Below are 112391 nucleotides of genomic sequence, written 5' to 3' on the forward strand. Positions count from 1 at the left end.
CCGTGCCGAGGAGCTGTACGCGCGCCTGGAGTGGCTGTCTCAGCGCAAGGAGCTGCTGACCCTGCTCGCCAAGGAGCTGGAGGACAGCGCCATAGGCTCGATGCTCCGGCTCGCCCCGGAGGACCCCGACGGGCTCCTCGACGACATCGCCCGGCAGCTGCTCGGCGACGTCGCCCGGCGTGAGGCGGAGCTGGCCGCACTGCTGGGCTAGCGGAGGTGCGCACGTCGGGTAGCGTCGGGGGTATGCAATTCGGAGCTGGTGTGCCCACGGTCGGGGTCGGGGACCTCAAGGACGGCGACTTCCTGCTGGACGTCCGGGAGGACGACGAGTGGAAGGCCGGCCACGCCGAAGGGGCGCTGCACATCCCCATCAGTGAGTTCGTGGCCCGTTACGGCGAGCTGACCGAGGCGGCGCCGCAGGACGGCCGTGTCCATGTGATCTGCCGTTCCGGCGGCCGGTCGGCGCAGGTCACCATGTATTTGGTGCAGCAGGGCATCGACGCGGTGAACGTGGACGGCGGCATGCAGGTGTGGGAGGCCGCGGGCCGCCCCGTCGTCACCGACGAGGGGCAGCCGGGCTTCGTCCTGTAGCGGGACGCTGACGCGGCGGGGGTCCCTGCGGGAGCCCCGCCGAAGAGGGGCTTCGTGGGAGTGCTCAGCGGTCGAAGTCCACTTCCACCCTCTCGGTCACCGGATGCGACTGGCAGGCCAGCACGTATCCCGCTTCCGTCTCCTCCCGTTCCAGGGCGAAGTTGCGATCCATGCGCACCTCGCCCGAGACCAGGAAGGCCCGGCACGTGCCGCACACGCCGCCCTTGCAGGCGTAGGGCGCGTCGGGCCGGTTGCGCAGCACCGTGTCCAGCAGGGATTCGCCGTCCTGGACGGGCCAGGTTCCGCCGCGTCCGTCGAGCCGTGCGGTGACCGTGCTGTGTGCCGGAGCCGTCGTGACGGAGGAGGCCGGGGCGGCGTCCACGTGGAAGATCTCCTCGTGGATGCGGCCGCGCGGCACCTGGAGGGCCCGCAGGGTCCGCTCGGCCTCCTGCACCAGGCCGTACGGTCCGCACAGGAACCAGCCGTCGACCCGGTCCACGGGCAGCAGCGCCGGCAGCAGCCCGGTCAGCCGTTCCTGGTCGAGTCGTCCGGAGGGCAGCCCGGCCTGTTGTTCCTCCCGGGAGAGCACGGTGACCAGGTGCAGCCGTTCCGGGTAGCGGTCCTTGAGGTCGGCGACCTCCTCCAGGAACATCGTCGACGCGGACGTCCGGTCGCTGCGGATCAGGCAGAACCGTGCCCGCGGCTCGCGGGCCAGCAGGGTCGAGACGATCGACAGCACGGGGGTGATCCCGCTGCCGCCGACGATCGCGGCGTACAGGCCGGGGGCCGGCTCCAGCGTGAACCGGCCCGCCGGGGTCATCACCTCCAGCTCGTCCCCGACGACGATCTCCTTCAGCGCGTACGTCGAGAAGGCGCCGCCCTCGACCAGCCGCACTCCGACCCGCAGGGTGGCGGGGCCGGTGCCGTCCGGTGCCGGGGAGCAGATCGAGTACGTGCGCCGTATCTCCAGTCCGTCGACGGTGTGCCGCAGGGCGAGGTGCTGGCCGGGGGCGTGGCGGTACTCCTCGCGGAGTCCGGCGGGCACGGCGAGGGTGAGGGCCACGGAGTCGTCGGTGAGCCGGTCTACCGCGGCCACCCGGAGCCGGTGGAAGCGTGCCATCACAACTCCTTGAAGTGGTCGAACGGTTCGCGGCAGCCGAGGCACCGGCGCAGCGCCTTGCACGCGGTGGAGGAGAACCGGCTGAGCAGTTCGGTCTCCGCGGAGCCGCAGTGCGGGCAGCGGACGGGGTCCGGGTCGGGGGGCGTGCCGGGCGTGCTCAGCGTGCGGGTCGGTCCGAGTGCCACGGTGACCGGGCCGCCGTCCTCGCGTCGCGTGCGCGGCGGTGCGATCCCGAACTCCCGCAGTTTGCGGCGGCCTTCGTCGGTGATGTCGTCCGTCGACCAGGCGGGTGCGAGCACGGTGCGGACGCTGACCTCCCGCACGCCGTGCTCGCGCAGCACCCGCTCTATGTCCAGGGACATCGCCTCGACGGCCGGGCAGCCGGTGTACGTGGGGGTCAGGTCGACCTCGACCGCGTCCGTGCCGCGGATCCGCACCGCGCGCACCACGCCCAGTTCGCGCAGGGTGAGGACGGGCAGTTCGGGGTCGGGGACCGAGCCGGCCAGGTCCAGGAGCTCGGCTTCGAGCGCGGTGACCGTCACCATGTCGCCCCCGGGTGGCTGCGGTGCAGGTGCTGCATCTCGGCCAGCATGCGTCCGAAGGGCTCGGTGTGCAGGCCCTGCCGGCCGGCGCCCGCCGACCACGCTCCCGACCTCGGTCCCTCGGGCACGGTCAGGGTGGCCCGGCGCAGCACGTCCCCGACCTGTTCCAGCCAGGCGGCTTCCAGGCCCGCCCGGTCGGCGTCGAGGCCTTCCACCGGCTGGAACGGCTCGTCGGTGTAGCGCCACAGCGCCTCGACGGCGGCCTGCATCCGCCGGTGGCTGACGTCCGTGCCGTCGCCGAGGCGCAGGGTCCACTGTTCGGCGTGGTCGCGGTGGTAGGCGACCTCCTTGACGGCTTTCGCGGCCAGCGGCGCGAACGGGCCGTCGCCCGCGGCGAGTTCGGTGTACAGCAGGTGCTGGTAGGTGGAGAAGTACAGCTGCCGGGCGATGGTGTGGGCGAAGTCGCCGTTGGGCTGTTCCACCAGCTGGAGGTTGCGGAAGGCGCGCTCCTCGCGCAGGTAGGCCAGTTCGTCCTCGTCGCCCACCATCGACAGCAGCACGCGGGCCTGGCCCAGCAGGTCCAGCGCGATGTTGGCGAGGGCGACCTCCTCCTCCAGGACGGGGGCGTGCCCGGCCCACTCTCCGAGGCGGTGGGAGAGCACCAGGGCGTCGTCGCCGAGCGCGAGGGCCGCCTGGGCGGGGACGGCTGTCGCGGGGGCCGTCGTCTGCGGGGTCGTCACAGGTGCTGCACCCCCTCCGGGATCTCGTAGAACGTCGGGTGCCGGTAGGGCTTGTCGGCGGACGGTTCGAAGAACGGGTCCTTCTCGTCGGGTGAGGACGCCGTGATCGCGGACGACGGGACGACCCAGATGGAGACGCCCTCGCCGCGGCGGGTGTAGAGGTCGCGGGCGTTGCGCAGGGCGAGTTCCGCGTCGGGGGCGTGCAGGCTGCCGGCATGGGTGTGGGACAGGCCGCGGCGCGAACGCACGAAGACCTCCCACAGGGGCCAGTCGGTGGTGGTCATGCCCGCGCCTCCTCGCGCTCGCCGGTGGTGCCGCTGCTGTGCTTGGCCGCGTGGGCCGCGGCCGCCTCCCTGACCCACGCGCCCTCTTCGTGGGCCCGCCTGCGCTGGGACAGGCGCTGTTCGTTGCAGGGGCCGTTGCCCTTGAGGACCTGCTGGAACTCGGTCCAGTCGATCGGGCCGAAGTCGTGGTGGCCCCGTTCCTCGTTCCACTTCAGCTCCGGGTCGGGGAGCGTGAGGCCCAGGGACTCGGCCTGCGGGACGCAGATGTCGACGAAGCGCTGGCGCAGCTCGTCGTTGGAGTGCCGCTTGATCTTCCAGGCCATCGACTGCGCCGAGTGCTGCGAGGCGTCGTCCGGGGGGCCGAACATCATCAGCGACGGCCACCACCAGCGGTTCACCGCGTCCTGTGCCATGGCGTGCTGCTCCGGGGTGCCGCGGCTGAGCGCGAGCAGCAGTTCGTAGCCCTGGCGCTGGTGGAAGGACTCCTCCTTGCAGATGCGGACCATGGCGCGCGCGTACGGCCCGTACGAGCAGCGGCACAGCGGCACCTGGTTGGTGATCGCGGCGCCGTCCACCAGCCAGCCGATCGCGCCGACGTCCGCCCAGGTCAGCGTGGGGTAGTTGAAGATCGAGGAGTACTTCTGCCGGCCGGTGTGCAGCTTGTCGAGCAGCTCGTCGCGGCCGACGCCGAGGGTCTCGGCGGCGCTGTAGAGGTACAGGCCGTGCCCGGCCTCGTCCTGCACCTTGGCCATGAGGATGGCCTTGCGGCGCAGCGAGGGGGCGCGGGTGATCCAGTTGGCCTCCGGCTGCATGCCGATGATCTCGGAGTGGGCGTGCTGGGCGATCTGCCGGACCAGCGTCGCGCGGTAGGCGTCCGGCATCCAGTCGCGGGGCTCGATGCGCTCGTCGGCGGCCACGGCCGCGTCGAAGGCGCGCTGGTAGCCGGTGGTGTCGTCGGCGGTGTCCGGTGCGCCGTGTGCCTGGTTACGGGCCGTCTCGTGCGCGGCTGCTGTCGCCATGAGTCCCCCTCGACCTGGGCTCTGCCGGGAACACACTCCCGACCGATCGTTCGGTTCGTGCGATTCCATGGTGAGACGGCGGCCGTAAGGTGTCAACCGTTGTGGACAACCTGCGGGCTCGCCTGTGGATAACCTGCGGGGGTCCCGGTGGGGGCAGGGGCGAGGGACCGCTGTGGACGGCGGGCCGCACCGCCGCCGTCCTCCACCGCCGCGCGGGTGACCCGCCGCGGTGTGGCGATGGCCACGGCAGGGCCGGCGGGCGGGGGCTGTGCCCGGCGGGCGGGCCTGGATACCGTGCCCGTGCCGGTGCCGTGCGGTGGCGGCGCAGGTGTACGACGCCCCGCGGCCGGGCGGACTGAACGACGGACCGGATCGGGGAACGGGGCGGAATGAACGCGTACGACAACGGCTCGGATCCGCGGCACGAACCGACGGAGCCGGCCGGGCCGGCGGACGCGCCAGGGCCGACGCACTCGCCAGGGCCGACGGACGCGACCGGACCCGGGTCGACCGGCCCCGGGCCGGCCGGGTCCGCCGGGCCCGGTGAGCCGCCCCGGCTCACCGATCCGACCGGGACCACCGATCCGACCGGAACCATTGAGCCCACCGAGCCGACCGCAGGCACCGAACCGACGGAACCGACCGGACCCGCGCCCTCCGGGCCCACCCCAGGCACCCAGCCGACCGCAGGTACCGGGCCGACCGCAGGCACCGAGCCGGCGGAACCGGCCGGACCCGCGCCCTCCGGCCCGCGTACGCCACCGGCCCCACCACCGGCACCCCTCGGCCCGTCCGGCTGCTCGCCCGTACCCCTGGACCCCCCGCCCGCCTCACCCCGTACCGGCGTGGCCGCCCTCTCCCTGCCCTACCGGATCGCTGCCGCCGTGGCGCTGGCCGTCGTCGCCGCCGGGGTCTGCGCGCACCTCGTCTTCACGTTCCTGCACGTGGCGCCGTCGAACACCGTCACCAAGGAGCACGGCCGGGTGATCGACGACTGGATCTACCCGGAGTTCGAGCAGAACTGGAAGCTGTTCGCGCCGAACCCGCTGCAGCAGAACATCGCCGTGCAGGTCCGGGCCGACGTGCGCACGGCGGAGGGCGCGATCCGCACCACCGGCTGGTACGACCTGTCCGCCCAGGACGGCCGGGCCATCGACGGCAACCCGCTGCCGAGCCACACCCAGCAGAACGAGCTGCGCCGCGCCTGGGACTTCTTCGTCGCCACGCACGGCGCCGACAACCGCCCGGTCGGCATGCGCGGCGCGCTGGCCGAGACGTACCTGCGCCGGATCGCGGTGCTGCGTCTCGGCCGGGAGGACGCGGCCGGTCCCGGCGGTGTCGTGCAGCGCGTCCAGTTCCGCTCGCGCACCACCACCGTGCCGGCGCCCGAGTGGAGCCGTGAGCGGGTCGCGACGGCACCGGTGTACCGGGAGCTGCCGTGGTGGCCGGTGCCGGAGGCCGAGGCCCGGGGAGGTGTGCGGTGAACCGGGCCGTCCTGGGCCTGTCGCGCGGCATCGCGCGCGTCACCGAAGCGCCGCTGGGCCCGTACCAGAGCGCCGTGGTCCGGATCGGCTTCGCCCTGACGTGGCTGCTGTTCCTGCTGCGCGAGTTCCCGCACCGCCACGAGCTCTACGGGCCCGACGGCCCGTGGAGCTGGGACCTGGCCGAGCAGCTGATCAGTGTCAACGGCGCGTTCACCGCCTTGATGTGGACGGACGGCCGGCTGTGGTTCGAGGCGGGGTACGCGTTCGCGCTGCTGGCCGCCGCCCTGCTGGCGCTGGGTTGGCGCACCCGCACCCTGTCGGTGCTGTTCATGGTCGGGGTGCTGTCGCTGCAGAACCGCAGCGTCTTCATGGGCGACGGCGGCGACAACGTGCTGCACCTGATGTCGATCTACCTCGTGTTCACACGCTGTGGCCGGGTCTGGTCGCTGGACGCCCGGCGGGAGCGGCGGGAGCGGGCGGCACGCGCGCGGGGGGAGCGGGTCGTGGACCGGACCGGCCCGCTGCTGTGGGGCGTGTTCGGGCTGGTGCTGGCCGCGGCCGCGCTGGCCGGCCGGTTCGACGGGGACTGGCTCATACCGGCGGTCCTGTGGGGCGCCTGGCTGGCGCAGGCCCTGTGGTGGCTGGCCGGTCGCGGCGCGCGGACCGGGCAGCCGCGCGTCCTGCTCGACGTCGTCGCCAACGTCGTCCACAACGGCGCCCTGCTGGTGATCATGGCGGAGGCGTGCCTGATCTACGCGGCGGCCGGCTGGTACAAGATCCAGGGTTCCCGCTGGCAGGACGGCACCGCCGTCTACTACCCGCTGCACCTGGAGTACTTCTCGCCCTGGCCCGCCCTGGCCGATCTGCTGTCCGCCAGCGGCACCGTGGTGATGCTCGTGACGTACGGGACGGTCGCCGCGCAGGTCGCCTTCCCGTTCACGCTGTTCAACCGGCGGGTCAAGAACGTGCTGCTGGCCGTGATGATGACCGAGCACGCGGTGATCGCCGTGGTCCTGGGCCTGCCGTTCTTCTCGCTGGCCATGATCGCGGCGGACGCCGTGTTCCTGCCGACGGCCTTCCTGCGCCGGGTGGGCGGGCGGGCGGCACGCGTGCGCGGCCGGCTGGTCCGGCGCGGCGGCCGGGAAGCCGGGTCCGGGCCGCGGGCCGAGGAGCGGCCCGAGCGCCCGCACGTAGGCTTCCCGGCATGACCGATCCCGCCGTGGGCCTGCCCGAGCCCGTGACCGCCTGGCACCGGCTGGCCGCCGGCTGCGTCCTGCTCGACGGCTTCCACGCCCTCAAGCACGCCGTGCGCTTCGGGGCCGTGATCCCGGTGGCGGTCACCGCCGACCGGGCGGCGGCGCTGGCCCTCGCCGACGAGCTCGCCCCGGACGTCCGGGGCGCCCTGGAGGCGCTGCTCACGGAGGTCCCGCAGGCGGCCTACGCGTCCCTCGTCCCGCGCCCGCACCCGACCGCCGTGGCCGCCCTGGCCGTACGCCCCTCCCGCGCGGACAACCTGGAGAAGCTGGCGCACGGCCCCCGCACGGCGCCGGTCGTGGTCCTGGACAACCCGCGCAACCTGGGCAACGCGGGGGCCGTGATCCGGCTGGCGGCCGGTTTCGGGGCGACCGGGGTGGTCACCACCGGCACGCTGGACCCCTGGCACCCGACGGTGGTGCGCGGCGGGGCGGGGCTGCACTTCGCGACCGCCGTGGAACGGCTCGCCGTCGGCGAGCTGCCGTCCGGTCCGGTGTTCGCCCTCGACCCGGAGGGCGAGGACATCCGCGGCCTGGAGCTGCCGGACGAGGCGCTGCTCGCCTTCGGCTCCGAGCGCAGCGGGCTCTCCGCCGACCTGCGCGCGCGAGCCGACCACCTGGTGTCCCTGCCGATGCGCCCCCAGGTCTCCAGCTACAACCTCGCCACGAGTGTGGCCATGACGCTGTACCACTGGAGCGCCACCGGGGGCGCACCGCGCGTGCCGTAGACGGGCGCCCCGGAGGCACGCGCCCGCGGGGCGGTCCTCACGCCTCCCGGCGCACCTCGACGACCCGGAAGCGGTTGGCGACGAAGGCCCCGTCGCACAGGGCCGCGTTGGCCGCCGGGTTGCCGCCGGAGCCGTGGAAGTCGGAGAAGGCGGCCGTCTGGTTGACGTACACCCCGCCGGTGAGGTTGAACGACAGCTGGGCCGACTCCTCCAGGCAGACCTCCTCGATGGCCTCCTCGACCTCCGGGTCGGTGGTGTACGCGCCGACCGTCATCGCGCCCTTCTCGCGGACCGTGCGCCGCAGCAGCGCCACCGCGTCCGCCACCGAGTCGACCGCGACGGCGAAGGAGACCGGCCCGAAGCACTCGCTCATGTAGGCCGCCTCGGCGTCCGGCTTGGCGCCGTCCAGCTTGACGATCACCGGGGTGCGGACCACCGCGCCGGGGAAGTCGGGGTTGCTGATCTCGCGCGAGGCGAGGGCGACCTCCCCGAGACCGGCGGCGGCCTCCAGGCGGGCCTTCACGTCCGGGTTGACGATCGCGCCGAGCAGCGCGTTCGCGCGGGCGTCGTCGCCGAGCAGGCCGTCCACGGCCCGGGCGAGGTCGGCCACCACCTCGTCGTACGACTTGGGACCCTGGTCCGTGGTGATGCCCTCGCGCGGGACGAGCAGGTTCTGCGGGGTGGTGCACATCTGGCCGCTGTACAGCGACAGCGAGAAGGCCAGGTTGGACAGCATGCCCCGGTAGTCGTCGGTCGACTCCACGATCACCGTGTTGACGCCGGCCTTCTCGGTGTAGACCTCGGCCTGGCGGGCGTTGGCCTCCAGCCACTCGCCGAACGACGTCGATCCGGTGTAGTCGATGATCCGGATCTCCGGGCGGAGCGCCAGCGTCCTGGCGATGCCCTCGCCGGGCCGCTCGGCGGCCAGCGCCACCAGGTTCGGGTCGAAGCCGGCCCCGGCGAGCACCTCGCGCGCCGCCTGCACGGTCAGCGCGAGCGGCAGCACCGCGCGCGGGTGCGGCTTGACCAGGACCGCGTTGCCGGTGGCGAGGGAGGCGAACAGGCCCGGGTAGCCGTTCCACGTGGGGAAGGTGTTGCAGCCGATGACCAGGCCGATCCCGCGCGGCACGGGCGTGAACCGCTTGGTCAGCACCAGCGGGTCGCGCTTGCCCTGCGGCTTGGTCCACTCGGCCGTCCCGGGCGTGCGGACCTGCTCCGCGTACGCGTACGCCACCGCCTCCAGGCCGCGGTCCTGCGCGTGCGGGCCGCCCGCCTGGAACGCCATCATGAACGCCTGGCCGGAGGTGTGCATGACCGCGTGCGCGAACTCGTGCGTCCGGTCGCTGATCCGCTTGAGGATCTCCAGGCAGACCGCCGCGCGCAGCTCCGCGCCCGCGTCCCGCCAGGCCCGCTGCCCGGCCTTCATGGCGGGCAGCAGCACGTCGAGGTCCGCGTGCGGGTAGCTCACGCCCAGCTCGACGCCGTACGGGGAGACCTCCTCGCCCACCCAGTCGTCGGTGCCGGGCTGGCCGAGGTCGAGGCGGGAGCCGAGCAGGGCGTCGAAGGCGGCCTTGCCCGCCGCGGCGTCCAGGCTGCCGTGCTCACCGTAGGCCTTGGGGTGCTCGGGGTGCGGGGACCAGTACGCGCGGGTGCGGATCGCTTCCAGCGCCTGGTCGAGGGTGGGCCGGTGCTTGGCGATGAGGTCGTGCGCGGTGAGGTCGGCGGCCATGCGGGACCAACTCCTCGTCTCGAGAACTCTTCGTCGAGTTCATGACCTGGCAGAAACATGGGCAGGAATGAGCGGTCAGGGCTAGAGTAACCGAACGATCGGTCGGGACAAGGGGGCCTGCCGCATCTGTGGACAACGCCGTGCGGGAGGATCGCGCACATGACAGCACTCGACCTCAGCAGCCCCGTGGCCGTCGTCGGCACCGGCACCATGGGCCAGGGCATCGCCCAGGTCGCGCTGGTGGCGGGTCACCCGGTGCGGTTGTACGACGCCGTCCCCGGCCGCGCGCGGGAGGCGGCCGCGGCCATCGGCGCCCGGCTCGACCGGCTCGTCGAGAAGGAGCGGCTCACCGCCGCCGACCGGGACGCCGCCCGCGCCCGGCTGCGGCCCGCCGGCGGTCTCGCCGACCTGGCGGACTGCGCCCTGGTGGTGGAGGCCGTCCTGGAGCGGCTGGACGTCAAGCAGGAACTCTTCCGCGAGCTGGAGGACGTCGTCGCCGACGACTGCCTGCTCGCCACCAACACCTCGTCCCTGTCCGTGACGGCCGTCGGCGGCGTCCTGCGCCACCCGGGCCGCTTCGTCGGACTGCACTTCTTCAACCCGGCACCGCTGATGCCGCTGGTGGAGGTCGTCTCCGGGTTCGCCACCGACCCCGCCGCGGCCACGCGCGCCCACGACACCGCCCGGACCTGGGGCAAGACGCCGGTCGCCAGCGCGGACACCCCCGGCTTCATCGTCAACCGCATCGCCCGGCCCTTCTACGCCGAGGCCCTCGCGGTGTACGAGTCCCGGGGCGCCGACCCCGCCACCATCGACGCGGTGCTGCGCGAGTCGGGCGGCTTCCGGATGGGCGCCTTCGAACTGACCGACCTGATCGGACAGGACGTCAACGAGTCCGTCACGCACTCCGTGTGGCAGTCCCTCTTCCAGGACGTGCGCTTCACCCCGTCGCTCGCCCAGCGCCGCCTGGTCGAGTCCGGCCGCCTCGGCCGCAAGAGCGGCCGGGGCTGGTACGCGTACCCCGAGGGGGCCGGTGCCGCCGGGCGCCCCGAGCCGCACACCGCCGCCCCCGCCGACCCGCCCCCGTACGTCGTCCTGCACGGCGACCTGGGCCCGGCCGTCGGCCTGGTCGCCCTGATCCGCGAGGCGGGCATCGAGGTCCGCGCGCAGGACGGGGACGGCGACGGGCGGCTCGGCCTGCCCGGCGGCGGGGAGCTGCGGCCGGCCGACGGCCGGACCTGCGCGGAGCTCGGGGACGCCGTCCAGTTCGACCTGGCCCTCGACTACCGCGCGGCCGCCCGCGTCGCCCTGGCGGCGTCCGAGGACGTCTCCCCGCGGACCCTCGCCGAGGCCACCGGCCTGTTCCAGGCGCTCGGCAAGAAGGTGAGCGTCATCGGGGACGTGCCCGGCATGATCGTCGCCCGTACGGTGGCCCGGATCATCGACCTGGCGTTCGACGCCGTCGCCCGGGGCGTGGCCGGCCGGGAGGACGTCGACACCGCGATGCGCCTGGGCGTGAACTACCCCCTCGGTCCCTTCGAGTGGAGCCGCCGGCTCGGCGGCCGCTGGGCCTGTTCCGTGCTGGACAACCTGCACGCGGGCGACCCGTCCGGGCGGTACGCGCGCTCCCTCGCGCTGCACCGCCACGCCGCCGCCTCCGACAAGCGGGAGGGCAATGCCCCATGACCACCGCCAAGCGCGACACGTACACCCCCGAGACGCTGCTCTCGGTGGCCGTGCAGGTCTTCAACGAGCGCGGCTACGACGGCACTTCCATGGAGCACCTGTCCAAGGCGGCGGGCATCTCCAAGTCGTCGATCTACCACCACGTCGCCGGCAAGGAGGAGTTGCTGCGCCGCGCCGTCAGCCGGGCGCTGGACGGGCTCTTCGGGATCCTCGACGAGGAGCACGCGCGCGCGGGGCGCGCCGCCGAGCGCCTGGAGTACGTCGTGCGGCGCATGGTCGAGGTGCTCATCGCCGAACTGCCGTACGTGACGCTGCTGCTGCGGGTGCGCGGCAACACGGACACCGAGCGCTGGGCCCTGGACCGGCGCCGGGAGTTCGACCACCGGGTGGCCGAGCTGCTGAAGGCGGCGGCCGCCGACGGCGACGTGCGTGACGACGTGGAGGTGCGGCTGGCGACCCGGCTGGTCTTCGGAATGATCAACTCCATCGTGGAGTGGTACCGGCCGGACGTGCGCGGCATGGGCGAGCGCGAGGTGGGCGAGGCGGTCGCCCGGCTGGTGTTCGAAGGGCTGCGCCGGGCCGGCTGAGGGCGTCGGCCCGAACGCCTCGGTGACGGGCCCCTCGTCGGCCCGTCACCGGGCCCACGGCAGGCCCACGGCGGGCGGTCGGCGCGGTGAGTACGCGCGTGGCCGTCGTGAGTACGCCGTCCGGTGCCGCCGCCGGGGCCCCGGTGACGGGCCGGGGCCGTGCTCCACGGCGACGCGCCGTCCTCCCCGGCCCCGCCTCCGCCGGCCACCGGATCCGGTGGCGGGCACGCCTCGTGGCGCCCTCGTTCGGCCTGCCGCTGCCCGCGCCGGAGTCCGGCCGGTCCGCCTGCCGTGACGGCCCCGGCACCTTCGGGGGCCTGCTCCACCGGCCCGCCGCCCTGCCGGCGCCCGCCCTGCCGGCGCCCGCCCGGGTGCTGCCGCACCGCCGGTTCCCGCGCGGGCTGCGGACGGCGGCGGCCGGTGCCGCGCCCGGGACCGCGTCGCAGCCCGTGCTCCTCGCGGCGCTGCCGGGACCGGCGGCGGCCGCGGGCCGGCCGCCGCGGTCCGCACCGCTCAGCCCTGCGGCTCCAGGTCCTCCTCCTCGAACACCAGCAGCGTGCGCGTGCTGAGCACCTCCGGGATGGCCTGGAGCCGGGTCAGCACCAGTTCCCGCAGCGCGCGGTTGTCCGGTGTGTGCACCAGCAGCAGCACGTCGAAGTCCCCGCCGACCAGGGCGATGTGGGAGGCGCCGGGCAGCTGCCGGAGCTGTTCGCGCACCGTGCGCCAGGAGTTCTGGACGATCTTCAGCGTGATGTACGCGGACGTGCCGTGCCCCGCCCGCTCGTGGTCGACGCGGGCGCCGAAACCCCGGATGACGCCGTCCTCGACGAGCCGGTTGATGCGCGCGTAGGCGTTCGCGCGGGAGACGTGGACGCGTTCGGCGACCGACCGTATCGAGGCGCGGCCGTCCGCCTGGAGCATGCGCAGGATGTCCTGGTCGATGGCGTCCAGGGGACGCGGCGGTGGCAGAGCGGTGGTGTCCGGCACGGCCTCGGCCATTTGTTCAGATGCCACCTGCCCCCGCCTCTCCGCCGTGGACGTACTGCGTCCATCACAGGCTGTGGAGAACCGTTTGTCCACAGCCTGGGCCCACCCGTAGCCAAAATGTGCCGACGACCGAACAATCGGTAGGTGAGGCGCGTCACAGACGCCGCGTCTCCCCGAGCCACTCCCACGAGGAGGTGCCGTCATGACGGTCATGGAGCAGCGTGGCGCGTATCGGCCCACGCCGCCGCCCGCCTGGCAGCCCCGCACCGACCCCGCGCCGCTGCTGCCCGACCCGGAGCCGTACCGCGTCCTGGGGACCGACGCGGCCGCCGAGGCCGACCCGGAGCTGCTGCGGACGCTGTACGGCCGGCTGGTGAGCGGCCGCCGGTACAACGCGCAGGCCACCGCCCTGACCAAGCAGGGCAGGCTCGCCGTCTACCCCTCCAGCACCGGCCAGGAGGCCTGCGAGGTCGCCGCCGCGCTGGTCCTGGAGGACCGTGACTGGCTCTTCCCCAGCTACCGCGACACGCTCGCCGTCGTGACCCGCGGCGTCGACCCCGTGGAGGCCCTCACCCTCCTGCGCGGCGACTGGCACACCGGCTACGACCCCTACGAGCACCGGGTCGCCCCCCTGTCCACGCCGCTGGCCACCCAGCTGCCGCACGCCGTCGGCCTGGCGCACGCCGCCCGCCTCAAGGGCGACGACGTGGTCGCGCTGGCCATGGTCGGCGACGGCGGCACCAGCGAGGGCGACTTCCACGAGGCGCTGAACTTCGCGGCCGTCTGGCAGGCCCCGGTCGTCTTCCTCGTCCAGAACAACGGCTTCGCGATCTCCGTCCCGCTCGCCAAGCAGACCGCGGCCCCGTCGCTGGCCCACAAGGCCGTCGGCTACGGCATGCCCGGCCGCCTGGTCGACGGCAACGACGCCGCCGCCGTGCACGAGGTCCTCCAGGACGCCGTGCGCCACGCGCGCGCGGGCCACGGCCCGACCCTAGTCGAGGCGATCACCTACCGCGTCGACGCGCACACCAACGCCGACGACGCCACCCGCTACCGCGGCGACGCCGAGGTCGAGACCTGGCGGGAGCACGACCCGATCCTGCTGCTGGAGCGCGAGCTGACCCAGCGGGGCTGGATCGACGAGGACGGCGTCCAAGCGGCCCGCCAGGAGGCCGAGACCATGGCCGCCGCCCTGCGCGAGCGCATGAACCAGGACCCGGTCCTCGACCCCATGGACCTGTTCGCCCACGTGTACGCCGAGCCGACCTCCCAGTTGCGGGAGCAGCGCGACCAGTTGCGCGCCGAGCTGGAGGCCGAGGCCGAGTCGGAAGGGACGCAGCGATGACCGCCGTCGCCGTCAAGCCGGCCACCATGGCGCAGGCCCTCACGCGCGCGCTGCGCGACGCCATGGCCGCCGACCCGGCCGTCCACGTCCTGGGCGAGGACGTCGGCGCCCTCGGTGGTGTCTTCCGGGTCACCGACGGGCTCGCCAAGGAGTTCGGCGAGGACCGCTGCACGGACACGCCCCTCGCGGAGGCGGGCATCCTCGGCACGGCCGTCGGCATGGCGATGTACGGCCTGCGGCCGGTCGTGGAGATGCAGTTCGACGCCTTCGCCTACCCGGCCTTCGAGCAGCTGATCTCCCACGTGTCGCGGATGCGCAACCGCACGCGCGGCAGGATGCCCCTGCCGATCACGGTCCGCGTGCCCTACGGCGGCGGCATCGGCGGCGTCGAGCACCACAGCGACTCCTCCGAGGCGTACTACATGGCGACTCCGGGGCTCCATGTCGTCACGCCCGCGACCGTCGCCGACGCCTACGGGCTGCTGCGCGCGGCCATCGCCTCCGACGACCCGGTCGTCTTCCTGGAACCCAAGCGGCTGTACTGGTCGAAGGACTCCTGGAACCCCGAGGAGCCCGCACCCGTTGAGCCGATAGGCCGCGCGGTGGTGCGGCGCTCGGGGCGGAGCGCCACGCTCATCACGTACGGGCCGTCCGTACCCGTCTGCATGGAGGCGGCCGAGGCGGCCCGGGCCGGGGGCTGGGACCTCGAAGTCGTCGATCTGCGCTCCCTGGTGCCGTTCGACGACGAGACGGTGTGCGCCTCGGTGCGGCGGACGGGACGCGCGGTCGTCGTCCACGAGTCGGGCTCCTTCGGGGGCCCGGGCGGGGAGATCGCGGCCCGGGTCACGGAGCGCTGCTTCCACCACCTGGAGGCGCCGGTGCTGCGTGTGGCCGGGTTCGACGTCCCGTATCCGCCGCCGATGCTGGAGCGCCACCACCTGCCCGGTGTGGACCGGATCCTGGACGCCGTGGGGCGACTGCAGTGGGAGGCGGAAGGCTGATGGCACAGGTGCTGGAGTTCAAGCTCCCCGACCTCGGTGAGGGGCTCACCGAGGCGGAGATCGTGCGCTGGCTGGTGCAGGTCGGTGACGTCGTCACCGTCGACCAGCCCGTCGTCGAGGTGGAGACGGCCAAGGCGATGGTGGAGGTGCCCTGCCCCTACGGCGGCGTGATCACGGCCCGCTTCGGCGAGGAGGGCACGGAGCTGCCCGTCGGGGCGCCGCTGCTGACGGTGGCGGTGGGCGAGCCGGCCGCCGGCGGCGGGACGGCGGACTCGGGCACCGGCCACGCGGCCGCCGCCGGCACGGCGGACGCGGACACCGCCCGGACCGAGGGCTCGGGCAACGTCCTGGTGGGGTACGGCACGTCGCAGGCGCCCGCGCGGCGCCGCCGGGTCCGCCCCGCACAGCCGGGCGGGTCCGGCACCGGGACACCGAAGTCGCCGAACGGGGACGGCCGCACGCCCGGCACGCTGAACGGGAACGGCCGCGCCTCCGAGGCGGTGCACGGGCAGGTGGCGGCGGTGGAGGCCGTGCGCGAGCCGGTGCGGACGCCGCAGAGCGCGGACCGGCACGCCGCGGCCGGCGGGCGGGCCGCCGCCTCCGACACGGTGGACGGCCCCGTCCCCGTGATCTCGCCGCTGGTCCGCAGGCTCGCCCGGGAGAACGGCCTCGACCTGCGGGAACTGACCGGCTCCGGGCCCGACGGGCTGATCCTGCGGGCGGACGTGGAGTACGCGCTGCGGGCCGCGGCCGCACAGGGCCGTACGGCGGCCGCGCAGCCGTCCGTCGCGCCCCACCCGCGCACCGCCCGGGACCGGGTCCAGGCACCGGCGGCCGCGCAGGCGCCCGCCATCACGGTCCCCGGCGAGCACCGCACCCCCCTCAAGGGCGTCCGCGGTGCCGTCGCCGACAAGCTCTCCCGCAGCCGCCGCGAGATACCCGACGCGACGTGCTGGGTGGACGCCGACGCGACCGAGCTGATGCGGGCGCGGGCCGCGATGAACGCGGCCGGCGGGCCCAAGGTCTCGCTGATCGCCCTGCTGGCGCGGATCTGCACGGCCGCCCTGGCCCGCTTCCCGGAGCTCAACGCCACCGTCGACACGGAGGCCAGGGAGATCGTCCGGTTCGACCACGTCCACCTCGGGTTCGCCGCGCAGACGGACCGGGGGCTCGTGGTGCCCGTCGTACGGGACGCGCACGCGCGGGACGCCGAGTCGCTGACGGCGGAGTTCGCCCGGCTCACCGAGGCGGGCCGGGCCGGGACGCTGACACCGGCGGAACTCACGGGCGGCACCTTCACGCTGAACAACTACGGCGTCTTCGGCGTCGACGGCTCCACCCCGATCCTCAACCACCCCGAGGCGGCCATGCTCGGCGTCGGCCGCATCGTGCCCAAGCCGTGGGTGCACGAGGGGGAGCTGGCGGTGCGGCAGGTCGTCCAGTTGTCGCTCACCTTCGACCACCGGGTCTGCGACGGCGGCGTGGCCGGCGGATTCCTGCGCTACGTGGCGGACTGCGTGGAACAGCCGGCGGTGCTGCTGCGGACCCTGTGACCGGTGACCGGCCGGGAGCGCGCGGCAGCGCGGCGGCCCGGCCGCGGTGACCGGCTCGGCTCCCCTCCGTTCCCCGTGATCCGCGCGGCACGCATACTCGGGGGGTGACCTCGTACGAGCCGACGGGCGCTCCCGCTGCCGGCACCGGCCGCGCGCGCGGCGGCGGCCACGCCGTGTACGACGCCGTCGTGCTGGCCGGCGGTGCCGCGCGGCGGCTCGGCGGTGCGGACAAGCCCGGGGTGCGCGTGGGCGGGCGGGCGCTGCTCGACCGCGTGCTCGACGCGTGCTCCGGCGCCGGGACCACCGTGGTCGTCGCCGACCCCCGGCCGACGGCACGGCCGGTGACCTGGGCCCGTGAGGAACCGCCCGGCGGCGGGCCGGTCGCCGCGCTCGACGCGGGCCTGAGGCACACCACGGCGGAGCACGTCGTGGTGCTCTCCGCCGACCTGCCGTTCCTCGGCGGGCCCGTCGTCGAGCGGCTGCTGACGACCCTGCGCACCAGCGGCACCGACGGCGTGCTGCTCGCCGACGCCGACGGCCGCGACCAGCCGCTCGTCGCCGCGTACCGCGCGTCCGCGCTGCGCCGCGCGCTGGCCGGGCTCACGGGGGTCTCCTCCGGCTCCCCGTTCACCGGAGCCCCGGCCGGGAGTTCCCCGGCGTCCGGCGTCCCGGCCGCCGGCACCCCGCCCGTCGATGCCCCGCCCGGCGGCCCCTCCGCCTCGCCCACCGAGGTCCTGCCTGCCGATGCCCCGCCCGGCAGCCGCTCCGCCGCCGCAGCGCCCACCGGCCGCTCCGCCGCCCCCACCAGCGGTTCCGGTACGGCCGGGGCCGGGTCCCTGGCCGGGATGCCGTTGCGGCGGCTCGTCGCGGCGCTGGCGCTCACCCGCATCTTCGATCCCGTCGCGTCCTTCGACTGCGACACCTGGGACGACATCGCCACCGCCAGGTCACGTATCAGGGAGCATGGGCACGTGTTGGACGAATGGATTACCGCAGCGAAGGACGAGTTGGGCATCGAACTCGACGTCGACACCGGCGTCCTGCTCGACCTCGCCCGCGATGCCGCCCACGGCGTGGCGCGGCCCGCGGCGCCGCTGACCACGTTCCTCGTCGGCTACGCGGCCGCACAGGCGGGGGGCGGCCCCGAGGCCGTCGCCGAGGCCGCCCGCAAGGCCGGGGCGCTCGCCCTGCGCTGGGCGGAGGAGGACACCGCCGACGCCTCCCCCGCCGCACCCGGGCCCGCCGCACCCCGGCCCACCGGCGCCTCCCCCGCGGACGCCTCTCCTACGGACGCCTCCCCCGCCGCACCGCCCCCCGCCGTACCGCCCGCCGGCGCACAGCCCGACGTCGCCCCCGACGCGACGCCCGACACCCGGCCGGACGCCGGATGACCGCCCGCTCCGCCCGGGCCGGTGACAGCGTCGAGGACGCCGACGACCTCTACGTCGAGGAGGCGCTCGCCCTCGTGAAGGAAGCCGGCGACTCGGGATCCCGCCACCGTGCGCCCCGCCCCTCCGCGCCCTCTCACCGGCCTTCCGGAGACCGGCCGCCCGAGAGCGGGACCGGCGGCACCGGCGGCGCCCCGGAGGGACACACCCCCCACGGCCACCGGGCGACCCCCTGGCCCGAGGCCCGGGCCCGCGCCGCCCGCGCCGCCCGCACCCGGGCCCCCCGCCCCACCCCCGCCGCCACTCCCCTGGACAGCGCCCTCGGCCTCGCCCTGGCCGCACCCCTCACGGCCCTGACCGATCTGCCCTCCTTCGACAGTTCGGCGATGGACGGCTGGGCGGTCGCGGGCCCGGGGCCCTGGGCCGTACGGGGCGAGGGCGTCCTGGCCGGGCACGCCGAACCGGCGCCGCTCACCGACGGCGAGGCCGTCCGCATCGCCACCGGCGCCCGGATCCCCCGGGGCAGCAGCGCCGTACTGCGCAGCGAGCACGGCCGCACCGACGACCGGGGCCGCCTGCACGGCACGCGCGGGGTCAGTCCCGGCCAGGACATCCGCCCCCGCGGCCAGGAGTGCCGCCGCGGCGACCACCTGCTGCCCGCCGGCACCCTGGTGACCCCGGCCGTCCTGGGACTCGCCGCGGCCGCCGGGTACGACACGCTCACCGCTGTGCCCCGCCCGCGCGTCGACGTCCTCGTCCTCGGCGACGAACTGCTCACCGAGGGACTCCCGCACGACGGCCTGATCCGGGACGCACTCGGCCCGATGCTGCCGCCCTGGCTGCGGGCGCTGGGCGCCGAGGTCACCGCCGTCCGCAGGATCGGCGACGACGCGGAGGCCCTGCACCAGGCGATCACCACGTCCGGGGCCGACGTCGTCGTCACCACCGGGGGCACCGCCTCCGGCCCCGTCGACCACGTCCACCCCACCCTGCGCCGCATCGGCGCCGAACTCCTCGTGGACGGCGTCAAGGTACGCCCCGGCCACCCCATGCTGCTGGCCCGCATCGCGGAGCACCGGTACCTGGTCGGCCTGCCCGGCAACCCGCTGGCCGCCGTGTCCGGGCTGCTCACGCTCGCCGAGCCGCTGCTGCGGGGTCTCGCCGCGCGCCCGGCCCCGGAACCGTCCGCGCTGCCGCTCAGGGACGCGGTACAGGGGCACCCGTACGACACACGGCTCGTGCCGGTCGTCCTGCGGGGCGGCCGGGCCGTGCCGCTGCACTACAACGGCCCGGCCATGCTGCGCGGCATCGCGGCGGCCGACGCCCTCGCGGTCGTACCGCCGGGCGGCGCGGAACCGGGCCACGAGACGGAACTGATCGAGCTGCCCTGGGCGTCCAGGGAAAGCGGGGTGTGTTTCACGTGAAACTTCCGGGTCAGGACGCGATCGCCCGCGAGCCGGACGAACATCTGGTCGCGCACCAGGTGCAGTTGCCGGCGAAGATCGTCGAGCATCCGTTCCGTCAGGTCGCCAAGCGGCTGTCGATGGCGCTGGTGGTCCTCTTGGTGACCGCGTTCATCGTCTACGCCGACCACGACGGCTACAAGGACAACAACGGCGACGGCATCAGCCTCCTGGACGCCTTCTACTACGCGACCGTCACCCTCTCGACCACCGGGTACGGGGACATCACGCCGTCCAGTGACACGGCACGGCTCGTCAACATCTTCATCATCACGCCGCTGCGTGTGCTGTTCCTGATCATCCTGGTCGGCACCACACTCGAAGCCCTCACCGAGCGCACCCGTGAGGAATGGCGTCTGAACCGCTGGAGGTCCACGTTGCGCGACCACACCGTCGTCATCGGCTTCGGCACGAAGGGGCGGTCGGCGATCCGGACCGTGTGTGCGACGGGGCTGAAGAAGGAACAGGTCGTCGTGGTCGACCCGAGCTCCAAGGTGATCGACGCGGCGACCGCCGAGGGCTACGCCGGCATCGTCGGGGACGCCACCCGCAGCGAGGTCCTCAGGAGGGCCGAGGTGCACAAGGCGCGGCAGATCATCGTCGCCACCCAGCGCGACGACACGGCCGTCCTGGTGGCGCTCACGGCACGGCAGCTGAACCGCGGCGCGAAGATCGTGGCCGCCGTGCGCGAGGAGGAGAACGCGCCGCTGCTGAAGCAGTCGGGCGCCGACGCGGTCATCACCAGCGCCAGCGCGGCCGGCCGGCTGCTGGGCCTGTCCGTGCTGAGCCCGTCGGCCGGCATGGTCATGGAGGACCTCATCCAGCAGGGCAGCGGTCTCGACATCGTCGAACGGCCGGTCATAAAGGCCGAGGTGGGCAAGACGCCGAGGGAGACGGACGACCTGGTGGTGAGCGTCGTACGCGGGCACCGGGTGCTCGGCTACGACGATCCGGCCGTCGGGAAGCTGGAGCTGACGGACCGGCTGATCACGATCGTGCGGGCGACGCCGAGTTCGCAGGTCGCCCCCGACGTCCGCCCGCTGCCGCGCGGCTGAGCACAGCGAAGGGCTACTTGCGGTTGTACAGCCGCATCGTCACCGGCCCGAAGACCAGCACGAGCAGGGCCGCCCAGCCCAGCGTCCAGGCGATCTCGCCGGCCGGCCAGTCACCGGCCATCAGCCCGCGCACGGCCGACGCCAGGTGCGTGACGGGGCTGTTGTTGACGAACGCCTGGAGCCAGCCCGGCATGGTCTTCGGGTCGACGAAGACGTTGGACAGGAAGGTGAGCGGGAAGATCACCATCATGCTGACGCCCATCACCGACTTCTCGGTGCGCAGCATCAGCCCGAACATCGTCCAGATCCACGAGAACGCGAACGAGAAGACGATCAGCAGCGCGATCCCGAGCACCACGCCCGGCACGCCGCCGTCCGGCCGGTAGCCGAGGACCATGCCGACGGTGAGCATCACGACCGAGGCGATGGTGTAGCGCAGGGCGTCGCCGAGCAGGTAGCCGACCATGGTCGACGGCCGCCAGATCGGCAGGCTGCGGAACCGGTCGAAGACGCCCTTCTCGATGTCGGTGTTGACCGAGACGCCCGTGTACATCGTGATCATCACGACCGACATCACCAGGATGCCCGGCAGCAGGAACTGGATGTACTCCTTCGGCGACCCGGCCAGCGCCCCTCCGAAGAGGTACGTGTACATCAGCACCATCATGATCGGGAACGCCGTGACGTCGAAGAGCTGCTCCGGCACGTGCTTGATCTTGAGCATGGCCCGCCAGCCGAAGGTCAGCGAGGCCGACCACGCGCTGGGGCGCGGCGGACGCTCCTTGGCGACCAGCAGCGCGGCGAGCGAGTCGACGCGGACCGGGGCGAGTTCCTTGCTCTCGGTGGTCGTCGCGGTGCTCATGCCGCCACCTCGTCCTTCCTGTCGCGGACGTCCTGGGAGTCCTGCGTGGCGTGTCCGGTGAGGGCGAGGAACACCTCGTCCAGGCTGGGCTGGCCCAGCGCGAAGTTGTCGACGGTGATGCCGGCCCGGGCCAGTTCGCTCAGGGCGCGGGCGGCCTGCTCGGAGGCGGTGTCGGCGCTGGCCGCCGTCCCGAGGCGGGCGGTGAGCGCCACCGGGTCGGGCTCCGGCTGCACGTCCGCCGCCAGCGCCCGGCTCAGCACCTCCGCGGCGAGGGGCCGCTGGTCGGCGTCCCGCAGCCGCACGTGGACGGATCCGGCGCCCACGGACGCCTTCAGCTCGCCCTTGGTGCCCTCGGCGATCACCCGGCCGCGGTCGATGACGGCGATCCGGGACGCCAGCTGGTCGGCCTCGTCCAGGTACTGCGTGGTCAGCAGCACGGTCGTGCCCTGGGCGACGACGGCCCGCACGATGTCCCACACCTGGTTGCGGCTGCGCGGGTCCAGGCCGGTCGTCGGCTCGTCGAGGAACAGCAGGTCGGGGGTGTTGAGGATGGACGCGGCGATGTCGATGCGGCGCCGCATGCCGCCCGAGTAGTGCTTGACCTGCTTGCCGGCCGCGTCGGTGAGGCCGAACGCCTCCAGCAGTTGCGCGGCGCGCTCCCGGGCGGGCTTCTTGCCGTGCCCGAGGAGCCGGGCCAGCAGGACGAGGTTCTCGGTGCCGGTCAGGTCCTCGTCCACGGACGCGTACTGCCCGGTGAGGCTCACCAGGCCGCGCACCTTGTCCGCCTCGCGCACGATGTCGTGCCCGAAGACGTGGCCCTCACCGCCGTCCGGCCGCAGGAGCGTGGCGAGCATCTTCACGGTGGTCGTCTTTCCGGCGCCGTTCGGGCCGAGGACGCCGTAGACCGTGCCGGCCGGCACGGCCAGGTCCACTCCGTCGACGGCCCGGGTCTCGCCGAACGTCTTCACCAGGCCGGCGGTCTCGATCGCCGGGCCGGACGTCTGCGTGCTCATGCTTCGGGTCCTTCCGCGCTTGGGCTACGCATGGGGAGACTTTCACGGTCGCGCAAACTCATCGTTCTCGCACAGGCATTTCTGCGGGACGGTCCGAAGGACCGAGGGGGGCGGGACCACGGACGTAGGGGGCGGGGGTCCGTGGACGGAGGGTGGGGGTCCGTGGGCGGAGGGCGGGGGATCCGCGGACGGAGGGGGCGGGGACCGTCTGTCGGCAGGGCCGGGACCGGGCGGGATCGCCTGTCGGCAGGGCCGGGACCGGGGTTCGAGCGGTCGGCGGTCCTGACCTGCGGCGGGGGAGGAGCCACGCCGTGACCGGACCCGATTCCCGGGGAGCGGGACAGGACCGAAAGACTGACGGGCCGGGCCTCCGGAGGCCGGACCGGAATCTTCCGGACGGCGTCCGGAGCGCCGGGGCGGTGGCCGGAGGCACGCGTCTACAGCGCCGGGATGGTGGTCTGAGGCGTGCGCCTACAGCGCCGGGGTGGTGGGTGGAGGCGTGTGTCCGCAACGCCGGGGTGGTGGCCGGAGCCGTGTGTCCGCAGCACCGGGGCGTTGACCGGAAGCACCTGTCCGCAGCACAGGGACGGTAACCAGAGGCACACGTCCGCAGCACTGCGGCGGCAGCCGCGCGCACCGCGGTCGCGGGGCCTCGGCCCCGGAGCGGGAGCGCCGGGGAGTAGCGTCCCCTCCATGTATGCGATCACGATTCCCGAACCCGGTGGGCCCGAGGCGCTGGTCTGGGACGAGGTCCCCGATCCCGTACCCGGCGAGGGCGAGGTCCTGGTCGAGGTGACGGCCGGTGCCGTCAACCGGGCCGACCTCCTGCAGCGGCAGGGCTTCTACGACCCGCCGCCCGGCGTCTCCCCGTACCCCGGCCTGGAGTGCTCCGGGCGGATCACCGCGATCGGCACCGGCGTGTCCGGCTGGTCCGTCGGCGACGAGGTGTGCGCGCTGCTCTCGGGCGGCGGGTACGCGCAGAAGGTCACCGTTCCGGCGGGCCAGCTGCTGCCCGTCCCCCGGGGCGTCGACCTCAGGCATGCGGCGGCCCTGCCGGAGGTCGTGTGCACGGTCTGGTCGAACGTCTTCATGATCGCCCACCTGCGGCCCGGCGAGACGCTGCTCGTGCACGGCGGCTCCAGCGGCATCGGCACGATGGCGATCCAGCTCGCCAAGGCCGTCGGAGCCAGGGTCGCCGTCACGGCCGGCACCCGCGAGAAGCTGGACCACTGCGCCCGGCTCGGCGCCGACATCCTGGTCAACTACCGCGAGCAGGACTTCGTCGAGGAGGTCCGGAAGGCCACGGACGGCGCGGGCGCCGACGTCATCCTCGACAACATGGGCGCCAAGTACCTGGACCGCAACGTGCGGACCCTCGCCGTCAACGGCCGCCTCGCGATCATCGGCATGCAGGGCGGCGTCAAGGGCGAGCTGAACATCGGCGCCCTCCTCGCCAAGCGCGCCGCGATCAGCGCGACCTCGCTGCGGGGCCGCCCGCTGGAGGAGAAGGCGACCATCGTGGCGGCCGTCCGCGAACACGTCTGGCCGCTGCTCGACGCCGGGCACGTCCGTCCCGTCGTCGACCGCGAGATCCCCATGCCGGACGCGGCGGCCGCCCACCGGGTCGTCGAGGACAGCGGGCACGTGGGCAAGGTGCTCCTGATCGCCCCCTGAGGCCTCGTCACCCTCCGGGCCGCGCCGCCCTGACCGCTGACCGCCCCGGACCCGCGGGACGCGGGGCGGGGACGCGGGGCGGGGACGCGGGACGCCCCCGCCCCCTGACCGCAGGGGCGGGGGAGCGCGTCACGCGCGGCGCAGCCGCAGCGCGACGAACGCCAGGCCCAGGCCGAGCCCGATGAGGACCAGTCCGCTGCCGAGCGGCAGGATCCGCAGCACGGGCCCGGTCGCCCCCTCGGCCCGGGCCTGCTGCACGGGGGCCGTGTCGGAGGGCGCCGGCTCGGCCTCGGGGGACTCCTCGACGGGGACCTCGTCCCGGGCGCGGTACTCCTCGCGCGGGTCCCGGCCCGGCCGGTCGCGCAGGCCGTGCCGTTCCTCCTCGGCCTCCAGCCACCGCCCCGGCCGCCCCGGCCGCTCGCGGCCCTCTCCCGCCCGGCTGCCCGCCCGGCGGGACGGCTCGGCGGAGCCGGAGGAACGCGGGGCCGGTGCGGCGAAGCCGCCCGGCGCGGCCTCCGCACCGGTCGCTTCCGCACCGGTCGCTTCCGCACCGGTCGCCTCCGCGCCGGTCTCCTGCGCGGAGGCCGCGCCGCGCGGCCCCCGCGTGACCGGCGCCTCCGCGGCCGCACCGCGCGTCTCGTCCGCGTCGCGCACCGCGCCGGTGGCTTCGGCCGGGTCGGCGCCCTCGGGGTCGCGCGCCTGCGCCGAAGCCTTCCCGGAGGCACCGCCCGCACCCCGCACCCCCTTCGCGGCGGCGTCCTCGTCCTCGTCGGCACCACCGCCCGCGCCCCGCGCCTCCCCGGAGGGACCGCCGCCGGCCTCCCCGTCACCGTCGCCCCCACCGCCGGCGACAGCGCTCCCGCCGCCACCGCGGCTCCCTCCCGAGGCGCCTCGCGCGCCCTCCGGGTCCCGTGCCCCGGCGGAGGCGCCGTGCGTCCCGCCCTCGTCACGTGGTGCCGCCGTCCCGGGGTGATGGGCCGCCCTCGCGACCCCGTACGCCGTGACGGAACCGTGGGGCGCCCCTACGACACCCGTCGCCAGGACGACGGCCAGCAGTCCCGTCGCCCGAAATGCGCGTAGCCATGGAGTCACGCCGGTGACCCCCTCCTGGTGTCCGGTTCGGCGGGCTGGGCCGACCCGGCAAGATCGGTCGGATGAACGCCACCAGCCTCACATTCGGCCGCCTTCCCGGCATTTCTGATTCGTCCGATGGGTCGATCCACCGCACAATCCGGATATGTTCCGTTTATGTCGATACGTCACGGGCTGCTGGCGCTGCTCGCGGACGGGCCCCGGTACGGCTCGCGGCTGCGCACCGAGTTCGAGGCCCGCACCGCCGGGACCTGGCCGCTGAACATCGGGCAGGTCTACACGACCCTCGGCCGCCTGGAACGGGACGGCCTGGTCGTCCGGGACGGCGTGGACGAGGCGGGACACGTGCTGTACGCGCTCACCGGGGCGGGCCGGGCGGAGCTGCGGGCCTGGTACGCGCGGCCCGTGGAGCGGGCGGCCCCGCCGCGCGACGAGCTGGCCGTCAAACTGGTGACGGCGCTCGGCGCGGAGGGCGTCGACGTACGGGAGGTCGTCGACGCGCAGCGCCGCCACGTCACCCAGACGCTGCACGACCTCATGCGGCGGCGGGCGCAGGCGCTGGCCCGGGCGCCGGAGCACCCCGAGGAGACGGCCCGGCTGCTCCTCCTGGAGCAGTCGCTCTTCCAGGCCGAGGCCGAGGTCCGCTGGCTGGACCACTGCGAGGCCCGGCTGCTGCGCCTGACCCGCGAGCCCGGCGACCCGGCGGGCAACCCGGAGGGCTGACACCGCGTCCTCCCGGACACGGTGGATCAGCCTCCGGCGGGGGCACCACGCAGGAGAGGTGCAGGCGTGCGAGAGAATGGCGGCATGGAGATGCCGAGGAACGAACGGTCGTCGGAGAACCCCCAGATCCTGGTCGTCGGCCAGGACGGCATGGCGCTCGGCGGCGGCAACGGAGACGACGACTCCCGCGAGACCCCGGTCACGGAGCAGGTGGAGCAGCCCGCCAAGGTCATGCGGATCGGCAGCATGATCAAGCAGCTGCTGGAGGAAGTGCGCGCCGCGCCCCTGGACGAGGCCAGCCGGGTCCGGCTCAGGGAGATCCACGCCAGCTCGGTCAAGGAGCTGGAGGACGGTCTGGCGCCGGAGCTGGTGGAGGAGCTGGAGCGGATCTCCCTGCCCTTCACGGACGACACGACCCCGAGCGACGCCGAACTGCGGATCGCGCAGGCGCAGTTGGTGGGCTGGCTGGAGGGCCTCTTCCACGGCATCCAGACCACGCTGTTCGCCCAGCAGATGGCCGCGCGCGCCCAGTTGGAGCAGATGCGCCGCGCCCTCCCGCCGGGCCTCGGCCCCGACGGTCAGGAGGAGCGGGGCACGGGCGGCCGCTCGGGCGGCCCCTACCTGTAGGACCTCCTCGACCGCACGTACCCACGCAGGCGGCCCGGCGTCCGACGCCGGGCCGTCTTTCCCTGTGCGCGGGCCGCGTTACGCGGGGTTGCCCGTCGAGATGTCGAACTGGATCTCGGGCGGGTTCTCCGGGGCGAAGTCGGTGCCCGCCGCCGGGAACTGCTTCATCACGGTGCCGTCGCCGTAGGTGTTCTCGTCCACCGGGTTCTTCTCGTACTGCCAGCCGGCGGCCTTCAGGCACTCCAGCACGGAGTCCCAGTTCTTGAACGCGAAGTTCGGCATCTCGACCATCTCGGGGTCGTTGTACGACTCCTGCGGCTCCGTGCACTCGGTCTTCTCGATCGACCGCGACGGGTCCGGCCCGCGGTACCCGGCCTTCTTCGACGCGGACGCCGAGGCGGAGGCACTGGCGCCGCCGCCCCCGGCGTCGTCGTCGCTGCTCCCGCCGCTCATCGTCAGGGCCGCGATCAGGCCGCCGACCGCCACCAGGGACACCACGACCGCGCCGACGACCACCGGCCTGCCGCTCTTCCGGCCGTCCCCGCCGGCGGCCGCCGGCTGCGGGGTCAGGTGGTACGGCGGCGGCGTCGAGGAGCCCTGCTGCGGGGGGTACCCGACCGGGGAGGGCGTCTGGTAGCCGCCCTGCTGCGGATAGCCGTACGCCGGGGACGGCGTGGGCGTGCCGTACGGGTTCGGCGCCGGTGCCGGCTGGTACGGCGTCCGGACGTCGCCCGTGGGCGCCGGGGTGCCCTGGTCGACCGGCGGGAACACCGCGGAGCCGACGCCCGCGCCGCTCTGGACCGGGGTGCCGGGGACGATGCTCGGCGGGGCCGCCTGGAAGGACTGGGCGACCCGCAGGCACTCGCCGCGCATCGCCTCGGCGCTGGGGAAGCGCTCGTTGGGGTTCTTCTTCAGCGCGCGGGCGACCAGCGCGTCCACGGCCGGCGGCAGCGAGCGGTTGATCGAGGACGGAACCGGCGGCTCCTCCTGGACGTGCGCGTACGCGATGGCCAGCGGCGAGTCCGCGTCGAACGGCAGCCGCCCGGTGACCAGCTGGAACAGCATGATGCCGACCGAGTACAGGTCGCTGCGGGCGTCCACGCCGCGGCCCAGGGCCTGCTCCGGCGAGAGGTACTGCGGGGTGCCGACGACCATGCCGGTCTGTGTCATCGACGTCACACCGGACTGCATGGCGCGGGCGATGCCGAAGTCCATGACCTTGACCACACCACGCTTGGTCATCATCACGTTGCCCGGCTTGATGTCCCGGTGGACCAGGCCCATCTCGTGGCTGATCTCCAGGGCCGCGAGCACGTCCGCGGTGATCTTCAGCGCCTTGTCGGCGGGCATCGCGCCCTGCCGCCGGACGTCCTCGTCGAGGACCGAGCCCAGCGGGCGGCCCTCGACGTACTCCATGACGATGTACGGCGTCGTCATGCCGTCGACGTCGTCCTCGCCGGTGTCGAAGACGGAGACGATGTTGGTGTGCGTGAGCTTCGCCACGGCCTGCGCCTCGCGGCGGAACCGCTCGCGGAACGCCGGCTCCCGGCCCAGCTCGGTGTGGAGGGTCTTGATCGCGACCTGCCGGTCGAGCACGGAGTCGTACGCCAGGTGCACGGCGGCCATGCCGCCCTGGCCGAGCAGGTCGCGCAGCTGGTACCGCCCGCCGGCGAGCGCCCGCCCCGTGTACCGGCCCTGTGCGCCGTCCTGGCTCATGTCCCGCGTCCCCCGTAGCCTTCCGGCGCCGCCGATTTACCGTGATCCTCAGAGCTATTCCCGGCCAAGTCTGCCCCAGGGCACTGACACGTCAAGCTCGGTGCCCGTTCCGTGACCGTACGCGAAAGAAGCGTCGCGGAAGCGTTACAGCGGGCGTACGGCCGGTACACGGGATTTGCACGACCGTGCGTGGGCGGGGTTTCATGACCGGTCCGTCTCGTGCCGGTCCCGGCGCCCGTCCCGGACCGGAGGCTTGCGCGGAGGCTGTAGCGTGGCCGACGGAGACCGTAACAACACCGCGCGCACCGCGGGCAGAAACGACGGCGAGGACTGATGGCACAGCAGCAGCGCGCTCAGGGCCCGTCCGACCCCGAGGCGACTGGCGGCGGCATGTCGGACGCGCCGGAGTCCTGGGGTAACGGCGGGCTGGTCGGGGACGGCCGGTACCGGCTGACCCACAGGCTCGGCCGGGGCGGCATGGCCGAGGTGTTCGCCGCCGAGGACGTGCGCCTCGGGCGCACCGTCGCGGTCAAGCTGCTGCGCGCCGACCTCGCCGAGGACCCCGTCTCCAAGGCCCGCTTCACGCGCGAGGCCCAGTCGGTCGCCGGCCTCAACCACCACGCGATCGTCGCCGTGTACGACTCCGGCGAGGACTTCGTGGGCGGCCAGTCCGTGCCGTACATCGTCATGGAGCTGGTCGAGGGCCGCACCATCCGCGACCTGCTGATGAACGCCGAGGCGCCGGGGCCGGAGCAGGCGCTGATCATCGTCTCGGGCGTCCTGGAGGCGCTGGCCTACTCGCACCAGCACGGCATCGTGCACCGCGACATCAAGCCGGCCAACGTGATCATCACGCACAACGGCGCCGTGAAGGTGATGGACTTCGGCATCGCCCGCGCCCTGCACGGGGCGTCGACGACGATGACGCAGACCGGCATGGTGATGGGCACCCCGCAGTACCTCTCCCCGGAGCAGGCGCTCGGCAAGGCCGTCGACCACCGCTCCGACCTGTACGCGACGGGCTGCCTGCTGTACGAACTCCTCGCGCTGCGCCCGCCGTTCACCGGCGAGACCCCGCTGTCGGTGGTCTACCAGCACGTCCAGGACATCCCCACGCCGCCCTCCGAGGCCTCCGACGCGTGCCCGCCGGAGCTGGACGGCCTGGTCATGCGCTCCCTCGCCAAGGAGCCCGACGACCGTTTCCAGACCGCGGAGGAGATGCGCGGCCTGGTCCAGTACGCGCTGCAGATGCTGTACGACCAGGGCGGCCACACCGGCACCTGGAACACCGGCCCGGTGACGACGCACGAGGGCCGGCACACCCCGGCCGCGGGCTTCGCCGGCACCGCCGTGCTGCCGCACCCCGGCGGCGACGCCTCCGGCACCACCCAGATCCCGCAGCCGGTCCTGCCCGCCGGATACGGCGGCGGCGACGAGGGCGGCTTCGAGGGCCACGGCAACAGGGGCAGCGGCCGGGGCAAGCTGTGGGTCCTCGCCGTGCTCGCGGTGATCGCCATCGCCGCGGGCGTCGCGCTGGCCCTGCAGGGCACCGGAGGCGGCGGCGGGGGCGGCACCGGCACCACGCAGTCGCCGACGACCTCGCCGACGGCCAAGGACAAGTCGCCCAGCGCGTCGCCGAGCGACGACGAGACGGACCGGCCCACCGACACGGCCACGGAGGACGGCTCCGGCACGGGGTCGGGCGGCTGGAACCAGCAGCCGTCGTACACGCCGTCGTACGTCCCCTCCTACACGCCGTCCCAGGAGCCGACGGCCACGCCGTCCGAGACGGTCACCGAGGAGCCGACCGAGGAGCCGACCGACGAGCCGACGGGCGGGGGCGGGATCACGCTCCCGACGGAGCCGACGGGCGGCGCCGACGGCGGCGCCACCGGCGGCCCGGCCGACGGCGAGGGCTGACCGGCCCGCCCCACGGCAGACACCCACCACGCGCGCGTGCGGCCCGCTTCCGGGCCGCACGCGCGCGTCGTCGTGTCCGGAGCGGGGTCCTCGCGGCCGCCGGCGGACCCCGCCCGGCGCGGACACCGCCGTACGGGGGTCCACTGACTCTTCCCGTGTCCGGGGTGGCCGGGATAACGTGCCGTTGCTCCGGCCTCCTGCAAGGCTGTGACCAGCGCTCCTTCCACACCTTCCGGATTTACTTGGAAATCCAAGCAAAATCCCAGGTCAGAGGGGGTTTCACAGAAATGTGGAGCACTGGGTAACGTGCTGTCTGCAGGGCGCTCGCCGGGGCACCTGTCACGCCTGTCCCCGGCCGAGCGGCACCCACCCCGTGCCCGGTGGTCGGAACAGGTGAGCCGCTCCCCCAGGCTCCCAGGAGCAGGGGGGACCCCAGGCCTACCGGCAACCCCGGGAGCCGGACCGACGGAGGAGCACACGTGACCGTGGAGAGCACTGCCGCGCGCACACCGCGACGCAGCGCCGGAAGCAAGGCCGGCACCACCGGCACCCAGCGCACCACCCGCACGACCGCCAAGAAGGACGCCGGCGCGGGGAGGAGCGGCGAGCCCGCCCTCGTCCAGCTGCTGACGCCCGAGGGCAAGCGCGTCAAGAACGCCGAGTACGACCCCTACGTCGCCGGCATCACCCCGGAGGACCTGCGCGGCCTGTACCGCGACATGGTGCTCACCCGTCGCTTCGACGCCGAGGCCACCTCCCTGCAGCGCCAGGGCGAGCTGGGCCTGTGGGCCTCGCTGCTCGGCCAGGAGGCCGCCCAGATCGGCTCCGGCCGGGCCCTGCGCGACGACGACTACGTCTTCCCCACCTACCGCGAGCACGGCGTCGCCTGGTGCCGCGGGGTGGACCCGACCAACCTGCTCGGCATGTTCCGCGGCGTGAACAACGGCGGCTGGGACCCCAACGGCAACAACTTCCACCTCTACACGATCGTCATCGGCTCCCAGACGCTGCACGCCACCGGCTACGCGATGGGCGTCGCCAAGGACGGCGCGGACTCGGCGGTCATCGCCTACTTCGGCGACGGCGCCTCCAGCCAGGGCGACGTGGCCGAGTCCTTCACCTTCTCCGCGGTCTACAACGCCCCGGTGGTGTTCTTCTGCCAGAACAACCAGTGGGCCATCTCCGAGCCGACCGAGAAGCAGTCCCGCGTGCCGCTGTACCAGCGCGCGCAGGGCTTCGGCTTCCCGGGCGTACGGGTCGACGGCAACGACGTCCTGGCGTGCCTGGCGGTCACCCGGTGGGCCCTGGAGCGGGCCCGCCGCGGCGAGGGTCCCACGCTGGTCGAGGCGTTCACCTACCGCATGGGCGCCCACACCACCTCCGACGACCCGACCCGCTACCGGGGCGACGAGGAGCGGCTGGCCTGGGAGGCCAAGGACCCGCTGCTGCGCCTGCGCCGCCACCTGGAGGCCGCGAACCACGCGGACGAGGGATTCTTCGCGGAGCTCGAGGCCGAGAGCGAGGCGCTGGGCAGGCGGGTGCGCGAAGCGGTCCGCGCCATGCCGGACCCGGACCACTTCGCCATCTTCGAGAACGCGTACGCGGACGGCCACGCCCTCGTCGACGAGGAGCGGGCCCAGTTCGCCGCCTACCAGGCGTCGTTCACCGACGCAGAGGGGGTCTGACCATGGCAGCGGAGAAGATGGCTCTGGCCAAGGCGATCAACGAGTCGCTGCGCCGCGCCCTGGAGTCCGACCCCAAGGTCCTGATCATGGGCGAGGACGTCGGCAAGCTCGGCGGCGTGTTCCGCGTGACGGACGGCCTGCAGAAGGACTTCGGCGAGAGCCGCGTCATCGACACCCCCCTGGCCGAGTCCGGCATCGTCGGCACGGCCATCGGCCTCGCCCTGCGCGGCTACCGCCCGGTGGTGGAGATCCAGTTCGACGGCTTCGTCTTCCCGGCGTACGACCAGATCGTCACGCAGCTCGCGAAGATGCACGCCCGCGCGCTGGGCAAGGTCAAGATGCCCGTCGTCGTGCGCATCCCCTACGGCGGCGGCATCGGCGCGGTCGAGCACCACTCCGAGTCCCCGGAGGCGCTCTTCGCGCACGTGGCGGGTCTGAAGGTGGTCAGCCCGTCCAACGCGTCGGACGCGTACTGGATGATGCAGCAGGCCGTCCAGAGCGACGACCCGGTGATCTTCTTCGAGCCCAAGCGCCGCTACTGGGACAAGGGCGAGGTCAACACGGAGGCGATCCCCGGCCCGCTGCACAAGGCCGTCGTGGCCCGCGAGGGCACGGACCTGACCCTGGCGGCCTACGGCCCGATGGTGAAGCTCTGCCTGGAGGCGGCCGACGCCGCCGCCGAGGAGGGCCGCTCCCTGGAGGTCCTGGACCTGCGCTCGGTCTCCCCGCTGGACTTCGACTCCGTCCAGGCGTCGGTGGAGAAGACCCGCCGCCTGGTCGTCGTCCACGAGGCGCCGGTGTTCTTCGGCTCCGGCGCGGAGATCGCCGCCCGGATCACGGAGCGCTGCTTCTACCACCTGGAGGCCCCGGTGCTGCGGGTGGGCGGCTACCACGCGCCGTACCCGCCGGCCCGCCTGGAGGAGTCCTACCTCCCGGACCTGGACCGGGTGCTGGATGCCGTCGACCGCTCGCTGGCGTACTGAGGAGAGGGTCGTGACGACGATGACGGAAGCGTCCGTGCGCGAGTTCAAGATGCCCGACGTGGGCGAGGGGCTCACCGAGGCCGAGATCCTCAAGTGGTACGTCCAGCCCGGCGACACGGTCACCGACGGCCAGGTGGTGTGCGAGGTGGAGACGGCGAAGGCCGCCGTCGAACTGCCCATCCCGTACGACGGCGTGGTCAGGGAGCTGCACTTCCCCGAGGGCACCACCGTCGACGTGGGCACGTCGATCATCGCGATCGACGTGTCGGGCGGTGCCGCGGCTCCCGCGCAGCCGGCGCCCGCCCCCGCGGCGCGGCCGGCCGAGCCGCAGCCGGAGGCCCCGGCCCGCCAGCCGGTCCTGGTGGGCTACGGCGTGGCCACGTCCGCCACCCGGCGCCGCCCCCGCAAGGGCGCCCAGGCGCCGGCCGCCGAGACCGCCCCGGCGGCCCCGCCCGAGCTGAACGGCCACGGCGGCGCCACCGCGCCCCCGGCCCGTCCGCTGGCCAAGCCCCCGGTGCGCAAGCTCGCCAAGGACCTCGGCGTCGACCTGGCCACGGTCACCCCGACCGGCCCGGACGGCATCATCACCCGTGAGGACGTCCACGCGGCGGCGGCCCCGGCGAAGGCCCCCGAGCCGGTGGTCGAGGCCCCGGCGGTCCGGCCGGCGCCGGCCGCACCGGCCGCCGCGCCGGCGCTGGTGTCGTACGACACCGCCCGCGAGACCCGGATCCCCGTCAAGGGCGTCCGCAAGGCGACGGCGGCGGCGATGGTCGGCTCGGCGTTCACCGCGCCGCACGTCACGGAGTTCGTGACGGTCGACGTGACCCGCACGATGAAGCTGGTCGAGGAGCTCAAGCAGGACAAGGAGTTCACGGGCCTGCGCGTGAACCCGCTGCTGCTGATCGCCAAGGCCCTGCTGGTCGCGATCAGGCGCAACCCGGACATCAACGCGTCCTGGGACGAGGCGGCCCAGGAGATCGTGGTCAAGCACTACGTCAACCTGGGCATCGCGGCGGCGACCCCGCGCGGCCTGATCGTCCCGAACATCAAGGACGCCCACGCCAAGACGCTGCCGCAGCTGGCCGAGGCGCTCGGCGAACTGGTGTCCACGGCACGGGAGGGCAAGACCTCCCCGGCCGCGATGCAGGGCGGCACGGTCACCATCACCAACGTCGGCGTCTTCGGCGTCGACACCGGCACGCCGATCCTCAACCCCGGCGAGTCCGCGATCCTCGCGGTCGGTGCGATCAAGCCGCAGCCGTGGGTCCACAAGGGCAAGGTGAAGCCCCGTCAGGTCACCACGCTGGCGCTGAGCTTCGACCACCGTCTGGTCGACGGGGAGCTCGGTTCCAAGGTCCTGGCGGACGTGGCGGCGATCCTGGAGCAGCCGAAGCGGCTGATCACCTGGGCGTGACGGGGCCGACGGCCTGATCCGCCACCGACCGCGCCTCCACGACCGGGCCGCCCCGACGCCGTCCAGGCCTCGGGGCGGCCCGGTCGCCCAGCCCGTCCTCCCGGGAGCGACCCAGCGTGAAGGCCCTGTGCAGCATCGACGCGACACGGCCGGCCGACCGGCACCCGCGGCAGGTCTGGTACACGTCCTACGGCTCCAACACGCACCTGGACCGGCTCGCCGCCTACCTCCGGGGCGGGCGCCCGCCCGGCGCGGCGAGGGAGTACCCGGGCTGCCGCGATCCCGCCCCGCCGGTCCGGTCCGTCCCGGTGGAGCTCACCGGCGCGATGTACTTCGCGACCCGGTCGCCCGTCTGGGGCGGCGGCAGGGCGTTCTACGACCCGCGGGCCGACGGGCGGGTGCTGGCCAGGGCGCACCTGGTGACGGCCGGCCAGTTCGCCGACATCGCGGCGCAGGAGATGTACCGGGGGCCGGGCCCGGACCTGGACCTGGCGGACGTGATCGACCGGGGCCGTGCCGTCCTGGGCGAGGGCCGCTACGAGACCCTCGTCTGCGCCGGGCAGGTGGACGGCCTGCCCGTCCTCACCTTCACCGCCCCCTGGCACATGAACGACGTGCCCTGGGTCCCCCCGTCCGCCGCCTACGTCCGCTTCCTGGCCGCGGGCCTGCTGTCGGCCGGAGCGTGGGACCTCGAAGCGGTCGCCTCCTACGTCGCGGCGTGCCCCGGCGCGGAGGGGCACTGGTCGGCGGAGGACATCACCGAGCTCGTGGCCGGGACGCGGGAGCCCGGCTAGGGGCCGGTGCGCCGCGTGACGTCCAGTTCCGCCCACACGGTCTTGCCCACGGTGAGCCGCTCCACGGCCCACCGGTCGGCCAGTTCGCCGACGATCAGCAGGCCCCGGCCGAACCGGTCGCCGGGCCCGGGGACGCGGTGCTCCGGCAGGCGCTCGCCCCGCGGGTCGGTCACGGCGACGCGCAGGGCGTGCCCGGTGAGCGAGGTCTCCACCCGGAACAGCCGGTCCCGCAGGCAGCCGTGCAGCAGGGCGTTCGTGCACAACTCGCCGGCCAGCAGCGCCGCGTCACCGGCGAGGCCGGGGTGTCCCCAGTCGACGGCGAGGCGGGCGATGCGTCTGCGGGCGCGGGGGATGTTCTGCGGGTAGGGGGTGTAACTGACGGTGTCGTAGCGGTCGGAGGTCTTGAAGGCTTCGGGCGGCCGGCAGTCCGACATGGGCGCACCTCCGTGGGGGAGCGGGGAGTTCGGCAGGAGGGCGGTGGCTTCGCCGTGCGCGCAGGAGTCAGGGCAGCACGGTGCACTTCCACCCCACGGTTTCTTTGAGTGTGTGGACGAATACTGACGGTAGCCTTCTGTGAGATCTGCCATCAACTGATACGGGCAGAAAACTTGATGCCCCTGGGAGGGAACAGATGGCCGGTAGGGACCCCAACCGGGGGAAGACCGTGACGACGGTGCTGGGGCGGCGGCTCGGGGGCGAGTTGCTGCGGTTGCGTGAGGCCTGTGCGCTGCGCCAGGCGCATGCCGCCGAGGCGCTGTCCGCCTCCGTCGCCAAGGTCGCGAAGATCGAACGGGGTCAGGTTCCGATGCGTGACCCCGACATCAGGGCGCTGTGCCACCTGTACGGCCAGGACGACGAGACGGCGATCGGCAGACTGCTGGCCCTGGCCAGGGCGGACCGCGAGCGGCGCAAGGCCCGTGGCTGGTGGAACCACTACCCGCAGCTGGAGGCCATGGTCGAGTACGTGGCGCTGGAGGACATCGCGACCAACATCCGGACGTGGCAGCTCGCCATCGTCCCGGGACTGTTGCAGACGCCCGACTACGCGCGAGCCCTGGCCGTCGGCAACGGCCACTGGGAGGACCCCGACGAGATCGAGCCGTTCGTCGAGTCCCGCATGGCGCGCCAGACCCGCCTCGACGGCGAGAACCCGCTGGAACTGTGGGCGGTCGTGCACGAAGCCGCGCTACGCCAACTCGTCGGCGGGCGTGAGGTCATGCGGGAACAGCTGGGGCACCTGCTGGACATGGCACGGCTGACTCACGTGAAGGTGCAGGTGCTCCCGTTCCTGGCGGGCGCGCACCCGGGCATGACCAGTGCCTTCACCATCGTGTCGTTCGCCGAGCCGGGTGCGCTGGACGTGGTCCACGTGGACACCGCCTCGTCGGCCGTCTGGTTGGAGAGCGATACTGATGCCGAGCATCACAACAGGCTTTTCGACCGGATCACGCGCCTCAGCCTCGCGCAGCGGAACTCGGTCAGACTGATCGACGGGATCCTGAAGGAGATGTAGTCGGCGTGCCTGCCTACGCGTTCGTCAAGTCCAGCTACAGCGGCGGCAACGCCGGCCAGGAATGCATCGAAGTCGCCCGCAACATCCCCGGTGCCATAGCCGTCCGGGACTCCAAGGAGGCCGGCGGGCCGGTACTCCGGTTCACGCCCCGGGCGTGGGACGCCTTCCTGGGCCAGGCCCGCCGGGCGGTCACGGCGGGCCCGGGCACCTGAGGACGGCGGATCAGTCCCGCTGCGCCCCCGACGGCAGCGTCCGCAGCTGCATCGTGCTCGCCGAGCTGCTGCCGAAGGCGTAGTCCATCAGCTTCGCGGCGTCGGTGAAGCGGTTGGTGTCGTTGAGGAGCACGCCGATGACGGTCTTGCCGTCGCGGGTGCCGGAGAAGACCAGGCAGGGCCCGGCCGGCGTGTTGGTGCCGGTCTTCACCCCGGTCGCGCCGCTGTAGGAGCCCAGCAGCTTGTTGGTGTTGTACCAGGTGTAGGTGCGGGTGCCGCCCGTGCTCGTCGTCGCGTACTGCACGGTCTTCGTCTTCTTCACGATGCCGGAGAACGTCGAGTACTTCATCGCGCTGCGGGTCAGCTTCGCGAGGTCGCGCGGCGTCGTGTAGTTCGTGTTCTGCGTCGAGTTGCCGTCGAACGAGTCGAAGTGGGTGTTGGTCAGGCCGAGGTCCTTGGCCTTGGTGTTCATCTTGCCGATGAACGACTTGGTGCGCGCCGACACCGTCGTGCCCGTGCCGAACGCGTCCGCGAGGGCCATCGCCGCGTCGCAGCCGGACGGCAGCATCAGCGCGTGCAGCAGCTGCCGGACGGAGACCTTGTCACCCGTCTTCAGGTCCGCGGTGCTCGCGCCCTTCGCGGCGACGTAGTCCCGGTAGGCCTGCTTGACGGTGATCTTGCGGTCGAGGTTCAGGTCGGGCGTGCTCAGCACCACGCGAGCGGTCATGATCTTGGTGGTGCTCGCCATGGGCCGCCTGGTGTCGGCGTACTTGCTGTAGAGCGTCGAGCCCGTCGCGCTGTTGAGCATGAACGCGCCCTTGGCGCTGACGGAGGGCGCGGTCGCCGCCTGCGCGGGCGCCGCCACGGCACCGCCCGCCAGCAGCGCGCCCGTGGCCGTCACGACGGCTGCGGCTCTGCGGATCCGTACGCCCTTGATGCCGGTTGTCACTATGAACACTCCGAGTGTGCGCGATGCCGGGACGGCACCTGCGGGAATGGCCGGGGGGAGGCGCACAGGAGACTCACGGGACGGGCGGAGGGTTGTACGGCGCGCCGGAGGAATCCGGCGGCCACGGCGAGAGGGGCCCGCCGCGCGTGCGGCGGGCCCCTCTGCGGTGTGCGGCGGCGGCCTCAGCCCAGCTGGGCGAAACCGTGGTTGAGCAGCTTCTTGGCGTCCGACGCGCGCGTGGTCCCGTCGGTGGAGGCCAGCACCGTGCCGTAGACCGTCTTGCCGTTGCGGGTGGCGGCGAAGACCAGGCAGTACTTGGCCTCCGGGCCGGAGCCGGTCTTCACGCCGATCGCCCCGGTGTAGGTGCCGAGCAGCGGGTTGGTGTTCGTCCACGGCGCCATCGTCCGGGTGCTGCCGGTCTTGGTGGTCGTCTTGGCCGTGTACGACTTGGTCTTGACGATCGTGCGGAACGTGGTGTTCTTCATCGCGTTGGCGGCCAGTTTCGTCAGGTCGCGCGGCGTCGAGTAGTTGGCGCCGTGGCCGATGCCGTCGAACGAGTCGAAGTGCGTGTTCGTCAGGCCGAGGTTCTTGGCCGTGGTGTTCATCTTGCCGATGAACGACTTCACGCGCGCCGCCCGCGTCGAGCCCGAGCCGAACTTGTCGGCCAGCGCGTACGCCGCGTCGCAGCCGGACGGCAGCATCAGCCCGTACAGCAGCTGGCGGACGGTGACCTTGTCGCCGACGATCAGCTTGGCGTTGGAGGCGTAGTTGTTGTCGACGATGTAGTCGCTGTACGCCTTCTGGATGGTGACCTTGGCGTCGAGGTTGAGGTTCGGCTGGGAGAGCACCACCTTCGCGGTCATGATCTTGGTCGTGGAACCGGTCGAACGCCGGGTGTCCGCGGCCTTGGTGTACAGCGTCTTGCCGTTCGCGGCGTTCATCGCGTAGCCGCCCTTGGCGGCGATCGTGGGCGCGGCGGCGGCCTGCGCGGGCACGGCGGAGAGGGCTCCTGCCGCGAGCACGGCGCCGGTGGTCATGGCGACGGCCGCGGCTCTGCGGACCCGGAAAGCCTGGTTGGCGGTTATCAAGTGAAATACCCCGATTGAGTCGAAGTCCCCTGAATGCGGCCGCGTTGCGGTCAAGACGAAGTGGGGCCGCACGTGTGTGACACGTAACTAGCACAGAAGGTTGTGGTGTTGCCGCGCCGGGAAGCGTTTTCCCCCACGATCGGGTGCGTCCGTCCGCATGATGGACGGGATGCATCTATGCGTACGTGTTGTATCTATCCTGTCGGCATGTCCCTCGCCGTGAAGCAACCCCCCGCTGCCGACCGCGTCTACAGCCACGTCAAGACGGGCGTCCTCGACCGTCGTTACGAGGGCGGGACCCTCCTCACCGAGGGCGAGCTCGCCGAGGCGGTGGGGGTGTCCCGCACGCCGGTGCGCGAGGCGCTGCTCCGGCTGGAGGCCGAAGGGCTGATCAGGCTCTACCCCAAGAAGGGCGCCCTGGTGCTGCCCGTCTCCGCGCAGGAGATCGCCGACGTCGTCGAGACCCGGCTGCTCGTCGAGGAGCACGCGGCGCGCAAGGCCGTACCCGCGTCCCCCGGACTCATCGAGCGCCTCGAGGCGCTTCTCGCGCGGCAGAAGGAGCAGGCCGCCGCCGGCGACCTGGCCGCCGCCGCCGTCACCGACCGCTGCTTCCACGCCGAGATCGTCCGCAGCGGCGGCAACGAGATCCTCTCCCGCCTCTACGACCAGCTGCGCGACCGCCAGCTGCGCATGGGCGTCGCCGTGATGCACTCCCACCCCGACCGGATCGCCAAGACGCTCGCCGAGCACGAGGAGATCCTCGACGCGCTGCGCTCCGGCGACGCGGACGCGGCCGTCGGGGTCGTCCACCGGCACGTCGGCTGGTTCTCGCACCTGGCCCGGGGGGAGGTCCGATGAGCGCCTCCGCCGCACGGGCCGCGGCCCTGCCCGGCGACCCGCCGGGCGGCCGGCGCGCCCTGGCCATGTGGGGCATCGGCGTCTCGGTCTACTTCGTCGCGGTCATCTTCCGCACGTCGCTGGGGGTGGCGGGCCTCGACGCCGCCGACCGCTTCCACGTGGGCGCCTCCGCCCTGTCGACCTTCTCGATCCTCCAGCTGCTGGTCTACGCGGGCATGCAGATACCCGTCGGGCTGCTCGTGGACCGGCTCGGCACCAAGAAGGTGCTGACCATCGGCGTCGTGCTCTTCACGGCCGGGCAGCTCGGCTTCGCGTTCTCCCCGTCGTACGGCATGGCGCTCGCGTCGCGGGCGCTGCTCGGGTGCGGGGACGCGATGACGTTCATCAGCGTGCTGCGGCTGGGCGGCCGCTGGTTCCCCGCCCGGCGCGGGCCGCTGGTCGCGCAGCTCGCCGGCCTGGCCGGCATGGCGGGCAACCTCGTCTCCACGCTGCTGCTGGCCCGGCTGCTGCACGGCATCGGCTGGACGGCGGCGTTCGCGGGCAGCGCGCTGGCGGGCGCCGTGGTGCTCGTGCTGGTGCTGCTGTTCCTCAGGGACCACCCCGAGGGCCACGAGCCGGAGCCCGTCCCGCACCGGGGCGCCGCGTACGTACGGCGCCAGATCGCCGCGTCCTGGCGGGAGCCGGGCACCCGGCTGGGCCTGTGGGTGCACTTCACGACCCAGTTCCCGGCGATGGTGTTCCTGCTGCTGTGGGGGCTGCCGTTCCTCGTCGAGGCGCAGGGCCTGTCCCGGGCCACGGCCGGGGAGCTGCTCACCCTCGTCGTCCTGTCCAACATGCTGATCGGCCTGGTCTACGGCCAGATCGTCGCCCGGCACCACGAGGCCCGGCTGCCCCTCGCCCTCGGCACGGTGGGCGCGACGGCCGTGCTGTGGGCGGCGACGGTCCTCCACCCCGCCGACCGGGCGCCGATGTGGCTGCTGATCGTGCTGTGCGCGGTGCTGGGCGCCTGCGGCCCGGCCTCGATGCTCGGCTTCGACTTCGCCCGGCCGGCCAACCCGCCGGAACGGCAGGGCACCGCCTCCGGCATCACGAACATGGGCGGCTTCGTCGCCTCCATGACCACGCTGTTCGCGGTCGGCGTGCTGCTGGACGCCACCGGCGACGACTACCGGGTGGCGTTCTCCAGCGTCTTCGTGCTCCAGGCGCTCGGCGTCAGCCAGATCCTGCGGCTGCGCGGGCGGGCGGCCCGCCGGGAGCGGGAGCGGCTGGTGGCGAGCCGCGTCGAGACCGTGCACGTGCCCGCCTGACGGTGCTCCGCGCCGGGCCGGGGGCGGGAGCGCGCCCGGCCCGGCGGCACGACCGCCCGCGGCCGGTGCGCGGCGACCGCTACGGCGTCACCGCGAAGTTCGCCAGGATCGCCGCCGCCAGCTCCGGGTCGCCCTCCGCCTTCACCCGGTCCCCGACCGCCTCCGGGCTCACCCGGCCGCAGGCCAGACGGACGTACGTCTCCCAGTCCAGGGTGAGGGAGGCGGCGGGGCCGAGCGCCGGGACGGTCTCCAGGGTGCCGCGGCCCTGGATGTCGACGCGGATCGTGCGCAGGAACTCGACGGGCCCGTGGACGTCGAAGACGACGGCCGAACTGCGCGGGGCACGGGCCTCCTCGGCCACCACGCGCGGCAGTTCCGCGAGCAGCACGTCGCGCGCGATGTGGGCGCCGGGGGAGTCGAGGTTGCCCGGGCGGCCCAGCGCCGTGCGCAGGTCCTGCTCGTGCGCCCACACGGCGAACGCGTGCCGCCGCATGGACTCCTCCAGCGTCAGGTCGGTGCCGAACGGGCTGCGCACCTTCGTGCCGGGGTCGCGGGACTCGTTCCGCAGCTGGCGGTTGCGGCGGATGATCATGTACTCCAGCTCGGACGTCATCTCCGGCGCCGTGTGGTGGCGGCGGACGTCGACCTGCATCTCCATGTAGCGCTGGTGCTCGTTGGTGACGTGGAACAGGTCCCGCGGGAGCGTGTGGATCGGACGCGGGTCGCCGAGCATCTCGGAGTCCAGGCCGATGACGTGGGAGACGATGTCGCGCACCGACCAGCCCGGGCACGGCGTCCGCCGGTTCCAGTCTGCCTCCACGAGCGGCTGGACCAGCTCGGATATCGCCTCGATGGAGTGGGTCCAGGCGTCGGCGTAGGGCTGGAGGGTGGGATGCAGACTCACGGAACGGGACCCCTCGGCGTTCGGTACACGGGCAGGTTGTGGCGGCTTTGCCAGTGGGAGGTGGCGGCTGTCGGCGGGTGTCTCAGACCTTCCCCCGAGTTCTCGCCTTCGCTCGAACAGGGGGGACCCCCAAGTTACGCTGCTCTGAGGCACCCCGGCAGTGCTTTCGTGTGACGATCGTAGGCCCGTGGGGAAGGCCGTGTGGACGGCTCGATGGCCAGGACGGTGGTAGTGTGCGCGCTTCTCTGATCCAAATCGCCGTGGACGAGGGCGAATCGCCGGATTCACGCCGGGACCGGATCGCCTCGCTGGTACGGCGGCAGGCCGGGGCCGACCTCGTCGTCCTGCCGGAGCTGTGGACCACCGGGGCCTTCGCCTACCAGGAGTTCGACGCGGAGGCCGAACCGCTCGAAGGACCGACGCACGAGGCGATGGCCAAGGCCGCGAGCGACGCGGGGGTGTGGCTGCACGCCGGGTCGGTCCCCGAGCGCGACCCCGACGGGACGCTCTACAACACCTCGCTCGTCTTCTCGCCCTCCGGCGAGCTCGCCGCCGCCTACCGCAAGATCCACCGCTTCGGCTTCGACCGGGGCGAGGCGGTGCTGATGGGCGCCGGACGGGAACTGGTGACGGTGCGCCTGCCGTCGACGACCCTGGGCGTGGCCACCTGCTACGACCTCCGCTTCCCCGAACTCTTCCGCGGCCTCGTGGACGCCGGCGCCGAGACCCTCGTCGTCCCGGCGGGCTGGCCGGAGCGCCGCCGGTCGCACTGGACGCTGCTGGCCCGGGCGCGGGCGGTGGAGAACCAGGCGTTCGTGCTCGCCTGCGGAACGGCCGGGACGCACGCCGGGGTCCCCCAGGCCGGTCACTCGATCGTGGTCGACCCGTGGGGCGAGGTGCTGGCCGAGGCCGGCGCCGGCGAGGAGGTCCTCACGGTGGAGTTCGACCCGGGGAAGGCGGCGGCGACCCGCGAGCAGTTCCCGGCGCTCAAGGACCGGGTGCTGGGACTGGACCCGCCGCGCCGCTGAGGACCCCGTCCGCTGAGGACCCCGCCCGCGGGGCGGCGGGCGCGCGGGGCGGCGGGCGCGCCCCCGCTCAGTCCTCCTCCCGGTCCTTCTCCGCCAGGTGGATCACGCACACCGCCACCGCCACCAGCAGCGCGGCGTCCGCGTCGTCGCGGACCACGTCGATGCCGTAGGTGTCCCGGAGGGTGAGCCAGCGGCGGGAGATCACGGCGAGGAGCTCGCCGTCGTACTCGACGGCGAACTCCCGGTCGAGGACCTTGCCGCTGACGTCGAGCTCGGTGCCGTCCGCGAGGGACACCAGGTAGTGGTTGCGCAGCAGCGACAGCCGCTTGCGCCGGATGGTCGCCAGGGGCTCCTCGCCGCGGTGGATCACCATCGTGTCCCGCAGGGCGAGCATCTTCTGGTGGATGTCGATCAGGACCCGCCCCTGGGCGTCCTTCAGCTCCCAGGTGTCCCGCAGGCGCAGCGCCTTGCCGTCGACGAGGAAGACCTTGTTGCCGCGGTCGTCCTCGATCCAGTAGTCGTCGCCGAAGCCGAGGAGCCGGTCGTACACGAGGAATCTCATGGCTTGAGCGCTTCCCCCGGGGCCGGTCCGAAACGCCGCCGGTAGGCCGATGGGCTGAGTCCCGTCCCGCGGCGCAGCCGGACGCGCAGGTTCGCGGCCGTGCCGAGGCCGCTGCGCCGCGCCACCACGTCCAGGCGCTCCTCGCCGCGCTCGATGAGCCGGCAGGCCAGGGCCACCCGCTCGGCCGTCAGCCAGGCCAGCGGGGTCGTGCCGAGCTGGGCGCGGAAACGGCGGTGCAGCGTGGCCGGGGACACGGCCGCCCGGGCGGCCAGGCCGGCCACCGTCAGCGGCTCGTGCAGCCGCTCCTGGGCCCACACCAGCAGCGGCCCCAGCGACGCGTCGGGCACGTCCGGCACCGGCCGCTCCACGAACTGCCGCTGCCCGCCGTCCCGGTGCGCGGCGAAGACGAGCCGCCGGGAGACCGCGTTGGCGAGCTCGGCGCCGTGGTCCCGGCGCCAGAGGTGCAGCCCCAGGTCGAGCGCGGCGGCGCTGCCGGCGGCGGTCAGGACCCCGCCGTCGTCCACGAACAGCACGTCCGGCTCCAGCAGGACCCCCGGGTGCAGGGCGCGGAAGGCGTCCGCCCACATCCAGTGGGTGGCGGCCCGCCGCCCGTCGAGGATCCCGGCCTCGGCGAGCGCGAAGGTGCCGGTGCAGAAGCTCACGACGCGGGCGCCACGCGCGTGCGTGCGGCGGATCGCGTCCAGGACGGCCGGCCCGCGCGGGACGACGTTGTCGGGGCGGCCCGGCACCACGAGCGTGTCGGCGCCGTCCACCGCCTCCAGCCCCGGCACCCCGGTCAGCGTGAAGAACCCGTGGTTCATCCGCACCCCGGGCGCGGGCGTCGCCAGCGTCACCTCGTACGGGGCGCGGGGCAGCCCCAGCTCCGGCCGCGGCAGCCCGAACAGCTCCGTGGCCACCCCCACCTCGAAGGGGTTGGTGCCCTCGTCGACGATGACGACGACCCGGTGCGGCGCCCGAGAGGATCCTTGCGGCATGTGCGATTCCTAGCACTCGCGCGGACCGCGCACCAGGGCCGACGATGACGCCATGACCCAGGAACCCGTCGCCCTCGCCCAGGCCCTCGCGTCCTTCGCCGACCGGTGGAGCCCCCGCATCGTCACCGCCGTCAACGACTACGACGTCCGCATCGCCAAGGTCGAGGGCGAGCACCTCTGGCACGCGCACGACCACACCGACGAGTTCTTCCTCGTCCTCGACGGCGAACTGCACATCGCGCTGCGCGAGCCGTCCGGGGAGCGCACGGTCGTGCTGCCCAAGGGGTCCGTCTTCACGGTCCCGCGCGGCACCGAGCACAAGCCCTCCGCCCCGGTCCCCACCGCGATCCTGATGTTCGAACCCACGGGCACCCCGACCGTCGGCGACCGCCACGACGAGGTCCCCGCCCACGTGGACGCGACGACGGGACACGCGCTGGGCTGAGCGCCGGCGGCGGGTGGCACCCTTGGACGCATGAACCACTCGGCACCCCGACGCGCCCGTGTCCGCGCCCCCGAGCTGATCGGCAAGGGCGGCTGGCTGAACACCGGCGGACGGCAGTACACCTTGTCCGACCTGCGCGGACGCATCGTCATCCTCGATTTCTGGACCTTCTGCTGCATCAACTGCCTGCACGTCCTGGACGAGCTGCGGGAGCTGGAGGAGAAGCACCGGGACACGGTGGTCGTCGTCGGGGTGCACTCGCCGAAGTTCGTGCACGAGGCCGAGCACGCGGCCGTCGTCGACGCCGTGGAGCGGTACGGGGTGGAGCACCCCGTGCTGGACGACCCCGAGCTCGCCACCTGGAAGCAGTACGCCGTGCGCGCGTGGCCGACGCTCGTCGTCATCGACCCCGAGGGGTACGTCGTCGCCCAGCACGCCGGTGAGGGGCACGTGCACGCCATCGAGCGGCTCGTGACGGAGCTGGAGGCCGAGCACGCCGCCAAGGGCACGCTGCGGCGCGGCGACGGGCCCTACGTGCCGCCGGAGCCGGAGCCGACGGTGCTGCGCTTCCCGGGCAAGGCGCTGCTGCTGCCGTCCGGGACCTTCCTGGTCAGCGACACCACGCGCCACCAGCTGGTGGAGCTGGCGGAGGACGGGGAGACGGTGGTGCGGCGGATCGGCGCCGGGCAGCGGGGGCTGGCCGACGGGCCGTTCGAGGCCGCGGCCTTCAACGAGCCGCAGGGGCTCGCCCTGCTGGAGGACGGCTCGGTCGTCGTCGCCGACACCGTGAACCACGCGCTGCGGCGCCTCGACCTCGCCGCCGGGGAGGTGTCCACGCTCGCCGGCACGGGCCGGCAGTGGATGCAGGGCGACGCCACCTCGGGCCCGGCCCGCGAGGTGAACCTGTCCTCCCCGTGGGACGTCGCCCGGTGGCAGGGCAGGGTGTGGATCGCCATGGCCGGGGTGCACCAGCTGTGGGCGTACGACCCGGCCGACGGGAGCGTGTCCGTCACCGCCGGGACGACCAACGAGGGGCTCGTGGACGGGCCGGGCGGCGAGGCGTGGTTCGCCCAGCCGTCCGGGCTGGCGGCGACCCCGGAGCGGCTGTGGCTGGCGGACTCCGAGACGTCCGCGCTGCGCTGGGTGGAGCCGGACGGCTCGGTGCACACCGCGGTCGGCACCGGCCTGTTCGACTTCGGGCACCGCGACGGCGCCGCCGAACAGGCGCTGTTCCAGCACCCGTTGGGCGTGACCGCGCTCCCGGACGGGTCCGTGGCGGTCGCCGACACCTACAACCACGCCCTGCGCCGCTACGACCCGGCGACCGGCGAGGTGACCACCCTCGCCACCGACCTGCGCGAGCCCAGCGACGCGGTGCTGGTGGGGGAGGACATCGTGGTCGTGGAGTCGGCCCGGCACCGGCTGACCTGGCTGCGGCTGCCGGAGGAGGCGGTGACGGTGGACGCCGTCGCCCACCGCACGCAGCGGGCCGCGACCGACGTCGCTCCCGGGCGGCTCCGGCTGGACGTGATCTTCCGGGCGCCCGCGGGCCAGAAGCTGGACACGCGCTACGGTCCCTCGACCCGCCTGCTGGTCTCCTCGACCCCGCCGGAGCTGCTGCTGCACGGTGAGGGCGCGGGAACAGACCTGTCCCGCGCCCTGGAGCTCAACCCCGAGGTGTCCCAGGGGGTCCTGCACGTCTCCGCGATGGCCGCGTCCTGCGACGACGACCCGGCGAACGAGTATCCCGCCTGCCACGTCCACCAGCAGGACTGGGGCGTCCCGGTCCGCCTCGCCGAGGGCGGGGCGGACCGGCTGCCGCTGGTCCTGGCCGGCCTGGACGAGGCCTAGGGCCGGTCGGCCCCGGGGTCAGAGGCCGTAGCCGTCGCTGTAGCCGTCCCGCGTGCGGTGGTGGGCCGCCGGATCGTCGACGACCTGGGTCGTCGTCGGCGGTACCACCACGCGCCGGCGGCGCGCGATGCTGCTGAACGTCGTGACGCCGATCAGTCCGACGATCATCAGGATGATGCCGACGAGGTCGAGGTTGACCCCCTGCATGTCCCAGTCGGTCGCGAACGTGAGGATGGCTCCCACGGCGATGAGGATGATGCACCCGCCGAGGCCCATGAGTGTCGCCTCCCTGTCCGGTCCGGTCGTTCCGGTCCGGAAATGCGGGTACCCCGGTTGTCAACCCCCATGCCGTGGAGGGCCGTTCCGGGTCCGGTCCTAGCCCTCCAGGAACGCGACCAGCGCGCGGGCCAGCAGGAACGGGTCGTCGGCGCCGCACAGTTCGCGCGCGCTGTGCATCGACAGGATCGCCACGCCGATGTCGACGGTCGTGATGCCGTGCCGGGCGGCGGTGATCGGGCCGATGGTGGTGCCGCACGGCATGGAGTTGTTGGAGACGAAGGTCTGGAAGGGCACGTCCGCCTTCTCGCAGGCGGCGGCGAACACCGCGCGGCCCGAACCGTCCGTGGCGTAGCGGTTGTTGACGTTCACCTTGAGGATCGGACCGCCGTTGACCCGGGGGTGGTGCGTCGGGTCGTGCCGCTCCGCGTAGTTGGGGTGGACGGCGTGGCCGGTGTCGGAGGAGAGGCAGACCGTGCCGGCGAAGGCGCGCGCCCGGTCCTCGTAGGACCCGCCGCGCGCGAACACCGACCGTTCCAGGACGGTGCCGAGCAGCGGTCCGTCGGCGCCCGTGTCGGACTGCGAGCCGTTCTCCTCGTGGTCGAAGGCGGCGAGGACGGGGATGTACGGCAGCCCGGCGCCGGACGCGGCCACCGCCGCCAGCGCGGCCGTGCCGGCGTGCACGGACAGCAGGTTGTCCATGCGCGGCCCGGCCACCAGCTCCCGGTCGCGGCCCAGGTAGGCGGGCGGCTCGACGGAGTGCACCATGAGGTCCCAGCCGGTGACCTGGCCGGCCCCGATGCCGGCGGTCTCCTCCAGGAAGGCGATCAGGTCGCCGTCGCGCAGGTCGTCGCCCAGGCCCCAGACCGGCTGCATGTGGCGCTGCTTGTCGAGCTTGAGGCCGTCCGCGGTCACCGTGCGGTCCAGGTGGATGGCGAGCTGCGGCACCCGCAGCAGCGGACGGTCGACGTCGACCAGGCGCGTGGAGCCGTCGCGCAGCGTCAGGCGGCCGGCGAGTCCGAGGTCGCGGTCGAGCCAGGAGTTCAGCAGGGGACCGCCGTAGATCTCGACGGCGACCTGGCGCCAGCCGTGCGCGCCGCTGTCGGGCCGGGGCTTGACCCGCAGGTTGGGGGAGTCGGTGTGCGCGCCCACGATCCGGAACGGGGTGTGCGGCGCGGCGCCCTCGGGGACGTACCAGGCGATGACGGCGCCGCCCCGCAGCACGTACTTCCCGCCGCTGGTGCCGTCCCAGGCGTCCGTCTCCGCGACCTGGCGGAACCCGGCCTTCTCCAGCCGCTCGGCGGCGTTCGCCACGGCGTGGTAGGGCGTGGGGCTCGCCGCCAGGAACGTCATGAGGTCGTCGGTGTGGCCGCGGTCGAAGCGAGTGCCTGTGGTCATGGGTTCACCTTAACGACGGAGCAGGGCCCGCTCCCTGCCGGAAGGGAACGGGCCCTGCGAAGAGAACGTGAGGGACTAGAACGCCGCCTCGTCCAGCTCCATGACGTCCAGGTCGACGCCCTCGGCGACCTTGCGGGCCAGGGTGACGCCGGGCAGGACGGTGGCCGCGAAGAACTTCGCCGCCGCGATCTTGCCGGTGTAGAACGCCTTGTCCTTGGCGGAGGCCGTCTGCAGCTTCTCGGCGGCGATCGCGGCGCCCTTGAGCAGCAGGTAGCCGACGACCACGTCACCGGAGGCCATCAGCAGGCGGGTGGTGTTCAGGCCCACCTTGTAGATGTTCTTGACGTCCTGCTCGGTGGCGGCGAGGTCGGTGAGCATCAGGCCGACGATGGCCTCCAGCTCGACGGCGGCCTTGGCGAGGTGCTCGCGGGCGCCGGCCAGCTCGTCGCCGCCGGTGCCCAGGGCGAGGAACTTCTTGATGTCCTCGGCGAGGGAGTTCAGCGCGGCGCCCTGGTTGCGGACGATCTTCCGGAAGAAGAAGTCCTGGCCCTGGATGGCCGTGGTGCCCTCGTACAGGGTGTCGATCTTGGAGTCCCGGATGTACTGCTCGATCGGGTACTCCTGCAGGAAGCCGGAGCCGCCGAAGGTCTGCAGGGACTGGGCGAGCAGCTCGTAGGCCTTCTCGGAGCCGTAGCCCTTGACGATCGGCAGGAGCAGGTCGTTGAGGGCGTGCTCGGTGGAGGCGTCCTCGCCGGCGGCCTCCTTGACCTGGATCTCGTCCTGGACGGCCGCGGTGTACATCACCAGGGCGCGCATGCCCTCGGCGTACGCCTTCTGCGTGAGCAGCGAGCGGCGCACGTCGGGGTGGTGGGTGATGGTGACCTTGGGCGCGGTCTTGTCCATGAAGTTCGCCAGGTCGGGGCCCTGGACGCGCTCCTTGGCGTACTCCAGCGCGTTGAGGTAGCCGGTGGAGAGCGTGGAGATCGCCTTCGTGCCGACCATCATGCGGGCGAACTCGATGATGCGGAACATCTGGCGGATGCCGTCGTGCTTGTCGCCGATCAGCCAGCCCTTGGCGGGGTGCTTGTCGCCGAACGTCATCTCGCAGGTGTTGGAGGCCTTCAGGCCCATCTTGTGCTCGACGTTCGTGGCGTAGACGCCGTTGCGCTCGCCCAGCTCGCCGGTCTCGAAGTCGAAGAGGTACTTCGGGACGAGGAAGAGGGACAGGCCCTTGGTGCCGGGGCCGGCGCCCTCGGGGCGGGCGAGGACGTAGTGGAGGATGTTCTCCGACATGTCGTGCTCGCCGGAGGTGATGAAGCGCTTCACGCCCTCGATGTGCCAGGAGCCGTCCTCCTGCTGCACGGCCCTGGTGCGGCCGGCGCCCACGTCCGAGCCGGCGTCCGGCTCGGTGAGGACCATGGTGGAGCCCCACTGCTTCTCGACGGCGATCTTCGCGATGTGCTTCTGCACCTCGTTGCCCTCGTCGAAGAGGATGCCCGCGAAGGCCGGGCCGGAGGAGTACATCCACACGGCCGGGTTGGCGCCGAGGATCAGCTCCGCGTACGCCCAGATCAGGGAGCGGGGCGAGGTGGTGCCGCCGATCTCCTCGGGCAGGCCCAGGCGCCAGTACTCGGAGTCCATGAAGGCCTGGTAGCTCTTCTTGAAGGACGCGGGGACCGGCGCGGTGTTCGTCTCGGGGTCGAAGACCGGCGGGTTGCGGTCGGCGTCGGCGAAGGACTCGGCCAGCTCGTTCTCCGAGAGCCGGGTCAGCTCCTCGAGGATGCTCTTGGCGGTCTCGACGTCCATCTCCTCGAACGGGCCGGTGCCGTACAGCTTGTCCCGCCCGAGTACTTCGAAGAGATTGAACTCGATGTCGCGGAGATTCGACTTGTAGTGCCCCATGGCGACGGCTCCGTAGAGAGAGATCGGCGAGGCACTGACTCCTCGCACCTAGTTCACGTACCAGCAAGTAGCTACGATGATGCTACCCGTCGGTAATAAGAAGCAACCCCGATCCGGCCATCTGTGACTCAGTACTCTTGCGCTCATGTACGGCTACGACCAGAACGTGGGTGCCCAGCAGGGCTACGTCCCGCCGCAGCAGCAGATGCCCGGCGGGTACGGACAGCAGCAGGCGCCGCTGTACCCCGAGCCGTCCCCGCCCTCGCTCGCGGACGCGGTCCGGGCCTTCACCACGGGGCAGATGGCGGCCGAGGACTTCCAGCAGGTCTTCGCGACGTCGAAGGTCTACTGCCCGCGCGGCGACAACCCCGGGTTCCTCGCCCTGCACAACACCCAGCAGCCGGTGATCCCGATGTTCACCACGCTCAAGGAGCTGCGCCGGTACGCGGGCAAGGAGTCCAAGTACTTCGTGATCACCGGTGCCGAGGTGCTGGACCTGCTGCCGACCGGCTACGGGTTCGTCCTCGACATGGAGGGCGAGCACCGGATCGTCTTCGACGCCAAGGCCGTCGAGCAGATGGTCGACTTCGCCATGCGCCGCATGTATGGCTAGACGCCCCGCCGCACAGGCGGCCCGCGGCGCCGGTCGGGCGCGGAAACCCGGAGGGAATGCCCTCCGGGTTTTCTCTGTTCCGGGTAGCAGAAAGTTCAACGCTCAACTAAACTGGGCGTACACCGAGGAGGTACCGACATGCCTGCAGTGACCGTCGAGAACCCGCTGACGCTGCCCCGCGTGACCGCGCCCGCCGACGCCGTGGCACGTCCCGTGCTCGCCGTCACGACCGCTCCGAGCGGTTTCGAGGGCGAGGGCTTCCCGGTGCGCCGGGCGTTCGCGGGGATCAACTACCGCCACCTCGACCCGTTCATCATGATGGACCAGATGGGCGAGGTGGAGTACGCGCCGGGCGAGCCCAAGGGCACCCCCTGGCACCCGCACCGCGGCTTCGAGACCGTCACCTACATCATCGACGGGATCTTCGACCACCAGGACAGCCACGGCGGCGGCGGCACCATCACCAACGGCGACACCCAGTGGATGACCGCGGGCTCGGGCCTGCTGCACATCGAGGCGCCGCCGGAGCACCTGGTGATGTCCGGCGGTCTCTTCCACGGGCTCCAGCTGTGGGTGAACCTCCCGGCCAAGGACAAGATGATGGCCCCCCGCTACCAGGACATCCGCGGCGGCTCCGTGCAGCTGCTCACCTCCCCCGACGGCGGCGCGCTGCTGCGCGTCATCGCCGGTGAGCTGGACGGCCACGCCGGTCCCGGCATCACGCACACGCCGATCACGATGATCCACGCGACGCTGGCGCCGGGCGCCGAGATCACCCTGCCGTGGCGCGAGGACTTCAACGGCCTGGCGTACGTCCTGGCCGGCCGCGGCGCCGTCGGCACCGAGCGCCGGCCGGTCCACTCGGGGCAGACCGCCGTCTTCGGCGCCGGTTCCGCGCTGACCGTCCGGGCGGACGAGAAGCAGGACTCCCGCACCCCCGACCTGGAGGTCGTGCTGCTCGGCGGGCAGCCGATCCGCGAGCCGATGGCGCACTACGGCCCGTTCGTCATGAACACCAAGGACGAGCTCATGCAGGCCTTCGAGGACTTCCAGAAGGGCCGGCTGGGGACGGTCCCGGCGGTGCACGGCATGACCCAGCAGGGTCCGCAGGACTGACGCCGGCCGACCGGCACACCCGGGCGGGCCGTCCCGGCAGGGGCGGCCCGCCCGGTGCGTGGTCGCGGGGGCGCGGCCGCCGTCCGGCGTCCCGGGGACCGGGCCCGGTCCGGCGGTCCGGGTGCCGCGGGGGCGCGGAACGCCGCGGCGCGGCGGGACCGCGGCCGACAGCCCCTAGCTCCCGTCCGGGCCGCCCGCCGGCTCGTCCAGTTCGAACCAGATGCTCTTGCCGGCGCCGCGCGGCTCCACGCCCCAGGCGTGCGCCAGGAGTTCGATGAGGACCAGGCCCCGGCCGGAGGAGGCGAGCTCCCCGGGGCTGCGCTTGTGCGGCAGGTCGTCGCCCGCGTCGGTGACCTCGATCCGCATCCGCCGCCCGCCGGCCGGCCCGGTGACCTCGGCGACCATCAGCGCGTCGGTGTCGGTGTGCACGAGCACGTTGGTGAGCAGCTCGGACAGCAGCAGCACCGCCGAGTCGACCTGGTCGGGGGAGGACCAGTCGTGCAGCAGCTCGCGCAGCTGGCGGCGGGCCACCCCGACCCGCTCCGGCTCGGCCTGCGCCACCGTCAGCATCGTGCGGCGCACCGACGGCCGCACGGCGACGGTGTCGCCGCAGCCGTAGCCGGCGCCCTGCCGGCACAGCAGGAGCAGCGCGATGTCGTCCTCGCGCCGGTCGGCCAGCGGGCCGGTGGTGTGGTGCGAGGACGGGCCGTGCACGGCCTGCACCAGCGCGTCGGCGAGTTCCTCCGGGTCGCCGCCGTGCCCTTCGAGGAGCGCGCGGATGCGCCGCCAGCCGGTCTCCAGGTCGTGGCCGCCGGTCTCGATCAGGCCGTCCGTGCAGATCAGCAGGGTCTCGGCGGGTTCCAGGGCGAAGCGGGTGGTGGGGTAGTCGGCGTCCGGGTCGACGCCCAGCGGCAGCCCGCCCGCCGTGGGACGCGAGAGCACCGTGCCGTCCGGCATGCGGATCGCGGGGTCCAGGTGCCCGGCCCGCGCCACCTCCAGCACCCCGGTCACCGGGTCGACCTCCACGTACAGGCAGGTCGCGAAGCGCCACTCGGCCGGGGCGGTGTCGTTGATGCCGTGCAGGAAGCGGGAGGCCCGGGAGAGCACCGCGTCAGGGCGGTGGCCCTCGGACGCGTAGGCCCGCAGCGCGATGCGCAGCTGGCCCATCAGCCCGGCCGCCCGCACGTCGTGGCCCTGCACGTCGCCGATGACCAGGGCGAACCGGCCGCTGGGCAGCGGGATCACGTCGTACCAGTCGCCGCCGACCTGGAGGCCGCCGCCGGTGGGGACGTAGCGGGCGGCGACGCTCATGCCGGGGATGCGCTGCGGGCCGAGCGTCGGCAGCATCGTGCGCTGGAGCCCGTCGGTCAGCTCGCGCTCGCTCTCGGCCAGGCCCGCCCGGGACAGCGCCTGCGCCAGCATCCGCGCCACGGTGGTGAGGACCGACCGCTCGTCCGGGGTGAAGGCGACCGGGTAGGCGAACGCCGCCATCCAGGCGCCCATGGTGCGCCCGGCGACCGTCAGCGGCAGGAACGCCCAGGAGCGGCGGCCGAAGGGCTCCGCGAGCGGCCAGGTCAGCGGGTAGCGGGCCTGGTACTGCGCGGGGGAGGACAGGTAGACCGCGCGGCCGGTGCGGACCACCTCCGCGGCCGGGTAGTCGGTGTCCAGCGCCATGTGCGTGAACGGGTGCTCGGCACCGGGCTGGTGCCCGTGGTGCCCGATGATCGTCAGCTGGTTGCCCTGCACCCCGAACACCGCCAGCCCGGCCGGTGAGAACCCGGGCATCGACAGGTTCGCCGCGACCCGCAGCACCTCCTGGGTCGACCGGGCCTCGGCCAGCGCGCGGCCCGCGTCCAGCAGGAACGCCTCGCGCGAGCGGCGCCAGTCGCCGGTGACGGCACTGCGCCCGGCCGGGGTGCCGGGCGTCGGTTCGGTGACCTCCTGGAGGGTGCCGATGAGCTCGTAGGCCTTCCGCACCGGGTCGAAGGACGGCTTGGAGCGGCTGCGCACCACCCGGACCACCCGGCCCCGCTCGTCCATGATGCGGATCCGCACCTCGGCGAGGGTGCCCTCGGTGACGGCGAGCTGCACCACCCCGGTGATCTCGTTCCAGTCGACCGGATGCAGCCGGGCCCGCACCTGGGCCTCGGTCAGGGAGACCTGTTCGGCGGGCAGCCCGAGCAGCCGTGCGGCCTCGGCGTCGACCGTGACCTGCCCGGTGGCGGTGTCCCAGTGCCACATCCCGGTCGCGAGAGCGGCGAGGACGTCCCCCACGGCGGGCAGGGGCTCACCAGTACGCATTGCCCCACTGTAAGAACAGGCCGTCGAACACTGCCACCGAAGCCGTACATCCGCCCGTCGCGGAATTGGGTGGGAGGCGATCTTCGTGTCCCCGGTACGCTTGGGGTTGTTTCACGTGAAACGCAGACCCCGATCCGCGAAGACTGGATGAACGACGATGCATCGGTACAGGTCCCACACCTGCGGCGAGCTCCGCGCCTCTGACGTCGGCACCGACGTCCGGCTCAGTGGCTGGCTGCACAATCGGCGCGACCTGGGCGGCATCCTCTTCATCGATCTGCGCGACCACTACGGCATCACGCAGCTCGTCGCCCGGCCGGGCACCGAGGCGTACGAGGCCCTCGACAAGATCTCCAAGGAGTCGACGGTCCGCGTCGACGGCCAGGTCGTCTCGCGGGGTACGGACAACGTGAACCCCGACCTGCCGACCGGTGAGATCGAGGTCGAGGTGTGCGAGGTCGAGCTGCTCGGCGCCGCCGCCCCGCTCCCCTTCACCATCAACGCCGAGGACGGGGTCAACGAGGAGCGGCGCCTGGAGTACCGCTTCCTGGACCTGCGCCGCGAGCGCATGCACCGCAACATCATGCTGCGCACGGCCGTCATCTCCGCCATCCGTCACAAGATGACGGCCTTCGGCTTCAACGAGATGGCGACGCCGATCCTGTCCGCGACCTCTCCCGAGGGCGCCCGCGACTTCGTCGTCCCGTCCCGCCTGAACCCGGGCAAGTTCTACGCCCTGCCGCAGGCGCCCCAGCAGTTCAAGCAGCTGCTGATGATCTCCGGCTTCGACCGCTACTTCCAGATCGCGCCCTGCTTCCGCGACGAGGACGCCCGCGCCGACCGCTCGCCGGGCGAGTTCTACCAGCTCGACGTCGAGATGAGCTTCGTCGAGCAGGAGGACGTCTTCCGGCCGATCGAGCAGCTGATGACCGAGCTGTTCGAGGAGTTCGGCGGCGGCCGGCACGTCACCTCGCCGTTCCCGCGGATCCCGTTCCGCGAGGCGATGCTGAAGTACGGCTCCGACAAGCCGGACCTGCGGGCCAAGCTGGAGCTCGTCGACATCACCGACGTCTTCGAGGGCTCGGAGTTCAAGGCGTTCGCCGGCAAGCACGTGCGCGCGCTGCCGGTGCCGGCGGTCCAGGACCAGCCGCGCAAGTTCTTCGACCAGCTCGGCGACTTCGCCGTCTCGCAGGGCGCCAAGGGCCTGGCCTGGGTCCGCGTCGGCGAGGACGGCTCGCTCACCGGTCCGATCGCCAAGTTCCTCACCGAGGAGAACGTCGCCGAGCTGACCAAGCGCCTGTCGCTGGCCGCCGGCCACGCCGTCTTCTTCGGCGCGGGCGAGTTCGACGAGGTCTCCAAGATCATGGGCGCGGTGCGGGTCGAGGCCGCCAAGCGCGCCGGGCACTTCGAGGAGAACGTCTTCCGGTTCTGCTGGATCGTCGACTTCCCGATGTACGAGAAGGACGAGGAGACCGGCGCGATCGACTTCTCGCACAACCCGTTCTCCATGCCGCAGGGCGGCCTGGAGGCCCTGGAGACCCAGGACCCGCTGGACATCCTCGGCTGGCAGTACGACATCGTCTGCAACGGCGTCGAGCTGTCCTCCGGCGCGATCCGGAACCACGAGCCGGAGATCATGCTCAAGGCCTTCGAGATCGCCGGGTACGACCGCGAGACCGTCGAGGAGAAGTTCGCCGGCATGCTGCGCGCCCTGCGCTTCGGCGCCCCGCCGCACGGCGGCATCGCCCCGGGCGTCGACCGCATCGTCATGCTGCTCGCCGACGAGCCCAACATCCGCGAGACCATCGCCTTCCCGCTCAACGGCAACGCGCAGGACCTGATGATGGGCGCGCCGACGGAGCTGGAGGAGGCGCGGCTGAGGGAGCTGCACCTGTCGGTGCGCAAGCCGCAGCCGAAGTAGCAGGCCGGGGGAACGGCCCGGAACCGACACCGGTTCCGGGCCGTTCCCGTGTCCGGGGCGGTACAGGGCGCACGCCCAGCCCGCACCCGTCGTCCTGACAGCCGCGGTCCCTGGCGTCCCTGCCCCTGACGGGACATCAGACGGCCCCCGGGCCGAAACACAAGCTGGATCCGACGCGCCGCAAGGTCATCGTGGCGGGCGCGGGCGCGGGCGCGGGCGCGGGCGCCGCGGTCGCGGTGGGCGTGGGCGGCACGCTCGCGGCCGGTGCCTTCGCCGGCGAGGAGACGGGCTCCGCCCCGGACGCCGGCGCCTCCGGCAGCGCCGCCGCGACCTGCTACCGGCTGACCTCCGAGACCACCGAGGGCCCCTACTGCATCGACGCGGACAAGATCCGCCAGGACATCACCGAGGACCAGGAGGGCATTCCGCTCACGCTCCGCCTCACGGTCGTCGACGCGGAGACCTGCAAGCCCCTCAGGAACGCCGCGGTCGACATCTGGCACTGCAACGCGCTCGGCGTGTACTCCGGGTACGAGTCGATGGGCAGCGGCGGGGGCGGGGGCGGCACCCTGCCCTCAGGCGCCCCCTCCGGCGCGCCCCCGTCGGGCGCGCCGACCGGCGGCACCGGCGGCGGCGTGCACGAGGAGCCCACCGACGACGAGCGCTGCCTGCGCGGCACCTGGAGGACCGGCCGGAACGGCCGGGTGGTGTTCCGGACCGTCTTCCCCGGCTGGTACCAGGGGCGCTGCGTGCACATCCACACCAAGGTGCACGTGGGCGGCACCTGGACCGAGGCGGGCTACGAGGGCGGGAACACCTGCCGCACCGGGCAGCTCTTCTTCGACGAGGCGTCCGTGCCGGCCTCCGCCGAGGTCGAGCCGTACTCCACCGACACCACGGCCCGCACCACCCTCGACGAGGACACCGTCTACCCGGGCAACGGCACCGAGGGCGGCCTGCTGAAGCTGACGTACCGGAAGAACGCGATCGCCCGGGGCGTCGTCGGCTCGCTCACCCTGGGCGTCGACCCCGAGGCCACCCACGACGGCACCGGCGGCGCGGTCCGGCCGGGCGCGTCGGCGTCCACGTCCGCGTAGGCCCCGGGAGCGCGGCGCGACGGCCGCCGGGCCGGTGCCGCCGGTCAGGACAGGGACGTGTACCCGCCCCAGCCGGTCGCGATCTGCACGCGGGAGCCGAAGGAGCCCTTGCCGTCGCCGCTGTTGCGCCAGGCGGTGCCGCTGCTGTCGCGGGAGACCAGGTCGGCCTTGCCGTCGTCGGTGATGTCGCCGACGCCGACGACGGCGTTGTAGGAGCCGCCCCAGTCGGCGAACAGCTTGACGCGGGCCGCGAAGGTGCCGTCGCCCTTGCCGTCGTAGCGGTACAGGGTGTTGGCGCTGTCCTGGGCGAGGAGGTCGCCGTCGCCGTCGCCGTCGAGGTCCCCGGCGCCGACGATCTTCTTGTAGCCCTTCCAGTTGTCGTACAGCTTCACGCGGGCGGCGAGCTTGCCGTCGCTGGTGCCCTTGTGCAGGTAGACCGCGCCGGTGGAGGCGTTGCGGGTGATCAGGTCCGCGCGGCCGTCGCCGCTGACGTCACCGGGCGAGGTGAGCACGTCGTACTGGGTCCAGCCGCTGGTCGCGAGCGTGGTGTACGACGTGGACGGGGTGACCGCCTTGCCGCAGCCCGGCTTGTACACCCGCAGGGCGCCGCTGGTGTAGCGCACCAGGACGTCGTTGCAGCGGTTGCCGTTCACGTCGCCGAAGGGGACGGCCTTGACGGTGGTGGGCCAGCCGGTGCCGGTGGTCTTGCTGCCGAACTTCCCGGTGCCGGTGCCGGACTGGAAGGTCAGTCCGCCGGAGGAGTTGAGGGTGAGCAGGTCGCCCCGGCCGTCCGGGCCGTCCGGGCTGGTGTGGTCGTGGCGGACGGCCGCGCCGCCCGACAGGTAGCCCTTGCCGGTCGCCAGGGTGGACACCGTGGCGGTGTTGAGGCCGGTGGCCTTCAGGCTCCAGGTGAAGGAGCCGTTGGGGAAGTACCCGCCGGCGGCGGTCTTCCCGTTCCAGGTCGCCGAGATCCACGCGGGGGTCGCGCCGCCGGTGATCGTGCGGGTGGCCCTGCCGGTCGCGCCGCTCTGCACCGAGGTGAAGGTGAGGGACCACGAGCTCACCGGGCGGGACGGCAGCCAACTGCCGTACCAGGGCGTGGAGGTGGCCGGCCAGGCGTGGAGGTCGGCCTTGTTCTCGAAGACCGTCGGCGCGGACGGCGCGACGCCGGTGGTGGCGACGTGCGTGCGCTCGTAGACGTCGAACCAGGCGACCAGGCCGGTGTACTCGTCGACGGTCCAGCGGTAGCGGCGGTCCACGGGCAGGCCCGAGTCCGGCAGGCCGGAGGCGATCACGCGGGTGGCGCCGCCGGCCGCCTCGGTGAGGACGAGGGTGTCGGCGTCGTGGTCGTGGCGGACGGTGAACCCGTCGCCGAGCAGCACGTCACCGGGGGTGACCGCGGCCGACGTGCCGGCCTTGGTGTCGTACACGCCCGCCGAGGCGGTCCCGCAGGCCCAGTACACCCAGCGGCCCGCGGCCTGCAGCTCGCTCGGCACGCAGCCGAGACCGGGGACGGTGACCGTGGCGAGGGCCTTGTCCGTGGCGAGGCTGTACGAGGAGAGCGTGCCGGCGGTGGTGGTGGCGCTCCACAGCGTGGAGCCGTTCAGGGCGGCGGCGCGGATGCCGCGCTTGAGCTTCTGGCCCTGCCCGAACTCGCCGACGTACTGCGCGGGCGCGGTGCCGCCGGAGTCGTAGACCGCGTAGTCGTCGGAGACGTCGACGATCCTGCCGCCCGAGGTGCCGTAGTCCAGCTCCTGGTGGCCGAGGGCGACCAGCCGGTCCCTCCTCTGCTCGGTCTCGGTCACCTCCGCGGCGAGGTGGACGTCCTGTCCGGGCTTGTTGCCGGTGTTGCCCCACAGCGCGGAACAGGTGACGCCGGCGTACGGGCACGCGGCCGAGCCGACGGGGGTGGACGCCGTGGCCTCGGAGGCGGTCAGCACGGTGGAGCCGTCGGTGGTGAGGGTGCGCACGGACGTGGGGTCGGAGCTGCTGGCCGGGTCGTTCTCGGCGACGCGCAGGGTGCCCCGGTTGAGCGCGAGGCCCGTCTTGGGGTTCTCCGTCGCCGGGGACTGGTGGACCTTCTCCAGCTTCAGGGTGCCGTCCTCGGCCTGGCTGACCCGCCGCACCCACCAGTCGGCGGCGCCGGTGCCGCCGGTGACGAAGGCGGCGCCGTGCCGGGCCGCGACCGGGTAGGGGTCGGCGCTCGACAGCAGGGTGCGCTGCACGGAGGGGTCGGTGACCGAGACCGCGAGGAGCCGGGAGCCGAGGTCGTTGGAGGCTAGCGGCAGCAGCAGCCAGTCACCGACCAGGACCGGGTCGCCGTCCAGCTCGCCGGGGTACGAGGGCAGCGTGACGACCTGCTCCTCGGCGGCGAGGTCGCCCCGCGGCTTCAGGTGCAGCTCGGCGGTGCCGGACCGGTACCAGCCGATCCGGTCGTCGCTCATCACCTGGTGCGTGGTGTAGTCGACGTCGCCGAACACCCGGGTGTTCACGGCCGTGGCGGTGTCGACGTACAGGATCTCGGTGCCGCGCTGCCAGAGCACCCCGGCGGAGTCCGCGGCGGCGATCTGATCGCTCTGGATGTTCGCGTACTCGCCGGTGATCGGCCGCTCGCGCAGTTGCCCCTCGACGATGTCGGCGAGCGTGTAACTGGTGACCATCGTCGTCCCGGCGAGCGCGCGGTAGTAGTGGTTGCTCTGGCCGAAGATCGCCTTGGTCCGCTTGCCCGTGGCCGGGTTCCACAGGACCACCGAGTTGGTGGCCGTGGCACCGGGCAGCGCGACCAGGTCGGCGTCGGAGCCGTGCCAGGCGGCGCGGCACGCGGAGCCGAGGGCGGTGCAGCCCGTGCCGGGCGTGTAGACGGTTCCGTCGCCGTTGGTCACGGTGACCGTGCTGCCGTCCGCGTAGCTGGTCCACAGCATCCCCGGCATCCCGGACTGCCGGTGCAGGAAGCCGTTCGCGCCGGTCACGTACGTGCGGTCCGTGCGCGGTGTGGCGGAGCTCGGGTCGGTCAGCGTGATCTCGGTGGTGGCGGTCCCGGCGGCGGCCGCCGAGGCCGGGTCGCCGCCCCCGGTGAGGACGACGGCGGACGCGGCCGTGACGGCCAGCGTCAGTGCGGTGACGGCGGCGGTCAGACCGCCCCGTCTCAGGGCGTGTCTGCCCACGTGAGGTCCCTCCCCGCGAGGACGTCCTGCCCTCGCACAAGTGGCCGGATGTTATCGCGGGGGAGGGGAACCTCAGGTCAGCGGGCCACGAACTGCGTGAGGATCGCCTGGACCTCGTAGATGTCGACGCCCTTGGTGAAGGTCTTCGTGATCGGCATCTGGGAGCCGGAGATCCAGAGCTTCAGCTCGGCGTCGAGGTCGAAGGTGCCGGCCGTCTCCACCGCGAAGTGGGTGATGCTGCGGTACGGCACCGAGTGGTACTCGGTCTTCTTGCCGGTGATGCCCTGCTTGTCGACCAGGATCAGACGGCGGTCGGTGAACAGGATGGTGTCGCGGATCAGCAGGAAGGCGGCGTGCACCTGCTCGCCGTGGCCGAGCAGGCGCGCGTAGTCCTGCTGCGCCTGGGCCGGGTCGACGGGGTGCGCGTTGCCGAAGAGTGCCATGGATGAAACCCCCCACGTGAGTGACGGCGGCCGGACGGCCGCCTTCACGTGATCTTCGCAAAGCGAACGGCCCGGGAGAAGGTCTCCTTCTCCCGGGCCGCCCGCTGTAGCGAGCGCGTTACGCGGTCGGCTTCTCCTCGAGACGCGGGAAGAGCACCGCGCCCTTGGTGACCGTGGTGCCGGCGGGGAGCCTGCCCCACTCGCCGGCGTCCTGGACCCGCTGGTCCGCGAGGGCGCCCAGGGAGGCCTCCGCGCCGAGGGAGTCCCACAGCTTGCCGGAGGTGTCCGGCATGACCGGGTTCAGCAGGACCGCGACGGCCCGCAGGGACTCCGCCGCCGTGTAGAGGATCGTCGCCAGCCGGGCCCGGCCCTCCTCGGAGGTGTCCTTGGCGACCTTCCAGGGCTCCTGCTCGGTGATGTAGCCGTTGACCTGCTTGACGAAGTCGAAGACCGCCAGGATGCCGCCCTGGAAGTCGAGCTCCTCGCCGATCTTCCGGTCGGCCTCGGCGACCGCCTTGGCCAGGCCCTCGTGGATCGCCTTCTCGGCGTCGCCGTCGGCCGCCGACGCGGGCAGCTCGCCGCCGAAGTACTTGCCGACCATCGCCGCGACGCGCGAGGCGAGGTTGCCGTAGTCGTTGGCCAGCTCGCTGGTGTAGCGGGCGGAGAAGTCCTCCCAGGAGAACGAGCCGTCCTGGCCGAAGGCGATCGCGCGCAGGAAGTACCAGCGGTACGCGTCCACGCCGAAGTGCGAGGTCAGGTCCTGCGGCTTGATGCCGGTCAGGTTCGACTTCGACATCTTCTCGCCGCCGACCATCAGCCAGCCGTTGGCGGCGACCTTGCGGGGCAGGGGCAGGCCCTGCGCCATCAGCATCGCCGGCCAGATCACCGCGTGGAAGCGGAGGATGTCCTTGCCGACCAGGTGCACGTCGGCCGGGAAGGTCGCCTCGAACTTCTCCGGGTTCTCGTTGTAGCCGACCGCCGTCGCGTAGTTCAGCAGGGCGTCGACCCACACGTAGATCACGTGCTGGTCGTCCCAGGGGATCGGGATGCCCCAGTCGAACGTCGAGCGGGAGATGGAGAGGTCCTGCAGGCCCTGGCGGACGAAGTTCAGCACCTCGTTGCGCGCGGACTCCGGCTGGATGAAACCGGGGTTGGCCTCGTAGTGGGCGAGCAGCTTGTCGGTGTACTCGCTCAGCTTGAAGAAGTAGTTCTCCTCCTTGAGGACCTCCACCGGCCGCTTGTGCACCGGGCACAGCTTCTGGCCGGCGTACTCGCCCTCGCCGTCGAGCAGCTCGCCGGGGAGCTTGTACTCCTCGCAGCCCACGCAGTACGGGCCCTCGTAGCCGCCCTTGTAGATCTCGCCCTTGTCGTACAGGTCCTGGACGAACTCCTGCACGCGGTCGGTGTGCCGCTTCTGCGTAGTGCGGATGAAGTCGTCGTTCGCGATGTCCAGGTGCTCCCAGAGGGGCTTCCAGGCCTCCTCCACGAGCTTGTCGCACCACTCCTGCGGGGTCACCCCGTTGGCGTCGGCGGTGCGCATGATCTTCTGACCGTGCTCGTCCGTGCCGGTGAGGTACCACACCTTCTCGCCGCGCTGACGGTGCCAGCGCGTGAGCACGTCGCCTGCGACGGTCGTGTAGGCGTGGCCCAGGTGAGGAGCGTCGTTGACGTAATAGATGGGGGTGGAGACGTAGAACGCCTTTCCACCCTGCTTCTCGGATCCAGTGGCCGCCATGGTCGAAATCCTACTGGCCGAGCGAAGATCGACTCACACGCGTTTCGGGGGGTGGACGCGGACCGGGCCGGTGTCCACCCCCCTCGCGGTCACGGGCGCCAGTGCGCGAGAACGGCCTCGTAGAGCTCCTTGTCGGTGAGCTCGCGGGGCGTCTCGCCGGCCAGGAAGTGGGACGTGTTGGGCGTCTTCAGCTTGCGGAGGTAGTCGAACGCCTTGTTCTCCGGGTCGCCGAAGGCGACGAAGGAGAAGAAGACGGACGGGTGCCGCTCCGCGGCCTCGGTGAGGGCCTGGGTGGCGGGGGTCTTCGCGTCGGGGGCGCCGTCGGTCTGGAAGACCACCAGGGCGGGTGCGCCGGGGTCGCCGGACTCGGCGTGCCGGCCGAGCACCGCCTCGACCGCCGCGTGGTAGCTCGTACGGCCCATGCGGCCCAGGGCGGCGTGCAGGGTGTCGATCTTGTTCTCGTGGTCGTCGAGGGTGAGCTCGCCGGTGCCGTCCACCTCGGTGGAGAAGAAGACGACGGGGACGGTCGCCTCGGGGTCCAGGTGGGCGGCGAGGGCGAGGGTCTGCTCGGCGAGGGCCTGGGCGGAGCCGTCCTTGTAGTACGGGCGCATGGACGCGGAGCGGTCCAGGACGAGGTAGACCTTGGCGCGGGTGCCGGTGAGGCCGTTCTTCTTCAGGGCGGTGCCGGCGGCCTTGTAGGCGGTGGTGAGGCCGGGGGCGCGGGAGCGGACGCGGGTCGCGGGAGTGGCGGGCTTGCCGGCCTCGGCTTCGCCGTCGGCCGGCTCGTCGTCCCCGCCCGCACCACCCGTGCCGCTTTCGTCGTCGGGTGCGGGTGGCCCCTGGGGGGCGGAGTCGCCGTCGGCGGGTGCGGGTTCGCTGTCGGTGGGTGCGGACTCGCTGTCGGTGGGTGCGGACTCGCTGTCGGCGGGGGTGGGGGCTGCCGTCGGCTTTTCGGCTTCCGCGACCGGCTCGGGTTCCGCGACCGGCTCGGGTTCCGGCTGCGGGTCCTCGGCGGCCGGTTCAGGGGTCGGCTGCGGGTCCTCGGTCGCAGGCTCGGGCTCCGGCTCCGGCTCCGGGTCCGCGGCCACCGGCTCGGGCTCGGGCTGCGGTTCCTCGGTGACGGGCTCGGGAGCGGGCTCCGGCTTGGGGGCCTCGGCTTCCGCGACCGGCTCGGAGGTCGGCTCGGGCTGCGGCTCGTCGGCGACCCGCTCGGGCGCGGGCTCGGGCTGCGGCTGCTCGGCGGCGGGCTCGGGGGTGGGCTCGGGCTTGGGGGCCTGGGCTTCCGCGACCGGTTCGGGGGTGTGTTCCGGCTCGGGCTCCTCGACGACCGGCTCGGGCTCCGGCTTCGGGTCCTCGGCCACCGGCTCCGGCTTCGGCTCCGCCGCCTCGGGGGCGGAGGCCGGCTCGGGCTCCGGCTTCCGCTCTTCGGCCTCGGCCACCGGCTCCGGCTCCTCGGCCACGGGCTCGGGCTCTTCGGCCACGGGCTCGGGCTTCGGCTCGGGCTTGGGCTCCTCGGCCACCGGCTCGGGCTTCTCCGCCGCAGGCCCGGGCTCCGGCTCCTTCGCCGCAGGCTCGGGTGTCGGCTCCGGCTTCTTCGGCTCCTGTGCGGGGGCCGCTTCCGGTTCCTTCGGCTCCTGGGCAGGGGTCGGCTGTCCGTCGGACTCCGGCTTCGCCGGCCTGGGGACCGTGACGTTGTCGAAGGCCGCGGCGACGAGTTCGTGGGCCTCGTGGGTGACCGGGCGGGGCTCCGGCTCCGGGGACGGGGCGGGGGGCCCGGGTTCGGGGGCGGCGGTCGTCTCCGGGGCCGGTGACGCCGTCGCCTCGTGCGCGGTGCGCTCCGCCGCCGCACCCTCCGCCTCGGCGGCGCGTGCTTTGCGTGACCGTCCGAACGCGTTCCGCAAGAGAGTGAGAATGCCCATGTGCGCAACCCTTCGCGTGAGTTGAAGCCCGTCAATCCCTGGCCAGGACGGACACGTAAGGTTAGCGGCCCCCGTCCGTGATCTTGGGCAGGGTCGGGTGTGGGCGGCCGTACCTGTCAAGGGTGCATTCGGGCCGCGGGCGGCGACCTCTTTCGGGTGAGGGCAACGTCCCTACGGTCCCCGCAGGTTCACTCTCCGTTCACCTCGGCGCCCGGCTCCCGCGCATATGTGCCCCTACGGTCGCGCTGACACCAAGGGCATCCCAGGGAGAACACCGTGCGCAAGCTGCTGCCGTTGATCGGAACGCCGTCCGGATCGCATCCCGGCGGCCGGTCCGCCATGACCTGCCGTTTCCGGTGTGGTGACGCCTGCTTCCACGACGTGCCCAACACCAGCGCCAACGCGTACGTCGGCGACGTGATCGCCGGCGCCCTCAGCCGCCGGTCGGTGATGCGGGCCGCCGCGGTCGTCACGGTGGCCGCCGCGGGTGCCGGGGCCGTGGGCGTCGCGGGCGCCCCGCAGGCCGCCGCCGCGACCCCGGCCGCCGCCGGCACGCAGAAGGGCAGGCCGGGCGGGGCGCGCGGCCTGCGCTTCACCGCGGTCGCGCCGAACACCGCCGACGCCGTCGTCGTCCCGGACGGCTACGGGCAGAACGTGGTGATCCGCTGGGGCGAGCCGATCCTGCGCGGGGCGCCCGCCTTCGACCCGGAGAAGCAGACCGCCAAGGCGCAGGCCGGGCAGTTCGGCTACAACTGCGACTTCCTGGCGCTGCTGCCGCTGCCCGGGGAACGCGGCCGTCAGCTGCTCGTCGCGAACCACGAGTACACCGACGAGGTGCTCATGTTCCGCGGCTACGACTCCGCCAACCCCACCCGCGAGCAGGTGGAGATCGCCTGGGCGGCGCACGGGCTGTCCGCGGTCGTGGTGGAGGAGGACCGCAGGACCGGGAAGCTGACCCCGGTGCCCCGGCACCACCTGAACCGGCGCGTGACCGCCACCACCGAGTTCCGGCTCACCGGCCCGGTCGCCGGCTCCGACCTGGTGAAGACGTCCGCCGACCCGACCGGCACCAAGGTCCACGGCACCCTCAACAACTGCTCCGGCGGCGTCACCCCGTGGGGCACCACGCTGCACGGCGAGGAGAACTTCAACCAGTACTTCGCCAACAGCAGCCGGGCGACGGACAAGCGGTACGGCATCGGCACCGGGGCGACCGAGCGCAAGTGGGAGCGGTTCGACCAGCGCTTCGACGTGGCCCGGGAGCCCAACGAGGTGCACCGGTTCGGGTACGTCGTCGAGTTCGACCCGTACGACCCGACGTCCACGCCGCGCAAGCACACCGCGCTCGGCCGGTTCAAGCACGAGGCCGCGACCGTGCGGCTGACCGCGGACGGGCGGCCGGTCGTCTACTCCGGTGACGACGAGCGGTTCGACTACTTCTACAAGTTCGTCGGCAGCAAGCGGATGAAGAAGGGCAGCTCCCGCGCGGTCCGCGAGTACAACATGACCCTCCTCGACGAGGGCACGCTGTACGTCGCCAAGCTGACCGGGGACTCCCCGGCCATCGAGATCGACGGCACGGGCACGCTGCCGGCCGACGGCGAGTTCGACGGCAGCGGCGAGTGGATCCCGCTGGCCACCGCCACGGCGAAGGGCGCCGTCTCGCACGTCGAGGGCATGACCGCCGAGGAGGTGTTCGTCTTCACGCGCCTGGCCGGTGACAAGGTCGGCGCGACCAAGATGGACCGCCCCGAGGACATCGAGCCGAACCCGGTCACCGGCAAGGTGTACGTCGCCCTCACCAACAACTCCAACCGCGGCGTCGGCACGAACGCCAAGGCGGACGAGGCCAACCCGCGCCACGCCAACAAGCACGGGCACGTCCTGGAGCTGACCGAGCGCTGGAACCGGCCGGAGAGCACGCGGTTCGCCTGGTCGCTGTTCCTGGTGGCCGGTGACCCGGAGGACCCGGCGACGTACTTCGCGGGGTTCCCGAAGGACCGGGTCAGCCCGATCTCCTGCCCGGACAACGTGGCCTTCGACCCGTACGGCAACCTGTGGATCTCCACCGACGGCGCCCAGCTCGGCTCGCACGACGGCCTGTTCGGCGTGGCCACGCGCGGGCCGCGGCGCGGTGAGCTCAAGCAGTTCCTGACCGTGCCGAACGGCGCGGAGACCTGCGGGCCGATCATCCAGGACCGGCGGGTGCTGGTCGCCGTGCAGCACCCCGGTGAGATCGACGGGGCGTCGGTGGAGAAGCCGGCGAGCACGTGGCCCGACGGGCCGGGGAAGATCGTGCGGCCGGCGGTGGTGGCCGTGTGGCGGACGGACGGCCGCGACATCGGTGTGTGACCCGAGCGGGACGTGAGCCCCGGGGCGCCCGTGGTGCGGGCGCCCCTCGTCACGTCCCCCGGTGGAGCGTGAGGTCGACGACCAGGGCGCGGTGGTCCGTGTCCGCCAGGTCCAGGAAGCGGGCCCGGCGGGCGGAGAAGTCCGCCGAGACCAGCACGTGGTCGATCTGGGCGCCGAACACCGGCACGGTCCGGGCCGGCCAGGTGGGCGTGCGGTCCGCGCCGGTCAGCCGGGCGGCGTCCCGCAGGCCCGTGTCCAGGATGCGGCGGAAGGCCGCGTGGTCCTGGGAGGCGTTGAAGTCGCCGGCCAGGACGGTCGGGGTCGTCCGGTCCGCGGCGGCGGCCTCGCGCAGCGCGCCGAGCTCGCGGCGCCACAGGTCCGTCCGGCCCGGCAGCGGCGGCATGGGGTGCGCGAGCTGGAGGCGTACGGCGTGGCCGCGCACGTCGGCGACGGCGCCGGGCATGCCCATGGTGCCGGGCACGCCCCCGGTGCCGCGCAGCGGGAAGCGGCTGAGGATGACCGAGCCCTCCGAGCCGCCGCCCTCGACGGCCCGCCGGTGCGGGTGGGTCCGCCCGAGCTCGCGCCGCAGCGCCGCGTCGCAGGTGTACTCGCACTCCTGGACGAACACGAGGTCCGGCCGTTCGCGGCGGACGGCGGCGATCAGCGCGCCGGTGCCCTGGCCGAACTCGACGTTCGAGGTCAGCACCCGCAGCTCGGCGACGGGCCGTCCGGCGGGCTCGCCGGCCGTGCCGTACGGCTCGGCGTACCAGGCGAGAAGTCCGAGCAGGACGACCCCCCACACCGCCCCGGCCCACCACCGGGCGAGCACGGTGAGCAGCAGCCCGGCGCCGAGCGGCACGAGCAGCCACGGCAGGAAGGCGAGCAGCTGCGGGACGGGGGTGACGCCGTCGCTGCCGGCGGCCCGGAAGCCCACGACCGCGGTGATCCCGGCGAACAGCAGGCCGGCGCACCGGGCGCCGGGCCGCCGCCCGGCCCGGCGGCGCGGCGCGGCGTCGGCGGTGCTCCGCCCGGCGGTCGCAGTGTCCACGTCCCGGCCCTCCGCTCGTCAGGGGGTCGCGTCCGGATCCTCCCTCGAAGACGGGGGCGGCGGGGGAAAGGTTGCCGCGCCCGCCCCCCCGTGTCAGGTCCCGACGCGGTCCAGGAACCGCCCCAGCGCCTCGTCGAACTCCCCGGGCCGCTCCAGGTTCGGCAGGTGGGCCGCGCCCTCGATGACGCACAGGTCGGCGTCGGGGAGCGCCGCGTGCATCGCCTCGGCGTCGCGGACCGGGGTGTAGGTGTCGTCGGCGCCCACGACGACCAGGGCCGGGACCGTGACGCGGGTCAGCAGCTCGCGGTAGTCGGGGCGGGCGGCCCGGGCGCGCAGGGCCGCCGCGGCGCCCTGCGGGGAGGTGGCCGTCATCATGCCGTGCACGTGGGCCTTGACCCGCGCGTCGGCGTACGGGGCGACCATCCGGTCCAGGACCTCGTCGGCGTACCCGCGCAGGCCCTCGCGCAGCAGGCGGTCGGCCAGGGCGTGACGGTCCGTCACGCCCTGCGGGGTCTCCGCCGCCGGGAAGGTGTCGGCGAGGACCAGCCCGCGGACGCGGCCGGGGAAGAGCCGGTAGCAGTCCATCGCGATCTGGCCGCCCATGGACAGGCCGGCGAGCACGAAGGCGTCCACCCCCAGGTCGTCGAGGAGCGCGGCGACGTCCCGGGCGAAGTCGGAGAAGCCGGTGACCGCGGGGTCGGTGGGGGAGGCGCCGTAGCCGCGCAGGTCGGGCGCGATCACCCGGCGGTGCGGCGCGAAGGCGTCGATCTGCGGGGCCCACATGGTCCGGTCGAAGGGGTGGCCGTGGATCAGGACAAGGGGGAGCCGGGAGGGGTCGGTGCCTTTGTCCTCGTATGCGAGGAAGGGTGCCATGAGCACGACCCTAGGGCGGCCCAACTCCTCGGTGCAATAAGATCTTTGCCCTCGGTGCAATGGACGGGGGACCGATGGACGACTACCGGCGCATCGCCGACCGGATCGCCGACGACATCGCGGCCGGGCGGCTGCGGCCGGGCCAGCGGCTGCCCCCGCAGCGGGCGTTCGCCCGGCGGCGCGGCATCGCCGCCTCCACGGCCGGGCGGGTCTACGGCGAACTGGTGCGCCGCGGACTGGTCGTCGGCGAGGTCGGGCGCGGCACCTTCGTGCGGGCCGCCCCGCCCGCCCCGGCCGGGCGGGCGCTCGCCGAACCGGGGGCGGCGGACCCGCCCGTCAACCTGGAGCTCAACTACCCGAGCGCGCCGGGCCAGTCGGAGCTGCTCGCGCCCGCCCTCGCGCCGCTGCTGCGGCCCGACGTGCTGGCCGAGGCCATGCGCCCGGCCGCCGCCACCGGCACCGCGCCGGCCCGGGAGGCCGCCGCCGCCCTGCTGTCCTGCGCGCCCGGGGGCCCGCCCGTTCCCGCGGCCACCCTCGCGCCCGCGGACACCCCCGCCCCCGGCTGGCACCCCGCCCCGGACCGGGTCCTCTTCACCGGCAACGCCCGCCAGGCCGTCGCCGCCGCCCTCGCCTCCCTGGTGCGGCCGGGCGGCCGGGTCGGCGTGGAGCCGCTGACGTACCCGCCGGTCAAGGGGATCGCCGCCCGCCTCGGCATCACCCTCGTCCCGCTGGCCGCCGACGCGCAGGGCCTGTGCCCGCGCTCGGTGGCCGCCGCCCACCGCTCGGCACCGCTGTCCGCGCTGTACGTGCAGCCGGTCCTGCACAACCCGACGTCGGTGACGACGGGCGCCGCCCGGCTGCGCGAACTGGCCGGGACGGTCACCGGCCTCGGCATCCCCGTCGTCGAGGACCGCATCTGGTCCTTCCTGGCCGACCCCGCGCCCGGCCCGCTCGCCGCCCACGCCCCCGGGCTCACCCACGTCGTCGACGGCCTGTCCAAGCGGGTGGCCCCCGGACTGACCGTCGGGTTCCTCGTCGTCCCGCCCGACCGGGTCGACGCCGTCGCCGAGGCGGTGCGCTCCGGCGGCTGGAGCGCCGGGCGGTTCGCGCTGGAGGCGGCCGTGCGGTGGACGGCGGACGGGACGGTCGCGCGGCTGGTGGCCGCGAAGCGGGCGGACGCGGCCCGCCGCCGGCGGATCCTGGCCGAGGAACTCGCGGGCTTCGCCGTACGGTCCGCTCCGCGCTCCTGCTTCGCCTGGTGGGAGCTGCCCGCGCCCTGGCGCGCGGACACCTTCACGGCGGCCGCCGCCGCGCACGGCATCGCCGTCACGCCCGGGCCCGCCTTCGCCGTCGACCCCGGCCGCACGCCCGACGCGGTCAGGCTCGGGCTCGCGTCGGTTCCGGAGCCGGATCTGCGGCGGGCCCTGCGGACGCTCGCCGGCGTCGCCCGGGCCGGCGCCCGCTGAGCCAGGAGACGCAGGCCACCGCCAGGCCCAGCGCCAGCAGCAGCCAGGACACCGTGCGCAGGGTGGCGGTCAGGGCGTCGTAGACCGCGCCCGCGGCGGGCCGGTGGATCCCCGCGGGCAGGTCGGCCAGGGTCAGGCGGCGGCCGACCGCGACCGCCGCGACCAGCAGGGCACCGCCCAGGGCCGTGCCGAGGCCGGCGGCGGCGACCGCGCGGCGGCGGCGGGCGGCGACGCAGATGCCGGTGACGGCGAAGACCACGGACGTCAGCGGCAGCCAGAACGCGGCGGCGTCCAGCACCCGGTACCCCGTGCGGAGCGCGGCCACGTCCTCGGCCGGGACCACCGCGACCTCGGTGTGCGCCACGGGGATGCGGTCGGCCAGGAGCACGTCGTCCCGGGCGAGCCGGTCCTTGAGCCGGGCGGTGACGGGGGCCAGGTCGACGGTGACCGGGTGGCCCGCCGGGTGCCGCTCGCGCAGGGCGCGCAGCACCGCGTCGTGGACGGCCCGGTTCGCCGCGTCCCACACCGTGCGGTACGCCTCGGTCCGTGTGAAGGAGCGCACCGCGTCGTGCACGAACGGGGCGACGGCCTCGTCCGCCGGGCCGACGCCGGCCTCCCGCAGGATGCCGGCCCCGACGCCGTCGGCGACCGCCTCGCGCACGTCCGGGTCGCCGGCCAGCGGCGCCACCGCCGTGAGGTACCGGCCGGTGTCGCCGAGCCCGTGCACCGCCCAGGCCGCCAGCGCGCCGAACGGCACCAGCAGGCACGCGAGGGCGACGAGGACGGCCGACAGGGCGTTGCGGAGACGAGCGTGCACCCCTCCAGGCAAGGCGCCGGGGGGCGTCCGTGCGAGCGGGGGACCGCATCCGGGTGTACGGGCCCGTCCGGTGCGGGTGCGGGCGCGGGCGCGGCTCCCGGGTGTCGGGCGCGCCGCCCGGCCGGGCGCGCGTCCCGCCCGTCCGGTGCGCGCGTCCCGCCCGGGGCCGCCCCGGGCGGGACGCGGTACGGCGGCCCCGGGCGTCACCCGGTGCGGCGGTCCCGGGCGTCACCGTGGGTGGCGAAGCGGTAGAACAGGGCGCCGAAGACGCCGGCCGCGATCACCAGGGACACCAGCGCGGACCACAGCACGGTCCGGTCGGACTGGGCGATCAGGAAGCCGCACGCGCAGCCGGTGAAGGCGGACCACAGCAGCGCGTGCGGCTCGTCCGTGAGCCGGGCGGCCAGGGCCCGCACGGCGGCGTACAGCACCATGAACGCCACCGCCGTCACGAAGCCGAACAGCACGTTCCAGCCGGTGACGGGCCCGCCGTCACGCCGGTTGGCCGCGGCCCAGTAGCCGTAGACCAGGCCGAGGGCCAGCGGCGCCGCCCAGGCCGCGGCCCGGTGGACGCGCGCGCCGAACACGTCGTCCGTGCGGTCCGGCCCGCGGATCGCGCCGCGCACGGGTGCCACATGGGTCATGGGAGCCCTCCTCTCACTCACCCCCGCTACCAGCGCACACCTGCGGGCGGTGACGGGCAACCCGGCGGTCCGGACCCGGCGGAGGCGGTGCGGGCGGGGCGGTGTCCGTCCCGCGGCCGGGCGCGGTCGGCCGCGGGGCCGGTCCGTTCGCCGCGCTGCTGTGCTGCCGTGCTGCCGCGCGGGCGCCGTGCCGCGCTGCCGCGCTGCCGCCGTGCCGGTGCGGTCGGCGGGCCGTACACGAGCGGGCCGTACACGAGCGGGCCCGCGCGGGCGGGACGCCCGGTCCGCCCCGCGGTCCGGCGGCGGCCGGGGAGGCCGGGGAAGCGGGCCGTCCCCGGCGGGGACGCGGGTGCCGCGCCGGTGCGGTCCGGGGCCGGACGCGGCCCCGACGGCCCGCCCCCGGCCGGCCCGGGGCGGATGCGGATGCGGGGCGTGGGGGCCCGTGTTTGTCTGGGGCCGTGGAACGCGGCGCCGGGGGACACGGCCTGCACGACCGGTACCACCGGGCCGGGCGGGAGGACGTCGCGCGCCGTCAGCAGCTGCTGCGCGTCGGGGACCGCAGCGTCGGCTGGGTGCCGCCGCTGCTGCTGCTCGCGGCGATCCCGCCGGTCGACCTCAGCACCACCGGCCACTTCCGGATGATCTCCTGGGTGGTGCTGGTGCCCGGCATCGCCGCCGCGCTCTGCGGGGTGTGGGGCACGGCCGTGTTCGCGGTGCTCGCGGTCGTCACCTACATGGCCGTGGACAACGCCTGGCCGCACGAGTACCAGTCGGGACCGGCCGACTTCGTCCTGGTCGCCATCGGCGGCGCCCTCGCCACCCTCGCCTGCGCGGTCCGGGTGCGCGGCGAGAACCGGGCGCTGCACATGCGGGACGTCACCGACACGATCCGCCGCACCGTGCTGCGCCCGCTGCCGCCCGGCTGGGGCGGCCTGGACCACGCCGGCGTGTACCTCACCGCCGACGCCCAGGCCCGCGTCGGCGGCGACTTCTACGACATCCAGCCCGGCCCGTACGGCACCCGCGTCCTGGTCGGCGACGTCCAGGGCAAGGGGCTCGGCGCGGTGGAGGCGGCGGCCGCGCTGCTCGGCACGTTCCGGGAGGCGGCCTACCACGCCGAGGACCTGGCGACGGTCGCCGACCGGCTGGAGACCCGCATGCTGCGCCACCGCGCCCACACCGCGGCCCTCGGCCGCGGCGACGGCGACCGCTTCGCCACGGCCGTCCTCATCGGCTTCGGCCAGGACACGCCCGGCACGGTGGAGCTCGTCCTCTTCGGCCACGAGCCGCCGCTGGCCGTCGCCCCGGACGGCGTCCGCGCCCTGCCCGCCGGCGCCGCCGACGGACTGCCCCTCGGCTGCGGCGACCTGGGCCCCGGCCCGCCGCGGGTGCGGCGCGTGCCGCTCGCCCCGGCGGAGACGCTGCTGATGGTCACCGACGGGGTCACCGAGGCGCGCGACGCCGAGGGGGTGTTCTACCGGCTCGCCGAGGAGGTGGCGCGGGCGGTCGCCCGGGACCCGCGCACCGCCGAACCGGCCCGGCTGGCCGCCTTCGTCCGGGACGGCACGCTGCGGCACTGCGGCGGCCGGCTCGCCGACGACACGACGATCTTCGCCGTCCGGCCGACGGGAGCGCCCGTGGGCCAGCGCGTCGAGCCGTGGACGGTGCCGGCGGCGGGCGAAGGCCCCGAACGGGGACGTTTGCAGGGCTGAGGCCCCCCTGCGCAGCCGCAGCCGTTACCGTGCTGCCGTAGTGATCGACAGGGGAGGGGACCATGCCCGGAACCGTGCTGCTGGTGGCGGCCGCGCCGCTGGGCAGGGGGCGCCTGGTGGACGCCGCGTCCGTGCTCCCCGTCCTCGCCGCCGTCCCGCCCGCCGTGCTCGCCGGGACGGACACCGCCAACGTCGTCGAACTCGCCGACCCGCTGGAGCCGCAGGCCGTCCTCACCCGGCTGCGCGCCGCCGCGGCGGCCCCCGGCCCGCTGACCGTGTACGTCACCGGCCAGCTCCAGCTGGACCGCCGCCAGCGCCTGCCGCACCTGGCGATGGCGCGCACCACCCCGCAGACGGTCCGCTACACGGCCTTCCCCTGGCACTGGTTCCGGGAGGAGCTGCGGCTGCGGCCGGGCGGCGCCACCACCCTGGTGCTCGACCTGCACGCCGACCCGGAGAGCTGGCGGTGGCTGCGCTCCCACCCCCTGGACTCGGGCCGGAACAACGCCGTCTACGGCCGCATCGCGCCGCCCCCGTCCCGGCGGTCGGTGGCGGCACCGGCGTACATGAAGGCGGTCGCGACGATCCTGCGCAGCGGCCGGCGTCCGCCGCTGGAGCAGCTGCACCAGCAGGCGCTGGCGCGGATCGCGCCGGAGAGCACGGGCGCGGAACTCGTGCTGGCGGCCGCGGAACCGGGCGGCGGCGACCCGCACGCCGCCCTCACCGCCGCCGTCCAGGCCGGCCGGCACGCCGACGCCGACGCGCTCGCCGCCCGGCACGAGGAGGCCGCCGTACGGGCGCACGGGGCCGGGTCGGCGGAGGCGCTGCACTGGGCGGAGGTCCGGGCGGACCTGGCGATGTTCGCCGGGGACGCGGTGCTCAGCTGCCGGACCTGGCTGGCGGTGGCCGAGGCGCGGCTGAACGCCGGCCAGCCGGCCGACGCCCCCGCCGTGGAGGCGGCCGTGGACCGGGCGCACCACCAGTGGGGCCGGATCGGGGACCCGGCGCGGGCCCGTGAACTCGGCCCGGCGCTCGCCGCGCTGCGCGGCCGGGTGCCCGGCCGCCGCGAGGGAGCCCTGGACCACGTCCGGCGGCGGCTGAACCGGCTCCAGACGCAGAACTGAGCCGCCCGCGTCCCGACCCTCCCCCGCGGGCACCGGCGGTGCCATGATGGTGAGTCATGGCTGAGGGGGACGGAGTGGCCGATACGGACGCGGCCGGCCAGGGCATACGCGTGCGGCTGGACGGCACGGCGAGCGAGAGCGACATCGGGGCGCTGCGCAAGTGGCTGGAGCGGGAGAAGGCGCTCGACGAGCTGGTGCGCGCGGGACGGCTGCGGATCCACGAGCGCAGCAGCTCCGACGAGGAGACCGGCGCGCCGATGGGCGTCGGCATGGAGATCGTCGTGGCGGTGGTCGGCGGCGCCGCCTCCGTCCTCATGCAGGAACTGCTGGTCCAGGTGAAGGCCGCCGTGGAGGCCTGGCGGGCCAACCGCCGCGACGTGGAGGACGGTGAACCGCCCGAGGGGCAGGCCGACCCGGTGAACCTCGACGACAGGTAGGCCGGTGGACCGTTTCGACCCGCGCGGGCTGGTGAACAGGGCGCTGCTGGTCGGGGTGTCCGAGTACGACCTCACGGAGCCGCCGCACGGCGTGCCCGGCGACCTGCCGGCCGTCAAGCACAACGTGACGCGGCTGCGGGAGGCGCTGTCGCACGGCGGGGTGTTCGACGAGCACGAGATCCGGAGGCTGCGCTCGCCGTCCCAGGACGAGTTCGGGCACGCGCTGCGCACGGTCGCCGCGGAGGCCGAGGGCCTGCTGCTGCTGTACTTCGCCGGGCACGGCGCGATCCCGAGCGCGGGCGACGAGCTGTTCCTGCAGATGCGCAACGCCAGCGTGATCGCGGGCGGCCACGCGGTGTTCCCGGGCGCGGAGATGTTCACCACCGTGCTGACGGTGCTGGCGACCAGCCCGGCCCGGCGGATCGTGGTGGTCCTGGACTGCTGCTTCGCGGGCAACGCGGCCTGGATCCGGGAGACCTTCCACGACCGGCGGCGCGTGCTGCTGCTGATGAGCGTGCAGGCCAACCACCGGATCGACGCGGGCGACCCGAGGACGCCGACGCCGTTCACCGCCGAACTCGCCCGTCTCCTGGAGGGAGAGGGGGAGCTGGGGTTCCGCGACCTCGCGGACCGGCTGCGGGAGCGGATGGCCGCCGCCGGCCACCGCACCGTGCGCGGCGAGCCGTGGGAGCCGCAGAGCCGCACCGAACCCGACGAGGACGTGCTGCTGGCGGCCCCCGAGCCCCGGACGCCCCCGGCCTTACGGCCGCCCGGCCCGCAGCCGGCCCCGGGGCCGGGGGACACCCGCCCGAGACCCCCGGAGCGGGAGCCGTGGGGACGCCGGGCCCGGGCCGTGCTGCTCGGCCTGCTGCGCGCGCCGGCCGCCCGGCCGGGGCCCTCCCGGCTGCTCGGCCTGCTGCGGCCCGGCCGCCGGGCCCTGACCCGGCTCGTCCTCCCGCTGGTCGCCGCCGCCCTGGCCCTCGGCTCGTACGGGCTGTTCGCCCTCACCGGCGGCCCCGTCTCCTGCGTCCCGCCGCTGGAACTGCGCGTCCTGACCGATCCCGACCTGGAGCCGACGGTCCGCTCCGCCGCCGACGCGTACCTCACCTCGGCCGCCAACACCACCGGCGACGGCTGCCGCCGCACCGGCATCACCGTCTACAGCGCGGGCTCCTCCGACGTGGTCACCGCGCTGCGCAAGCAGACCGCGGCCTGGCAGGAGCCGCACGACGACACCAACCCGCAGCGCGACATCGGCCCCCAGCCCGACATCTGGATCCCGGGCTCGCGGGCGGACGTCGCCCGGGTCGCCGACGGGCAGGACACCGACGCCGCCGCCGTCCTGCGGGCCGACGACGAGCCGCTCGCCTACTCCCCGATCGTGCTGGCCGTCCCGCACAACCTGGCCGCCGAGCCGCTGCCCGACCGCATGGACCGCACCCTCGGCGCCATGGTCGCCGCCCTGCTGGAGCGGGACGCGGACGCCGAGGTGCGCCGCCCGGACCCGGAGTTCACCGACGCGGCGCTGCTCGCCACCATCGGCCTGTACGGGCCCGGGATGCGGGACGCGGCCCGCGCCGAGCGGCTGGTGGCCCCGGCGGGCCCGCCCGCGCCGACCGCCGCCGACCTGATGTGCACGCTGCCCGACGACGACGCCGTGGACAACCGCACCGCCGCCCTCGTCCCCGAGTTCCTGATGCGCACCGGCGTCGGCTGCGACGGCGCCACCCGCAGTCCGCGCATCGCCCAGTACCCCGAGGACGTGCCCGGTCTGGAGCCGCTGTTCGTGCGGGTCCGCTGGCAGGGCGCCGACCGCGACCGGGACGCCCGCGACGGCGCGGTCGAGGACTTCCACGACTGGCTGACCGGGCAGGGGGGCCGCGAGGTGTTCGCCGGGGACGGCTTCCGCGCCGCCACCGGGCACAGCCGGGCCCTGCTGGACCCGGAGCGCGTCGCCGCGGGCGTGCTGCGCGCGCCCGCCCCGCTCGACGAGTCCGCCGGCCGGGACGAGATGGCGGCCGCGCTCGACGGCTACCGGGGCGCGCGCGGACCCGGCCGGGTGCTCTTCCTGCTCGACAGCTCCGGCTCGATGGCCGGGCGGTGGCAGGGCCCCAGCGGCGGCCCGGGCCTGCTGCGGCAGTCGCTGGGCGGCCTCGGCGGGCAGGACGAGTACGCCGTGTGGGCCGTGGCGGACACGGCGGGGGAGCGGCCGTACACGACGCTGCTGCCCTTCGGCGGCCACCGGCGGGACGCGGCCGGGCGGGCCCTGGACGAACGGGCCCGGACCCGGGACGCCGAGGCCGACCCGCACGCGGCGCTGCTCGCCGCGTTCGGCGAGATGGAGCGGCGCGGCGCCGACCGCCGCCCGCAGCTGATCGTCTACGTCACCGACGACGAGGACGCGGACCGGCTGGCCGGCGACCGCCTCGGCGAGGTGCTGGCCGCGGCGGGGACGGCGCGGGTGCCGGTGGCGATGGTGTCGCTGGAGAGCGGCGGCTGCGACCCGGGCAGGCCGGACCGCCGGATCTCGGACGAGAGCGGCGGCCGCTGCCTGGACGCCGGCGACGACCTGGGCGCGGCCCTGCGCGACGAGGTCGCCCGCACCGGAACGGGGGAGGACTGATGGCCCGGCGGTTCCTGGCGCTCCTGGCGGTGCTGCTGACGGCCGCGTGCACCGGTGGTGGCGGCGGCCCGGACCCGGCCGCGTCGTCCTCCGGCGACGTGCCCGGCGTGATCGTGGTGGCCAGCGGCCAGGACGTCACGGGCCGCAACGGCGTCCGCCGGCGGCTCATCGACGCCTGGAACGAGCGCCAGCGCGAGGAGGGCTCCGACTTCCGCGCCCGCCTGGTGGAGCTGCCCGGCAGCGCCGACGAGCAGCGCAGCCAGCTGCTCGGCGCCCTGCAGTCCGGCGGCGCCGCCTACGACGTGGTCAACCTGGACGTCACCTGGGTGCCGGAGTTCGCCGCCGCCCACCTGATCCGCCCGCTGCCGGAGGGCCTGGTCGACGGCGACGTCATCAGGCCGGTGGCCGACACGGCGCGCTGGGACGGCCGGGTGTACGCGGCGCCGTTCAACAGCGACGTCGGCCTCCTCTACTACCGGCGCGACCTGCTGGAACGGGCGGGCGTGGAGCGGACCGACCTGAGCGCCGGCCTCTCCTGGCAGGAACTGCGCACCCTGGTCGACACCCTCGACGACGAACTGCCCGAGGAGGCGTACGACAAGGGCTGGACCACCCAGCTCGCCGCCTACGAGGGCCGTACGGTCAACGCGGTGGAGGCGTTCGTCTCCGCGGTGGACGGCCTGGCGCTGGTCGACGGCGACGGCCGCTACAGCGCGGACGCCGGCGAACTGGCGGCGGGCATCGCCGAGCTGCGCCGGCGCACCGACAAGCCGTACCTGCTGCCCGGCGCCCTCACCTCCGACGAGGCCGCCTCGCTGGGCGACTTCGCGGCCGGCCGCACCGCCTTCCTGCGGCACTGGCCGTACGCCTACGGCACGCTGTACCGCACCTTCACCGAGCGGCAGCTGGGCGTGGCCCCGCTGCCCGGCCGGGCGGTGCTCGGCGGGCAGAACCTCGCGGTGACGGCCGGTTCGGAGCGGGCGGGCAAGGCGACCGAGCTGATCCGGTTCCTCACCGGCCCGCGGAGCGAGCGCTGCCTGCTGGACGCCGGGTTCGCCGCCACCCGCACCTCGGCGTACCGGGACGACGGCGTGCGCTGCCCCCTGGCCGGTGCCACGCCCTCGGCCGCGCCCACCGGCGAGCGCGCCGACAGCATGCCCCGCGACGAGCGCACGGGCCGCCCCGCCTACGCCGAGAAGATCCTGCTCCCGGCGCTCCAGCAGGCCGTCCACCGCCCCCGCACCCCGCTGTACGGGGCCTTCACCCAGACCTTCGCCGCCCAGCTCGGCCCGCTGCTCACCGACAGCCCGCCGGACGACGCGGCCCTGGCGAGGCGGCTGGACGCGGCCCTGCGGCGGGCGCTGCCCGACTGAGGGACCGGCCCGTCCCGTCCGGCCGGTGCGGGCGGCCGGTGCCGCGGGCGCCCGCCGGGCCCGGGTCAGCCGGTGCCGCGGGCGGCGGCCGGGTGCGGGGCCGGCGCGGCGCAGGGCGACGGGCCGGTCCCGCGTTCGCCGCCAGCAGCAGCGTGGCGACGGCGACGACGGCGGCGGCGAAGCCCCTGGCACGGCGCTCGGTGGTACGGGTGCGTTCCAGCACGGCGACCTCGCAACAAGCGACGGGTTAAACAGGGTTAATCCCCGGTTTAACCTAGGGGCTGTCCAAGCCGGACGGCAAGGCTGGCGGGGGGAGTCGGAACGGTGGGGGATCGTGACGACCCGGGCACCATCGGGCGCCGGGTGCAGCGGCTGCGGACGGCCCGCGGCCTGACCCAGCGCCAGCTCGCCGAGCCGGTGTACACCCCGGCCTACATCTCCACCCTGGAGGCCGGGCGGGTACGGCCCTCCGACGACGCGCTGCGGCACCTCGCCGGCCGGCTCGGGGTCGCCTTCGAGGAGCTGGCGACCGGCCGGCCCGCCCGGCTCCCCACCGAACTGCGGCTGCGGCTCACCGAGGCCCGCCGCACCCTCGCCGTCGGCGAGACCGAGGCCGCGGCACGCCGGTACGGCGAGCTGCTCGCCGAGGCGGAGCGGCACGACCTGGCCGAGGAGGCGGCCGCGGCGCTGCTCGGACTCGGCGAGTGCGCCGTGGAGACGGGCGAGCTCGTCACCGCGCGGCAGTACTTCGAGCGCTCCGAGGCCCGGCTCGCCGCCGCCCCGCTGCCCGCCCGCGTCCCGGCCCTGCGCGGCCGCGCCGTCACCCACTACCTCGCCGGCGAACTCCGCTACGCCGTCTACCTGCTGGAGTCCGCCCTCGACGAGCTGAACCGCGGCGGCCTGCACGACCCCGACGCGCTGCTGCTGCTCTACGCCAGCATCATCGGGCCGTACATGGACATGGGCGCGCACGCCCGTGCCGCGCAGGCCGCCGAGTTCGCGCTCGCGCTCGCGCCCCGCGCCGGGGACCCCGCGCTGGTCGCCCGCATGCACCGGTCGGTCGCCCGCACCCTGCTCGCCGAGGGCCGCCTCGCCGAGGCCGACGCCTCGCTGGCCCGGGCCGCCGACCTGTACCGCACGCTCCAGCTGCGCACCGAGCTCGCCAACTGCCACTGGATGCGCGGCTACGTCCACGCCCAGAACGGCCGGCTGGAGCACGCCGAGGACGAACTGCGCGAGGCCCTGCGCATGCACGCCGCCAAGCGCGCCACCCTCTACGGCAGCCAGGTCGCCGTCGAACTGGCGGACGTGCTGCACCGCCGGGGCAGGTCCGCGGAGGCGGCCGACCTGCTGCACGGGGTGCTCGGCGACCTGTCGTCCGAGCGGGGCGCGGTGCACGCCGCCGCCGCGCACCGGCTGCTCGGCATCATCGCCGAGGACGCCCGGGACACCGAGCGGGCCGAGGAGCACTACGTGCGCGCGCTGAGCCTGCTGGAGCGGGCGGGCGCCGCCGGCGACCTCGCCGACCTGTGCCGGCTGCTGGGCGACCTGCTGCGCCGCACCGGCCGGGTGGAGGCCGCGCTGGACGCGTACCGGACGGGGCTCGGGCACCGCGGGGACCCCGGCACGACCACCCTCGGGCCGGCCCCCGCACAGCCCCCGCTGTGAGCGCGCCGGGCCGGCGCACAGCGCCACCGGCTAGCCTGCTCCCGGAAGTGGACGACCAGGGCGGCGGGGGCCGCCCGTGACGCCGCACCCCGCCCGCGCGTGAGCCGGACGCGGGACGGCCGGGCGTGGGGAAGCGTGGAGAACCAGCGGACGGTGGCCGACGGCCTGCGGCTCGGCGTGCGCGCCCTGGTGTACGCGGTGCTCGGCGGGGCGGCGCTGCTCGCCATCGCCACGGTGGTGTCCGTCCTCGGGCCGGTGCTCGCGCTCGACCTGTACACCCCGCCCGTCGCCGCCTGGTGGACCGTCTTCACCGCGATCACCGTCCAGGGCGTGCCGTTCCTGCTGCTCGGCACGGTCGTGTCGGCGGCGATCGGCGCGTTCGTGCCCGAGCGCGTCCTCACCCGCCTGCTGCCCCGCAACCAGGCGCTCGCCGTGCCGGTCGCGGGCGCGGCCGGGGTCGTGCTGCCCGGCTGCGAGTGCGCCTCCGTCCCCGTGGCGGGCTCCCTGATGCGGCGGGGCGTCGCCCCCGCGGCGGCCCTGGCCTTCCTGCTGTCGGCGCCCGCGATCAACCCGGTGGTGCTGGTGGCGACCTCCGTCGCCTTCCCCGGCCAGCCGCAGATGGTCCTCGGCCGGCTGGTCGCCTCGCTCGGCACGGCCGTGGTGATGGGCTGGCTGTGGGCGCGGTTCGGCAAGGAGGAGTGGCTGCGGCTGCCCCGGCGCCGCACGCCCGCCGCGTCCGGCGGCGGCGCCCGCGCCTTCGTCGCCGGGCTCCAGCACGACTTCCTGCACGCGGGCGGCTTCCTGGTGGTGGGCGCCGCGGCGGCGGCGTCCTTCGCCGTCGCCGTGCCCCGGTCCGTCCTGGACGTGTTCACCGGCTCCCCCTGGCTCCAGGTGCTGCTCCTCGCCGTCCTGGCCGTCGTGCTGTGCGTGTGCAGCGAGGCGGACGCGTTCGTGGCGGCCTCGCTGACCGGGTTCTCGCCCACCGCGCGGCTGGTGTTCCTGGTGGTCGGCCCCATGGTCGACCTGAAGCTGATCGCCCTGCAGACGGGCACCTTCGGCCGGGCCTTCGCGCTGCGCTTCTCGTCCGTGACCTGGCTGGTGGCGGTGGCCGCCGGCGTGCTCGTGGGGTGGTGGCTGCTGTGAGGCGCCTCGGACCGGCCGTCCTGCTCGCCCTGACCGGCGCGGCGATCCTGCGGGTCGCGCTCTTCAGCGACCTGTACCTGCGGTACGTCCAGGCCGGGCTGCGCCCCTACCTGGTCGTCTCCGGGGCGGTCCTGGTCGTCCTGGCGGCGGTGGCGGCGGTCGCGTCCCGCACGGACGCCGGGCACACGGAGGCCGCCGAGCACCCCGCCCCGGCCCTCGGGGACGGCGGAACTTCCCCCGCCCCGGCCCTCGGGGACGTCGGGACCTCCTTCGCCCCGGCTCCCGGGGACGGCGGAACTTCCCCCGCCCCGGCCCTCGGGGACGTCGGGACCTCCTTCGCCCCGGCTCCCGGGGACGGCGGAACTTCCCCCACCCCGGCCCTCGGGGACGGAGGGACCTCCCACGCCCCGGTCCCCGCGGACGGCGGAACCTCCCACGCGCACGGTCCGCGCGTCGCCTGGCTGCTCACCCTGCCCGCCCTGGCCCTGCTGCTGTTCCCCCCGCCCGCCCTCGGCTCCTACAGCGCCGAGCGCGAGGCGGCCGAGCGGGCGGCGCGGGGCGTCGGCACCTTCCCGGCCCTGCCGGCCGGCGACCCGCTGGACCTCCCCGTCGGCGAGTTCGCCTCCCGGGCCGTCTACGACAGCGAGCGCTCCCTGCGCGGCCGCACCCTGCGCCTCACCGGTTTCGTCACCCGTGACGACGACGGCACCTGGTACGTCACCCGGCTGCTGATCTCCTGCTGCGCCGCCGACGCCACGACCGCCAAGGCGGAGGTCCGCGGCGCGGCCGCCCCGCCCGCCGACACCTGGGTCACCGTCACCGGCACCTGGCACCCGGAGGGCGCGCTCGGCTCCGACGCCGCCTGGCCGCCGGTCCTCGACGCCACCGGCGTGCGGCGCACCGCGCAGCCGGCGAACCCGTACGAGAAGCGGTGACGGGCGCCCCGGCGCCCGGCCCCGACGGGACCGGGCGCGCGGAGCCTTCGGGGACACCTGGTGAAGGCCTGGGATCCGGGGGTTTCGCCCTGGGGGCCAGGGGTAGTCGGGGCTCGTTTCCGAGCGGGCGGCGGCCGGCCGGTTCCCCTGGGAGCGGGCCCGCTCCGGGAGGCCGTCGACAGTGCACAGGCCGCGGTGATCGAAGGAGGCGTTGACCGTGCGGCCCAGGGACGACCCCAACGGCGCACCCGGCGGCGACCCCTCCCCGCACTGCTCGCGGGGCGACGAGTGCAGGGACGAGCGGACCGCCCACCGGGTCCGGGAGCCGTACCCGGGCGCGGAGCCGTACCCGGAACGGGCACGGGCCGCCCAGCGGATCACCGAGAGCGTGCGGGGCGCGGAACCCGGGGAGATCCCGGGACGGCTGTGCGCGGTGGCGGTCGAGCTGCTGCCGGTGACCGGCGCGAGCGTGTCGCTGCGCAGCGAGGGCATGCCCGTGCAGCTGAGCGCGAGCAGCGACCGGGCCGCGCACCTGGCCCACATCCAGGCCACCCTGGGCGACGGCCCCTGCCAGTACGCCCTGCAGACCGGCGCGCCCGTGCTCGCCTGCGACCTGACGACGGGACAGGACGCCCTGCGCTGGCCGGTCTTCGCCCAGCAGGCGACGGCCGCCGGGGTGCGGGCGGTGTACGCCCTGCCGCTGGGCAGCGACTCGGTGTGCGTGGGCACCCTCGACCTCTACCGCGACACCCCCGGCGCGCTGACCGAGCGTCAGCTGTACGTCGCCCAGCTGGTGGGCGCGGTCATGACCGTCGCGCTGATGGCGCTGCCGCACGGCGAGGAGCAGGAGACGCAGAGCGGCGAGATCTGGCTCAGCGGCCTGGCCGCCGACCACGACGCCGTCCACCAGGCGATCGGCATGATCATGGCGCAGCTCGGGGTGGGTGCCGAGGAGGCGCTCGCGCGGCTGCGGGGCGACGCCTTCGCCCGCGGGCGCACCGCGCTCGACGTGGCCCGGGACGTGGTCGCGCACCGCAGGCGGTTCGACCGCGACCGGCCCTGACGCCGGCCGGATCAGACCAGCGCGCGGCCCCGCTGCCGGATGTCGGTCAGCCGCCGCGCCCCGAGTTCGACGGCGGCCCGCGTCACCTCGGTGTCCAGGTCGCCGTAGCCGCCGTGCGTGAGGGTGATCGCGTCGTCGCCGACCCGGACCACGGCGGCCTCCACGGTGACGTACGCCTGCTCGCCGTCCGCGGTCTGCGCGGCCACGACGACGCGCACGCCCGCGCGGGCGTCCCCGGCCTCCGGCAGCGCCACCTCGGTGACCTCGGCGTGGGCCTCGGTGCCCCGGACGGTCGTGGCGGTGAACTCGCCGCACCGGCCGGGCAGGGAGGCCAGCCAGGCCACGGCGCGGTCCACGTCGGCGGGGCGGTGCGCGGCGACCTGGTAGTGGAGCTGGGCGCCGGAGCCGTCGTCGTCGAGGGCGGCGACGGCCCGGGCGCCGGCGGGGGCGCCGAGCAGTTCCTCGGTGTAGAGGACGTCGAGCAGCCGCCGGCAGTCGGGGTCGTCCGTGCTCCCCTTCAGCATCTCGTCCCGCCAGGTCGCCGCGCCCCGCGTCGGCACCCACGGCTCGCCCAGGTCGGCGGGGGTGACCAGCGCCGCCTCGGCCTGGGCGGCGGTGAGGGCGGCCGGGGAGGGCGCGGGCGGCGCGGCGGCGGAGGTGGAAGGCGCGGACTCGGACGCCGGCCGGGGCGCGGGCCGTCCCTCGGCGGAACAGGCGGCGCTCCACAGGGCGGCCGCCGACAGTGCCGAGGCGAGGAGCACGCGGGCGGCGGCCGGGGGACGGGTCATCGGGGGTGCCTCCTGGAGGGCCGGGCGGACCGGGATCGGTACCTGTTCCTACGGCACCACCCGGTGCGGGGCGCGACCAGCGCGGCGGTCCGTCCGGGTGAGAGGCCGGGCCGCCCGGCGGCCTACGTCCCGCCGGCGCCCTCCACCGTCGACAGGTACAGCTTCACGTACCGCGCCACGTCCACGTCCCACCCGACGTCCACCAGCGGCTGTGGGCGGATCCCCTCGTGGAGCTCGGACTCGCCGGGGCGCGGGCGCCGGTCGACGACCGTCATGCCGCGGGTCGGGCCCGGGGCCAGCGAGACCTCCACCGGCAGGCGGTGCGTGACCAGGCCGCGCGGGTCGGCGACCGCGCACACCGCACCGGCGTCGCCCAGCCCGCCGGCGTCCTCGTCCGGGTCGCCGGGCCGGCCGGCCGGTGTGGCGGGACGGTGGGCGAGGAGGTCGCCGGCCAGCCGGGCGCCGGGTTCGGTGCTCGCGCGCAGCCGCCGGACGTCGGCTCCCGGGACGACGACCCGCTGGAAGACGTCCAGCCCGTACATGGTGATCGGCACGCCCGCGGTGAGCAGGACCGCGGCCGCCTCCGGGTCGTGCCAGACGTTGAACTCCGCGACCGGCGTGGCGTTCCCGGTGACCGCCGCGCCGCCCATGAAGACGATCCGCTCGATGTTGCGGGTCACCTCCGGGTGGGTGCGCAGCAGCAGCGCGATGTTGGTCAGCGGCGCGGTGGGGACGAGCGTGACCGGGCGCGGGGAGGCCAGGATCGTGCGGCGCAGCAGCGTCACCGCGTCCGTGTCCGCCGGGGCGCGGGTCGGCGCGGGCAGCCCGAGGTCGCCCATGCCGTCGTGGCCGTGCACGTGCCGGGCCGACCGCGGCGGCTCGATCAGCGGGCGCTCGGCGCCCCGGGCGACGGGGACGTCCGGGGCGCCCGCCCGCTCCAGCACGGTGAGCGTGTTGCGGACCACGCCGTCCACGTCCGTGTTGCCCGCCACGCAGGTGACCGCCCGCAGGTCGAGGCCCGGGTGGCGGACGGCGAACAGCAGGGCCAGGGCGTCGTCGACGCCCGTGTCGCAGTCGATGATCACCGGCAGGGGAGGGTCGGTCGTCACGACGGGGCTCCTTCCGCCGGTCCCGCGCGGGGCCGGCCGGGGCCCGCGCGGGACCGCGCGTGTGCGTGCCTGAGTACCTGTACGGCGACCCTACGCGCCCCGGCCGCCCGGCACCGGCCCGGTGTCCCACAGCCCGGTGCCCCGGGCCGCCACCCGCTCCCCGATCCGCCGCAGCAGCTCCGCGACGGGCACGGCCCCGGGCCGCCGCCCGTCCCGCAGCCGGACCGCCACCAGGCCGCCGCCGGCCTCCCGCCGCCCGAGCACCGCCTGGTAGGGCACGAGCCGCGCCGCCCGGATCCGGGCGGCGAGGCTGCCCTGCTCCGGCCCGGCGAGCTCGGCCCGCAGCCCCCGTGCCCGCGCCTGCCGCACGACCTCCTCCGCCCGGTCCGCCTGGGCGCCCGCGACCGGCAGCACCACCAGCTGGACGGGGGCGAGCCAGGCCGGGAAGGCGCCGCCGTGCTCCTCGACGAGGTGCGCGACGGCCCGCTCCACGCTGCCGACGACGCTGCGGTGCACCATGACCGGGCGGTGCTTCGCCCCGTCGGCGCCGACGTAGTGCAGGCCGAACCGCTCCGGCTGGTGGAAGTCGATCTGCACGGTGGACAGGGTGGCCTCCCGGCCGGCGGGATCGGTGATCTGCACGTCGATCTTCGGGCCGTAGAACGCGGCCTCCCCCTCGGCCGCCTCGTAGGGCAGGCCCGAGCCGTCGAGGACCTCGCGCAGCAGCGCGGTGGCCCGCCGCCACAGCTCCGGGTCGGCGACGTACTTGCCCCCGCGGTCCGCGCCGCTCCCGCCGTTCCCGCCGGGCAGGGACAGCCGGTACCGCGCCGCGCGGATGCCCAGGTCGGCGTAGGCGCGGCGGATCAGGTCCAGGGCGGCGCGGGCCTCCCCGGCGGCCTGCTCCAGGGTGCAGAACACGTGCGCGTCGTTGAGCTGGATGGCCCGTACGCGGGTCAGGCCGCCGAGCGCGCCGGACGGCTCGGAACGGTACATGCCGCCCAACTCCGCGATGCGCAGCGGAAGTTCGCGGTAGCTGCGGGAGCGGGAGCGGTAGATCAGGGCGTGGTGGGGGCACAGGCCGGGCCGCAGCACGACCTCCTCCGCGCCCAGCCGCATCGGCGGGAACATGTCGTCGCTGTAGTGGGACCAGTGTCCCGAGAGCTCGTACAGTTCCCGTTTTCCGAGGACCGGCGAGTACACGTGCCGGTAGCCGGCCGCCCGCTCCGCCTCGCGGACGTACTCCTCCAGGGCGTGGCGGACGACGGCGCCGTCGGGCAGCCAGTACGGCAGCCCCGCGCCGATCAGCGGGTCGGTGTCGAACAGGCCGAGCTCGCGGCCGAGCCGGCGGTGGTCGTGCGCGGTGTTCACGGTGGCCTCCTCACGGAGGGCGAGCACCGCACGGCGAAGCCCCGGGGCGCTCGCCCCGGGGCTTCGTCACTGGATCAGCTGTCAGCGCGCCGGGACGGGGTCCGGCGTCGTCGTGGAGAACGGCACGGCGCGCTGCATGCATCCGACGCTAGCGACGCCGGCCGGCCCCGGCGACCGCTTTTCCCCGCTCCGGGGCGGGGCCGGGCGGTCCGGCCGGCCGGACAGCTCGCGCCCCTGCCCGCCGGTGCGGCTCAGCCCCGCGCCGTGCGCTTCCTGCGCGTCGCGACGACGAGTGCCGCGCCGCCCGCGAGGAGGACCGCCGCGCCGATCGCGAACGGGCCGGTGCTGCCGTCCGCGCCGGTCTCGGCGAGGTCGCCGCCCCCGCCGTTCGGCGTGGCCGCCGGGGCGGCGGACGACGCGGCGGTGGACGGGGCGGCGGTGGACGGGGCGTCCGAGGGCCGCCCGGCGGCGGGCGCGGAGGACGCCGGCTCCGTGGCGGGCGGCGCCGGCTCCGAGGCGCCCGGCGTGGCCCCGGCCGGCTCGGAGGCCGACGGCGCCGGCGTGGCCGGGGGCTGCGAGGACGGCGGGGTCGCGGTGGTGCAGTCCTCCGTGCCGCCGTTCCAGGCCGCGATCAGCTTGTCCTTGATGACCGGCCGGTCCGGGCCCTGGGGCAGCTCGCCGTGCTGGAAGCCGTCGTCCGCGTCGAGCTCGCCGTCGAACTTCACCGCGCCCCGGTACAGGTCGACCTGCGCGAAGCAGCCCCGGTCCGGGACGGCGATGTCCAGGGAGCCGGTCTCGCCGGGCTTGACCGTGACCGTGTCGAAGTCGACGAAGACCTGCTCGCCGGAGGTGGCGAAGGTGGCGCCGTGGGCGAGGTAGGAGGCGAGGGAGGCCGTGCAGGTGGTCGCGTCGCCGGCGGCGCGGACCCGGACGTGGACCTTGCCGTCGTCGGTGGGCCGCAGGCTCTGGTCGTCGACCTTGACGGAGTCCTGGAAGACCGTGCCGTCCAGCGAGAACTGGCAGCGGTCGGTTCCGGTCTCCGTGCCCGCGCCCGTGCCGGGCCGGTAGGAGCCGCCGGACGACCAGCCGTCACCGCCGGGCGCGCCGTGGGCGGCGGCCGTGGCGGCGGAGGCGACGGTGGCGGCGCAGAGGGCGAGCGTCGCGGCGCCCGTCCCCAGCAGGCGTCGCGCGGTGACACGTCTCGCTATGGACATGCGGATCCCATCCTGGGTGTGCCGGAACCCGGCGACGGCAGCAGGGCAGCACGCGGCGGCCGGCCGTCCCGGGGGTGAGTGGTCGAAGAAACACTGGGCCCATCGGTCATATGCGCCCCAGTGCGCCCCCATCGTGGCGGGGCCCCTCCACCCTGTCAACCTGCGGGAACGCGCGCGGAGTTGGCGCGTCGTCACACGATCGCCACACAAGGAACGATCAGATCCGCCTGTCCCGGTGGTTCCTTTTTCTGCCAATGTGGACAGATTTCTTGCTGTCGCTCGCACCGCACCGCAGAGGAGACCGCGTGACCGATCGCCCGACCAACGATCTCTCTTCCCGCGACCCGGACTGGTGGCGGCAGGCCGTCGTCTACCAGGTCTACCCCCGCAGCTTCGCCGACGCCGACGGCGACGGCCTCGGTGACCTGCGCGGCATCACCCGCCGCCTGACCCACCTGGCCGCGCTGGGCGTCGACGCCCTGTGGATGAGCCCCTTCTACCCGTCCGAGCTCGCCGACGGCGGCTACGACGTCGCCGACCCCCGGGACGTCGACCCGCGCCTGGGCACGCTCGACGACTTCGACGCCCTGGTCGCCGAGGCGCACCGCCTCGGCCTGAAAGTGATCGTCGACATCGTCCCCAACCACACCTCGCACCAGCACGTGTGGTTCCAGGAGGCGCTGCGCGCCGGCCCCGGCTCCCCGGCCCGCGACCGGTACGTCTTCCGCGACGGCCGCGGCGCGCACGGCGAACTCCCGCCCACCGACTGGCAGTCCGTCTTCGGCGGCAGCGCCTGGCAGCGGGTGCCCGACGGCCAGTGGTACCTGCACCTGTTCGCCCCCGAGCAGCCCGACCTGAACTGGGCGAACCAGGAGGTCCGCGCCGACGTGCGCGCCACCCTGCGGTTCTGGTCCGACCGGGGCGTGGACGGCTTCCGGGTCGACGTCGCCCACGCGCTCGCCAAGGACCTCAGCGAGCCGCTGCGCGACCTCGGGGCGCCCGAGCTGAGCCGCGAGGGCGCGCTGACCGAGTTCCCGCCCGGCACCCACCCGTTCTACGACCGGGACGAGGTGCACGAGATCTACCGCGACTGGCGCAAGATCCTCGACGCCTACGACCCGCCCCGCATGGCCGTCGCGGAGGCCTGGGTGCCCGGCGCCCGCCGCGCGCTGTACGCCCGTCCGGACGAGCTCGGGCAGGCGTTCAACTTCGAGTACCTCCAGACGCCCTGGGACGCCGGCGCGCTCCGGCAGGTCATCGGGGACTCGCTGGCGACCGCGCGGGCGGTCGGCGCCTCGGCGACCTGGGTGCTGTCCAACCACGACGTGGTCCGCCACGCCTCGCGGCTGGTCCTGCCGCCGGACACCGACCTGGACGCCTGGCTGCTGTCCGGCGGGCGGGCCCCGGCCGCCGACGGGGCCGCCGGGCTGCGCCGCGCCCGGGCGGCGACCCTGCTGATGCTGGCGCTGCCCGGCTCGGCCTACGTCTACCAGGGCGAGGAGCTCGGGCTGCCCGAGGTCGCCGACCTGCCCACCGAGGTCCTCCAGGACCCGATCTGGGAGCAGACGGGCCACGTCCGCAAGGGCCGGGACGGCTGCCGGGTGCCGCTGCCGTGGACCACGACCGGACCGTCGTACGGCTTCGGGCCCGGCGGGGCCTGGCTGCCGCAGCCGCCCGGCTTCGCGGAGTACGCCGTCGAGGCGCAGGACGGGGTGGAGGGCTCGACGCTGGAGCTGTACCGCACGGCCCTGCGCCTGCGCCGCAAGCTCCTCGACGGCGAGGAGCTCGTCTGGGCCGAGGAGACCCCGGACGGCGTCCTGCAGTTCGACCGCTCCGACGGCTGGCGGTGCGTCGCCAACCTCTCCGGCGCGGCCGTTCCGCTGCCCGCCGGCGAGGTGCTGCTGAGCAGCGCCCCGCTGGAGGACGGGCGGCTGGGCCCGGACACCACGGTCTGGCTCGGGCGGTAGCGCCCGTACCGCGCCGGCGGCCGGCGTCCCCCGGGCGCCGGCCGCCGACGGGGGAGCCGGGGGTGCCCGGGCGACGCCGCCCTCCCCCGTCCGCCCGCCCGGACTTGACAACAGGGCGCTCAAGTTTTACTCAGACTGTGCGGGGGGACGCACGCGAACCGCAGGTCACGGGGCGGGGAGGTGGCTGACACAGATGACGCGCACGCACAGCGGCGGCCCGGCCGACGACCCGTACGCGGTGCTCGGCGTGGACCCCTCGGCCCCCGCCGCGGAGATCACCGCGGCCTTCCGGCGCCGGGTCAGGGAACTGCGCCCCGACACCCGGGTCGACCCCGTCACCGCCGAGCGGTTCGGGCGGGTGCGGGACGCCTACGAGACCCTGCGCGACCCCGGACGGCGCGCGGCCCACGACCGCGGGCGCGCACCCGCGCCACCCCCCGCCCCGGCCCGCCCGGCGCGCCGCGCCACGGTGCCCGAGCCGCCCCTGCGGGCGGGCCCGGTCCGGTGGGACCCCGCACCCTGACCCCGGGACCGCCGATGGACGAGACGCGCGACACGGACGACGTGCAGGACGTACGGGAACTGCGCCGCCTCCTGCGGGAACGCACCGCCGACCTGCAACGCGTGAAGGCCGAGTACGACAACTACCGCAAGCGGGTGCGGCGCGACCGCCTGGCCGTGCGGGAGATCGCGGTCGCCAACGTGCTGACCGCCCTCCTGCCGGTGCTGGACGCCGTCGACCGGGCCTGCGCGCACGAGCCCCTGACGCCGGGGCTGAAGGACGTCGCCGACACGCTGGCGAGCCGGGCCGGCGCGCTGGGGCTGGTGGAGTTCGGCGAGGTCGGGGACGTCTTCGACCCGGCCCGCCACGACGCGCTGACCCACCACGTCTCCCCGGCCGCCGACCGGCTCGTCTGCACGGCGGTGCTGCGCCCCGGCTACCGGCTGGGCGACCGCCTGCTGCGCCCGGCCCACGTCGAGGTCACCGGCCCGCCCCCGCCCGGCTCCGGGGACCGGCCCGGGGACGCGGACACCCCCGGCGGCCCGGCCCTCCGGACGGCCGGCCACCGCGGGCCGCCCGCGTGAGGACGCGCCGGGACCGGCTCCCCGGAGGCTTGTGGACCTGCCCCTCGGGCCCGGCCTTCCGGACGGCCGGCCACCGCGGGCCGCCCGCGTGAGGGCGCGCCGGGACCGGCTCCCCGGAGGCTTGTGGACCTGCCCCTCGGGCCCGGCCTTCCGGACGGCCGGCCACCGCGGGCCGCCCGCGTGAGGGCGCGCCGGGACCGGCTCCCCGGAGGCTTGTGGACCTGCCCCTCGGGCCCGGCCTTCCGGACGGCCGGCCACCGCGGGCCGCCCGTGTGAGGGCGCGCCGGGATCGGCTTTCCGGAGGCTTGTGGACCTGCCCCCTCGGGCCCGGCCTTCCGGACGGCCGGCCACCGCGGGCCGCCCGTGTGAGGGCACGCCGGGATCGGCTTTCCGGAGGCTTGTGGAACTGCCCCCTCGGGCCCGGCTCTCCGGACGGCCGACCACCGCGGGCCGCCCGTGTGAGGGCACGCCGGGACCGGCTCCCCGGAGGCTTGTGGAACTGCCCCCCCGGCTTCGGCCTTCCGGACGGCCGACCATCGCGGGCCGCCCGCGTGAGGACCCGCCGGGACCGGCTCCCCCGGAGGCCTGTGGACCTGCCCCCCGGGCCCGGCCCTGCCCGTCGGCGCCGGACGTCTCCGGGCGGTGGCCGTGTTCCGCGGCGTGAGTGCGACGAGCGGGCAGATCCGGACCGGCGTGGCCGCACCCGCGCCGCGCGCCGGCCGGGCGACGGCCGGTCAGTAACGCAGTGCCCGCGCCACCTCCGCCTCGACGGGGCCGGACAGGTCGCGGTGGCCGCGGGCGGTGGCCGTGCCGGACCCGCCGGGCGGCACGTCGCCGACGGTCAGGACGACCGTGTCGAGCAGGGTGCCGTCGCGGTCGGTGAACTCGACCTGCACCACGAAGGACCTCTCCGAGCCGGTGGTGTTGCGCGTGGTGACCTCGACGACGGCCCGGCCGTCGGTGACGGTCGGCGTGCCGAGCCGCACCTGGTCACGGGCGTCGAGGCCGCCGGTGAGTTCGTCGAGCCTGCGGTCGGCCTCGGCCGTCGCCGACTCCAGGGACTCCGAGGCGTCCGACAGCGCCTCCGAGGCCTCCGCGGCGAGTGAGGAGGCCGCCGACTCCGCCCCGCGGCCGGGGTCCGTGGCCGCGCCGTCCTCGCCGGAGCAGCCGATCGGTCCGGCGGCGAGGACCGCCGCCAGGACCGCCGCGGCGCCCGCCCGCCGTGCTCTGCGGTGATCCGCCATGTCCCGCCTCCCGGGGAGCCGCGCGGACCGCGGGGGTCCGCGGGCGCGCGCCGGATCACACGTGACCCGGGCCGCCGCTGCCGAAGCCGCCGCTGGAACCGGGCGTCCAGCGCGGACGCTGCTGGTCCTTGCCCGTCTTGGTCTGGGCGCGGTGGAGTTCGTGGGGCAGCAGCCGGTCGTTGTCGACCAGCGTGACCGGCATCTCGTCCGCCTCGCGTATCTCCCTGGCCTCGCGGACCGGGCCGCCGTCCGGCAGGTGCGGCTGCTCCTCGGGGCCCGGATGGTGGATGTCCTTCTCCATGACCCGCATGCCCATGCGCACGGCCCAGATCAGCGCGCCGGCGATCACCAGCCCGCCGATGAAGGCCGCGGCCACGGCGCCGGCGTGGTCCGACGAGGCGGCCAGTACTTCGTACGTTGCCGTATCCATAACCCGAGTATCACGGACGAATTGCGAATAAGCTCCTGGTTTGCCCGGGCAACTTGAGCGGCTCCGACAGCCGCCGCCGACACGGCGGGAAGGCGCGGGCCGGACGCCGTGCGCCCCGGTGGTGCGGGGGCCCCGCACCGCGGCACCGACGCCGCCGGCCGGGGGTTCGCCGGGGCACCCGCGGGTATCTCGCAACCGGTGGCCGGGCCGGCTCCCGCGCACGACGACCCTCCGCGCACCAGGCACCGCCGCCCCACGGGCCGCGGCTCCGCCACCTTCACCGCCGTGTTCCCGTCCTTCGCAGGAGCCCTCGATGACGTACGCCTCGACGCCCCCGTCCCCGCCCCCGCTCCCCGCCCCGCCCGAGGTCCGGCTGCGCCTCGCGGTGCCCCCGGCGCAGGGCAGCACGGCCCGCCGCATCGACGGGGCCTGGTGGCCGTGGACGTACGACCTGGCCGCCGAGCTGCCCGGCTTACTGGGCGTGCTGCCGCGGGCCTGGGGCCGGATCAGCAGCGTGCGCGTCAACGGGGACGGGTGGCCGGAGTGCCCGGAACGGATGATGGTCGCCGGGCAGCCGGTGCGGGTGCGGCGGAGCGGCCTGCCCAGGGAGCCGCACACCGTGTGCCTGCTGGCGCCCGGCCGCGGCCGGTGGGACCTGCTCGTGGTGCCGCCCGCGGCCACGGCGGCGGAGGCCGGGCGGCTCATGGAGCGGGCGGTGGCGCGGGGCGCCTGAGCGCCCCGCCCGGCCGGCCACGTTCGGGCGCTCCCGGGCGGCGGCGGGACGGGCCGCGTGACAGAGTGCGGTCCGAGGGAAGACCGGGCCGGGCCGTCGCGTCCCCACGTGTGCAGCTCGGGAGCCCGGTCCGGCCTTCCCCGCCCGCGCCCCGCCCCGGGCCGCGTCAGTCGACGTACGACTCCAGCGTGCCGCGGCGCCGGACGTCGAGCGTCGCGCAGTGGAACGAACCGCCGAACGGCGCGTAGTGCAGCAGGTCGCACGGGATCGGCTCGAAGCCCCACTTCTCCAGGGCGCGCAGCATGCCGGTGTGGTGGCGCTCGGCGATCACCCGCTTCTCGTCCACCATCAGCACGTTCATGCTGAGCCACTTGCCGCACATCGAGGTGACCTTCAGCAGGTTCTCGTCGATCGGGTCGGGCTCGGGCGCGACCAGCACGTCCCACGAGCGCAGCACGTCGGGCAGCCGGCCGGCGTCGACGTACTCCGGGTTGACCAGCACCTTGCCGGGCGCGAGCAGCACGAACGTGGTGTCGATGTGCATGGGCGTGCGGCAGCGGCTCTCGATCTCGTGGATGCGGTAGCCCGGCCCGAGGTGGCGGCGCAGCCAGTCGATGCCCATCCGGTTGGTGACGTTGCTGCGCGTCACGAACAGGTCGCGTCCCGCGCGGACGAAGTCCGCGGCGTCGAACACCGGCTCGAACTCGGTGAGGATGTAGCGCATCGGCTCGCCGGCCCGCGGGATGCGGAAGTCCGGGTCGAACAGCTCGTCGGTGAGCTGCGGCTTGGGCGCCGACGTCCAGCGCGCGCCGCGCCGGAAGTAGTCCTTGAGGAGCGGCCGGTAGGAGTGGGTCTCGAAGTACCGGCACGGCCACGCCATCGGCGTCTCGATGATCTCGTCGCCGATCACGAGCATGCTGTCGCGCGGGCAGGTGTTGCAGAAGCCGCGCGACGACCAGTCGGGCGTCCCGAAGCTCCTGCGGTGGTCGACCGCCTCCGGGCGGCGGACCGTGACGCCGAGGGACTCCAGCAGGGCGACGAAGCCGTCCAGTTCCTGCTGCGCCCGCTCGATCATCACGCGCGGGTACTTCATCCCGGCGGCCAGCCCCTGCAGCCGCGCCGCCCACGGCGGCATGTTGCAGCCCACGACCGGGTGCTTGGAGGGGATCGTCGCGCCGTCGAGCCGCCCGACGACGATCTCCTCCAGCGGGTCCCACTCGTTGTGCGAGTTCACCGGTGGGAGGTGGGTGCCGGGGGTGGCGCCGGTGTGCACCGGGGTGTGGTCGCCGAACACCGCCGACGGGGAGTCGGACCCTCGCACTACGCCCATGTTCCACCGCTTTCACTCGCAGGAACGGCCCTTCGGCCATGGCGGACGTGTTACTCAAGGTGACGTGCCGGGTGCCAGGTGTGCCCGGCTTCCGTCGAGTGCCCCGCTCCGGGATGTTTCATGCACCTGTGTCCCGGCACCCCTCCGGGCCCGGTGCCGGGCCGGGGAACGCCCGGGGGACGCGGTGTCAGGTCCGCGTCCCCCGGGCCGCTGGGAGGCGCCCGGCCGCCCGGGAGCTCGGCGTCCCGCTCCGGCGCACGCGCCCCTCGCGCACGCTCAGGGCTCGCGCGCGGACGGCTGCGGGGGCAGCACCACGTCCCCGGTGCGCCGGAGCCGCTGCCACGGCAGCCGGTACCCGTTGAGCGCGGTCAGGCAGGCCTGGGCGAGGACCAGGTACATCACCTGGCGGTAGACGACCTGCTGGAGCGGGAGCGCCCACAGCGGCCCCAGCGGCTCGCCGTCCAGGCGGAACGCGTACGCGGCGCAGACGGACTGCACCGCCAGCACCCCGCCCCAGGCCAGTGCCGTCGCGAGCCGGTCGCCGAACACCAGGCCGTACAGGGTCATGAGGTCGATCAGCGGGGCGAGCAGCGGGGTGAGGATCTGGAAGACCGCCAGCGACGGCAGCCCGACCCGGCCGAAACGGCCCGCGTGGCCGCGCTCCAGCAGGGCGTGCCGGTGCTTCCACGCGGCCTGCAGGGTGCCGTAGCTCCAGCGGTAGCGCTGGCGCCACAGCTCCCGCAGGGAGGCCGGCGCCTCGGTCCACGCGAGGGCGTCCGGCACGTAGCGGACCTCCCACCCGGCCCGGTGCAGGGCCATGGTGATGTCGGTGTCCTCGGCGAGGGTGTCCCCGCTCATCATCCCGGCGTCCCGCAGCGCCGGGACGCGGAACGCCCCCACGGCACCGGGGACGGTGGGCAGGCAGCTCAGCAGGTCGTACATGCGCCGGTCGAGGTTGAAGCCCATCACGTACTCGATGTGCTGCCAGGCGCCGAGGACGGTGCCGCGGTTGCCGACCTTGGCGTTCCCGGCGACGGCGCCGACCCGCGGGTCGGCGAACGGCTGGACGAGGCGGCCCACCGTCGTCGGGGCGAAGACGGTGTCGGCGTCCAGCAGGACGACGAGGTCGTGCGAGGCGCGCAGGATCCCGGCGTTGAGGGCGGCGGGCTTGCCGCCGTTCGGCCGGCGCAGGACGATGGCGCCCGTCTCGGCGGCGAGCGACTGCGCGATGTCGGCGGTGCCGTCGTCGGAGCCGTCGTCCACGACGACGATCTCCACGGGGTGGTCGCTCGCGGCGAGGGAGCGGAGCGTCTTGGCGATGCACAGGCGCTCGTTGTAGGCGGGCACGACGACACTGACGGGACGGGTGACCGGCCGGTCCCGCCCGCCGCGCGGAGGCCGCCGGCGGGCGTGGTGACGGGCCAGGACGAGCAGCAGCAGGCACCGGGCGAGGACCAGCGCCCCGACCACCAGCAGCAGCACGCCGACGACCGACACGGCGGCGCCCGACACGCCCACGGCGGTCACGAAGACCCGGCCCCGCCACGCGTCGCCGGTGCCGACGGGGGAGGTGAATCCGCCGGTGCCGACGACGTCCGCGAGCGTCGCGAACCGGTAGCCCCGGTCCTTCAGCCGGGGGATCAGGAGACGGAGGGCGGCCACGGTCTGGGACCGGTCCCCTCCCGCGTCGTGCAGCAGGACGACCGCCCCCCGGCCCGCGCCGGGCAGGGCCGCCGCGGCGATCGCCCGCGCCCCCGGCCGCTGCCAGTCCCGGGTGTCCCGGTCGATGAACGCGAGCACGTACCCCTTGCCGCCCAGCCGCCGCGCCACGTCCCACGCCGGGCCGTCCAGGGCGGAGGGGACCGAGGAGTAGGGCATCCGCAGGAGGGAGCTGTTGACGCCCGCGGCCCCGGCGAGGGCGAGCTGGGTCAGCGCCAGCTCCCGGTCGACGGCCGCCGCGGACTGGGTGGTCAGGTCCCGGTGGGAGAAGGTGTGCACGCCGATCTCGTGACCGGAGCGGAGCAGGTCGCGCACGACGTCCGGGTGCCGGGCGGTCTGCTGCCCGGTGACGAAGAAGGTGCCGGGTACGCCGTACCGGTCGAGGACGGCCCGCACGCGCGGGGTCCAGGTGGGGTCGGGGCCGTCGTCGAAGGTCAGGACCACGGTCCGGTCGGGCGGCCGGTAGGTGCGCGGCCGCTCGCGGGTCGGGTCGACGACCGGCCCGCCGCCGGCGACCTCCCGGGGGACGCCGGAGCCGGTCCCCGGCGGCCCCCGGCGCTTCTCCTGGTCCCCGGCGAACCCCCTGGTCGTGTACCCGTGGACGAGGAGCACGGAGACGACGAAGGCGAGCAGGACGAGCGGCACGAGGAGGCGGAAGCGGCGCCGGCCCGACGGCCGCGGGGCCCAGCCCGGCATCAGGGGACCCCGGGCACCGGAGTGGGGGCGGGAGGCGAGGGCGGGGTGCCTGTGTCGGTGCCTGTGTCGGCGCCTGTGCCGGTGTCGACGCCGTCGGGTGCGGGTGCGGGCGCGGGATCACCGGAGGGCGGATCACCGGACGTCGGGGGATCACCCGAGGGCGGATCACCGGACGTCGGGGGATCACTGGCGGTCGGACCCTCGGCGCTGGGGCTGCTGTTGGTCGGGTCGTCGGTGCCGGGAGTGCCGCCGGTCGGTCCCTCGGTGCTGGGAGTATCGCCGGTCGGTCCCTCGGTGCTGGGGCTGCCGCCGGTCGGGTCGTCGGTGCCGGGACTGCCGCCGGCCGGACCCTCGGTGCTCGGAGTGCCGCCGGTCGGGTCGTCGGTGGCCGGGCTGTCGCCGGTCGGGGAAGGGGCTGGTGACTGTGCCGGTGCCGGGGGAGGCGGGGTGGCCGTCGGTGTCGTCGCCGGTGCGCCGGGCGGGGCGGTCTCCTCCGCCGCGCCGGGGACCGGCGCCGGGGCGCGCAGGACCGGCGGACCGCCGACGGTGAACTGCGGTACGAGCAGGGCACCCGGCCCGGTGGCGAGCCTGGTGCCGGGCCCCGGCGGGAGGAGCGCGGGAGGATCACCGGACGCCGCGGGCGTACGGTCCGGGGCGTCCCGTTCCTCCGGCGCGGCGGGCGCCGCCGAGTCCCCGGGGACGGGCGGCAGGAGGGTTTCCGGCGCGAAGGGCGTCGCCCCCATCAGGCTCAGTCCCAGCACGGCCAGGTAGCCGGCCGCCAGCCCGGCCAGCGAGTACCCCGTGCGCCGGAGGAGCCGCGCTCGCCGGCCGGTGGCGTCGACGAACACGGGCAGAGGCACACCGGCCGGGGATCCGAGCCTGATCTGTCCCGAATCAGCCCGATTGCGCAGCATGAGCACAGCCTACGACTGCCGCGCGGCGGGGTCCCCGCCCCGTCCGCCGGCCGGACCCGCTGCCGCGGTGGGCGCCCGGGGCGCCGTCCTACGCTTCCGTCGTGAACGACACCCGAGACACCGCACCCGGCATACGGATCAGACCGGGCGGCCCGGCCGACGCGCCGGCCGTCCTGGACCTGCTCGACGCGGCCGTCGCCTGGATGAACGCCCGCGGCAACACCGAGCAGTGGGGCACGGTGCCGTACTCGCGCACCCCCGGCGGGGTGGCCCGGGTCGAGCGCTACACGACCGAGAACGCCCTGTACGTCGCGGAGTCGGACGGCGTGCCCGTGGGAGCGCTGGTGCTCGACTCCGGTCCCAGCCCGCGGCTGCCGGTCCCCCCGGCGGGCGAGCCCGAGCGCTACGTCCGCCTCCTGGTCACCGACCGGCGCCACGCGGGCCGGGGCATCGGCGCGGCCCTGCTGGCCCGTGCCGCCGAGGAGACCCGCCGGGCCGGCGTGCGCCTGCTGCGGGTCGACTGCTGGGCGGGCGGGGACGGCGCCCTGGTCGCGTACTACGTCCGCAACGGCTTCACCCCCACCGACCGCTTCCGCTCCGGGACCTGGCCGGGGCAGGTGCTGGCCCGGCGGCTCGGCTGACCCCGGCCGCCCGCCGCGCCCCTCCTGTTCAATGGCCGCATGATCTACCACGTCGTGCCGCGCGCCGTATGGAACGCCGAGCCGGACCGCCCCTACGCGCCCGCCTCCCTCGCGCGGGAGGGGTTCGTGCACTGCTCGCCCGACGAGGCGACCACGCTGGCCGTCGCCGACGCGTTCTACCGGGACGCGCCGCGGCCGCTGCTGGTGCTCGTGCTGGACGAGCGGCGGCTCGGCGCCGAGTGCGTGTGGGAGGCGGCGGCGCCCGCCCCGCCGCCCGGGGTCGCCGAGGACGTGCGGTTCCCCCACGTGTTCGGGCCCCTGGACCGGGACGCCGTCGTGCGGGTCCTGGAGGTCGTCTGGGACGCGGAGGGCCGGGCCGCGGGGCTGGACGCGGCCGGCCGCCGAAGGGAGCCCCCGGGTCGGTGACCCGGGGGTTCGACGGGAGGCGCGCCGGGTCTCAGCGCGCGCCGTCCAGGTCCCAGCCGTAGAAGCAGCGCGCCATCGCGTCCTTCGGACCGCGCCAGGTCGACGGGTCGTACGCCTCGACGTACGGGGAGAGCCGCTCGCTGACGTCGCGGAACTCCGGGTGGCCCGTCAGGCCGGCGATGGCGGGTGCCGGGTCCTCGGCGCTCTCGATGAGGTGCAGGTACACGTCACCGAACTCGAAGAGACGGCGCCGGGTGACCCCCACCAGGTGGGGGAGATCGCCGCGGTCGGACTCGGCGAACACCTTCGCGATGTCCGGGGCCGCGCCGGGCTTCATCCGGGCCACGATCAGGGTGTGGTGCATCGGGGAGTGCCCTTCGGTGGGTGGAGCCGGGGGTCGCCGGCCTCGGTGGGTGGGGCCGGGGGGAGCCGGCCTGGGTCGGTGCGGGGGCGGCGGCGGTCAGTCCGCCAGGGCCGCCGCCGTCGGCCGCTCGTCCGCCGCCTGCTCGATGCGGTCGCGGATGAGGGCCATCTGGGTGCGGGAGTTGCGGTTGATGTTGTCCGTCATCCAGGCGTCGTCGACGGGCGCGTCCGGCTTCATCGCGAAGTCCTGCACCCAGCGCATCCGCACGCCCTGGGGCGTCTCGTCGTACGCCCAGTGGATGTTCATGAACTGGAACGGGCCGGTCTCCACGCGGTGGGCGCGGACCGTGCGCGTCGCGCGGTCGGCGACCCGCTCGGAGACCCAGCTCCACACCCGGCCCTCGTCGTCCGGGTGCATGGTGAGGCGGAACCGGGTGCGGTCGCCCTCGCGCTCGATGATCTCGACCGAGGCGTACTCGCTGAACAGGTCCGGCCAGTTCTCGATGTCGTTGGTCATGTCCCAGACCAGGTCCATCGGCGCGGCGATGACGATCTCGTTCTCCGTGTGTCCGGCCATGTCACACCGCCGTCGTCAGGGCGTTGTTCACCTGCGCGAGGAACTCGGCGGGCGTCTTGCAGCGCTCCACCTGCTCCGGCAGCGCCAGGCCGTGGCGCTTCTCCAGCTCGGCCACGATGCCGAGCAGGCCCAGCGAGTCCAGGCCGAAGCCGTCGAAGCCCTCGGCGGAGCGCGCCCGCAGGTCGGCGGGGTCCACGTGCACGCCCGCGGTGCGCTTCATCAGGGCGGACAGATCCTCGAAGGTCACCTGCTGGTCCACGTGTTCGGTCATGTCGGTCATGTGCGTACTCCTTCTCGCGCCGGTGTCCGGCTCCGGTCCGGCTGGTGTTGCGCTTCGGTCTTCGCCCCGGCGGGCCCGGCGGGCCTACTCGGGGACGGGCGCCGCGCCCTTGCGCAGGACGAGCGCCGAGTTGCAGCCCATCAGCCCGCGGCTGAGCACCAGGGCGGTGCGCGCCTCGGCGGGACGTGCCCGGCCGACCACCAGATCCAGGTCGTGGCAGACGTCGAACACGTGCGGGGTGGGCGGGATCAGGTCGTGCTCCATGGCGAGCACCGCGGTCGCCACGTCGAGCACCGCGGCCGCGCAGAACGCCCGGCCGAGCCCCGTCTTGGGCGCGGTGACGGGGACGCGCCGCGCGTGCGGGCCGAGCGCGTCGGCCAGCGCCAGCGCCTCCGCCCGGTCGGCCTCCGGCACGCCGAGGGCGTCGGCGAACACCACGTCCACGTCCTCGGGCCGGCAGTCCGCCTCCGCGAGCGCGGCGCGGACGGCCTGCGCCAGGCCGGCCCGGGACTCCTCCCAGCGGGAGGCGCCCGTGAACGTCGCCGCGTGCCCGGCCACCGTCGCCCGGGCGTCGGCGCCGCGCTCGCGTGCCGCGCGCTCCTCCTCCAGGACGAACATCGCCCCGCCCTCGGCGGGCACGAACCCGCAGGCGCCGGAGGTGAAGGGGCGGTAGGCCCGCTCCGGGTCGCCGTCGCGGCTCAGCTCCGGATAGCCCAGCTGGCAGACCATCGAGTACGGCGCCAGCGGGGCCTCGGTCGCCCCGACGACGACGGTGTCGGTGCCGCGCCGCACCGCCGCCGCGGCGTGCGCCAGGGCGTCCAGACCGCCGGCCTCGTCGGCGGCCAGCACCGAGCAGGGGCCCTTGAAGCCGCCCCGGATGGAGATCTGGCCGGTGCTCGCCGCGTAGAACCAGGCGATCGACTGGTAGGGGCCGACGTACTTCGAACCCTGGCCCCACAGTTTCTGCAGCTCGCGCTGGCCGAACTCGCCGCCGCCGGAGCCCGCGGCCGTCACCACGCCCACCGAGTACGGCGAGTCGATGTCGGCGCGGGCCAGCCGCGCGTCGTCCAGGGCGAGCTGGGCCGCCGACAGCGCGAAGTGGGAGAAGCGGTCCGTCTGGACGAGGTAGGTGTCCTCGATCAGCGTGGCCGGGTCGAAGTCGGGGACCTGGCCGGCGATCTTCAGCGGCAGGTGGCCGCAGCCCTCCCGGTCGATCCGGGCCAGGCTGCTGGTGCCGTCCGCGGTCGTCTTCCAGAACGTCTCGGCGCCGATGCCGTGGGGTGCCACCACCCCGAGCCCGGTGACGACGGCTCGACGGGGTGCGCTCATCGCAGCCTCCTCTCCGGACCGGTGAGCACCACCGCGGACTGGAAGCCGCCGAAGCCGCTGCCGACCGACAGCACGCTGCGCAGCTCCCGCTCGCGCGCCACGCGCGGCACGTAGTCCAGGTCGCATTCGGGGTCCGGTGTCTCGTAGTTGGCCGTGGGCGGCACCACCTGGTGCGCCAGGGCGAGGACGCAGGCGACGACCTCGATCGAGCCGATCGCGCCGAGCGAGTGGCCCACCATCGACTTGATCGAGCTCATCGGCGTCCGGTACGCGTGCTCGCCCAGCGACCGCTTGACCGCCGCGGTCTCGTGCCGGTCGTTCTGCTGCGTGCCGGAGCCGTGCGCGTTGACGTAGTCGATGTCCGTGCCGTCCAGGCGGGCCATGTCCAGCGCGGTGTCGATGGCCCGCGCCATCTCCAGGCCCTCCCGGGTCAGCCCGGTCATGTGGTGGGCGTTGCCGAAGGTGGCGTAGCCGGCGAGCTCGCAGTACACGTCCGCGCCGCGGGCCCGGGCGTGCTCCAGGTCCTCCAGGACGAGCACCGCGCCGCCCTCGCCCATCACGAACCCGTTGCGGTGGGCGTCGAACGGGCGGGAGGCGTGCTCCGGGTCGTCGTTGGTGGGCGAGGTCGCCTTGATGGCGTCGAAGCACGCCATGGTGATCGGGGATATCGGTGAGTCCGAGGCGCCCGCGATGCACACGTCGGCACGGCCCTCGGCAATGGCGTGATAGGCGTATCCGACCGCGTCCAGACCGGACGTGCAGCCGGTGGAGACGGTCTGCACCGGGCCCTGCGCGCCGAACGTCTCGGCGACGGTGGAGGCCAGCGTGCTGGGGGCGAAGGCGCGGTGCAGGTGCGGGCCGGCCCGCCGGTGGTCCACGTCCCAGCGCGCGCCGCGCTCGCTGACCGCGACGTAGTCGTGCTCCAGACGGGTGGTGCCGCCGACCGCGGTGCCGAGCACCGCGCCCATCCGCCAGGGGTCCTCGCGGGTGGTGTCCAGGCCGGCGTCGCGGACCGCCTCGGCGGCGGCGACCAGCGCGAACTGCACGTACCGGTCGCAGCGCTCGACGGTCTCGCCGTCCAGCCCGTGCTCCGCCGGATCGAAGTCGCACTCGGCCGCTATCTGCGACCGCAGGCCCTCGGGATCGAACAGGGAGATCCGGCGCGTCGCCGTGCGCCCGTCGGCCAGCAGGTCCCAGAACCGGGCCGTGCCGATCCCGCCCGGGGCGACGACGCCTATGCCGGTGACGACGACCCGGCGGGTCATGACACCGCCCCGGCGGGTGCGGTCTCGTCGCTCTCCTCGGTGTCGACGTGCCCGAGGTCCGGCCGGGGCGCCAGCGGGCCCAGGTGGAACACGAGACGCGCCTCGACGTCACCGGTGTTGCGGAAGCGGTGGCGCACGTCCTTGGGGATGAGCAGCCCCTGCCCGGTCCGCAGGAAGACCGGTTCGTCGTCCAGGTCCACCTCGAAGGCGCCCTCGGTGACGTACACGAACTCCTCGGAGTACGGGTGGTAGTGCTCGGTGATGCGCTCACCGGGCCGCACGACGGCCACGCCCATGAAGCCGCTGGTCGCCCCCGCGGTGGTGGGCGTGAGCAGGGCCCGGACGTCTCCGCCGCGCCGTCGGTTGGGCGGGACGTCGTCGAAGTCGACGATGCGTGCCTGCAGTTCTGCCATGTCGGTCACTCCCTTGATGTCGGCAAAGCGGGTGATCAGGCGACCGGCGCCCGTCGGTCGGTGAGGGGCCGCATCCGGGCCTGCGCGAGGAGCCGCGCCGCCGCCCGGTCGTCGGTGAGGGGGCCGTCGACGCCGAGCGCGGCCGCGTCCAGCAGCCGGCCGGCCTCGGCGCGGGCGTCCGGGTCGGAGAGGGCGAGGACGGCGCCGGGCGCGGTGTCCGGCGCGGCCACCGTGTCGACGAGCCGGACGACCAGGTCGTCGCGGTGGAAGAGGGTGCAGGCGACGACCGGATTGTCCGGGTCGCCCACGGCGGCCTCGCCCTGCCGCGCCAGCAGCCGCGCGAGCGCCGCTCCGGCGCCGGGGCGGGCCGGGTAGTGCAGCGCGCATCGTTCTATGTCGCGGCCCGTCTCGCGCCCGGACATCACGTGGTGGACGGCGGGCAGCGCGGCCAGGGTGAAGAACAACCGGGCGGAGCGCGGGTCGGTCAGGTCCCGGTCCTGCTCCAGGTGCGGGTTGAGGGCCTCCTCGACGGCGCGCACCTCGGGCTGCCGGGCCACGTGGCGCAGGGCGGCCTGCAGGTCGCCCCGCACCTCGATCGCCCGGACGACCCGGTTGCCGTGCATGAAGAGGGAGGTGCGCAGCAGCCGCGTGGTGTCGTCCACCCGCACCTCGGGCGAGGTGTAGCCGGAGAGGATCTCCGCGACCCGGCCGACGCTGGCGGGCTTGACGGTCCAGGTGACGGCGTGCCGGACCAGGTTGTCGCCGATGCGCGGCCGGGGCTGCAGCGCGCCCCGGGCCGCCGCGCGCTCCCCGGCGTCCGCCCCGGCCGTCTCGCGCAGCACCGAGTAGCGCATCGAATGGGTGCCGCGGACGTAGGGCTCCAGGGGGCGGACCATCTCCAGGTGTTCCTCGCTGTTGGCCCAGGCGAGGAACTCCGGCGCGCTCTCCCACTCGCTGGTGATGAGCCACTGGGTGGGGTTCTCCAGCGACTGGCAGAGCTGGTCGCTGATGTGCCCCGGCACGGCGGCGACGCGCTTGCACATCCGCTCGTAGGCTTCCAGGACCTCCGCTTGCGTTCCGTCGCGGACGTCCAGCATCAGGACGACCCGTACCCGGGCGTCGTCGAACACGGTGATGGGGACACGGTCCGGGACCGTTGACACAGCGGCAGCGACCGACATTGCGGCACACCTCTTCCTGGAGGAGCGGTGAGGGCGGCCGGCGCGTCACATGACGGTGCGTCGGCCCGTGAGCACGATCGTCAGGCGCTCCGTGCCACTGCGCGAACGCAACGGGTTAAGCGGGTGAAGTGTGTTCCCCGGTGCACCGCGCTCCGGCCTCGCGGGGCATGCATGACCCCGGCCGAAACCGGCCGAGTGGGCGGAAATCACGCGCTGGAGGAGAGAGATGAACGCAAGAGCCGATCGGGCCGGGGGCACGGTCCACCAGGTCCCGGTCCTGGTCGTCGGCGGATCGCTCGTGGGTCTGTCGACGTCCCTGTTCCTGGGCCGGCTCGGGGTCCGGCACATGCTGGTGGAGCGTCACGCGGGCACCTCCATCCATCCCCGCGGACGCGGGAACAACGTCCGCACGATGGAGGTGTACCGGGTCGCCGGCGTCGAGCAGGCGATCCGGCAGGCGGCGGACGTCCTGGCCGGCAACCACGGCATCCTGCAGACGCCCACCCTGGTCGGCGACGCGGGCGAGTGGCTGTTCCGGGAGATCGACCCGGGCGGCGGACTGGCCCGTTTCAGCCCCAGCTCCTGGTGCCTGTGCAGCCAGAACGACCTCGAACCGGTCCTGCTCGACCACGCCGTGGAACTCGGCGGCGACATCCGCTTCTCCACCGAACTCCAGTCGTTCACCGAGGACTCGACCGGTGTCACGGCGGTGGTCAAGAGCCGGGAGACGGGCGAGCACACCACCGTCCGCGCGGAGTACCTCGTCGCCGCCGACGGCCCCCGCAGCCCGGTCCGCGAGCAGCTCGGCATCGGCCAGAGCGGCCTGGGCGACCTGTTCCACAACGTCAGCGTCACCTTCCGCTCCCGCGGCCTGGCCGAGTACGTGGGCGACCGTCACTTCATCGTCTGCTACCTGACCAACCCGGAGGCCGACGGCGCCCTGCTGCCCGTGGACAACCGCGAGAACTGGGTCTTCCACGCGCCCTGGCACCCCGAGAACGGCGAGACGGTGGAGGACTTCACCGACGAGCGCTGCGCCGACCACATCCGCCGCGCGATCGGGGTGCCCGACCTCGACGTGGAGATCACCGGCAAGGCGCCCTGGCACGCCGCCCAGCGCGTCGCCCGCCAGTACCGCGCCGGCCGGGTCTTCCTGGCCGGCGACTCGGCCCACGAGATGTCCCCCACGGGCGCCTTCGGCTCCAACACCGGTATCCAGGACGCCCACAACCTCGCGTGGAAACTGGCCGCGGTCCTCGGCGGCTGGGCGGGCGAGGGCCTGCTGGACAGCTACGACGCCGAGCGCCGTCCGGTGGCGGAGGCGACCACCGCCCGCGCCGCCGGGCGCTCCGCGGAGCACAGCCACCCCGGCTTCACCCCGCCGCCCGGCATGGGCGGCGGCGCGCCCGGCGGCCCCGGCGGTCCTGGCGGTCCTGGCGGTCCTGGCGGTGGTCCCGGTGGTCCCGGCGGCGGCATCCTCAACGTGGCCCTCGGCTACCGCTACCCGAAGGGCGCCGTCGTCGGCGCCGACCCGGCGGTCCCGGTCGTCCCCGAGTCCCTCACCCTGGCCGGCGAGCCGGGCACCAGGGCCCCCCACCTGTGGGTGAGCCGCCGCGGCGAACGCGTCTCGACGCTCGACCTGTACGAGCGCGACATGGTGCTGCTCGCCGACGCCGACACCCCGAACGCCTGGCACGAGGCCGCCGTACGCCTGGCCGAGGAGCTGTCGGTGCCCCTGACGCCGTACCGGGTGGGCACGTCCCCCGACGCCGACCTCACGCCCGAGGACGGCGCCGACTGGGCGGCCCGCCACGGCACGCTGCCCGGCGGCGCGGTCCTCGTCCGCCCGGACGGATTCGTCGCCTGGCGGGCGTCCGGCCCGGCCCCGGCCGAGGAGGCCGAACCGACCCTGCGGCACGTCCTGACGACGGTCCTGTCGCTGGGCTGACCTGCCGGGGAGTCGACCGGGCCCGGCCCTGCCGCACGAGCGGCGGGGCCGGGCCCGTGGGGCGGGCACCACGCACGACGCACGAGAAAGAGAGCGAGACCCCGTGACCGTGACCGAGGACGACCACGACCCCACCCCACCCGCCGACCCCAGCGTGACCCCGCCCCGCGAGGGACCCGCCGACCCGGACCGCCCGTACGGGGGACCGGCGACGGCACCGGCGCCGCCCGCCGCCCGCCCGGGGGCGGCCGACGCGGCCGGCCCGGGCCACCCGGGGGCGAAGCCCGCGGCCGAGCTCCCGGTCCACCCGGCGGCGGACGTGCCGGGTCCGGCGGTGGCGGACCCGGCCCGTCCGGCGGGAGTGCCCGCGCCCCACCCCGCGGCGGGCGCAGCCTCCTCCGTGACGGCGTCCGCGTCCAACTCGGCGGCGGGCACGGCCCACTCCGTGACGGCGTCCGCGCCCAACTCGGCGGCGGGCGCGGCCTGTTCGGCGGTGGTACCCGAGGCCCGACCGACGGAGGCGGACACGACCCGCCCGACGGAGGCGGACACGCCCCATCCGGCGGGAGCGCCCGCCCCTCACCCCGCGGCACCCACAGCGCAGCCCGCGGCGGTGCCCACGGACCACCTGGCGGCGCCCGCACCCCACCCGGCGGCGGCCCCCGCCCCTCACCCCGCGGCACCCGCCCCTCACCCCGCGGCACCCACAGCGCACCTCGCGGCGGCGCCCACGGACCACCCGACGGCGCCCGCACCCCACCCCACGACGACGCCCACGGTCCATCCGACGGCCCCCACGGCCCACCCCCCGGCGACCCGCCACTCCCCGCCGGCCGCCGCCCCCACCGCCCCGGTGGAGCCCGTGGTCCTGGACGCGGGCGGCGGACTCGTGCTGTCGGGACTGGTCTCCCTCCCGCAGGGCCCGCCGCGCGCCCTGCTCGTCGCGCTGCACGGCGGCGGCATGCGGGCCGGCTACTTCGCCGGGCCCGCCGACCCGGCCGGCTCGCTCCTCGCCCTGGCCGCCGCCTGCGGCTTCGCCGCGCTCGCCGTGGACCGCCCCGGCTACGGCGCCTCGGCCCGGCACCTGCCGGACGGCCTGGTCCTGGAGGAGCAGGCCGCCCGGGTGGCCGCGGCCGTCGACGCCTTCGCCGCCTCCGCCGGGCTGTCCGGGCGGGTGCTGGTCGCCGGGCACTCGCTCGGCGGGAAGCTCGCCCTCGCGCTGGCCGCCCGGCCGGGCGGGGAGCGCCTGCTCGGGGTGGACGTCAACGGCCTCAGCGACCGCTGGGCGATCGCCCCGGACCGGCTCGGCGAGGCCCCCAGCCGCCGGCTGCACTGGGGCCCGCTCGATCTGTACCCGCCGGGCACGTTCCAGGCCCTCGCCGGCCTGGTCGGGCCGATGCCCGCCGGGGAGGCCGCGCAGGTGCCGCACTGGCCGCGCACGTACGCCCGCCTGGCGCCGCGGGTGCGGGTCCCGGTGCGGTTCGCCTTCGCCGAGCACGAGCGGCTGTGGCGGACCGACCCGGACACCGTCGCCCGGATGACGGCCGCGCTGTCCGCGCCGTTCGTCCGCACCGAGTGGCTGCCGCACGCCGGGCACAACATCAGCCTGGGCCGCGCCGCCCGCACCCACCACCTGCGCGTCCTCGCCTTCGCCGAGGAGTGCCTGCTGGGCGCGGGCGGGGACGCGGTCCCGTGACGGTCCTCGGGACCGTCACGGCGTCCCTGCGGGTGCGCAACTTCCGGTTGTTCGCCCTGGGACAGCTGGCCTCCGCCACCGGCACGTGGGCGATGGTCGTCGCCCAGGACTGGCTCGTCCTGCGGCTCACCGGCGACTCGCCCACCGCGCTGGCCGCGGTGACCGCCGCCCAGTTCGGGCCCGTCCTGCTGTTCACCCTGCTGGGCGGCCGGATGGCCGACCGCTTCGACAAGCGGCTGCTGCTCGCCGGGGCGAACCTGGCGTCCGCCCTGCTGGCCGCCGCGCTCGCCGCGGCCGTGCTGTCCGGAGCCGTCCGGCTGGGCCACGTCGTGGCGTGCGCGGTCGCCACCGGGCTGGTCAACGCCGTGGAGACGCCGACCCGCCTGGCGTTCGTCGGCGAACTCGTCGGGCCGCGCCTGCTCCCCAACGCCTCCGCGCTGAGCGCCGCCTACTTCACCACCGCGCGCATCCTCGGCCCCGCCGTCGCGGGCGTCGCGATCGCCGTGTGGGACGTGGCGGCCGTCATGCTCGCCAACGCCGTGAGCTACGCCGCCACCGTCGCCGCCCTGCTGGCCGTGCGCCCGGCCGAACTGCACCGCCCGGAGCACCGGCCGCCGCGCGACGGCGTCCTGGCCGGCCTGCGCCACCTCGCCGGCCGGCGCGACCTGGCCCTGCCCCTGGCCCTGCTGGCCGTGGTCGCCCTGGCCGGCTTCAACTTCCAGGTCACCCTGCCGCTGCTGGCCAAGGAGGTGTTCGGCACGGGACCGCGTACGTTCGGGCTGCTCAGCGCGGCGATGGCCGTCGGCTCCCTGGCGGCGGCCATCGCCACGACGGGCCGCCGGGACCGGCCGCCCCAGAGCGCCGTGCTGGCCGCGGCGGTGGCGTTCGCCGCCCTGGAGATCTGCTCCGGCCTCGCCCCGTCGTTCCCGCTGGCGCTGGTGTGCCTGGCCGGCACGGGCGCCGCCATGACGGCCTTCTCGCAGGCGTGCAACCACCGCATCCAGCTCGGCACGGACCCCGCCTACCGCGGCCGCGTCATGGCCCTCTACACCGTGGTCTTCCAGGGCACCACCCCGTTCGGCGCCCTGCTCACCGGCCGGCTGGCCGAGGCGGCGGGCCCGCGCAGCGGACTGTGGGCGGCGGGAGCGGTGTGCGGCGCGGCCGCGCTGGCGGCCTGCGCGCTCGCCGCACGCGTCCCGCGTTCCCGGCCCGCCCCGGCCGCCCCGGCCGCCCCCGCCCCGGAAGCCGACGCGCTCCCCTGACAGGGTCCCCGCCCGGGGCGGGGACCCTGTCAGTGGTGGGCGTGGACGACGGCGTGCCCCTTGCCGCGCCCGATCATCCACTTGTTGACCGGGGTGGTGACGAGGAAGGCGACCGCGAAGCCGCCCAGCAGCGCCGACCAGAAGAGCCCGTCGGACAGGTGGGCGTCCATCGCGCCGGGCGTGAGGGCGATGATGAGGTTGTCGACGAGCTCCATGATCGCGATCGAGACGGTGTCGGCGGCCAGGGCCACCTTGATCGCGGACTTCAGGTCCAGACCGGCCCGCAGGACCGCGAACAGGGTGAACGAGTAGCCGAACAGGAACGCCAGCGTGATCGCGAGGATCATGGTGGGCACGTTGCCCCACAGCAGGGCGGTGCCGATGACCATGCCGAGGATCTCGCCGATGGCGCAGCCGGTCAGGCAGTGCAGCGTCGCCTTCACCGCCATCGGCCAGGACGCCGGCGCCGGCGCCGGGGCGCCGTGCGGGCCGCCGTGGCCCGCGTGTCCGTCGTGGCCGTGGACGGGACGGCCGTGGGAGGTGCTGGTGTGACGAGCGGTGTGGTCCATGATCACTGTCCCCATTTCCCGCAACCAGTGTGACCCGCTCCCGGGCCTCACACACCTCGACGATATACCCCCTGGGGGTATGCGTCCAGCGTGGTTCCGCGAGGCGGGAGCGGGGTGCGGGAAAAGCGGCCGGGCGTCGGGGGAGACGGCGGCTCACGCGCCCGGCCGCCCCGGGGTCACTGGTCCGAGTAGCTGATGTTCCCCACGGTCCAGGCGCTGACGTCCGCCAGGGCCACCCGGTACATGCCGCCGGTGTCGGGGATGCCGTAGCTGCCCTGGAGGATCCGCGCGACGTGGAAGTGCAGGTGCGTGGGCCGGGCGGGCCGGGCGGACTCGTCCTCGTCCCGCGACGGGGCGAAGACGGCGGCGAAGGACCTCAGTTGCTCGGAGTCCCGCAGCACCTCCGCCACGCGCTGTTTCCACAGGGCTTCGGGGGCGAGTTGTCCCGTGATGACGGCTCCGGGGACCACGACCGTGAGCGACATCCGACTGTTGTGCTCCGACTCCACCAGCGCGGCGATGCCGACGAGCAGGTCATCAGGGTGCGACATGAATGAGGAGGATACTTCAGCGACATGGCGCGCAGGCGTCCCGGCGTGGGAAGGACCGCCCGCCCGGGCCGGTCACGCGCGCCCGGCAGGAAGACGACACCCACGCGGCACCGCAGCCGTACGGGCTCGGCACCGCAGCCGTACGGCCTCGCACGCCCACGGCCTCGCACGCCGGCGGTCCGCCCGCCGGCGTGCGCGCACGCACCCGCTTCAGCGCCCGGTGCCCTCGGCGGAGGAGCGGCGCCGGCCCCGGCCGGGCCGGCGGCGGCGCCCGCGCGGGGAACCGTCCGTACGGGCCGGTCCCCCGGGGCGCTCGGGGGCCGGGGCAGTGAGCGTGACGGGCACGCCCGAGGGCGCCTGGGCGCCGGTGATCCGGGTCAGTTCGGCCTCGCCCGGCCGCACCGTGGTGGTGCGCGGGGTGATGCCGGCGTCGGCCATCAGGCGGGTCATCTCCCGGCGCTGGTGGGGCAGGACGAGGGTGACGACGGTGCCGGACTCGCCGGCGCGGGCGGTGCGGCCGCCGCGGTGCAGGTAGTCCTTGGGGTCGCTGGGCGGGTCGACGTTGACGACGAGGTCGAGGTCGTCGACGTGGATGCCGCGCGCCGCGACGTTGGTCGCGACCAGGACCGTGACGTGGCCGTCCTTGAACTGGGCGAGCGTCCGGGTGCGTTGGGACTGCGACCGGCCGCCGTGCAGGGCCGAGGCGCGCACGCCGACGGCCAGCAGCTTCTTGGTGAGCCGGTCCACCCGGTGCTTGGTGTCCAGGAACATGATCACGCGCCCGTCGCGCGCGGCGATCTCGGTGGTGGCGGCGTGCTTGTGGTCCTCTTCCAGGTAGAGCACGTGGTGCTCCATCGTGGTGACCGCGCCCGCCGCCGGGTCGACCGAGTGGACCACGGGGTCGTGCAGGTAGCGGCGGACGAGGAGGTCGACGTTGCGGTCCAGGGTGGCGGAGAACAGCAGCCGCTGGCCTCCGGGGCGCACCTGGTCGAGCAGGGCGGTGACCTGCGGCATGAAGCCCATGTCGGCCATCTGGTCGGCCTCGTCGAGGACGGTGACGGCGACGCGGTCCAGGCGGCAGTCGCCCCGGTCGATGAGGTCCTTCAGGCGGCCGGGCGTGGCGACGACGACCTCGGCGCCGGCGCGCAGGGCGCTGGACTGCCGGCCGATCGACACGCCGCCGACCACGGTGGCCAGCCGCAGGCCGAGTGCCCGGGCGTGCGGGGTGAGGGCGGCGGTGACCTGCTGGGCGAGTTCCCGGGTGGGCACGAGGACCAGGCCGAGCGGCTGCCGGGGCTCGGCGCGCTGCCCGTGGGTGCGGGCCAGCAGGGCGAGGCCGAAGGCGAGGGTCTTGCCCGA

The 112391-nt window shown here is 74.6% G+C and carries 100 protein-coding genes (2 of these 100 cut by a window edge); 52 read left to right on the forward strand and 48 right to left on the reverse strand.

The window, feature by feature from the left end; all coding sequences use genetic code 11:
* Together ACIF8T_RS06900 and ACIF8T_RS06905 are read left to right on the forward strand one after the other, a co-directional pair.
* On the forward strand, window positions 1–211 hold the 3' end of the coding sequence (locus tag ACIF8T_RS06900) for a hypothetical protein (protein ID WP_400031953.1). The gene continues 584 nt to the left of window position 1, outside the view; 211 of the gene's 795 nt are visible here — the last part of the coding sequence; its start codon lies off the left edge, out of view; it ends in the stop codon at window positions 209–211.
* Between the two features lie 50 nt (window positions 212–261).
* Complete coding sequence (locus ACIF8T_RS06905; protein ID WP_400032361.1) at window positions 262–591, forward strand: rhodanese-like domain-containing protein; 330 nt, start codon at window positions 262–264, stop codon at window positions 589–591.
* A 64-nt stretch (window positions 592–655) separates the two neighbouring features.
* On the opposite strand, the gene paaE is transcribed toward ACIF8T_RS06905, so the two are convergent.
* From paaE to paaA, 5 genes are read right to left on the reverse strand one after another with little or no spacing between them, the layout of a single operon-like run.
* Complete coding sequence (gene paaE, locus ACIF8T_RS06910; RefSeq protein WP_400031955.1) at window positions 656–1711, reverse strand: 1,2-phenylacetyl-CoA epoxidase subunit PaaE; 1056 nt, start codon at window positions 1709–1711, stop codon at window positions 656–658.
* A complete protein-coding gene (gene paaD, locus ACIF8T_RS06915; protein WP_400031957.1) occupies window positions 1711–2256 on the reverse strand; it encodes a 1,2-phenylacetyl-CoA epoxidase subunit PaaD in 546 nt (181 codons plus the stop codon). Before paaD ends, paaE begins: the two co-directional genes overlap by 1 nt.
* Window positions 2250–2993: a 1,2-phenylacetyl-CoA epoxidase subunit PaaC gene (gene paaC / locus ACIF8T_RS06920; protein ID WP_400031959.1), complete on the reverse strand. Its 744-nt coding sequence runs from the start codon at window positions 2991–2993 to the stop codon at window positions 2250–2252. The genes paaD and paaC overlap by 7 nt, the downstream gene beginning before the upstream one ends.
* Window positions 2990–3277: a 1,2-phenylacetyl-CoA epoxidase subunit PaaB gene (gene paaB / locus ACIF8T_RS06925; protein ID WP_344015335.1), complete on the reverse strand. Its 288-nt coding sequence runs from the start codon at window positions 3275–3277 to the stop codon at window positions 2990–2992. Before paaB ends, paaC begins: the two co-directional genes overlap by 4 nt.
* The gene (gene paaA, locus ACIF8T_RS06930; protein WP_400031961.1) at window positions 3274–4296 is read right to left on the reverse strand and encodes a 1,2-phenylacetyl-CoA epoxidase subunit PaaA; all 1023 of its coding nucleotides are present in this window, start codon (window positions 4294–4296) and stop codon (window positions 3274–3276) included. The genes paaB and paaA overlap by 4 nt, the downstream gene beginning before the upstream one ends.
* A gap of 845 nt (window positions 4297–5141) precedes the next feature.
* Here paaA and ACIF8T_RS06935 point away from each other — a divergent pair.
* From ACIF8T_RS06935 to ACIF8T_RS06945, 3 genes are read left to right on the forward strand one after another with little or no spacing between them, the layout of a single operon-like run.
* Window positions 5142–5780, forward strand: a complete 639-nt coding sequence (locus tag ACIF8T_RS06935) for a DUF5819 family protein (RefSeq protein ID WP_400031963.1) — start codon at window positions 5142–5144, stop codon at window positions 5778–5780.
* Window positions 5777–6988, forward strand: a complete 1212-nt coding sequence (locus ACIF8T_RS06940; RefSeq protein WP_400031965.1) for an HTTM domain-containing protein — start codon at window positions 5777–5779, stop codon at window positions 6986–6988. The genes ACIF8T_RS06935 and ACIF8T_RS06940 overlap by 4 nt, the downstream gene beginning before the upstream one ends.
* On the forward strand, window positions 6985–7761 hold the full coding sequence (locus tag ACIF8T_RS06945) for a TrmH family RNA methyltransferase (protein WP_400031967.1): 777 nt from the start codon (window positions 6985–6987) through the stop codon (window positions 7759–7761). The genes ACIF8T_RS06940 and ACIF8T_RS06945 overlap by 4 nt, the downstream gene beginning before the upstream one ends.
* Before the next feature lie 37 nt (window positions 7762–7798).
* Here the strand turns inward: ACIF8T_RS06945 and paaN are convergent, their stop codons facing one another.
* Entirely contained in the window at window positions 7799–9490 is a 1692-nt protein-coding gene (paaN, locus tag ACIF8T_RS06950) for a phenylacetic acid degradation protein PaaN (RefSeq protein WP_400031969.1), read from the reverse strand.
* Window positions 9491–9649: 159 nt separating this feature from the next.
* Here paaN and ACIF8T_RS06955 point away from each other — a divergent pair, with 159 nt between their 5' ends.
* Window positions 9650–11176: a 3-hydroxyacyl-CoA dehydrogenase gene (locus ACIF8T_RS06955; RefSeq protein WP_400031971.1), complete on the forward strand. Its 1527-nt coding sequence runs from the start codon at window positions 9650–9652 to the stop codon at window positions 11174–11176.
* On the forward strand, window positions 11173–11763 hold the full coding sequence (locus ACIF8T_RS06960) for a TetR/AcrR family transcriptional regulator (protein ID WP_400031973.1): 591 nt from the start codon (window positions 11173–11175) through the stop codon (window positions 11761–11763). Before ACIF8T_RS06955 ends, ACIF8T_RS06960 begins: the two co-directional genes overlap by 4 nt.
* A gap of 513 nt (window positions 11764–12276) precedes the next feature.
* Here the strand turns inward: ACIF8T_RS06960 and ACIF8T_RS06965 are convergent.
* Entirely contained in the window at window positions 12277–12762 is a 486-nt protein-coding gene (locus tag ACIF8T_RS06965) for an Lrp/AsnC family transcriptional regulator (RefSeq protein ID WP_400032363.1), read from the reverse strand.
* Window positions 12763–12952: 190 nt separating this feature from the next.
* Here ACIF8T_RS06965 and pdhA (ACIF8T_RS06970) point away from each other — a divergent pair, with 190 nt between their 5' ends.
* From pdhA (ACIF8T_RS06970) to ACIF8T_RS06995, 6 genes are all read left to right on the forward strand, one after another.
* The gene (gene pdhA / locus ACIF8T_RS06970; protein ID WP_400031975.1) at window positions 12953–14095 is read left to right on the forward strand and encodes a pyruvate dehydrogenase (acetyl-transferring) E1 component subunit alpha; all 1143 of its coding nucleotides are present in this window, start codon (window positions 12953–12955) and stop codon (window positions 14093–14095) included.
* Entirely contained in the window at window positions 14092–15096 is a 1005-nt protein-coding gene (locus ACIF8T_RS06975) for an alpha-ketoacid dehydrogenase subunit beta (protein ID WP_400031977.1), read from the forward strand. Before pdhA (ACIF8T_RS06970) ends, ACIF8T_RS06975 begins: the two co-directional genes overlap by 4 nt.
* Window positions 15096–16649 carry a dihydrolipoamide acetyltransferase family protein gene (locus ACIF8T_RS06980; protein WP_400031979.1) on the forward strand — a complete coding sequence of 518 codons (1554 nt, stop codon included), beginning with the start codon at window positions 15096–15098 and terminating at the stop codon, window positions 16647–16649. Before ACIF8T_RS06975 ends, ACIF8T_RS06980 begins: the two co-directional genes overlap by 1 nt.
* Before the next feature lie 104 nt (window positions 16650–16753).
* Window positions 16754–18040, forward strand: a complete 1287-nt coding sequence (locus ACIF8T_RS06985; RefSeq protein ID WP_400031981.1) for an NTP transferase domain-containing protein — start codon at window positions 16754–16756, stop codon at window positions 18038–18040.
* A complete protein-coding gene (locus ACIF8T_RS06990; RefSeq protein ID WP_400031983.1) occupies window positions 18037–19461 on the forward strand; it encodes a molybdopterin molybdotransferase MoeA in 1425 nt (474 codons plus the stop codon). Before ACIF8T_RS06985 ends, ACIF8T_RS06990 begins: the two co-directional genes overlap by 4 nt.
* Window positions 19458–20555 carry a potassium channel family protein gene (locus ACIF8T_RS06995; RefSeq protein WP_400031985.1) on the forward strand — a complete coding sequence of 366 codons (1098 nt, stop codon included), beginning with the start codon at window positions 19458–19460 and terminating at the stop codon, window positions 20553–20555. The genes ACIF8T_RS06990 and ACIF8T_RS06995 overlap by 4 nt, the downstream gene beginning before the upstream one ends.
* Window positions 20556–20568: 13 nt before the next feature.
* Here the strand turns inward: ACIF8T_RS06995 and ACIF8T_RS07000 are convergent, their stop codons facing one another.
* Window positions 20569–21417 (reverse strand): ABC transporter permease, encoded by an 849-nt coding sequence (locus ACIF8T_RS07000; protein ID WP_400031987.1) that lies wholly within the window; start codon window positions 21415–21417, stop codon window positions 20569–20571.
* Window positions 21414–22430: an ATP-binding cassette domain-containing protein gene (locus tag ACIF8T_RS07005; protein ID WP_400031989.1), complete on the reverse strand. Its 1017-nt coding sequence runs from the start codon at window positions 22428–22430 to the stop codon at window positions 21414–21416. Before ACIF8T_RS07005 ends, ACIF8T_RS07000 begins: the two co-directional genes overlap by 4 nt.
* A gap of 693 nt (window positions 22431–23123) precedes the next feature.
* Between ACIF8T_RS07005 and ACIF8T_RS07010 the strand changes: the two genes are divergently transcribed.
* Window positions 23124–24104 (forward strand): NAD(P)H-quinone oxidoreductase, encoded by a 981-nt coding sequence (locus ACIF8T_RS07010; protein WP_400031991.1) that lies wholly within the window; start codon window positions 23124–23126, stop codon window positions 24102–24104.
* A 129-nt stretch (window positions 24105–24233) separates the two neighbouring features.
* On the opposite strand, the gene ACIF8T_RS07015 is transcribed toward ACIF8T_RS07010, so the two are convergent.
* A complete protein-coding gene (locus ACIF8T_RS07015) occupies window positions 24234–25196 on the reverse strand; it encodes a hypothetical protein (protein WP_400031993.1) in 963 nt (320 codons plus the stop codon).
* A gap of 156 nt (window positions 25197–25352) precedes the next feature.
* Here ACIF8T_RS07015 and ACIF8T_RS07020 point away from each other — a divergent pair, with 156 nt between their 5' ends.
* A complete protein-coding gene (locus ACIF8T_RS07020) occupies window positions 25353–25919 on the forward strand; it encodes a PadR family transcriptional regulator (RefSeq protein ID WP_400031995.1) in 567 nt (188 codons plus the stop codon).
* Window positions 25920–26003: 84 nt separating this feature from the next.
* Window positions 26004–26546 carry a bacterial proteasome activator family protein gene (locus ACIF8T_RS07025; protein WP_400031997.1) on the forward strand — a complete coding sequence of 181 codons (543 nt, stop codon included), beginning with the start codon at window positions 26004–26006 and terminating at the stop codon, window positions 26544–26546.
* A gap of 78 nt (window positions 26547–26624) precedes the next feature.
* On the opposite strand, the gene ACIF8T_RS07030 is transcribed toward ACIF8T_RS07025, so the two are convergent.
* Window positions 26625–28262, reverse strand: coding sequence for a protein kinase (locus ACIF8T_RS07030; protein ID WP_400031999.1), 1638 nt, complete (start codon window positions 28260–28262; stop codon window positions 26625–26627).
* A gap of 333 nt (window positions 28263–28595) precedes the next feature.
* Between ACIF8T_RS07030 and ACIF8T_RS07035 the strand changes: the two genes are divergently transcribed.
* The 5 genes from ACIF8T_RS07035 to ACIF8T_RS07055 all read left to right on the forward strand — a co-directional run bounded on the left by ACIF8T_RS07035 (window position 28596) and on the right by ACIF8T_RS07055 (window position 35058).
* The gene (locus ACIF8T_RS07035) at window positions 28596–30182 is read left to right on the forward strand and encodes a protein kinase (protein WP_400032001.1); all 1587 of its coding nucleotides are present in this window, start codon (window positions 28596–28598) and stop codon (window positions 30180–30182) included.
* Between the two features lie 479 nt (window positions 30183–30661).
* A complete protein-coding gene (pdhA, locus tag ACIF8T_RS07040) occupies window positions 30662–31867 on the forward strand; it encodes a pyruvate dehydrogenase (acetyl-transferring) E1 component subunit alpha (RefSeq protein ID WP_400032003.1) in 1206 nt (401 codons plus the stop codon).
* A 2-nt stretch (window positions 31868–31869) separates the two neighbouring features.
* Entirely contained in the window at window positions 31870–32850 is a 981-nt protein-coding gene (locus ACIF8T_RS07045) for an alpha-ketoacid dehydrogenase subunit beta (RefSeq protein WP_400032005.1), read from the forward strand.
* A gap of 10 nt (window positions 32851–32860) precedes the next feature.
* Window positions 32861–34264, forward strand: coding sequence for a dihydrolipoamide acetyltransferase family protein (locus tag ACIF8T_RS07050; protein ID WP_400032007.1), 1404 nt, complete (start codon window positions 32861–32863; stop codon window positions 34262–34264).
* Between the two features lie 116 nt (window positions 34265–34380).
* Window positions 34381–35058 (forward strand): histone deacetylase, encoded by a 678-nt coding sequence (locus ACIF8T_RS07055; RefSeq protein ID WP_400032009.1) that lies wholly within the window; start codon window positions 34381–34383, stop codon window positions 35056–35058.
* On the opposite strand, the gene ACIF8T_RS07060 is transcribed toward ACIF8T_RS07055, so the two are convergent.
* Window positions 35055–35492, reverse strand: coding sequence for an ATP-binding protein (locus ACIF8T_RS07060; protein WP_400032011.1), 438 nt, complete (start codon window positions 35490–35492; stop codon window positions 35055–35057). The two genes, ACIF8T_RS07055 and ACIF8T_RS07060, sit on opposite strands and share 4 nt — an antisense overlap.
* A 197-nt stretch (window positions 35493–35689) precedes the next feature.
* Here ACIF8T_RS07060 and ACIF8T_RS07065 point away from each other — a divergent pair, with 197 nt between their 5' ends.
* Window positions 35690–36571 (forward strand): helix-turn-helix domain-containing protein, encoded by an 882-nt coding sequence (locus ACIF8T_RS07065; RefSeq protein WP_400032013.1) that lies wholly within the window; start codon window positions 35690–35692, stop codon window positions 36569–36571.
* 5 nt (window positions 36572–36576) lie between these two features.
* A complete protein-coding gene (locus ACIF8T_RS07070) occupies window positions 36577–36783 on the forward strand; it encodes a DUF397 domain-containing protein (RefSeq protein ID WP_400032015.1) in 207 nt (68 codons plus the stop codon).
* Between the two features lie 10 nt (window positions 36784–36793).
* On the opposite strand, the gene ACIF8T_RS07075 is transcribed toward ACIF8T_RS07070, so the two are convergent.
* Both ACIF8T_RS07075 and ACIF8T_RS07080 read right to left on the reverse strand, forming a co-directional pair.
* Window positions 36794–37732: a D-alanyl-D-alanine carboxypeptidase family protein gene (locus ACIF8T_RS07075; RefSeq protein ID WP_400032017.1), complete on the reverse strand. Its 939-nt coding sequence runs from the start codon at window positions 37730–37732 to the stop codon at window positions 36794–36796.
* Between the two features lie 182 nt (window positions 37733–37914).
* Window positions 37915–38769, reverse strand: coding sequence for a D-alanyl-D-alanine carboxypeptidase family protein (locus tag ACIF8T_RS07080; protein ID WP_400032365.1), 855 nt, complete (start codon window positions 38767–38769; stop codon window positions 37915–37917).
* 258 nt (window positions 38770–39027) lie between these two features.
* Between ACIF8T_RS07080 and ACIF8T_RS07085 the strand changes: the two genes are divergently transcribed.
* A complete protein-coding gene (locus tag ACIF8T_RS07085; protein ID WP_400032019.1) occupies window positions 39028–39678 on the forward strand; it encodes a GntR family transcriptional regulator in 651 nt (216 codons plus the stop codon).
* Entirely contained in the window at window positions 39675–40985 is a 1311-nt protein-coding gene (locus tag ACIF8T_RS07090) for a nitrate/nitrite transporter (protein ID WP_400032021.1), read from the forward strand. Before ACIF8T_RS07085 ends, ACIF8T_RS07090 begins: the two co-directional genes overlap by 4 nt.
* A gap of 79 nt (window positions 40986–41064) precedes the next feature.
* Here ACIF8T_RS07090 and ACIF8T_RS07095 read toward each other — a convergent pair whose 3' ends face one another.
* Window positions 41065–41889, reverse strand: a complete 825-nt coding sequence (locus ACIF8T_RS07095; RefSeq protein ID WP_400032023.1) for a maleylpyruvate isomerase family mycothiol-dependent enzyme — start codon at window positions 41887–41889, stop codon at window positions 41065–41067.
* 233 nt (window positions 41890–42122) lie between these two features.
* Here ACIF8T_RS07095 and ACIF8T_RS07100 point away from each other — a divergent pair, with 233 nt between their 5' ends.
* Window positions 42123–42917, forward strand: coding sequence for a carbon-nitrogen family hydrolase (locus ACIF8T_RS07100; RefSeq protein ID WP_400032025.1), 795 nt, complete (start codon window positions 42123–42125; stop codon window positions 42915–42917).
* Window positions 42918–42984: 67 nt separating this feature from the next.
* Here ACIF8T_RS07100 and ACIF8T_RS07105 read toward each other — a convergent pair whose 3' ends face one another.
* On the reverse strand, window positions 42985–43479 hold the full coding sequence (locus tag ACIF8T_RS07105) for an LURP-one-related/scramblase family protein (protein ID WP_400032027.1): 495 nt from the start codon (window positions 43477–43479) through the stop codon (window positions 42985–42987).
* The gene (locus tag ACIF8T_RS07110; protein WP_400032029.1) at window positions 43476–44474 is read right to left on the reverse strand and encodes a GlxA family transcriptional regulator; all 999 of its coding nucleotides are present in this window, start codon (window positions 44472–44474) and stop codon (window positions 43476–43478) included. The genes ACIF8T_RS07105 and ACIF8T_RS07110 overlap by 4 nt, the downstream gene beginning before the upstream one ends.
* 52 nt (window positions 44475–44526) lie before the next feature.
* Between ACIF8T_RS07110 and ACIF8T_RS07115 the strand changes: the two genes are divergently transcribed.
* Both ACIF8T_RS07115 and ACIF8T_RS07120 read left to right on the forward strand, forming a co-directional pair.
* Complete coding sequence (locus ACIF8T_RS07115; RefSeq protein ID WP_400032031.1) at window positions 44527–44919, forward strand: cupin domain-containing protein; 393 nt, start codon at window positions 44527–44529, stop codon at window positions 44917–44919.
* Between the two features lie 30 nt (window positions 44920–44949).
* Entirely contained in the window at window positions 44950–46770 is a 1821-nt protein-coding gene (locus ACIF8T_RS07120; protein WP_400032032.1) for an NHL domain-containing thioredoxin family protein, read from the forward strand.
* 18 nt (window positions 46771–46788) lie between these two features.
* Here the strand turns inward: ACIF8T_RS07120 and ACIF8T_RS07125 are convergent, their stop codons facing one another.
* The 3 genes from ACIF8T_RS07125 to ACIF8T_RS07135 all read right to left on the reverse strand — a co-directional run bounded on the left by ACIF8T_RS07125 (window position 46789) and on the right by ACIF8T_RS07135 (window position 50346).
* Window positions 46789–47046, reverse strand: a complete 258-nt coding sequence (locus ACIF8T_RS07125) for a DUF6458 family protein (RefSeq protein WP_400032034.1) — start codon at window positions 47044–47046, stop codon at window positions 46789–46791.
* A 99-nt stretch (window positions 47047–47145) separates the two neighbouring features.
* Entirely contained in the window at window positions 47146–48444 is a 1299-nt protein-coding gene (locus ACIF8T_RS07130; RefSeq protein WP_400032036.1) for a M18 family aminopeptidase, read from the reverse strand.
* Between the two features lie 75 nt (window positions 48445–48519).
* Entirely contained in the window at window positions 48520–50346 is a 1827-nt protein-coding gene (locus ACIF8T_RS07135; protein ID WP_400032038.1) for an acyl-CoA dehydrogenase, read from the reverse strand.
* Window positions 50347–50491: 145 nt separating this feature from the next.
* On the opposite strand from ACIF8T_RS07135, the gene ACIF8T_RS07140 reads away from it, so the two are divergent.
* Window positions 50492–50959, forward strand: coding sequence for an SseB family protein (locus ACIF8T_RS07140; protein WP_400032040.1), 468 nt, complete (start codon window positions 50492–50494; stop codon window positions 50957–50959).
* Window positions 50960–51097: 138 nt separating this feature from the next.
* Window positions 51098–52075 carry a pirin family protein gene (locus tag ACIF8T_RS07145; RefSeq protein WP_400032042.1) on the forward strand — a complete coding sequence of 326 codons (978 nt, stop codon included), beginning with the start codon at window positions 51098–51100 and terminating at the stop codon, window positions 52073–52075.
* A 174-nt stretch (window positions 52076–52249) separates the two neighbouring features.
* Here ACIF8T_RS07145 and ACIF8T_RS07150 read toward each other — a convergent pair whose 3' ends face one another.
* Window positions 52250–54376, reverse strand: coding sequence for a SpoIIE family protein phosphatase (locus ACIF8T_RS07150; protein WP_400032044.1), 2127 nt, complete (start codon window positions 54374–54376; stop codon window positions 52250–52252).
* A 157-nt stretch (window positions 54377–54533) separates the two neighbouring features.
* Between ACIF8T_RS07150 and aspS the strand changes: the two genes are divergently transcribed.
* Both aspS and ACIF8T_RS07160 read left to right on the forward strand, forming a co-directional pair.
* Entirely contained in the window at window positions 54534–56297 is a 1764-nt protein-coding gene (aspS, locus tag ACIF8T_RS07155) for an aspartate--tRNA ligase (protein ID WP_400032046.1), read from the forward strand.
* 125 nt (window positions 56298–56422) lie between these two features.
* Window positions 56423–57394, forward strand: a complete 972-nt coding sequence (locus ACIF8T_RS07160; RefSeq protein WP_400032367.1) for an intradiol ring-cleavage dioxygenase — start codon at window positions 56423–56425, stop codon at window positions 57392–57394.
* Between the two features lie 44 nt (window positions 57395–57438).
* On the opposite strand, the gene ACIF8T_RS07165 is transcribed toward ACIF8T_RS07160, so the two are convergent.
* The 4 genes from ACIF8T_RS07165 to ACIF8T_RS07180 all read right to left on the reverse strand — a co-directional run bounded on the left by ACIF8T_RS07165 (window position 57439) and on the right by ACIF8T_RS07180 (window position 64655).
* On the reverse strand, window positions 57439–60558 hold the full coding sequence (locus ACIF8T_RS07165) for an FG-GAP-like repeat-containing protein (protein ID WP_400032048.1): 3120 nt from the start codon (window positions 60556–60558) through the stop codon (window positions 57439–57441).
* Window positions 60559–60635: 77 nt separating this feature from the next.
* Window positions 60636–61001: a PH domain-containing protein gene (locus ACIF8T_RS07170; RefSeq protein ID WP_400032050.1), complete on the reverse strand. Its 366-nt coding sequence runs from the start codon at window positions 60999–61001 to the stop codon at window positions 60636–60638.
* A gap of 118 nt (window positions 61002–61119) precedes the next feature.
* Window positions 61120–62736 (reverse strand): methionine--tRNA ligase, encoded by a 1617-nt coding sequence (gene metG, locus ACIF8T_RS07175; protein WP_400032052.1) that lies wholly within the window; start codon window positions 62734–62736, stop codon window positions 61120–61122.
* A gap of 89 nt (window positions 62737–62825) precedes the next feature.
* Window positions 62826–64655: a VWA domain-containing protein gene (locus ACIF8T_RS07180; RefSeq protein WP_400032054.1), complete on the reverse strand. Its 1830-nt coding sequence runs from the start codon at window positions 64653–64655 to the stop codon at window positions 62826–62828.
* Between the two features lie 276 nt (window positions 64656–64931).
* Here ACIF8T_RS07180 and ACIF8T_RS07185 point away from each other — a divergent pair, with 276 nt between their 5' ends.
* The gene (locus tag ACIF8T_RS07185; protein ID WP_400032056.1) at window positions 64932–67007 is read left to right on the forward strand and encodes a PhoX family protein; all 2076 of its coding nucleotides are present in this window, start codon (window positions 64932–64934) and stop codon (window positions 67005–67007) included.
* 49 nt (window positions 67008–67056) lie between these two features.
* Here ACIF8T_RS07185 and ACIF8T_RS07190 read toward each other — a convergent pair whose 3' ends face one another.
* Together ACIF8T_RS07190 and ACIF8T_RS07195 are read right to left on the reverse strand one after the other, a co-directional pair.
* A complete protein-coding gene (locus tag ACIF8T_RS07190; RefSeq protein ID WP_400032058.1) occupies window positions 67057–68055 on the reverse strand; it encodes an endonuclease/exonuclease/phosphatase family protein in 999 nt (332 codons plus the stop codon).
* Between the two features lie 93 nt (window positions 68056–68148).
* Window positions 68149–68928 carry an alpha/beta fold hydrolase gene (locus tag ACIF8T_RS07195; RefSeq protein WP_400032060.1) on the reverse strand — a complete coding sequence of 260 codons (780 nt, stop codon included), beginning with the start codon at window positions 68926–68928 and terminating at the stop codon, window positions 68149–68151.
* Window positions 68929–69002: 74 nt separating this feature from the next.
* Here ACIF8T_RS07195 and ACIF8T_RS07200 point away from each other — a divergent pair, with 74 nt between their 5' ends.
* Window positions 69003–70394: a PLP-dependent aminotransferase family protein gene (locus ACIF8T_RS07200; protein ID WP_400032369.1), complete on the forward strand. Its 1392-nt coding sequence runs from the start codon at window positions 69003–69005 to the stop codon at window positions 70392–70394.
* Here the strand turns inward: ACIF8T_RS07200 and ACIF8T_RS07205 are convergent.
* Window positions 70306–71211, reverse strand: coding sequence for a hypothetical protein (locus ACIF8T_RS07205; RefSeq protein ID WP_400032062.1), 906 nt, complete (start codon window positions 71209–71211; stop codon window positions 70306–70308). The genes ACIF8T_RS07200 and ACIF8T_RS07205 overlap by 89 nt on opposite strands.
* Before the next feature lie 203 nt (window positions 71212–71414).
* Window positions 71415–71855, reverse strand: coding sequence for a hypothetical protein (locus ACIF8T_RS07210; RefSeq protein ID WP_400032064.1), 441 nt, complete (start codon window positions 71853–71855; stop codon window positions 71415–71417).
* A gap of 458 nt (window positions 71856–72313) precedes the next feature.
* Between ACIF8T_RS07210 and ACIF8T_RS07215 the strand changes: the two genes are divergently transcribed.
* From ACIF8T_RS07215 to ACIF8T_RS07255, 9 genes are all read left to right on the forward strand, one after another.
* The gene (locus ACIF8T_RS07215) at window positions 72314–73567 is read left to right on the forward strand and encodes a PP2C family protein-serine/threonine phosphatase (RefSeq protein ID WP_400032066.1); all 1254 of its coding nucleotides are present in this window, start codon (window positions 72314–72316) and stop codon (window positions 73565–73567) included.
* 62 nt (window positions 73568–73629) lie between these two features.
* Entirely contained in the window at window positions 73630–74691 is a 1062-nt protein-coding gene (locus ACIF8T_RS07220; RefSeq protein ID WP_400032068.1) for a hypothetical protein, read from the forward strand.
* Window positions 74692–74747: 56 nt separating this feature from the next.
* A complete protein-coding gene (locus tag ACIF8T_RS07225; RefSeq protein ID WP_400032070.1) occupies window positions 74748–75128 on the forward strand; it encodes a hypothetical protein in 381 nt (126 codons plus the stop codon).
* A gap of 4 nt (window positions 75129–75132) precedes the next feature.
* Window positions 75133–77751: a caspase family protein gene (locus ACIF8T_RS07230; RefSeq protein ID WP_400032072.1), complete on the forward strand. Its 2619-nt coding sequence runs from the start codon at window positions 75133–75135 to the stop codon at window positions 77749–77751.
* Window positions 77751–79124 carry an extracellular solute-binding protein gene (locus ACIF8T_RS07235; RefSeq protein WP_400032074.1) on the forward strand — a complete coding sequence of 458 codons (1374 nt, stop codon included), beginning with the start codon at window positions 77751–77753 and terminating at the stop codon, window positions 79122–79124. The genes ACIF8T_RS07230 and ACIF8T_RS07235 overlap by 1 nt, the downstream gene beginning before the upstream one ends.
* Before the next feature lie 324 nt (window positions 79125–79448).
* Window positions 79449–80792 carry a helix-turn-helix domain-containing protein gene (locus tag ACIF8T_RS07240; RefSeq protein WP_400032076.1) on the forward strand — a complete coding sequence of 448 codons (1344 nt, stop codon included), beginning with the start codon at window positions 79449–79451 and terminating at the stop codon, window positions 80790–80792.
* A 135-nt stretch (window positions 80793–80927) separates the two neighbouring features.
* On the forward strand, window positions 80928–81935 hold the full coding sequence (locus ACIF8T_RS07245; RefSeq protein ID WP_400032078.1) for a permease: 1008 nt from the start codon (window positions 80928–80930) through the stop codon (window positions 81933–81935).
* Window positions 81932–82870, forward strand: coding sequence for a TIGR03943 family putative permease subunit (locus ACIF8T_RS07250; RefSeq protein ID WP_400032080.1), 939 nt, complete (start codon window positions 81932–81934; stop codon window positions 82868–82870). Before ACIF8T_RS07245 ends, ACIF8T_RS07250 begins: the two co-directional genes overlap by 4 nt.
* A 211-nt stretch (window positions 82871–83081) precedes the next feature.
* Entirely contained in the window at window positions 83082–83933 is an 852-nt protein-coding gene (locus ACIF8T_RS07255) for a GAF and ANTAR domain-containing protein (RefSeq protein ID WP_400032081.1), read from the forward strand.
* An 11-nt stretch (window positions 83934–83944) separates the two neighbouring features.
* Here ACIF8T_RS07255 and ACIF8T_RS07260 read toward each other — a convergent pair whose 3' ends face one another.
* The 4 genes from ACIF8T_RS07260 to ACIF8T_RS07275 all read right to left on the reverse strand — a co-directional run bounded on the left by ACIF8T_RS07260 (window position 83945) and on the right by ACIF8T_RS07275 (window position 88412).
* Window positions 83945–84721, reverse strand: a complete 777-nt coding sequence (locus tag ACIF8T_RS07260; protein ID WP_400032082.1) for a hypothetical protein — start codon at window positions 84719–84721, stop codon at window positions 83945–83947.
* A 122-nt stretch (window positions 84722–84843) separates the two neighbouring features.
* A complete protein-coding gene (locus ACIF8T_RS07265; RefSeq protein WP_400032083.1) occupies window positions 84844–85830 on the reverse strand; it encodes a nucleoside hydrolase in 987 nt (328 codons plus the stop codon).
* 90 nt (window positions 85831–85920) lie between these two features.
* The gene (gene thrS, locus ACIF8T_RS07270; RefSeq protein ID WP_400032084.1) at window positions 85921–87198 is read right to left on the reverse strand and encodes a threonine--tRNA ligase; all 1278 of its coding nucleotides are present in this window, start codon (window positions 87196–87198) and stop codon (window positions 85921–85923) included.
* A 251-nt stretch (window positions 87199–87449) separates the two neighbouring features.
* A complete protein-coding gene (locus tag ACIF8T_RS07275; protein ID WP_400032086.1) occupies window positions 87450–88412 on the reverse strand; it encodes an LAETG motif-containing sortase-dependent surface protein in 963 nt (320 codons plus the stop codon).
* 254 nt (window positions 88413–88666) lie between these two features.
* Here ACIF8T_RS07275 and ACIF8T_RS07280 point away from each other — a divergent pair, with 254 nt between their 5' ends.
* From ACIF8T_RS07280 to grpE, 3 genes are all read left to right on the forward strand, one after another.
* Window positions 88667–90379 carry a glycoside hydrolase family 13 protein gene (locus tag ACIF8T_RS07280; protein WP_400032088.1) on the forward strand — a complete coding sequence of 571 codons (1713 nt, stop codon included), beginning with the start codon at window positions 88667–88669 and terminating at the stop codon, window positions 90377–90379.
* A 193-nt stretch (window positions 90380–90572) separates the two neighbouring features.
* On the forward strand, window positions 90573–90902 hold the full coding sequence (locus ACIF8T_RS07285; protein ID WP_400032090.1) for a J domain-containing protein: 330 nt from the start codon (window positions 90573–90575) through the stop codon (window positions 90900–90902).
* 14 nt (window positions 90903–90916) lie between these two features.
* A complete protein-coding gene (grpE, locus tag ACIF8T_RS07290) occupies window positions 90917–91465 on the forward strand; it encodes a nucleotide exchange factor GrpE (protein ID WP_400032092.1) in 549 nt (182 codons plus the stop codon).
* A 734-nt stretch (window positions 91466–92199) separates the two neighbouring features.
* On the opposite strand, the gene ACIF8T_RS07295 is transcribed toward grpE, so the two are convergent.
* Window positions 92200–92709, reverse strand: coding sequence for an FxLYD domain-containing protein (locus tag ACIF8T_RS07295; RefSeq protein WP_400032094.1), 510 nt, complete (start codon window positions 92707–92709; stop codon window positions 92200–92202).
* Window positions 92710–92764: 55 nt separating this feature from the next.
* Entirely contained in the window at window positions 92765–93139 is a 375-nt protein-coding gene (locus ACIF8T_RS07300; protein WP_400032096.1) for a DUF6479 family protein, read from the reverse strand.
* Window positions 93140–93452: 313 nt separating this feature from the next.
* Here ACIF8T_RS07300 and ACIF8T_RS07305 point away from each other — a divergent pair, with 313 nt between their 5' ends.
* On the forward strand, window positions 93453–93872 hold the full coding sequence (locus tag ACIF8T_RS07305) for a DUF5994 family protein (protein WP_400032098.1): 420 nt from the start codon (window positions 93453–93455) through the stop codon (window positions 93870–93872).
* A 166-nt stretch (window positions 93873–94038) separates the two neighbouring features.
* On the opposite strand, the gene ACIF8T_RS07310 is transcribed toward ACIF8T_RS07305, so the two are convergent.
* From ACIF8T_RS07310 to ACIF8T_RS07320, 3 genes are all read right to left on the reverse strand, one after another.
* Window positions 94039–95202, reverse strand: a complete 1164-nt coding sequence (locus tag ACIF8T_RS07310) for an amidinotransferase (RefSeq protein ID WP_400032100.1) — start codon at window positions 95200–95202, stop codon at window positions 94039–94041.
* A 276-nt stretch (window positions 95203–95478) separates the two neighbouring features.
* Window positions 95479–97617, reverse strand: coding sequence for a bifunctional polysaccharide deacetylase/glycosyltransferase family 2 protein (locus tag ACIF8T_RS07315; RefSeq protein ID WP_400032102.1), 2139 nt, complete (start codon window positions 97615–97617; stop codon window positions 95479–95481).
* On the reverse strand, window positions 97617–98531 hold the full coding sequence (locus ACIF8T_RS07320) for a hypothetical protein (protein ID WP_400032104.1): 915 nt from the start codon (window positions 98529–98531) through the stop codon (window positions 97617–97619). The genes ACIF8T_RS07315 and ACIF8T_RS07320 overlap by 1 nt, the downstream gene beginning before the upstream one ends.
* A gap of 101 nt (window positions 98532–98632) precedes the next feature.
* On the opposite strand from ACIF8T_RS07320, the gene ACIF8T_RS07325 reads away from it, so the two are divergent.
* Together ACIF8T_RS07325 and ACIF8T_RS07330 are read left to right on the forward strand one after the other, a co-directional pair.
* Window positions 98633–99172: a GNAT family N-acetyltransferase gene (locus ACIF8T_RS07325; protein ID WP_400032105.1), complete on the forward strand. Its 540-nt coding sequence runs from the start codon at window positions 98633–98635 to the stop codon at window positions 99170–99172.
* A gap of 39 nt (window positions 99173–99211) precedes the next feature.
* The gene (locus ACIF8T_RS07330) at window positions 99212–99598 is read left to right on the forward strand and encodes a DUF952 domain-containing protein (RefSeq protein ID WP_400032107.1); all 387 of its coding nucleotides are present in this window, start codon (window positions 99212–99214) and stop codon (window positions 99596–99598) included.
* 31 nt (window positions 99599–99629) lie between these two features.
* On the opposite strand, the gene ACIF8T_RS07335 is transcribed toward ACIF8T_RS07330, so the two are convergent.
* The 7 genes from ACIF8T_RS07335 to ACIF8T_RS07365 form a co-directional block, all read right to left on the reverse strand.
* Window positions 99630–99962, reverse strand: coding sequence for a TcmI family type II polyketide cyclase (locus ACIF8T_RS07335; protein WP_400032109.1), 333 nt, complete (start codon window positions 99960–99962; stop codon window positions 99630–99632).
* 96 nt (window positions 99963–100058) lie between these two features.
* Entirely contained in the window at window positions 100059–100538 is a 480-nt protein-coding gene (locus ACIF8T_RS07340) for an SRPBCC family protein (RefSeq protein ID WP_400032111.1), read from the reverse strand.
* A gap of 1 nt (window position 100539) precedes the next feature.
* Entirely contained in the window at window positions 100540–100809 is a 270-nt protein-coding gene (locus tag ACIF8T_RS07345; RefSeq protein WP_400032371.1) for an acyl carrier protein, read from the reverse strand.
* A 93-nt stretch (window positions 100810–100902) separates the two neighbouring features.
* Entirely contained in the window at window positions 100903–102147 is a 1245-nt protein-coding gene (locus ACIF8T_RS07350) for a ketosynthase chain-length factor (protein ID WP_400032112.1), read from the reverse strand.
* A complete protein-coding gene (locus ACIF8T_RS07355; RefSeq protein ID WP_400032114.1) occupies window positions 102144–103412 on the reverse strand; it encodes a beta-ketoacyl-[acyl-carrier-protein] synthase family protein in 1269 nt (422 codons plus the stop codon). The genes ACIF8T_RS07350 and ACIF8T_RS07355 overlap by 4 nt, the downstream gene beginning before the upstream one ends.
* Window positions 103409–103825 carry a cupin domain-containing protein gene (locus ACIF8T_RS07360; protein ID WP_400032116.1) on the reverse strand — a complete coding sequence of 139 codons (417 nt, stop codon included), beginning with the start codon at window positions 103823–103825 and terminating at the stop codon, window positions 103409–103411. Before ACIF8T_RS07360 ends, ACIF8T_RS07355 begins: the two co-directional genes overlap by 4 nt.
* 35 nt (window positions 103826–103860) lie before the next feature.
* Entirely contained in the window at window positions 103861–105006 is a 1146-nt protein-coding gene (locus tag ACIF8T_RS07365; protein WP_400032118.1) for a SchA/CurD-like domain-containing protein, read from the reverse strand.
* Between the two features lie 226 nt (window positions 105007–105232).
* Here ACIF8T_RS07365 and ACIF8T_RS07370 point away from each other — a divergent pair, with 226 nt between their 5' ends.
* The 3 genes from ACIF8T_RS07370 to ACIF8T_RS07380 all read left to right on the forward strand — a co-directional run bounded on the left by ACIF8T_RS07370 (window position 105233) and on the right by ACIF8T_RS07380 (window position 109912).
* Entirely contained in the window at window positions 105233–106954 is a 1722-nt protein-coding gene (locus ACIF8T_RS07370) for an FAD-dependent oxidoreductase (protein WP_400032120.1), read from the forward strand.
* 103 nt (window positions 106955–107057) lie between these two features.
* Entirely contained in the window at window positions 107058–108650 is a 1593-nt protein-coding gene (locus ACIF8T_RS07375; protein ID WP_400032122.1) for an alpha/beta fold hydrolase, read from the forward strand.
* Window positions 108647–109912, forward strand: coding sequence for an MFS transporter (locus tag ACIF8T_RS07380; RefSeq protein WP_400032124.1), 1266 nt, complete (start codon window positions 108647–108649; stop codon window positions 109910–109912). Before ACIF8T_RS07375 ends, ACIF8T_RS07380 begins: the two co-directional genes overlap by 4 nt.
* 29 nt (window positions 109913–109941) lie before the next feature.
* Here ACIF8T_RS07380 and ACIF8T_RS07385 read toward each other — a convergent pair whose 3' ends face one another.
* The 3 genes from ACIF8T_RS07385 to ACIF8T_RS07395 all read right to left on the reverse strand — a co-directional run.
* Window positions 109942–110481, reverse strand: coding sequence for a DUF4396 domain-containing protein (locus ACIF8T_RS07385; RefSeq protein ID WP_400032126.1), 540 nt, complete (start codon window positions 110479–110481; stop codon window positions 109942–109944).
* Between the two features lie 176 nt (window positions 110482–110657).
* Window positions 110658–111032, reverse strand: a complete 375-nt coding sequence (locus tag ACIF8T_RS07390; RefSeq protein ID WP_400032128.1) for a hypothetical protein — start codon at window positions 111030–111032, stop codon at window positions 110658–110660.
* A 210-nt stretch (window positions 111033–111242) separates the two neighbouring features.
* Window positions 111243–112391 carry the 3' portion of a DEAD/DEAH box helicase gene (locus ACIF8T_RS07395; protein ID WP_400032130.1) on the reverse strand. It continues 315 nt past the right edge of the window, so 1149 of the gene's 1464 nt are visible here — the last part of the coding sequence; the start codon falls outside the window, past its right edge; the stop codon is at window positions 111243–111245.

Source organism: Streptomyces sp. NPDC085946 (assembly GCF_044540485.1).
GTDB lineage: Bacteria > Actinomycetota > Actinomycetes > Streptomycetales > Streptomycetaceae > Streptomyces.

Bases quoted from the DNA above. Each gene is read 5' to 3' on its own strand.
- ACIF8T_RS07105 (WP_400032027.1), bottom strand. From the start codon at position 43,479: ATGAGATTCCTCGTGTACGACCGGCTCCTCGGCTTCGGCGACGACTAC.
- metG (WP_400032052.1), bottom strand. From the start codon at position 62,736: ATGGCGGCCACTGGATCCGAGAAGCAGGGTGGAAAGGCGTTCTACGTC.
- ACIF8T_RS07330 (WP_400032107.1), top strand. From the start codon at position 99,212: ATGATCTACCACGTCGTGCCGCGCGCCGTATGGAACGCCGAGCCGGAC.
- ACIF8T_RS07060 (WP_400032011.1), bottom strand. From the start codon at position 35,492: ATGTCGGACTGCCGGCCGCCCGAAGCCTTCAAGACCTCCGACCGCTAC.
- paaB (WP_344015335.1), bottom strand. From the start codon at position 3,277: ATGACCACCACCGACTGGCCCCTGTGGGAGGTCTTCGTGCGTTCGCGC.
- ACIF8T_RS07310 (WP_400032100.1), bottom strand. From the start codon at position 95,202: ATGGGCGTAGTGCGAGGGTCCGACTCCCCGTCGGCGGTGTTCGGCGAC.
- ACIF8T_RS07275 (WP_400032086.1), bottom strand. From the start codon at position 88,412: ATGTCCATAGCGAGACGTGTCACCGCGCGACGCCTGCTGGGGACGGGC.
- ACIF8T_RS07065 (WP_400032013.1), top strand. From the start codon at position 35,690: ATGGCCGGTAGGGACCCCAACCGGGGGAAGACCGTGACGACGGTGCTG.
- ACIF8T_RS07145 (WP_400032042.1), top strand. From the start codon at position 51,098: ATGCCTGCAGTGACCGTCGAGAACCCGCTGACGCTGCCCCGCGTGACC.
- paaA (WP_400031961.1), bottom strand. From the start codon at position 4,296: ATGGCGACAGCAGCCGCGCACGAGACGGCCCGTAACCAGGCACACGGC.
- ACIF8T_RS06975 (WP_400031977.1), top strand. From the start codon at position 14,092: ATGACCGCCGTCGCCGTCAAGCCGGCCACCATGGCGCAGGCCCTCACG.
- ACIF8T_RS07355 (WP_400032114.1), bottom strand. From the start codon at position 103,412: ATGACCCGCCGGGTCGTCGTCACCGGCATAGGCGTCGTCGCCCCGGGC.
- ACIF8T_RS07130 (WP_400032036.1), bottom strand. From the start codon at position 48,444: ATGACCACAGGCACTCGCTTCGACCGCGGCCACACCGACGACCTCATG.
- ACIF8T_RS07390 (WP_400032128.1), bottom strand. From the start codon at position 111,032: ATGTCGCACCCTGATGACCTGCTCGTCGGCATCGCCGCGCTGGTGGAG.
- grpE (WP_400032092.1), top strand. From the start codon at position 90,917: ATGGACGAGACGCGCGACACGGACGACGTGCAGGACGTACGGGAACTG.
- paaN (WP_400031969.1), bottom strand. From the start codon at position 9,490: ATGGCCGCCGACCTCACCGCGCACGACCTCATCGCCAAGCACCGGCCC.
- ACIF8T_RS07300 (WP_400032096.1), bottom strand. From the start codon at position 93,139: ATGGATACGGCAACGTACGAAGTACTGGCCGCCTCGTCGGACCACGCC.
- ACIF8T_RS07345 (WP_400032371.1), bottom strand. From the start codon at position 100,809: ATGACCGAACACGTGGACCAGCAGGTGACCTTCGAGGATCTGTCCGCC.
- ACIF8T_RS07005 (WP_400031989.1), bottom strand. From the start codon at position 22,430: ATGAGCACGCAGACGTCCGGCCCGGCGATCGAGACCGCCGGCCTGGTG.
- ACIF8T_RS07200 (WP_400032369.1), top strand. From the start codon at position 69,003: ATGGACGACTACCGGCGCATCGCCGACCGGATCGCCGACGACATCGCG.
- pdhA (WP_400031975.1), top strand. From the start codon at position 12,953: ATGACGGTCATGGAGCAGCGTGGCGCGTATCGGCCCACGCCGCCGCCC.
- ACIF8T_RS07260 (WP_400032082.1), bottom strand. From the start codon at position 84,721: ATGACCCGTCCCCCGGCCGCCGCCCGCGTGCTCCTCGCCTCGGCACTG.
- ACIF8T_RS07385 (WP_400032126.1), bottom strand. From the start codon at position 110,481: ATGGACCACACCGCTCGTCACACCAGCACCTCCCACGGCCGTCCCGTC.
- ACIF8T_RS07000 (WP_400031987.1), bottom strand. From the start codon at position 21,417: ATGAGCACCGCGACGACCACCGAGAGCAAGGAACTCGCCCCGGTCCGC.
- ACIF8T_RS07030 (WP_400031999.1), bottom strand. From the start codon at position 28,262: ATGAGCCAGGACGGCGCACAGGGCCGGTACACGGGGCGGGCGCTCGCC.
- ACIF8T_RS07360 (WP_400032116.1), bottom strand. From the start codon at position 103,825: ATGGCAGAACTGCAGGCACGCATCGTCGACTTCGACGACGTCCCGCCC.
- ACIF8T_RS06965 (WP_400032363.1), bottom strand. From the start codon at position 12,762: ATGGCCGAGGCCGTGCCGGACACCACCGCTCTGCCACCGCCGCGTCCC.
- ACIF8T_RS06945 (WP_400031967.1), top strand. From the start codon at position 6,985: ATGACCGATCCCGCCGTGGGCCTGCCCGAGCCCGTGACCGCCTGGCAC.
- ACIF8T_RS06955 (WP_400031971.1), top strand. From the start codon at position 9,650: ATGACAGCACTCGACCTCAGCAGCCCCGTGGCCGTCGTCGGCACCGGC.
- aspS (WP_400032046.1), top strand. From the start codon at position 54,534: ATGCATCGGTACAGGTCCCACACCTGCGGCGAGCTCCGCGCCTCTGAC.
- ACIF8T_RS07140 (WP_400032040.1), top strand. From the start codon at position 50,492: ATGTACGGCTACGACCAGAACGTGGGTGCCCAGCAGGGCTACGTCCCG.
- ACIF8T_RS07225 (WP_400032070.1), top strand. From the start codon at position 74,748: ATGGCTGAGGGGGACGGAGTGGCCGATACGGACGCGGCCGGCCAGGGC.
- ACIF8T_RS07115 (WP_400032031.1), top strand. From the start codon at position 44,527: ATGACCCAGGAACCCGTCGCCCTCGCCCAGGCCCTCGCGTCCTTCGCC.
- ACIF8T_RS07120 (WP_400032032.1), top strand. From the start codon at position 44,950: ATGAACCACTCGGCACCCCGACGCGCCCGTGTCCGCGCCCCCGAGCTG.
- ACIF8T_RS06980 (WP_400031979.1), top strand. From the start codon at position 15,096: ATGGCACAGGTGCTGGAGTTCAAGCTCCCCGACCTCGGTGAGGGGCTC.
- ACIF8T_RS07315 (WP_400032102.1), bottom strand. From the start codon at position 97,617: ATGCCGGGCTGGGCCCCGCGGCCGTCGGGCCGGCGCCGCTTCCGCCTC.
- ACIF8T_RS07110 (WP_400032029.1), bottom strand. From the start codon at position 44,474: ATGCCGCAAGGATCCTCTCGGGCGCCGCACCGGGTCGTCGTCATCGTC.
- ACIF8T_RS07125 (WP_400032034.1), bottom strand. From the start codon at position 47,046: ATGGGCCTCGGCGGGTGCATCATCCTCATCGCCGTGGGAGCCATCCTC.
- ACIF8T_RS07280 (WP_400032088.1), top strand. From the start codon at position 88,667: ATGTGGACAGATTTCTTGCTGTCGCTCGCACCGCACCGCAGAGGAGAC.
- ACIF8T_RS07235 (WP_400032074.1), top strand. From the start codon at position 77,751: ATGGCCCGGCGGTTCCTGGCGCTCCTGGCGGTGCTGCTGACGGCCGCG.
- ACIF8T_RS07020 (WP_400031995.1), top strand. From the start codon at position 25,353: ATGTCGATACGTCACGGGCTGCTGGCGCTGCTCGCGGACGGGCCCCGG.
- ACIF8T_RS07085 (WP_400032019.1), top strand. From the start codon at position 39,028: ATGTCCCTCGCCGTGAAGCAACCCCCCGCTGCCGACCGCGTCTACAGC.
- ACIF8T_RS07320 (WP_400032104.1), bottom strand. From the start codon at position 98,531: ATGCTGCGCAATCGGGCTGATTCGGGACAGATCAGGCTCGGATCCCCG.
- ACIF8T_RS07220 (WP_400032068.1), top strand. From the start codon at position 73,630: ATGCCCGGAACCGTGCTGCTGGTGGCGGCCGCGCCGCTGGGCAGGGGG.
- ACIF8T_RS07025 (WP_400031997.1), top strand. From the start codon at position 26,004: ATGGAGATGCCGAGGAACGAACGGTCGTCGGAGAACCCCCAGATCCTG.
- ACIF8T_RS07080 (WP_400032365.1), bottom strand. From the start codon at position 38,769: ATGACCACCGGCGCCGTGCTCGCGGCAGGAGCCCTCTCCGCCGTGCCC.
- ACIF8T_RS07295 (WP_400032094.1), bottom strand. From the start codon at position 92,709: ATGGCGGATCACCGCAGAGCACGGCGGGCGGGCGCCGCGGCGGTCCTG.
- ACIF8T_RS07340 (WP_400032111.1), bottom strand. From the start codon at position 100,538: ATGGCCGGACACACGGAGAACGAGATCGTCATCGCCGCGCCGATGGAC.
- ACIF8T_RS07285 (WP_400032090.1), top strand. From the start codon at position 90,573: ATGACGCGCACGCACAGCGGCGGCCCGGCCGACGACCCGTACGCGGTG.
- ACIF8T_RS07170 (WP_400032050.1), bottom strand. From the start codon at position 61,001: ATGGCACTCTTCGGCAACGCGCACCCCGTCGACCCGGCCCAGGCGCAG.
- ACIF8T_RS07365 (WP_400032118.1), bottom strand. From the start codon at position 105,006: ATGTCGGTCGCTGCCGCTGTGTCAACGGTCCCGGACCGTGTCCCCATC.
- ACIF8T_RS07335 (WP_400032109.1), bottom strand. From the start codon at position 99,962: ATGCACCACACCCTGATCGTGGCCCGGATGAAGCCCGGCGCGGCCCCG.
- ACIF8T_RS07195 (WP_400032060.1), bottom strand. From the start codon at position 68,928: ATGGCACCCTTCCTCGCATACGAGGACAAAGGCACCGACCCCTCCCGG.
- paaE (WP_400031955.1), bottom strand. From the start codon at position 1,711: ATGGCACGCTTCCACCGGCTCCGGGTGGCCGCGGTAGACCGGCTCACC.
- ACIF8T_RS06990 (WP_400031983.1), top strand. From the start codon at position 18,037: ATGACCGCCCGCTCCGCCCGGGCCGGTGACAGCGTCGAGGACGCCGAC.
- ACIF8T_RS07305 (WP_400032098.1), top strand. From the start codon at position 93,453: ATGACGTACGCCTCGACGCCCCCGTCCCCGCCCCCGCTCCCCGCCCCG.
- ACIF8T_RS07370 (WP_400032120.1), top strand. From the start codon at position 105,233: ATGAACGCAAGAGCCGATCGGGCCGGGGGCACGGTCCACCAGGTCCCG.
- ACIF8T_RS07150 (WP_400032044.1), bottom strand. From the start codon at position 54,376: ATGCGTACTGGTGAGCCCCTGCCCGCCGTGGGGGACGTCCTCGCCGCT.
- ACIF8T_RS07045 (WP_400032005.1), top strand. From the start codon at position 31,870: ATGGCAGCGGAGAAGATGGCTCTGGCCAAGGCGATCAACGAGTCGCTG.
- ACIF8T_RS07180 (WP_400032054.1), bottom strand. From the start codon at position 64,655: ATGGGCATTCTCACTCTCTTGCGGAACGCGTTCGGACGGTCACGCAAA.
- ACIF8T_RS07350 (WP_400032112.1), bottom strand. From the start codon at position 102,147: ATGAGCGCACCCCGTCGAGCCGTCGTCACCGGGCTCGGGGTGGTGGCA.
- ACIF8T_RS06960 (WP_400031973.1), top strand. From the start codon at position 11,173: ATGACCACCGCCAAGCGCGACACGTACACCCCCGAGACGCTGCTCTCG.
- ACIF8T_RS07010 (WP_400031991.1), top strand. From the start codon at position 23,124: ATGTATGCGATCACGATTCCCGAACCCGGTGGGCCCGAGGCGCTGGTC.
- ACIF8T_RS07090 (WP_400032021.1), top strand. From the start codon at position 39,675: ATGAGCGCCTCCGCCGCACGGGCCGCGGCCCTGCCCGGCGACCCGCCG.
- ACIF8T_RS07135 (WP_400032038.1), bottom strand. From the start codon at position 50,346: ATGGGGCACTACAAGTCGAATCTCCGCGACATCGAGTTCAATCTCTTC.
- ACIF8T_RS07035 (WP_400032001.1), top strand. From the start codon at position 28,596: ATGGCACAGCAGCAGCGCGCTCAGGGCCCGTCCGACCCCGAGGCGACT.
- paaD (WP_400031957.1), bottom strand. From the start codon at position 2,256: ATGGTGACGGTCACCGCGCTCGAAGCCGAGCTCCTGGACCTGGCCGGC.
- ACIF8T_RS07210 (WP_400032064.1), bottom strand. From the start codon at position 71,855: ATGACCCATGTGGCACCCGTGCGCGGCGCGATCCGCGGGCCGGACCGC.